This is a genomic window from Marinobacter sp. (assembly GCF_039977835.1).
Taxonomy (GTDB): Bacteria; Pseudomonadota; Gammaproteobacteria; order Pseudomonadales; family Oleiphilaceae; genus Marinobacter.
Genome location: NZ_JBDWCL010000006.1, coordinates 223385 through 322426, shown reverse-complemented (window position 1 = coordinate 322426; position 99042 = coordinate 223385). Strand labels below are relative to the sequence as shown.

The following is a 99042-nucleotide window of genomic DNA, read 5'->3' as shown; positions in this document are numbered from 1 at the left end:
AATGTCCGGGGAGGTACTGGCCAGTTCCAGCTTGCAGTGACACAGCCTGGAGAGGTGTTCGGTCAGTTCGAAACGGGCGACCACGAACAGGTCTTTGGGGAGTTGGCCAAGGGTGGCCGTGAACTGCAGTCCGGTTGCCTGGGGCATGTCTTCGATCCCTGAAGAAGTCTGGAATTTGTGTCAATCAACAAACGGCTCATCCTGAGCCTCGGTGATTATAACGATCGGCCCCGAGAATGTAACCCCAAACCCCGGCCGGGCGGCGAGAACACCGCCCGGATCACATTCCGGTTACTTCACTTCATTTATACCAATCGCCTGCCGCCACAAAAAACGGGTTTAGCACGTCTTCCTTACCGTACTCGAGTGGCTCGCCCTCAAGGGTGTCTACCTTCCCGCCTGCCGCCAACAAAATGGCATGAGCCGCACCGGTATCCCACTCGCAAGTGGGGCCCAACCGGGGATAGATATCCGCATGGCCTTCTGCGATCTTGCAGAATTTAAGGGAACTGCCCGCCTGCACCAATTCGTGGCTACCGAGCTTATCAATGAAGGCTCTGGTGTCTTCATTCAGGTGGTTCTTGCTGGCGACAACGCGTTTGGTTTCACCGGGTACCGCAACACTGATCCGCCGAACCCGACCCGTGCGGTCGCGCTTATAGGCACCCTCACCTTTCAGGCCCCAATAGGCTTCTTTGAGTGCCGGCGCCGTCACCACACCGAGGATGGGCTCGCCATTCTCGATCAGAGCAATGTTGACGGTAAACTCGCCGGTGCGCTGCGTGAAATCCTTGGTGCCATCAATGGGGTCGATCAACCAGAACCGGTGCCATTGCTTGCGCTCGCTCCAGGGGATTTCCGCACCCTCTTCCGAAAGTATTGGAATATCATGGCTGAGGTTACGCAGGCCCGCTGCAATTACCTGGTGGCTAGCGATGTCGGCAGCGGTGATGGGCGACTCGTCTGCCTTGAAGTCCACCTTGAAGTCCGTCATGTAGATACTGAGGACTTTTTCACTGGCGGCATCGGCGATTTTGAGAACGTCGGGGAGTATGGAGCTGTAATGCATTGGAGTTTGCTTCCTGCGTCAGATCAAAAACTTTTGCGCTATTATGGGCGATAGTGACGCAACACATCAAAACTATTGCAAGGATAATTTCATGAAGCTGCGATTCCTTGGCGGTGCAGGCACGGTCACCGGTTCACGCTATCTGCTCTCAGATGACAAGCACCGGCTGCTGGTGGACTGCGGCATGTACCAGGGCGTGAAAAATCTGCGCAAGCGTAACTGGGCGAGATTTCCGGTGGAGCCGTCGTCTATCAATGCAGTGGTTCTGACCCACGCCCATATTGATCACACTGGCTACCTGCCCGCCCTCGTGAAGAATGGTTTCAATGGGAAAATCTACTGCACCAAAGCCACCCATGAGCTGTGCAAGGTACTGCTACCCGATGCCGGCTATTTGCAGGAAGAGGATGCCAAGTACGCCTTCCGCAAAGGGTTCTCAAAGCACGACAAGCCAGAACCCCTGTTTACGGTCAAAGATGCCCACGAGGCCCTGAAGCACTTCGAATCACTGCATTACCATGAACGCTTCGAGCCGGTTAAAGGCATGGAAGTCACCTTTACTCCCGCCGGACATATCCTGGGGTCGTCCTGCGTGCATGTACACCACCGAAGCAGTGACCGCACGGTGGTCTTCAGCGGTGATGTGGGCCGGCAGAACGACGTTATTATGCGCCCCCCGGAACCCATCGATAAAGCCGATGTGCTGGTGTGCGAATCTACATACGGTGACCGGTTGCACGCTGAAACAGACCCGGAAGCAGACCTGGCAGACATTATTACCAGAACCGCAGGGCGTGGCGGCATTGTGTTGCTGCCCTCCTTTGCGGTGGGCCGCGCGCAAATGTTGTTGTACCTGATCCACAAAATCATGGGGGAAAGCCGGGTACCGAAAATGCCGGTGTACCTGAACAGCCCCATGGCGATAAAGGCCACTGAAATCTTTTCTCGCCACCATAAGGAGCACAAGCTCAATGCAGCCCAGTGCGAGATGATCGATGAGCACACCGAGTTTGTGCGAACGGTGGATGAGTCTATTGAACTTAACAGTGTGCGCTACCCGTGCATCATTATCTCCGCCAGCGGCATGGCCAGTGGTGGCCGGGTGTTACATCATTTGAAGACATTGCTGCCCAATCCGCGGAACAGTATTGTGTTTGCTGGCTTCCAGGCGCCCGGTACCCGTGGGGATGCGCTGGTGAAGGGGGCTGAGTCGGTGAAGATTCATGGGGAGTATTGGCCAGTGAAGGCTGAAGTATACAACCTGGATTCTATGTCTGCTCATGGGGATTATGAGGAGATTCTGCAGTGGCTTGAGGCTGGAACGTTGAAGCCGGAGAAGGTGTATATTACGCATGGTGAGGTTGTGGCTAGTGATGTTATGCGCAAAAGGGTGAGAGACCGGTTTGGGTGGGATGTTGAGGTGGCGGAGTTGTTTGATGAGGTGGAGGTTTGATCATCGTCCTCAAATGACGGCATAGGCTTCCGGACGCAAAGAGCCTGACAACTGGATCTTCACGGAAACGCGAAACCCATTGTGTTTCTGGGCGGCCCTGGCTCCCGCTGGACACCCCTTCTTTTTCAAACCTGCTTCTCAGCATTCCCGCCGTGGATTCCATTAGTCTGGAAGCTGGTGACTTCCGGAGATTGGTCGGGATGATGGTGCGGATTTACCATAACATCTGAATTTGCATATCAAGGGTCAGAAACAACAAAAGCCCGGAGGTCGAAACCACCGGGCTCCTTCGAGAACGTCATCAAATCATGTTAACCAATGTCTGACGATGACCCCCTCCCAATACCTAAGCTGTAACTATCTGAGTCGAAGCTATTACGGGCCTGCTGCAGCTTCGCATCCATTAGGAACATACTCAGGCGGCACTGTAGTTGAACAGGCCCAACTTCCGTTGGCTGACCGAGTCCATGTTAAACCGGCCGCACCGGCCGCTGGCTGAAGCACCGCGGCCGCGTTGTTGCCAAACGTCGCTTGAATGGTCGATACATCTGTCAAGGGATCAGTTACGGTCGGCACGCCGGCACCCACCAGATCCGCAGGAGCAAGATCGGGGCCAGAATTACCGCCATCAGCCATAAGATTCGAAGCAGTCGCGCCGGGATCACACTCGCCCGCCGCATTCCCTATATCCAATCTTCCATTTAAAATACAATCTTCTACTGCTGTTTTCAAAGAGCCAGTTTCACCCATCACGCGGTTTACTTGGGACCGCGCAATATAATCCTGATACTGCGGAATAGCGATAGCCGCCAAAATGCCGATGATCGCGATAACGATCATTAATTCGATTAGGGTAAAACCCTTCTGGGCGTGGTTAATTTGTATATTCTTCATTAGTCAACCTCTGTGTTTGTCGTTGATCCACTCGATACAGCCTGAGTCCGATGATTTCAAACCTTGCGACTGGTATCTAGAGCCTGAGCTTCGGTAAGCACTGCTCGTGCCAACTAGAAATAAGCTCTTGCAAATATATTATTATCAGTACTTTATAAAACAATGTGAAACGCGTCACACACGTAAAAGCAACACACTGAATGCCCTCGTACGTCACTGGGTGACAATAATTGTCAGATGAAGCAGCATTACTCTTGGGTTTTCCTGACCCAAGCATCACTTCTTGAGATCACGCCTTTCCAAACCGTTGCCAGCCATCTAAACTCACCCCATTAGACCAACATCCGTTTCAGTAACTTAGGCTGCGTTTTTTACACAATTTATGTCTACCAATAAAAGCAATGTAACGCTTACAGGCCTGGCGAGACGTTTCGTCGATGACGGGCTTATTGATGAATCCACCGCGAAAGATGCATTTCTTCAAGCATCCCAGAATCGCATCCCTCTCATTACATACCTCGTACAGAACAACCTAGCAGATAGCAGTGGGCTCGCCTTTTCCGCCGCAATGGAATTCGGCGTTTCCGTTCTCGATCTCAGCGCGTTCTCGCCAGAGATGCTGCCTGAAAAGGTGGTGGACGAGAAACTGATTCGAAAACACAATGCCCTGCCTCTTTATAAGCGGGGAAACCGTCTTTTTATTGCCGTCTCAGACCCAACCAACATTCAGGCGCTGGACGAGATCAAATTCAATACGGGCCTGAGCACCGATGCGATACTGGTGGATGACGCGAAGCTTAGGGAAGCCATTGACAAGTATCTTGAATCCCAGGATACGTCAATGGGTGATCTTGATGATGCTGACCTGGAGGGTGTGGAAACCGAAAGCGGTGAACAGGAAGACGAAGCCGTTGCAGCCGCCACTGATGTTGATGACGCCCCAATAGTAAAGTATGTGAACAAAATGCTCCTGGATGCCATTCGCGGTGGGGCGTCGGATGTGCACTTTGAACCCTACGAGAAAACCTACCGGGTACGCTACCGGACAGACGGCATACTCAAGGAAATGTCACGCCCCTCCATTAAACTGGCACCAAAAATCTCGGCCCGCATAAAGATTATGGCCCAACTCGATATCTCCGAGCGCCGGGTACCCCAGGATGGCCGCATCAAGATGAAACTGTCCAAGACCAAGGCCATTGATTTTCGGGTAAACACCCTGCCCACGCTCTGGGGCGAGAAAATCGTGTTACGAATCCTGGACCCGAGCCAAGCCAAGCTGGGCATTGACGTTCTCGGTTATGAGGAGGAACAAAAGCAACTGTTTATGGATGCTCTCGAGCAACCACAGGGGATGATATTGGTTACCGGCCCGACCGGTTCCGGCAAAACCGTTTCCCTCTACACTGGTCTTAACATTCTGAATACGCCAGAGCGTAATATATCCACAGCGGAAGACCCGGCGGAAATCAACCTGGAGGGCGTCAACCAGGTGAACGTGAATACCAGGGTAGGCCTCGGTTTTGCGGAGGCACTACGGGCTTTCCTGCGCCAGGACCCGGACATCATCATGGTGGGCGAGATCCGGGATCTGGAAACAGCCAACATTGCCATCAAGGCCGCGCAAACTGGCCATCTGGTGCTTTCTACCCTGCACACAAACAGCGCTGCGGAAACACTCACCCGCATGATGAATATGGGAGTGCCCGCGTTCAACATTGCAACATCCGTAAGCCTGATTATTGCCCAGCGGCTGGGCCGCCGGCTGTGTAATGCCTGCAAGCAGGCAGCCGATATCCCCAAGGACGTGCTTTTAGCCGAGGGGTTCACACAGGAACAAATTGATACAGGGTTCACGTTGTACCGTCCCAAGGGCTGTGATAAATGCAATGGTGGATATAAAGGCCGCGTCGGGATTTACGAAGTGGTCAAGATTACCGACGAGCTGGCGAACATGATTATGGAAGAAGCCAGCTCCATTAAAATTGCAAAGCAGGCACAGGCCGAAGGCTTCCCGAACTTGCGGCAGTCTGCCCTCAAAAAGGTGATTGAGGGTGTGACCAGTCTTGAGGAAGCCAACCGTGTGACGAAGGATTAGCTATGGCAGAAAAAGCAGAGAAACTTCAGGCGTTCATCTGGGAAGGTAAAGACCGCAGGGGCAACAAATCAAAGGGTGAGGTATCTGGTACCAACCTGGCTTTGGTCAAGGCCCAACTACGGAAACAGGGCATTATTCCAGAGACGGTGAAGAAGAAACCGAAACCACTGTTTGGCGGTAGTAAAAAAGTTACGCCTTTTGATATTGCCATGCTTACTCGCCAACTCGCCACCATGATGAAGGCTGGTGTGCCGCTGGTTCAGAGCTTCGATATCGTCGCTGATGGCCTTGATAACAAGGGACTTCAGCAACTGGTCACTGATATTCGGAATGATATTTCCTCGGGTACCAGTTTTGCTGGCGCGTTACGAAAACACCCGAAGCACTTCGATGACCTCTATTGCAATCTCGTGGACTCCGGCGAAAAAGCGGGCGCTCTGGAGCAAATGCTGGATCGAATTGCCACATATCTTGAGAAAACAGAACTTCTCAAGAAAAAGGTAAAAAAAGCAATGACTTACCCCATTGCAGTTATCGTTGTTGCACTCATTGTAACTGCAATTCTATTGGTAAAGGTCGTGCCACAGTTCGAAAGCCTCTTTCAGGGCTTCGGTGCTGAACTACCCGTTTTCACTCAAATGGTAGTTAGACTGTCTGAATGGATGCAAGCGTGGTGGTTTGTTGTGCTGCTCTCTATTGCAGGCACGATCTTTCTTTTCAAAGAAGCTGTTCGCAGGTCGCAGAAATTCTCAGACTATATAGATAGAGTCGTTTTGAAACTCCCTGTCGTCGGTGAAATCCTGGATAAATCAGCCGTTGCGAAATTCGGCCGCGTACTGTCCACAACCTTTGCAGCGGGGGTACCTCTTGTCGATGCACTCGACTCCGTAGCGGGCGCTACCGGCAACGCCGTCTACCGGGATGCAATTCAGCGTATCAAGAACGATGTTTCCAGCGGTACGCAACTGCAGGCTTCCATGCGCCAGCAGGATGTCTTTCCGGTTATGGCAGTGCAACTGACGGCCATTGGGGAAGAGTCCGGTAATCTGGACGAGATGTTGGCAAAAGTGGCCGAGCATTATGAGGCAGTAGTTGATGATATGGTTGATAACCTGACTGCGCTGATGGAGCCAATGATTATGGCAGTGCTGGGTGTGCTTGTGGGTGGTTTGATCATCGCCATGTACCTGCCGATCTTCCAGATGGGTCAGGTTGTTGGCTGAAAACGCCTCACCCCTCTCCCCCGGCCCCTCTCCCGCAAGGGGAGAGGGGGGTTAATGCCCAATACCGAGATTTTTGATGGTTAACCTCGATACTTTTCTTTCCACTCCCTGGCTCCTGTACATCACTGTCACCCTCTTCTCCCTCTGCATCGGCAGCTTCCTGAACGTCGTCATCCTGCGCCTGCCCAAAATGATGCAACAGGACTGGCGCTGCCAGTGCGAGGAGTTTCTGGAGCTTCCTGACGGTCAGAGAAAAGACGAAGAGCCAATCACGCTTGCAAAGCCAGCATCCACCTGCCCTTCCTGCGGCCACAGGATCCGTGCCTGGGAAAACATTCCGGTAATCAGCTACCTGGTCCTGGGAGGAAAGTGTGCATCCTGCAAGACTGGCATTTCACCGCGCTATCCGATAATCGAGGCCGTAACGGCACTATTTTCCGTGGTGACGATTTTTGTCATGGGGCCGACTGAGGCGGCGCTCTGGGCGTTGCTTCTGGTATGGGCGCTGATCGCGCTCACGGTCATTGATTTTGATACCCAGCTACTGCCGGATAACATAACGTTGCCGCTGATGTGGCTGGGGCTGGTGCTGAATTATTTCGGTGTGCTCACTGATTTCACCAGCGCCTTTTGGGGCGCTGTCGCTGGCTATCTGTCGCTCTGGTCAGTTTACTGGCTGTTCAAGTTGGTAACCGGTAAGGAAGGCATGGGGCATGGTGATTTCAAGTTGCTGGCTGCGCTTGGGGCCTGGCTCGGGTGGCAGTTGTTGCCGGCGGTGATTTTGTTGTCGTCGCTGGTTGGCGCCGTTGTGGGGATCAGTTTGATGGTGTTCCGCAAGCATGGGCGTGAGGTGCCAATTCCGTTCGGGCCTTATCTGGCGGCGGCCGGGTTGCTTTGCCTTTGGTTCGGGGCGGAGATTTTGGCGGCCTGGTATGGGTATTTGGGGGTCTGATGGCGGTTGTTGGACTAACTGGCGGTATTGGCTCCGGCAAATCAACGGTTGCCCGGATGTTCGGCGCCCTGGGCGTACACTGGGTGGACGCTGACGACGTTGCCCGGGAGGTCGTTGAACCCGGCACCCCTGCCCTTGAGCAGATTGCTGAGCACTTCGGGCATGATATCCTGCTTCCGGACGGTGGCCTCAACCGCGCGGCATTGCGACAGGTGGTGTTTGATGCGCCCGAGGAGCGGACCTGGCTGGAGGGGCTGTTGCACCCTGTCATTCGCGAGGAACTGATCAGGCAGTTGCATCCGAAGGGCTACCCCCTCCCCTATGTCTTACTGGTGTCGCCGTTGTTGCTGGAAACTGACCAGCACCAGCTTGTCGACAAGGTGGTCGTGGTGGATGTTCCAGTGGAAGTTCAGATTGAAAGGGCGATGGCCAGGGATGAAAATGCCAGGGATCAGGTTCAGCGAATTATCGATGCACAGATTCCACGCGAGCGGCGGCGGCAGAAGGCTGACGAGATTGTGGACAATAATCGGCCCGTTCCGGAGGTTGAGCAGCGCGTTGAAGAATTACACAATCAGTTCATGGTGGCCTTTGGTCGCTAGCGCCCCTCCGTTTCGCACCGTTGTTGGTCTATGGTCTGTTCTGCTTGCAGCGGGCCCCGGCACGTCCACGGCGCAGGACCGTCTGTTCACCACCCCCGACCCTGCAGCGCAGGATGTGTTGACCCCTGAAAACCTGCCGCCTTCGTTTTTTACCTTCTCCCCGGACGAATACTGGGCCGAGCCCAGGGACTCCTATTGGCTGCGGTTCAGCAACTGGGTTCTGACCCAGGAGCGTGGCCATAGTGACCGCGTTCAGGCGTTGGGTGAATGGGCGGACCGAACCCTTTCCGGCAGCAGCCAGGCCTTGCCAGACAATGAAAGCTATCTGCGGGTGGGGTTTGCCACAGAGTCGGAGTATGGCGACCCGGCGCAATTCGATCCAGAAGCGCGGTTCCGGCTGGACATTCCGACCACTGAGGAAAAACTGCGACTGGTGATCGAAAGTGAAAGTGACGAACTGATTCCGCTCTCGGAAAGGCGGCGTAGCCGGCAACTGACGGAGGATGAGCGCAGTGAAACCCAGGCGACCGGTGCGTTTCGTTATCTGACCAGTGTCGGGGATGCAATCAATCTGAGTAATGATGTGGGCGTGCGCCTGCGGCTGCCGCCGGATGCGTTCTGGCGGGCAAAAGCAGAGAAGAGTTGGCGGCCGAACGAGGACTGGAAGCTGGCGGTAGAGCAGCGGGTGTATTACTTCCACCATGACGGCTGGGGCGCGCGCTCGTGGTTTGGGGCGGGACGGGATCTGGGCAATGGCTGGAATACCTTGTTGTCTTCGGAGCTGGAGTGGGTTCACGATGAGCGCAAGTTCGAGCTTTCCCAGACGGCGAATTTTTACAAGCGTCTGAACAACCGGTCTACTCTGAATCCGCGGGTGGGTGTTCTGGGTGAGAGTCAGCCGGGGTGGCGGACGACGTCGGTGTTTACGGATGTGACCTATCGGTATCGGTTGCACAGTGACTGGTTGTTCGGGGAAATTATTCCGGCGCTGGAGTTTCCGCGAGATGAGAGTTTCAAGGATCGAGCTTCGTTGGTTTTGCGGATTGAGTTGTATTTTTCTGGCAGTATTGAGAGGCCCTATTAGTAATGAGCCGCCACCCTTCCCGTCCCGCCGCTGATGCGTTAACTCTCACACCTGTTGCCATTACCCGTTCCTGTTTCCGTGACAAATTCGGGGTTCCCCGCCAGCCGGGGCTGACCCGGTTTGCCCATGCCGATCTGGTGATTCAACCGCCTTTTGACCGGGAGGATGCGTTTCGGGGGCTGGAGACGGCGAGTCATCTGTGGCTGACGTTTCAGTTCCACGAGGCGGTGCGGGCGGAGTGGCGGCCGGTGGTTCGGCCTCCGCGGCTGGGGGGGAATAAAAAGATCGGGGTTTTTGCCAGTCGGTCGCCGTTTCGGCCTAACAGTCTGGGGCTTTCGGTGGTGCGGAATGAAGGGCTTGGCCGGGATGACGGCGGGCGGTTGGTGCTGCGGATTGGTGATCATGATCTGATTGACGGCACGCCGATTCTGGACATCAAACCCTACCTGCCGTTTGCGGACTCGGTGCCGGAGGCGACCCTTGGCTGGGCGGATTCGGCGCCTACGGAGCGGCTGCCGGTGGTGTTTCTGGAAGAGGCGCAGGAGCAGCTCGCGGGTTTGCCGGCAACGCAGTACCCCGATCTGCGGGGGCTGATCGAGGATGTGGTGAGTTACGACCCGCGGCCTTCGTTTCGGCGGGGGCGGGATGAAGAAAGGATTTACGGGGCGCATCTGTATGATCTGAATGTGCGTTTCCGTTTTGTTCATGATGAGTTACAGGAACGTGTCGAAGTGCTGACTGTCTGTTAAACTGCAAATCGGTTGTTTTTTCGACACAGGGAATGCGTGCCTTGCCTCCGCTCCGGTTATTCAGACGAATAGGTGTACGGCCACTGGCTGCCAGGCTACTGGTTTATGTTCTGTTGTTCAGCCTTATCCTGTCACTGGCAGCAACGGGCGTGCAGATGATTGGCGAGTTCGAGCGCCGTAAAGAGGAGCTTCGCAGCACTCAGGAGCGCGCTGCCGAGCTGGTTTCGGGCGCCATGAGCAACAATCTGTGGCTGATGAACTACAGCGAGGTGGCCAACAGTCTGGATGATATGCGTGCCATTCCTGTTATCCAGCACGCCCGGGTCATTACCGCCGCAGGCGAGGAGTTCAATACCGGCACCTACCCCGAGGGCCGGGTAATCACCCAGTCGTTCCCGCTGGCTTTTAATCGCGCGACTTTCGATAACCCCGAAGCCATGGGCACACTGACGGTGACCTCGTCGGTGGAGACGGTCTATAACGAACTGATGGACCGTGCATTGCTGACGCTGTTGTTCCAGTCGATGATTGTGATGCTGGGCACCCTGGGATTGTTGATTATTGTGCGGCTGACTCTGTCACGGCACCTGGAAACCATTGCCGATTATGCCGCCCGGCTGAATCTGGATGCGTTGATTGAACCTCTGCACCTTCGCCGCAAACCACCCAGGCGTGGGGATGAGCTCAGCGAACTGGAGCAGGCACTGAACACCATGCGCCTGCAGTTACTGGAAGATACCCGCTCGCTTCGCCAGACGTCGATTCAGTCCCAGGACGAGCGCGATGAAGCGGTTCGGGCCAATCACGCCAAGAATCAGTTCCTGGCGAATGTCAGCCATGAATTGCGGATTCCACTGCAATCCGTTCTCGGCTATGCCAATCTGCTGTCAGACACACCACTGGATCAGGATCAGCGGGAGTATGTGCATACCCTGCTGAATGCCTCCGAGAGCCTGTCGTCCATCATCAATGACCTGTTGGACATCTCCAGTATGGAAGCGGGCAAGCTGGTGCTGGAGGATATTCCCTTTGACCTGCGGGACACGCTGAACGATCTGGTGCACATGCTGGGCCCGCGGGCCCGGGAAAAAGGCCTGGCCCTGGAGCTGCGCATTGATGAAAACCTGCCCTGGGCGCTGAGAGGTGACCCGGTGCGGCTGCGCCAGATTCTGCTGAACCTGACGTCCAATGCGATCAAATTTACCGATTCGGGCCATGTACTGATCAGCATTGAAGTGCTGGGCCGCCGGGACGATAACGTGCGGCTGCGGATAGCCGTTGAGGATACCGGGGTTGGCATCAACCCTGAAGACATCCCGCTGGTGTATGAGCCTTATGTCCAGCTTGGCCAACGGTTCCAGCGCCAGCTTCCAGGCGCGGGCCTGGGGCTGACCATTTGCCGCCAGCTGGTTCACCTGATGAGCGGCTCGCTGGACCTGGAGAGCAAGCCCGGGGACGGCTCTACCTTCTGGATGGAACTGACATTACCCGTGGCCGCCGAAAGTGCCACCCGCAGCCGGCCGGATACCAGTATGATCCGGGGCAAGCGTATTCTGGTAGTGGACTCCTATGAGCTGTCCCGCAAGATTACCCTGGAGATGCTGTCGCGACACGAGCTGGATATTGAAGCGGTCAAGTCCGCCGGCGAGGCACTGACGTCGCTGCGCCTGGCCTCCGACAACCACGAGCCCTTTGACGCCATTGCGCTGGATGGATTTGTGCCGGATATGGACAGCGACCTGCTGTGCCGCCAGATTCGCAGCAATCCGGAGTGGGTCCATACCCGGCTGCTGATATTGTCGTCCAACCCCCAGCGCGGTGATGCGGAGCATTTCCGCCAGGCCGGCGCGGATGCGTTTCTGAGCAAGTCCCTGCGGGAATCCTGCCTGACGCCCATTCTGCATCAGCTATTCGCAGATGCAGCGAAGGATGAACGCCGGTTTCTGACGCGGTTCTCCCTGCAGGCTGTCAGCGACAATACCCGCCGCCAGGAGCTGCCCTGTGGTCGCATGAAGGTACTGCTGGTGGAAGACAACCCGGTTAACCGTACCCTTACCCGCCGCCTGCTGGAAAAGCTCGGCTGCGATGTGATGACGGCCAATGATGGCGAGGCGGCTTCCAGCCTGTGGCAATGGCACCCTTTCGACCTGATTTTCATGGACTGCCTCATGCCCCGGGTAGACGGCTTCGAAGCGACACGGCGCCTGCGCCGATGGGAGAAAGACCACAACCGGACCCCGGTGCCGGTGGTGGCTTTAACGGCCAGCGCCATGGAGAAGGACGAGGAGAGGTGTCGGGAGGCCGGCATGGATTCCTTTGTTGCCAAGCCTGTCAATATTGAAATGCTGCGGGCGGTTCTGGAACAATACTGTAAGGCGTCCGCATCCACCTGAATATCTCACAAGGCCACCATGAACGTAGAATGTCCCACCTGTAAGAAATCCGTGGAATGGAATGAGACCAATCCTTTTCGCCCTTTCTGCTCGGAACGTTGTAAGCTGATAGATCTTGGCGCCTGGGCCAACGAAGAATACCGCGTGCCGGCAGAAAATGCCTCACCGGATGATCTCGACCAGGGCGGTGAAACAACCAACCACTGAACACCGGGATTAACCACCCCTTACCCCGTTTTAAGTTGAGCCTCCCGTCGCTGCCCGTTACTATTCAGGCAGTTAACCCGTTGTTCAGGCGGGTAAGAGCCGATCCGATTACATTCAATCAATGAAAAGGTAGAAGAATGAAAGCGTACCGTATTCCTTTTATCGTTCTGTCCCTTGCCGCAGCCCCTGTTTACGCGGCCGATGCGGATCTGAGCCTGACCAACGACTCCGTAAAGGGCCAGGTGAACTTTTTCGGCACCAATTCTGATATCCAGGTCGGTACCGGCTATACCTACCATGAGGGCAGCCGCCATATCGGCAACGTGGATTTCCATGCCCAGGGCCGCACGGCACTCGGCAACCTGCCGACCACAGCCGGCATCGGTGTGCGCGCCATCGGCTGGGATGATGACCGCCTGGATGGCGGCGCTGTTGCCCTTGGCGGATTCGCCACGGTCAATGTTCCCACTGTCCCGGGGCTGTCATTCACCGGCGGGCTCCACTATGCACCCAGCATCCTGTCGTTCGGTGACTCCGACGACCTGACCAGCGTTGAGTTGCGCGGCAGCTACCGGGTTATCCGTAACGCGGAACTCTTTGCCGGTTACCGCTATCTGAATACGGATTTTGAAGGACCCGGTGACCTCAACCTGGACGAAGGCGTGATGGCCGGCATGAAGATCTTCTTCTGATCGACGCCTGACCACCTGGCAAATCCACCCCGCCGGTTTCCCGATCGGCGGGGTTAACCCCCCGAATTCGTGCCCTGCCTCACTCTTTGCCCTTTGCAAACTTGGTAAACTTTCGTAACAAATTCCGGCAATGGTTTATCGGGCATGGACAACCTCTTCTTACAAACCACCAGGCGGGCTCTTCTGGCCCTGTCCACAGCTTCCGTACTCGCGCTCGCCAGCGGTTGCGGCGGGGGCGATGATGCCATCGAAGAGGCAAGGGACAGTGAAAATAGCTTCCCGCCGGCCAAGAACGCCAATGACGACTTCACCTCCGGCACCACCGGCGATTCCAGCAATTCCTCTGACCTGGAGCGCAATGAGGTTCGGGTAACCATGGAGGTGCCGGAGTCCGTGGCACCGAACGGCGAGGCAACCCGACGCAACCTCCGAATCGTTGAGCCGGACACCGTCACTGTCTACCGGACGGACCAGTCGCTCCGCCACCTTGCCTCTGTCGACACCCGCTCCCGCACCGAAGACACCGGGCGCACCGTGATCAACTTCGAGGGCGGCCTGCCACTGGGCCCTGATGTGATCATCGAGGCTACCTATGGCAACACCCGCCTCCGGGCCCTGGCTGCGGATGCTGACCGTGATGTAAAGGTTAATCCGTTCTCGGAATATCTGGTGGTCAATGCGCTGGGCAATTACACCTCCGGCGAGTTCAGCCGGGTTATGGACTGTGTCAACGACACCAGCAGCACCCTGTGCCTGAACAAGTATGTATGGTCCACCCTTGCTGACCAGGTCCATGATTTCGAGATTGACATCCCTGGCAATCTGGGCGCCCAGGGGGCACTAACGCTCCTGGAAGAGCGGGGAGACTTTGCCGGGTATGTGGCTTCCATGGCGGAGCTGGCGCTGCTGGGCGAGGATTCGTCCGGCAAGATTGAAGCCAGCTCCGCGGATTATCACTCGGTGTTCTGGGGCATCGAGCTGGGCCAGACCTTCCGGGAACCAAGCCTTGCCGGCTCCGGGCAATGGGGCGTGCGCCTTGCTCGGGAGGAGACGGTTACCGATGAGAATGGCACCGGCTATGTCTATCCGGGCCTGACGCTGACCTCCTTCGATGCCTTCAACATCAAGGTAACATCCCTGGCCAGCGATATTCCCTATGACCGTAAGACTCTGGTCCACCGGAATGATAACGAATTTTTTGACCGCGCCGACTGGGACCTGAACACCCACTCTTCATCCCCCGGGGCCGCAACCCTGAAAGATGACATCCGCCTGCTGGCCGGTCGCGCCCTGTTCCAGAGCATTACTGGCCGAGGCAGCTCAGAGATCATCGGCTGGACCCGCAACCCCTATCACCTGGACGCCTATGTGGGAGGTGGAAGCGAACAGCCTGACCGGGTACTCAGTGGCTATTTCACGGCGGGCAAAGCCATTGAACTACGTTCAGAAGGGGGTGAGTTGAAGCGGGAGCGCACCCTGGAGAATCACTATCTTTCAGTGTTCGAACTGAATGTGCTGCGGGCGGAAGAATTTGACCGCCAGGAGTCCCTGGACGGCAAGAATTACAACGTGGTGTACCTGGCTACCCGTATGGGCAACGAGAATCAGCCCATGGTGGCGGAAAGCGGCATTGGCGACTGGCAGATCAGCGGCCAGACCGTTACCCAGACCACAACGACTGTCGCACTTCAGCGGGACAATACCGGCACGATATCCCTCGTCCCCGGCACCCGTGATACCAGCTGGGTCATCAGTGAGCGACCCTCAAGGGTCTGGGACCCCAACAGTGGCAACCGCCTCGTCAGCAATGGGCGACTGAACCTCGACACAAACACCGCTTCAGGCCCGGATGAAATACCAGACATTGCCATTGGCGCTTCCACCCCGGATGGCAGCCTTCTGGGTTTCAATCTGGACACCAACGCCATCGGCGATGGCCTGCTGGTAGCGGCCGAGCGGGCCAACGCCTCACCACCCACAAGCGGCCGCTACCGGCTGCAAGGCGCAAGCCTGGGCATGTCCCAGGCCAGCAATCGTCTGGCCCATATCGACAACGCCCTGCTGGTGATTGAATCTTCAGGCAGTGCACGCCTGGAAGGTCGACGCCTGGACGTGACCCATCAGGTGAATGCAGAGACCGTATCCGTGCCGCGAACCGTCGCACCGGCCGGTGTTTCGCTCACCTACAGTGCGAACGCCGACGGGACGGCAACGTTTACCGGAGGCAGCCTGACGATGAACGGCTTCTTTACCAGAGATCAGGGGCAGTTCTTCCTGCAACTGAGAGACACCAACGATCAGGAAGAGGTGCTTGGCCTGGTAATGGCGACGCGCCTTCCGGACTGACCAGCACCAAACCACACACGCAACGTGTTCGTATAACCTGTTATAATTGCTGTCATATCGATTGTAACGTGAGGTTGTATGTCTTCTGGTATCCGGGTGTTGTTGCTGGTCGTTCCGATGGTGGCTTTTGGCTTCTGGGGGGCCTTGCACACACCGGACCCCGACCTTGACCGGGGCGGGGATGACACAGCCGACGTTGCGCTGGCCCAGTTGCCACCCCTGCCCCGCTGGGCCGGGACTGATCTGCCGGATTTCTCCACGTATCGCGACACCACTGAAAAGAAGGCGGCCTTCTTTTCGTTTCTTTACCCCCGTATCGTGCTGGCGAACTCTCGCATACTCATCGAGCGTGAGTATCTGCACAGTCTCTCCGGCAAGGAAAGTCTCACCAAATCAGAGCTGACCTGGCTGAAAAATCAGGCCGAACGTCTGCGGGTTGATGAAGAGCCCGGCAGCCCGGACATGTTCCGGCGGCTCGAGTATCGCCTCGACGTAATTCCACCCTCCCTGGTGATGGCGCAGGCCGCCAACGAATCCGCCTGGGGAACCTCACGGTTCGCCAGTCGGGGAAACAACCTGTTTGGCCAGTGGTGCTTCTCGAAAGGCTGTGGCATCGTGCCTCAAAGCCGTGTTGAGGGGGCCAGCCATGAAGTGGCAAGCTTCAGTTCCCCCTACGTTTCGGTGCGCTCCTACATCCAGAACCTGAACCGCCACCCCGCCTACCAGAAGCTCAGGGACGTCCGCCGTGAAGCTCGCACCAACGGCAATTCCCCCAGCGGTTCAAGCCTTGCTGCGGGCCTGCTTGACTATTCCGAACGTGGCGAGGAATACGTGAAAGAAATCAGAAGCATGATCCGCTATAACAACCTGACTTACTACGACGAGAAGTTTGGCAGTGTTCGCGACAGCAGCCCACAGGAGTTGCTGAAGCTTGCCTCCGCCAGCAAGGAAGAAGCCCTGCTGCCGGGCAGCACAGATGATGCAAACGGCAGCGAAGGTTAACCCTGCCACCTGTAACCACCCAGACTTGTATTCCGGAGACAGCTGTCGATGCTCAGTTTCTTGCCTGCACCGGTCAAAGGTGTGCTTGCAATAGTGCTTGTTCTGCTCAACACGTTGTGGCTCTTCCCGATCCTGATGGTCTTTGCCATTATCAAACTGATACTGCCGGCTGCTCCCATCCGCAAGGGGTGCACCATTGTGCTCAATCGCATCGCCTGGTTATGGATCGGCTTCAACAACGTGCTGGCCGATGTACTGCACGATATTGAATGGGATATCCGCGGGGCCGAGGGCCTGAGCCGGGAGCACTGGTATTTTGTGACCTGCAACCACCAGAGCTGGGCCGACATTCCTGCCATTCAGCACGTGCTGAACAGCCGCATCCCCCTGCTCAAATTCTTTCTGAAACAGCAGCTGATATGGGTGCCTTTTCTGGGCATTGCCTGGTGGGCCCTGGATTTTCCGTTCATGCAGCGGCATACGAAAGAACAGATAGCACGTCGCCCGGAACTGAAAGGCCGGGATGTGGAGACCACCCGGGCCGCCTGTGAAAAGTTCCAGTATACGCCGGTAACCATCTTCAATTTCATGGAAGGCACCCGGCTGACTCCTGCCAAGCACACTAACCAGAACTCACCCTACAGGAATCTGCTCAAACCCCGGGCCGGTGGCACGGCCTTCGTGCTGGAAGCCATGGGCGAGTCACTGCACACAATGCTGGACGTCAGCATCGTGTATCCGGGGGGCAAATGCGGTATCTGGGACTATCTGTGCGGGCGGGTGCAGACAATCATCATTGATATACGAACCAGGGAAATTCCACCCCGGTTCCTGGGCATGGACTATCAGGACGACCGTGACATCCGCGTCGATTTCCAGCGCTGGGTGAGCGAGTTATGGGCCGAGAAAGACGCCCGCATCGACGAGCTCAAACAAGGCGCCTGACTCTTACAACAACCCAAGCTCCCGGGCACGGACGATGGCCTGGGTCCGCGATTTCACCTCGAGCTTGGCGTTGATGCGGCGGGCATGGGTTTTCACCGTATGCAGGGAGATATGCAGGCGGTCGGCAATGTCCTGGTTCGAAAGCCCCTGGGCAATAAGCTCCAGCACTCCCTGCTCCCGCTCGCTGATGGGCTCCGCCAGGGGTGCCTGTTCTTTCATATCCGACAATCCGTAAAGCCTTCCCACGGACTCGGTGAAAGGGGTATCCGGCAACTGTTGCCAGGTTTTTTCCAACAGCTCCTGCAATTCGCCCCTGAGTTCGGCAAACGGGCTGATGTAGTGTTCGTCCCCTGCCATATTGATCGCTGCGGCGAGAATTTTCTGTGCCGCTGCCGGGCCTTTCTGGCGCCAGCTGACAATGCTTTCCAGCAATCTTGAGTGGATATCCAGCCCGAACGGCAGTGTTTCGCCACTATTGTTGCGGATACTTTTTACCGTTTCGGCCGCTTTTACATCATCGCCCCTGGCCAGCTCAATCCTCGCCTGCAGGCAGTTGAGCATGCCCGGCATCATCGGGAACATTTCCGGCACACAGTTCACTTCCCGCCAGGGGGTGAGCCGCTCCATCGCCTGAGCGGCGGTATCCGGCTGCCCCAGCGACAGCCAGCCGCTGATCTTCAGTGCTTCAAGAACCGGCACGTAAACCGACCTGTCTACCTGCCAGGACTGCATGGTGCGTTCAGCACGACCTATCCAGGCAAACGCATCGTCCATCCTGTTCTGGGTACGGCAAATAAGCACTCGCAGCGCCATGGCCAGCAAAAGGCCAAGATCACGGGTCTGTTCCGCATGGCGTATGCAAGTCACCAGCAGGCGGTCGGCCTCTGCTTCCCTGCCCTGGTGCCACAGAACCATCACCAGGTTGAGCTGCAGCCGCGTCTCACCCACCCGCGCCGGGCGGGAGGCTTCGTTCATGGCAGTGTCCAGGCCGGTTCTCAGCAGTTGCTCGGCGTGTTTCAGTGAGCCCTTTCCCAGTTCAATCCGCGCGTGGGCGTATACGGCCAGGATTTCCGAGCCGCCATCCCCGGCCTCCCTGGCCAGCCTTGCGGCAATCCGATTGGCTTCCCGGGCCTCCCCGAAATTACCTGCCGCACAAAGCGCACTGGAGCGAACCAGTTGGGTGACCAGCTGGCCCTGGGTCGACAATTCCTCGGCCTGCAACGCACGGTCGGCAACCGCCAATGCTTCATCAACACTGCCTTCGCCGCGAAGGATAAAAGCTCTCAGCGCATCAATACGGCCCACGAGTTCGGGGTGATTACCCTCGTCCAGGTCACTGATCAGCAATCGCGCCTGCCCGAACTGACCACCAATGGCGTGAACCCAGCCGTAAACAATCTTCAATCGTGCACTCCGCTCCAGTAGCCCTGCCGGCAGCGAACGGCGAAGCCGCAACAACGATGCTGTGTCCTGGCCAATCAGTAACGCTTCCGACCCTTCCGACGCGATGCGGACGGACTCGTCCAGGTTTCCGCTGAGCAGTGCATAACGCAACGCCTCAGGGAACTGGTTACGCGCGCTAAACCAGCGGCTGGCCTTGAGTGCCCGCTCCCGCGAGTCATCCAGCGTCGGGGTCTGCAGCCAGTCATGCAGCAGTGGGTTCAGGCGGAACCAGCGACCCCGGCCCGGAAGCGGGCGCAGTGGTATGCCGGTTTCGGCCGCTGCCGATGGCCTGAAAGCGTGATCACAGCCGGCATCGGCAAGGGACAGAAAGAGCTCATCCGATACGATTTCCATTTCAGCCATGATACGCAGGGAGCGCTGCTGACCTGGCGTAAGATGGACCAGCACCGCATCCCTGAGAAACCGTTCGACACTGAAGGTTTCCTGGATCGGCAGCCGGGCCTCAGAGGAAGACTCCAATTCCCGCTGGTAAAGCCCCAATGGTGTTATCCAGCCCTCCGTCAGCGAATACAGGTGTTCAACCGCGACGGTTGTCAGCTGGTTACGGCTAACAGCGGTCTGAAAGAACTCGAAGGTTTCGGAACGGGTCAGCTCCAGAGAGTCTGTGCCGATCCGGTTGAAGCGGCCTTCCAGTTCGAAGGTATGGGTTTCAAACGGCAGCGGTTTTCTCGACACCAGAACCAGTGCCAGTCCCTGGGGTGTGCTTGCTGTAAGCTGCTGCAGCAGCGCTATGGCGGCAGGATTGGCGACAGTTCCGATATTGTCGATCACCAGCACACTGCCCGACTCCGTATCGGTAATTTCCTGCTCGTTGCTTACTCGGGTGTTCCAGTAAGGGTCCGACAACAGCATCGCCAGAGCATCGTTGTAACTTGCGGCTTTTTGCGGGCTGGAAGACCGGGGCGTAGCACGCGGGGGAGTCAATGCGATATCGAACAGAGCCATAAGCCGGCCTGCATCGTTCTCCTGCCCCGTCAGGCTGAGCCATCTCAGGGTTTCCGGGGTACGACCGGTTTCACGGAAAGCGGCACTCAAAGCGTGGGATTTGCCAAAGCCCGACGGCGCCTCAACGAACAGCACCTGCCCCGGCCGGATCACCGAAGTAAGCTTCTCTGTAAGCGCTGGTCTTTTGAGATAGTTGGGGACGGGTTCTGGCATCCGCACCCGCTGACGCAATAAATCCCTGATCAACTCGCCACGATGTGCTCCACCCAGTACCGACTGGAACTCATCATTGGCCGCACAGCCATCATCAAATGGTTTCACTCTCTGCCCCGTTGAAAACCCGGAATCTGCAGGCCCGGCGGCCCATTGTCCGGCAAAAGTAATCTCTGCCTTGTCGTTATTCCGGCGACCTGCATCGGGTACGCCTTTAGTATTAGTAGAGAGAGGTTAAACCAAAGCGGGGGTGGGCTGCAAAAATTTGACGGAACTGAACAGAAAACGGCGGGCACAGGGCCCGCCGTTTTCTGTTCCAGGGATTACTCCCGGAAAGCTAATGGCTTACCGGGTGCCCGCACGACGCAGGGCAGCAGGCGTGTAATCACGTGACCGACGCTCAACGCCAAACTCATACGGATTGGTTTCCTCGTTGGTCAGGCCAAGCACCAGGTAGCGGCCGGAGAGCAGATCATACAGCGTCTCGATGGCGTACCAGGGGACTACCTGATCGTAGAACTGCATGCTGTGCGCCTCGGCAACGCGCCAGAGCTCACCACGGCCGTCGTAGTGATCGATCACTGTCGCCTGCCAGGAGTCTTCGTCAATATAGAAGTCACGCTGTCCGTAGATGTGACGCTCGCCGTCCTTCAGAGTAGCGCGAACATGCCATACACGGTGCAGCTCGTAACGGGTCAGGTCCTGGTTGATATGGCCCGCCTTGATGATCTCGTCGTAGCTCAGGTCACGGTCCACCAGCTTGTAGGAATTGTACGGAATGTACATTTCCTGCTTGCCCATCAGCTCCCAGTTGTAACGGTCAGGAGCACCGTTGAACATGTCAAAGTTGTCGGAAGTACGCATACCATCGGAAGCGGTACCCGGACCGTCATAGGCTACCTGCGGCGCACGACGAACACGGCGCTGACCGGCGTTGTATACCCACGCACGGCGCGGCTCTTCAACCTGATCGATGGTCTCGTGAACCAGCAGCACATTACCCGCCAGACGCGCCGGAGCGGTGATGGCCTGTTTGAAGTAGAACAGGACGTTAGGGTCCTGGCCCGGCTCGTAATCCTCCAGGTAGGTCTTCCACGTCAGTTCGTCCTGGAATTTCACAACACTGAACGCACCGTCCTCAGTGGGTGTTACCTGGCCAACGTTGCGCTGCACGGAGCCACCACGATAACGGGTGATGTGGTTCCAGATGGCTTCCAGGCCGTTCTGGGGAATCGGGAATGGCGTCGCAGTCTGGTAATTACCCAGGCCGTTACCATCCTTGATCAACTCAACCGTGGTGGCATTCTCAACAGTCTCTTCCATCACGTGATCAGGGTAGGCGGCCGTACGATGGGTTGGATACACCGGTATTTTGTAATCATCGTAACGCTCAATCATCGCAACCTGACCCGGTGACAACTTGTCTGCGTACTGATCAACGTTGCTCTGGTCAATCGTAAACAGTGGCTGCTCATCCGGGAACGGATTAACGTAGATACCATCACCTTCGTAGCCCGCCGGCGCTGTTGTCAGGCCGCCATCCCAGGCCGGGATTTCGTCCCCATTGCCGGCCTTCTCTGCGCCCATCGGCGTGAGAGACTCACCCAGCTTGGCCGCTTCCTCTGCGGAAACCGCACCAAAGGCGCTGCCAGCAAACAGGGATGCGGACAGGATGCCAGTGGCCAGTAGCTTCTTGTTCAGTTTCATTTAAATTACCTCGTTAAACGAATTCAGGCCGAATCAGAATGAGTAGGAAAGGCTCGCACTCACGAAATCACGGTCGGTCAACTCGTTATACGGCTTGCCACCGAAAAAGTTTGTATAACCGATATTACCGGTTATCCGGTTCTGGTAAACACCCTGCAGAGACACGCCAATGGCTTTATTGCCCTCGTTGAAGTTACCACCGGGCGAAGGCGCATAGCCCTGCACATCATGGCTCCACGCCAGCTGCGGTGACAGGTTGATACCTGCAATCGCGTTGAGGTAATCCCATACCAGACGGGTACGGTAGCCCCAGGAGAAGGATGTGGTAAAGCCTTCGTTGTTGCAGTAGTTGGTGTTGATGTTCAAAGCCTGGCCACTCTGACCAGATCCAGCACAAGCGCCACCAGGCAATTCACCAATGCCAAAGGTACCGGAACGCCCATAACGGGCTTCGTCAGTGTCTGGCAGATCATGAACATAAGTTGCGCCAAATTCTGTAATCAGCGACAGCCGGCTTGCCCCCATGACCTGATCAAAGAATTTTATCAATGTGAACTGCGCCTGGGACACATTGTAACGATCGTAACCCTCTACTTCAGCTCCGCGGAGATCTACACCAGGGTTCTCTTCTTCCCGTTGCACCTGAAGCAGGCTCGCCGGCTTGCCGGTCTCCGGATTGACCTGCTGCAGACCGCCGTAGATCAGCTCAAACGCATTCCATTGGAGCGGCATGTTGTCCCGAAAGCTGTACTCCGCACCCAGCGACCAGCCACCGGGTGTTGTCGTATTGATACTGATACCGTAAAGGTTGATGTTCTCCGGGTACTCGATGAAATAGCTGGGAAATCGCTCACCCTCACGATCATCCCGAACTGTGCCGCTAACGTACGGAAGACGGCTATTGTACTTGATGTAATAGAAGCCGAGTTCTGAGTCGTTCAGTGCAGGCACGTACCAACGCAATGCCACACCGAACTGGTCCTTGGAATCCGCTTCTTTATCCGCCAGACGCGGGGCTACAAAACCCTGCGCGTAGGCTTGCGAATCAGGCAGCTGACCGGCCAGGAGAACCGGGCCACAGCCATCTGCTGCAAAATCATTGGTGGAGAAGAAGGTGCCACAGTCATCCGGACGAACTGGCTCCCAGTCTGCCTGCACAAAGGTTTCAACAGTGATGTTCTCAGTGACGCCGGCGGACATGTAGAACATTTCAACGGGCAGCAACGCATCTTTCAGCTCTGAACCCGGCGCACGGAAAGCTTGCACGTCTACCGGGTTGATGGTGTTGATTCCCCCCTGAATAAACGTACTTTCGCCCCAGCTCAGCACCTGTTTGCCGTAGCGAAGGCTTACCGGCACGTTACCCAGGTACCAGTCAGAAAACACATAAGCATCCAGAATCTCGCCACCAGAGGCGTTGTCTTTTGCCTCCTCATTCAGCTCGCGGCGCTGGCCAACGGGGTCTACTGCCCTGTTCTCGTCTTTCAGTTCGAAATCGTACCAGTAGCGACCACGAACAAAGCCACCGACGCGGGTCAGAACATCGCTGTCCACGTTGTAATTGAGAAACAGTTCGCTGTTGCCCTTGACGATCTTGGAAACGGTATCCCCTTTCTCGAAGTTGAGATTACCGTCGTCATAGTTGTTAGTAGAGGCGCCGATATTGGCCTTTGGCTGGCCGGGCGTATATTCCGGGCCGAGGTTACCCTGAGCAATCAGTCTCTTATCGGGATCCTGGGTACGCCAGGTAGCACCCGCGGTCAGCGTGGTGTTAAAAGAGGCTTCCACATCCCCCACATAAAACGAATAGGCAGCTGCCTGGCCGGACATTCCGGCGGCAACCGCTACGGCCAGCGGCAATTTGGTCCACTGCTGCCATTGATGTGTTTTTCTTGTCATTGGAAGGCTACTCCATTGTTGTTCTGAGTCGCTGCTCTGATTATTGGTATTCACGATGTTAGGAGGCTTCATGCACAGTGCTCGTGATGTTCGCACTATAGCTAACGCCATCGGACGCTTTGATCAGTCAAAAGTATGATTTTACGATTACACCCCTCTCCGCGGCAGGCTCCCCTCGCACAGAATCACTATAGTCAACATTTTCGGATGCAACCAGTTGGGCGAATACGGGGTTTTGGCTTCTGTCCCGCACCCGCTACCGAACCGACGAGCAGCCTGCATCACAGCATTTCAATGGCCATAGCCGTAGCCTCTCCCCCACCAATGCAAAGCGCCGCAACACCCTTCTTCTTGCCGTAGTGTCGGAGAGAATGCATCAGCGTAACCAGCAGCCGTGAGCCGGTGGAGCCAACGGGGTGGCCCTGGGCGCAGGCGCCACCGTGGACGTTCACCTTCTCGGGGTCCAGACCGAGTTCGCGGATGGGCATCATCGCCACCATGGCGAAGGCTTCGTTGATCTCGAAAAGATCCACATCATCTTTGGTCCAGCCGGTCTTACTGAACAGAGTCTCAATGGCACCAACGGGAGCACAGGTGAACTCGGACGGGTGCTGGGACTGGGTACTATGGGCAACAATCCGGGCCAGTGGTTTGAGGCCGCGCTTTTCGGCCTCGGACTCACGCATCAGCACCAGGGCTGAAGCGCCGTCAGAGATTGAAGAAGCATTAGCTGCGGTCACCGTACCATCCTTGCTGAAGGCGGGGCGCAGGCTGGGGATCTTTTCGATATTGGCATTGTGGGGCTGCTCATCATCCTCTACAACTACCTCGCCTTTTCGGGTTTTCACGGTGACGGGGATGATCTCATCTTTGAGCAATCCCGCTTCAATGGCTTTCTTTGCCCGGGTGAGTGAGGTAATGGCATAGTCGTCCATCTCTTCACGGGTATAGCCTTTCTTGTCAGCCATTTCCTGGGCAAAGGCACCCATCAGGCGACCGGTTTCAGCGTCTTCGAGTCCGTCCAGGAACATGTGATCCTGAGGCGCCTGACCTGGCCCCATACGATAGCCGCTACGGACACCCTGCAGGATGTAGGGCGCATTGGACATGCTCTCCATACCACCGGCAACCATGATGTCGTTGCTACCGGCCTTGATGACGTCGTGGGCAAACATCGCCGCTTTCATCCCGGAACCGCACAGCTTGTTGATCGTGGTGGCACCGGTGCTGTCAGGCAGGCCAGCCTGACGCATCGCCTGTCGTGCAGGCCCCTGCTTGAGGCCGGCGGGTAGTACGTTTCCCATGATGACTTCCTGCACGTCCGCGGGCTGCAGTCCGGCGCGGCGAATGGCTTCAGCAATACTTATGGCGCCCAGCTCCGGGGCGGAAACGGCGGCCAGGCTGCCCTGAAAGCCACCCATGGGGGTGCGTACACCGCTGACGATTACGACGTTGTCTGTGGTCATGATTGTATCTCTCTGTTCGTAAAGGTTAGTTGTCGGGTTGCGCTTCTCTTGATCCGACATGCCCGTCACGCCCGATGAGGCGCTTCCAGGTACTCTCTGGACTGCATCTCCAGCAACCGTGATTCAGTTCGTTCAAACTCGAACCCGAGCCGGCCACCGGCATAGAGGTCGGTAATAGCAGCCTCTGCGGAAATGATGACTTTCACATTGCGGTCGTAAAACTCATCGACCATGTTAATGAATCGTCGGGCCTGGTCGTCCTTGTCCTTGCCCAGAATCGGCACGTTACTGATGATGACAGCGTGGAATTCCCGGGCCAGCTCGATGTAATCGTTCTGGCTTCTGGGTCCGTCACACAGGGTCTCGAAGTCAAACCACACCACGTCATCTGCATGATTGATGGCCGTCAGCTTGCGGCCGTTAACGTCAAGCTCCAGGCTGTGGCTGCCGGCTTCAACAGCAAGGCTGTCGTAGCTTTTCTGCAGGCTTTTGTCGGCCTCGTCGTCCAGCGGGTAGTGGTAAAGTTCCGCCTGTTCAAGGGTTCTCAGACGATAATCCACACCACCATCCACATTCACCACGTCCGTGTGTTTCTTCACCAGATCGATGGCGGGCAGGAACCGGGCACGCTGCAGGCCATCCTTATAAAGCCCGTCAGGGACAATATTGGAGGTGCAGACCAGGGTAACACCCCGGCTGAACAGGCCATCCATCAGAGTGGCCAGGATCATTGCATCGCCGATGTCCGACACAAAAAATTCGTCAAAGCAGATAACCCGGGTTTCGTCCGCAAACATTCTGGCGACAATGTCCAGTGGGTTTTTCTCGCCCTTCAGAGCCCTCAACTCTTTATGCACCCGTTGCATAAAGCGGTGAAAGTGCACCCGCATCTTGCGATCAAAAGGCAGCGACTCGTAGAAGGTATCCATCAGGTAGGTCTTGCCGCGACCCACACCGCCCCAGAAGTAGAGGCCTTTAACCGGGTCTTCCTTGCCCTTTTTCAACTTGAGGCGCAGTTTGACCAACGGTTTTTCCCGTTCCCTTTCCGCCGTCACCAGTTTGTCGTACAGTGACTGCAAACGGCGCACTGCGTCTTCCTGGGCCGGGTCTTTCTGGAATTCCGGCCGCTCAAGGTCCTGCTGGTATCGTTCCCATGGGGTCATATGGATGCGCTTTTGGGGTGTCATTAAGGCGTTTCCCGAAGTATGGTCATTCATAACGGCGGCGTATTGTGGCCGATTCTGGCTTTTTTCGCCATGTTCCGGAACGGTCCGGAGCCCCCTGAACCGTAGCGGCAGGCGGGAGATACGATGCAATACGACGATTGGCGCACGCGTCACTCGTGTGCGCCGGGGCCTTCGGGCGTTATACTCTGGGAAGGGATTGCAACCACGTTAACTACAGCCAGCGGATCTGGCGCATTCAGACCTGCCGGTCTACCGGCATGGCCGATTCATCAAAAGGACGACACAGCTTATGACAAACCTGATTCTGGCAGCTATCGCCGCATTGATTGTTGGCATTGTCATCGGGGTACTGGTTGGCCGCTCCGGTCAGGGCTCCACCTTGCGTCAGCGCCGGGCCGAGCAGCAGATTGAAGAACTGAGGAACGAGTACACCCGCTACCAGGCCCAGGTTAACGAGCACTTCATGGAGTCTGCTCATCTGCTGCGCCGTTTCAACGACACCTACCGCGACGTGAACCAGCACATGGCTCGCGGTGCCAACCGTCTGTGCAACGACGAAGACTGGTTGCTTGAACTGGAAAAAGAAAATGCCAGAGCCCGCCTGGAAGAGGGTTCCCGTGGCAAGGACGGCGTAGAGCCGCCCCGGGACTACGCTCCGAAAAGCGACCCCAAAGAGAAAGGGACGCTGGCTGAAGATTTCGGCCTGGCGGAGAAAGAGCAGAAAGCGTGACGGACATCCGGGGTGCTCAAACCGGGTTGTCGCAGTCGATGAACCGGTGGTTTACCCCGAACGCTTCTTCCAGGGCCCGCCCCAGGGCCTGCACACCGTATCGCTCCGTGGCATGGTGCCCTGCCGCGTAGTAATGAATGCCGCATTCACGGGCGGTATGGGTTGTCGGTTCGGAGATCTCACCGCTGATATAGGCATCCAGCCCGGCCTCCAACGCCGTGCCAATAAACCCCTGGGCGGCGCCGGTGCACCAGCCAACCCGTGAAATTTCAGCAGGGCCAGCTCCCACCAGCAGTGGAGCACGATTTAATCGTTTCCCAATCAGGTCTGCAAAGGCCCCGGGAGACATCGGAGTCTCCAGCTGGCCCTGCCAGACCAGGCCACCCAACGGCTTGGAGTCACGTATACCCAGCACATCGGCCAACTGGCGGTTGTTCCCGTAGTCCGGATGGTCATCCAGCGGCAGATGATAGGCCACCAGGTTGATGTCGTGCTCCAGCAGACGTTTTATCCGCTCACGCTTCATGCCACGAATGGCCTGGTCTTCGCCCTTCCAGAAATACCCGTGGTGCACCAGTATCATGTCGGCGCCAGCGTCGACAGCCGCGTCAATCAAAGCCTGCGAGGCAGTGACGCCGCTGATGATGGTGCCGACCTCTTCGGAGCCCTCGACCTGCAGGCCATTGGGGCAGTAGTCCTGGAAATTCTCAGGGTTAAGCCATAGGTTCAGAGTGCGGAGGATCTCACTGCGTGATGCCATAGGGTCTCCGTATTCAGTGCCTGGAATTTAACGTGTTACACCAGCGCTTCAAGGCATTCAACCAATCGCTTGTTCTGGTCTGCCGTGCCAGTGGTAATACGCAGAAAATCGGAAATTCGGGGCTTGTTGAAGTGGCGCACAATCACCCCCTGCTCCCGCAACCCATTCGCCAGCGCTTCACCGGAATGTCCTGGGTGCCGAGCAAAAATAAAGTTGGCTTTGGAAGGCAAAACATCGAATCCGAGCGCCTCCAGCCTGGAGGTGACCCATTCCCTCTCACCGACAACACCCTCGCAGGTGGCCCGGAACCAGTCGTCGTCTTCAAAGGCTGCAATGGCGCCTGCCAATGCGAGGCGATCCAGCGGATAGGAGTTAAAGCTGTTCTTTACCCGGTTCAGCGCCTCAATAAGCTCGGCGCTGCCCACGGCAAAACCGACCCGTAATCCGGCCAGGGAACGCGCTTTGGAGAGCGTCTGGCTGACCAGCAGGTTCGGATATTTTTCCACCAGGCTGATGGCGCTTTCCCCACCAAAATCCACATAGGCCTCATCCACCACCACAACGCCGTCAGGGTTCGCGGCAACAATGGCTTCAACACGGTCGATTGCCAGGTAACGACCGGTGGGGGCATTGGGGTTCGGGAAAATAATGCCGCCGTTGGGCTGTCTGTAATCGTCCGGATCAATCTCGAAGCTCTCAGTCAGCGGTACGGTCTTGCCCTTGATATTGTAGAGGCCGCAGTACACCGGGTAGAAACTGTAGGTGATATCCGGATAGAGAACCGGCTCACCGTGCTGGAACAGGCCATAGAAAATATGCGCCAGCACTTCGTCGGAGCCATTGCCGAGGAAAACCTGATCACTCTTGACGCCGTAGTACTCGGCAATGGTGCTCTTGAGCGCCTCCCCTTCAGGGTCCGGATAGAGGCGGAGGTTGTCATTGAGCTCGGCGGTGATAGCCTCGACCACCTTCGGCGAGGGGCCGAACGGGTTTTCATTGGTGTTCAGCTTCACCAGATTGGCCATTTTCGGCTGTTCCCCCGGTACATAGGGGGTCAGCTTCTCAACCAATGGACTCCAAAACTTGCTCATTTTTCTTCAACTCCTGAGGAGGCCGGGTGGGGGCAGACTTTAATCCTTAACCCTATATTCCGCCGACCGGGCGTGCGCCGTAAGCCCCTCACCTCTGGCCAGCACCGATGCCACTCGGCCCATCCGGTCCGCCCCAGCGGCGGAAAACCCGATAATGGACGACCGTTTCTGGAAGTCATAAACTCCCAGAGGCGAGGAAAAACGGGCGGTACCGGACGTCGGCAACACGTGGTTCGGGCCGGCACAATAGTCACCCAGCGCCTCGGCCGTGAAGCGGCCCATAAAGATCGCGCCAGCATGGCGGATTTCTTTCACCAGAGCCTCAGGGTCTTCTACGGAGAGCTCCAGATGTTCTGGCGCAATGCGATTGGAAACCCGGGCGGCTTCAGAAAGATCCGCCACTTGAATCAATGCAGCCCGATCGGTCATCGAGGTAGCAATGATTTCGGCCCGTTCCATGGTGGGCAGCAGTTTATTGATGCTGGCTTCCACCGCATCCAGGAACTCCGCATCCGGGCTGATCAGAATGGATTGCGCCTGCTCATCGTGCTCGGCCTGGGAAAACAGGTCCATGGCGATCCAGTCCGGGTCGGTTTTACCGTCGCAGATCACCAGAATCTCGGACGGACCGGCGATCATATCAATACCGACGGTGCCAAACACTTCCCGCTTAGCGGTGGCCACGAATATATTCCCTGGGCCAACGATTTTATCAACGGCCGGAATGGTCTCAGTGCCATAAGCCAGCGCACCAATCGCCTGGGCACCGCCGACACAGAAAACACGGTCCACGCCCGCAATCGCCGCAGAGGCCAGTACCATGTCGTTCACTACACCATCCGGTGTAGGGACCACCATGATCACCTCACCGACTCCAGCCACTTTCGCCGGGATGGCGTTCATCAGTACTGAAGACGGATAGGCCGCCTTGCCACCAGGCACATACAAGCCAGCCCGGTCCAGCGGAGTTACTTTCTGCCCGAGCACTGTTCCGTCTTGGTCTTCGTACTGCCAGGACTTCTGATCCTGGCGCTCATGATAATCCCGGACCCGCTCGGCAGCTTTCTCAAGCGCTACTCGCTGATCCTGGGGAATAGCATTTAACGCCTTCTGCAAACGCTCCTGCCCCATTTCCAGCTCAGCCACAGAGCCAACCTTCAACCGGTCGAATTTCTCGGTAAATTCCAGCACCGCCGCATCACCACGGGTTTTCACCTGATGCAGGATATGACGAACCGACTCATTCACCTGATGATCAACACTGTCGTCCCAGGCCAGCAGCTTGGTCAGCGCACTGTCAAAATCACTTTGGGAGGCGTTCAATCGTCTGATGCTGATATCAGTCATTTCATCTTTCCTGCTGTGCGAATTTACTCCGCGGGTTGAAAAGTATTATTGGCCCAAAGATACGGAGAAAGCCCTTCCTGAGCCGTTCTTACTCCGAAACCTGCCGGCGTTTTTCAACAGCCGCAGACATCTTCTCAATTATGGGGTTAATACCCGCATGTTTCATCTTCATGGACGCCCGGTTGACCACAAGGCGCGAGCTTATGTTCTCGATCAGCTCGCGGGCTTCGAGACCATTCGCTTTCAGGGTATTGCCGGTATCCACGATATCGACAATCTCGTCAGCAAGGCCAAGGATTGGCGCAAGCTCCATGGCACCGTACAACTTTATAATATCCGCCTGTCGCCCCTGAGCGGCGTAGTAACGGCGCGCCAGATTCACAAACTTGGTGGCCACACGCAGACGGCCTTCCGGGGCTTCAGTACCCTTCTTCCCGGCCGTCATCAAGCGACATCGGGAAATATTCAGGTCCAGCGGCTCATAGAGGCCCTCGCCGCCGTGCTCCATGAGCACATCCTTTCCGGTAACGCCCAGGTCCGCCCCGCCATACTGAACATAAGTGGGCACATCCGTTGCCCGAAGGATCAGCACACGCACGTTGGGGTCCGTGGTGGGAAACACCAGTTTCCGGGACTTCTTTACATCATCGACCAGTTCAACCCCCGCTTCTTTGAGCAGCGGCAGGGTCTCGTCGAGGATACGCCCCTTTGACAGCGCGATGGTGATGGAGTCGGTCATGCGTCCTTCCGGTTCAATATGTTCAGGCTGGCAGGCGACGGATACTGGCGCCCAGCAGCTGCAGCTTCTCTTCAATACACTCGTAACCGCGGTCGATGTGATAGATGCGGTCTACAATGGTGTCACCGTCTGCGACCAGCCCGGCGATAACCAGACTCGCGGAGGCCCGGAGGTCGGTCGCCATAACCGGGGCACCTGTCAGGTGGTCAACGCCCTTGATGATGGCAGCATTACCCTCGAGAGTGATGTCCGCACCCATGCGGATCAGTTCCTGCAAGTGCATGAACCGGTTCTCGAAAACCGTCTCCACAATCGTGCCAGTGCCCTCGGCAACCGCATTCATGGCTGCAAACTGGGCCTGCATATCCGTCGGAAACGCCGGGTAAGGCGCAGTCCGCAGGCTCACTGCCTTGGGCTGATTCCCTTTCATATCCAGGGAGATCCAGTCCTTGCCGGTATCGATATGGGCACCCGCCTCTTCCAGCTTCAGCAGAACGGCTTCCAGAAGGTCCTCGCGGGTGTCCTTCAGCTTTACCCGGCCCCGGGTCGCTGCTGCAGCGACCAGGTAAGTCCCCGTCTCAACGCGGTCGGGCAGCACGTCGTAGTGGCAGCCATGCAGCCGCTCAACGCCGTTGATTTCGATCGTTGCTGAGCCGTGGCCCTTGATGTCAGCGCCCATGGCAATCAGGCACTCGGCAAGGTCCACCACTTCCGGTTCCCGCGCAGCGTTTTCCAGAATGGTTTTGCCATCCGCCAGCGCCGCAGCCATCATCAGGTTCTCGGTGCCGGTGACGGTCACGGTATCCAGGAAAATGTGGGCGCCTTTCAGGCGACCATTGGTTTTTGCCTTGATGTAGCCATTCTCGACCTTGATATCGGCACCCATCATTTCCAGGCCATGGATGTGAAGGTTCACTGGCCGGCTGCCGATGGCACAGCCGCCGGGCAGGGAAACTTCCGCTTCGCCGAAATGAGCCACCAGAGGCCCGAGCACCAGGATCGAGGCGCGCATGGTTTTCACCAGCTCGTAGGGCGCATGGAACTGCTTGATGGTGTTGGCGTGAACCTCGACACTCATCTTCTCGTCAATCATCAATTCCACGCCCATGCGGCCGAGTAGCTCGATCATGGTGGTGATGTCGTTCAGATGCGGCAGGTTGCCCACGGTTACCGGCTCGTCCGCCAACAAGGTAGCTGCCAGAATCGGGAGCGCGGCGTTCTTGGCGCCGGAAATCCGGATTTCGCCATCAAGAGGCTTACGGCCCCTGATCAGAAGTTTATCCACAATTAGGTCCTGTTATTTGCGGGCGAATCAGCCCTGGCGCGCAGCCCACTCAGCCGGGGTAAAGGCTTTCGGGTGAAGGGCGTGAATGGTGCCGTCAAGAATGTGCTGGAAGAGTGCCTTGTTGATCAATTGCTGCCGCTTGATGGTTGGCAACCCTTCGAAAACATCGCCCACCACAACGACCATATAGTGATTGCCGTCAACCTGCACCTGAACTTCGCAATCGGGCAGTGCCTCTTTGACCAGCTCGGCAACTTCGGTGGCTTCCATAAAAAATCCTCGGGCGTTTTTGAATCAGGGGCGAGATTGTAACCAATTATGGCGTCCGGGTCAGCTCTGGTGCCGGTTTTCGCGGAGCGCCTGCAACGGTGCCTGCGATTCAAAGCCCGGCAACTGTTCATCAAGGCCGCTCAGGGCTGCGAGGGATCCCAGGCGTTCGCTGACACCGGTAAAGTGAAGGGCCTGGCTGCGACCGCGCGCCAGGCGTTGCCAGCAAAGCAGCAGGGAAAGCACCACACTGTGAGCGGTACTCATCTCGGCAAGATCCACAGTCAGATCCGCTTTGCTGTCGAGGATAAGCCGTTCGCCCTCTTTCCTGAGAGCAACCACGGTCAGCGGGTCGATATGGCCGCTGACCGTCAGCCTGTCGTTATCCAGAGTAACTGCTGCCTGAGATGGCATCATGATTTGTCGACGTCACCTTCCAGGTTCAGCGACTCAACGGCGTCGCCCCAGCCATCGATCACAACCTGGACCTTGCCGCCATTCTTCTCCATCTCCTGGCTGAAACGATCACGGAATGCCAGGCCTATGTTCACGCCCTCAACAATCACGTTTTCCATCATCCAGCGGCCCTCGTCCGCCTGATACATGGAATAGGTCACCGGATAACGATTGCCGGAGGCGCTGATCACTTCCATTCGCACAGATGCCCGCTCCTCATTGTCGGGATTGATGGTGGCATCCTTGACTTCGATGGTGAAGTCATCCGCGCTCACCAGGGCCTGGGCATAGCTGTCAAAAAGGCTGCGTTTGAACTTCTCCACGAACTCGTCACGTTGCTCCGGCGAGGTCTGCCGTGCGTACCGCCCCATCACCCGGGCTGCGATCCTGCGGAAATCCACGAAGCCTTTCAGTTCTTCGTCCATACTCCGGTAAAAAGCCTGGGGGTCTTCCTCATACAACCCCTTTTCATCGTGAAGTTTGTCGACCAGTCGCTGGGTATTCCTGTCCACGTACTCACGCAGATCCTCTTCCTGGCCGGCGTGGGCCGGAAGCACCAGAGCGGCCATCAGTAGTGCAACGAGCAGCAGGCTGCGTCTTATCAGAACCATGGTTGTCTCCTGTTAACCACTTGAGTTCGCTTTACTGCCCGGAGGCAAAGTTGGAAATCATTCGTTCAAGGTTCATGGCGGACTGTGTCGAGTAAAAGGTGTCTCCGTCTCCCAGGGACTCCATGTCGCCGCCAACTGAAATATCAATGTACTGCTCACCCAGCAGACCGGATGTACGTATTACTGCGGAGCTGTCGGCGGGAATATTATCCACACTCTCATCCACATCAATAACCACCCGGGCCTGGAACGTTTCCCGGTTCAGCGTGATCTCCCTGATCTTGCCAACCGTAACGCCGGCCATCGACACCTTGGCCCGGGGTGTCAGACCGCCGGCGTCATTGAAATTGGCATAGAGCGTGTAGGAGCTCTCCGGAGCTTTCGGTGTCAGCCCGCTGACCTGCAGCGCCAGGAACATCATGGCCGCAATACCGGCAATCATGAACAGCCCTACGATGACTTCTGTTGTTCTTTGTGCCATGACGGCCCCCTGTGTCCTGTTGTTTCAGTATACCGCGATCAGAAGTCGCCAAACATGACCGCGGTGAGCACAAAATCCAGCCCCAGCACAGCCAGCGATGAATACACCACCGTCTTGGTGGTGGCAGAACTGATGCCGGCCGACGTAGGCACACAGTCGTAGCCCTGGTAGACCGCGATCCAGGTGCAGACAAACCCGAAGACCACGCTTTTGATGACGCCGTTAAGCACGTCGGTGGTGAAGCTCACGGAGGATTGCATATTGCCCCAGAACGACCCTTCAAATACGCCGAGCCATTCAACCCCCACCAACATACCGCCCCATATACCAACCACCGAGAACACTGCTGCCAGTATGGGAACCGCAATGAAACCGGCCCAGAGCCGCGGGGCAATCACCCGGCGAAGCGGGTCGACGCCCATCATTTCCATGCTGGAAAGCTGTTCGGTGGTTTTCATCAACCCGATTTCAGCCGTCAATGCCGAGCCGGCGCGACCAGCGAACAGTAAGGCCGTCACCACCGGCCCCAGCTCACGCACCAGGGTCAGGGCGATCATCTGGCCAATGGCCGCTTCAGAGCCGTAATCGCTGAGAATGGTATAACCCTGCAGCCCCAGAACCATTCCGATGAAAAGGCCGGAAACAACGATGATTGCCAGAGACAGCACACCGATGGAATACAGCTGCCGGAGCAACAACGGGAAAGCCACTGAAGGCTTTGATACACCGCCCAGAACTCCGGCCAGAAAACGCCCCGAGCGCCCCAGAGAAGCGATAATATCCAGCCCAAGCCGGCCGAACGCCGCGAGTTTGTCCATTAACGATTCCTCCCGGTAATGCCCCAGTCCTCGCCGGCATCCGCAGCCGGGTAGTGGAATGGCACCGGACCGTCCGGATGGCCATGCAAAAACTGCTGGACCTGCTCCGAGGGGTGCACCCTGAGTTCCTTGGGGGTGCCTTCCCCTATAACCTGACCGTCCGCCACGATAAAGGCGTAGTGACAGATGCTCAGGGACTCCTGAACATCATGGGAAACCATCACACTGGTCAGGCCCATGGAACTGTTGAGATCCCGAATCAGCTTGATCAGAACCCCCATGGCAATGGGGTCCTGCCCGGTAAAGGGCTCGTCATACATGATCAGCTCCGGATCCAGCGCGATACTACGGGCCAGGGCCACCCGGCGGGTCATGCCGCCTGAGAGCTCCGCCGGCATCAGTTCCCGGGCACCACGCAGGCCAACCGCCTCCAGCTTCATCAACACAATATCCCGGATCATGTCCTCTGGGAGCGAGGTGTGCACGCGCAACGGAAAAGCCACGTTTTCGAACACACTCAGGTCGGTAAACAGGGCTCCACTCTGAAAAAGCATGCCCATTTTTTCACGCAGACGATAAAGCGCCTTGCGTTTGAGTCGCGGAACATTCTCGCCCGCCACGGTGATGGTGCCGGAGTCTGGCCGCAACTGGCCGCCGATCAGCCTGAGCAAAGTGGTCTTCCCGGTGCCGCTCGGCCCCATGATGGCGGTTATCTTCCCGCGCGGGATATCAAGGCTGACACCCGAAAAAATACGACGATCGCCGCGGGTGAAAACCACGTCTCTGAGCTCGATGTAGGGGGAAGTGTCCATACCTTATTCCGGTAACCGCATGGTTGTCACAGGGCATGCCTGACAGATAATCTGCAGCCCTGAGCGTGTGCGTACATTATGCCAACCCGCAGACAACCTCAATCCATCCTTTGCAAAATGAATTGATGTCGATGATCAGTTTTGCTGAACGTCTTGTCATGAAGGCAGCCATGGCCGCTGAAGTGATATACTCTCGCCACGGCGAAAAGCATTAACATTCCACCCGGGTGCCAGATGACCACCGAGACCAACGACAAATTCAGAGAATCCGCCCTCCGGGCCATCGAAATCGAGCGCGAAGCCATTGACGCGCTGACCGACAGGATTGATGAACACTTCGTACGCGCCTGCGAGGTCATCATGGCCTGCAAGGGCCGCGTGGTGGTGACTGGCATGGGTAAATCCGGCCATATCGGCAACAAGATTGCCGCCACCCTGGCCAGCACCGGTACGCCTTCTTTCTTTGTGCACCCGGGCGAAGCCAGCCATGGCGACCTGGGCATGATCACCAGCCAGGATGTGGTACTGGGAATTTCCAATAGTGGCAACACCAGTGAAGTACTCACTATATTGCCACTGATCAAGCGCATGGGTGCGCCGCTGATCAGCATGACCGGCAACGCAAACTCTACTCTTGCGCGGGAAGCGGTCGCCAATCTGGATGTCAGTGTTGCACTGGAAGCCTGCCCACTCGGCCTGGCCCCTACATCCAGCACTACCGCCACCCTGGTGATGGGCGATGCCCTGGCGGTCGCCTTGCTGGAAGCGCGCGGCTTCAGCACTGAGGACTTCGCGCTGTCACACCCCGGCGGCAGCCTGGGCCGCAAGCTACTGTTGCGTGTCTCCGAAATCATGCACACGGGCGACCGCATTCCCCGGGTACAGGAAGACATTACCCTCGGCGGAGCACTGCTGGAAATTTCCCGCAAGGGGCTGGGCATGACCACGGTTATCAATGCCGCCGGCGACCTGGTGGGCGTGTTCACCGACGGTGACCTTCGTCGCACCCTGGACCGCTCCGTGGATATCCACAACACCCCGATTGCCGAAGTGATGACCCGCAACGGCCGGGTTATCCACGACGACCAGCTGGCAGCTGAAGCCCTGAACATGATGGAAGAGCTGAAAATCAACGCCCTGCCGGTGATCGACCGCGACGGCAAGCTCACCGGTGCCATCAATATGCACGACCTGCTGCGGGCCGGTGTTATCTGATGAGTGATCTGATGACAGACCAGCTCCGCCCACAGTGGCCGGCTGAGATATTGAAAAAGGCATCCGCCATCCGCCTTCTGGCCCTGGATGTCGACGGCATCATGACCGACGGCAAACTGTTTTTCAGCGCCTCCGGAGACGAACTGAAAGGCTTTAACATTCTCGACGGGCTGGGTATCAAGCAGGTGATGGCGGCGGGAATCGAGGTTGCCGTCATTACCGGCCGCTCCTCTCCACTGACCGCCCGGCGCATGAATGACCTGGGCATTCCTCACCTTATGCAGGGCCGGGAAGACAAAAAGGTCGCTCTTGCAGAGCTGGCCGGACGGCTTGATCTCTCCCCGCAGCAGGTCGCCTACATGGGCGACGATCTGCCCGATCTGCCGGCCATCCGCTATGCCGGGCTCGGCGTTACCGTGCCCAATGGTTACTGGCTTGTCCGCCAGCATGCGGATGTCTGCACGGCCGCCGCCGGCGGCGATGGCGCCGTCAGAGAAGCCTGCGAATTACTGCTGGCCGCTTGCGGACAACTCGACGCCAGCCTGCAACCCTACCTGGAGCAGAATTGATGTCTGCCCAGCCGCTGTTCAACCGCCCCTGGGTCCGAACCCTGGGCCTGGCAGGCGCGATAGTGGCGCTGTTCTTTCTGCTCTGGCAAAGTGATGAACCATCGGACCCAACCGAAGCAGCCTCGCTGCGGGGCGAATCCGAGCCCGACGGTTTTGTGGTCAATGGTCATTACCTGTCTTACGACGAAACCGGACGGCTGACAACCCGCTTCCGAAGCCCGAGAATCGAGCAATTCGAATCCCGCAGCGAGACGGTTATGGCGTCTCCCCGGGCGACACTTTACGGCGACGAAGGCAGCCCACCCTGGCAGGTGCAGGCTGACGAGGGCCGCCTTCTGGAAGCGGACGATCTGGTTCACCTGACCGGCAATGTAAAAGTGATCCGCGAAGCCGAAGGCGGACGCCCGCTGACCCTGACGACAACGGTGTTGACACTGAATAACCGCGATCGCACCGTTTACACGGACGAGCCGGTCAAGCTGACTGACGTCGCCGGCGTGACCACGGCTACCGGAATGAAGGCCTGGATTGATGACCGCATTCTTGAACTCGACTCGCAGGTGGAAGGACGCTATGAGCCTGGCAAGTAAATGGAAACCCCGCGACAGCTCCCGCTGGCCCGCGTCGCCATTGATGATACTCGCGGTCACCTGCGTGGCTCTGATGGCGCCAACATCGGCCCTGGCATTCAACCTGGAGTCCGACGAGCCCATCAGGGTCAACGCTGACAGTGCAAGGCTGGATGACGGCCAGGGGATAGCAACCTACACTGGCGCCGTGGAAATGACCCAGGGCCAGACCAACCTGACCGCCGACAAGGTTGTACTTTATCGGGACGAGACTGGTGTCAGCCGCATTGAGGCTACCGGCCGGCCCGCACATTACCGGCAGCCGGCAATGGAAGGACAGGGCGAAACCGACGCTCGCGCCCTGAGTATCACCTGGTCGGCCGCTGAAAACCGGGTAACCTTCGAGCGTGAGGCGGTTATTGAGCAGGACGGCAACCTGTTCCGCGGTGACATCATCCACTACGACAGCGCCAATCGCATCGTCACCGCTGAAGGCGCCCCCGATCAGGGCGAAGGCAGTGGCCGCGTGGAGATGGTGATTCAACCACGCAACAACCCGGACAACTCCACCAGCAACCCCGACTGACAGGATACCGATGGCAGTTCTCAGAGCCAGTAACCTCGCGAAAAGCTACAAGCAAAAAAAAGTCGTCATCGACGTTTCGCTGGAGATCCGCAGCGGCGAGATCGTTGGCCTGCTGGGCCCAAATGGTGCCGGCAAGACCACCTGCTTCTATATGATCGTAGGGCTGGTTCCCGCCGACAACGGCAGGATAACCATCGACCACCAGGACATAACACCGCTGCCAATGCATGGCCGCGCCCGCAAGGGGATCGGCTACCTGCCCCAGGAAGCATCGGTGTTTCGCAAACTGACGGTACGCGACAACGTTATGGCCATCCTGGAAACCCGCCGCGAACTCAACCGTAGCCAGCGGGAAGCCAAACTGGAGGAATTGCTGGAAGAGTTTCATATCACTCATATCCGCGACAGCCCTGGCATGGCACTATCCGGCGGCGAACGCCGACGAGTGGAAATCGCCCGTGCCCTGGCGATGGAGCCGGCGTTTATTCTTCTGGATGAACCTTTTGCCGGGGTGGACCCGATTTCGGTGAGTGACATCAAGCATATTATCCGCCACCTGCGGGACAAGGGTATTGGTGTTCTGATCACCGACCACAACGTGAGAGAAACCCTCGATATCTGTGAGAATGCCTATATCGTCAGCGGGGGCCATATCATTGCCTCGGGCAATTCGGACGACATCCTGGCCAACCAGCAGGTCAAGGAAGTGTATCTAGGCAATGAATTTCGCCTGTAGTACACTCGGCAAAGAACTTGCTTGGCACGGCAAGTGGCCAGCATACATAGAGTTTTTTTGCAACCCCAACGTCCGAGAGCGACCGAGTGACGGATCCTGAACTATGGTTATGAAAGCCTCATTACAGTTAAAGCTGGGTCAAAGCCTCACCATGACGCCCCAGCTGCAACAGGCTATAAGGCTTCTGCAGCTCTCCACTCTAGACCTCCAGCAGGAAATCCAGCAGGCGCTGGAATCCAACCCCATGCTGGAAACCTCGGAAGACGATGACAACCAGAACCCGGAATCCGCGGAAAGCGAAAGCGACGCGGCGGAAACATCCTCGACCGAAGAATCGAACACCGCCTCCGACTCATCCGCGGACTGGGATGAATCCGAGAACGGACCCGACTGGTCCTCAGAAACCGACAGCCCCGACACCATTCCCGATGACCTTCCGGTGGATACGGCCTGGGACGACATATATCAGTCAGCACCTGCATCGTCGGCCCGCAACGACGACGAAAACGACAACGATTTCGAAACCCGCAACTCGCCAACCGAAACCCTTCACGATCACCTGGAGTGGCAGCTGAACCTGACGCCACTGAGTGAACGGGACCAGGCTATCGCCCACGCGCTGATGGATGCGGTTGATAACCACGGGTACCTGACCTCTCCCCTGGAAGAAATCCATTCGGGAATGATGGATGAGTCCGATGATGATCCGCTTGAAATGGATGAGGTGGAGGCCGTACTTCATCGGCTGCAGCATTTCGATCCGCCGGGCGTGTTCGCCCGGGATCTGCAGGAATGCCTGCTGATCCAGCTTAATCAGTTACCGCAGGAGACACCCTGGCTGGCCCAGGCGCGGCTGGTCATTACCCATTACATCAACCTGCTGGGCAATCGTGATTATGCCCAATTGCTTCGTCGTAGCCGCCTGAAGGAAGACCAGTTGCGGGATGTACTGGCGCTGATTACCGCACTGAACCCGCGCCCCGGTGATACCCTTGACCAGGCCGAACCGGACTACGTCATTCCGGACGTTATCGTGCGCAAGCACAACGAGCGCTGGCGGGTGGAACTGAATCCTGAAATTGCACCACGCATTCGCGTCAATGCCAGCTATGCTTCACTTATAAAGCGTGCAGACAGCAGTTCCGACAACACCTACCTGCGGGACCAGCTGCAGGAAGCGAAATGGTTTATCAAGAGCCTGCAAAGCCGCAATGAAACCCTGCTGAAAGTCGCCACGCGAATTGTCGAGCATCAGCAAGGATTCCTGGACCATGGCGAGGAACACATGAAGCCGCTGATCCTGTCGGATATTGCCCAGGCGGTGGAGATGCATGAATCAACCATTTCCCGCGTGACTACCCAGAAATACATGCACACGCCGCGCGGCATATTTGAACTGAAGTATTTTTTCTCCAGCCACGTTAGCACCGACGAAGGTGGAGAATGCTCCTCGACGGCAATCCGGGCGATGATCAAAAAGCTGATTGCAACGGAAACCCCGAAAAAGCCATTGAGCGATAGCAAAATTGCAGCCATGCTAGGGGAACAGGGTATCAAGGTAGCGAGACGAACCGTGGCCAAGTACCGTGAGGCAATGCACATTCCTCCGTCCAACGAAAGAAAGCGATTGGTGTAGTAAACATCCGATAACAGGAGAAGCCTATGCAACTCAATATTTCAGGCCATCACGTAGAACTGACCCCCGCTCTGAAGGATTACGTAGCAGGCAAGTTTGACAAGCTCGAACGACACTTTGACCACATCAGCAATTGCCAGGTCACGCTTGAGGTGGAAAAAGTGCGCCAGATGGCGGAAGCTACGCTACACGTGATCGGTGGTGAGATTCACGCAAAGGCCGAGAACAGCGATATGTACGCCGCCATTGATGCGCTGGTGGACAAGCTGGACAGGCAGATCCTGAAGCACAAGGAAAAGAACGTTGACCGGATGCATGGTAACGGTGCCCGCTAGGGCGTCCTCCTTCCTGCATAACAGTTAATCGAGCTGCGACACTGGCTAGTACAATAAAAGGTGTCGCAGCCTTTTTTTACGGAACTGCAGTCGATTCATGACCGACACATCCCTGACTATCGAGAACATTCTCGCGCCGGAGCTGACCCTTTGCAGGGTTCCCGCCTCCAGCAAGAAGCGGGTTATGGAAACCATCGCCGAGCAGATCCAGCAACACGATCCCTCGCTTGGTGATACCGAGATATTCAACAACCTGGTCGCCCGGGAGCGACTGGGCAGCACGGGTATTGGCCAGGGTATTGCTATTCCCCACTGCCGCCTGGAAGGGCTCGATCATGTTGTGGGGGTATTGCTGACCCTGGAAGAAGGCGTCGCCTTCGACGCCATCGACAACCAGCCAGTGGACCTGGTTTTTGCCCTCATTGTTCCCAAGGAAGCGACCAGTGAACATCTTGAACTGCTGAGCCAGCTGGCCGAGAAGTTCAATGAAAGGGCATTCTGTGACCAACTCCGCCAATGTACCGAGGCGGATTCTCTCTATCGCCGGATGACGGCCGAGGGAAGCTGAACTACTCCGGATTCGAGGTTAATGGGCTATGAAACTGATCATCGTCAGCGGCCGGTCAGGCTCCGGTAAAAGTACTGCGCTGCATGTGCTGGAAGATCTGGGTTTCTATTGCATTGACAACCTGCCCATCGGACTGCTGTTTCCCCTGACACGGGAAGCCACCACCCAGACCTCACCGGGCCGGTTGGGAAAAATGGCAGTGAGCATCGACGCCCGCAACCTGTCCGGCGAACTCAGCAACTTTGAAGATATCTATCGCAGCCTGCAGGATACCGGCGTCACCATAGAGATTATTTACCTGGATGCCGACGAACAGTCTCTGCTACAGCGATTCCACGCCACACGGCGCAAACACCCCCTGAGCGATGACAAGACCTCACTGCGCGAAGCCATTATCAACGAAAAAAAGCTGCTGGAACCCCTGTCGAAACTGGCCGACCTTTACGTTGATACCACCGGCCTTTCCATGTACGAACTGCGGGACATGGTCAAGCAACGGGTTGCCGGGCGGCGCGAACAGGAGCTGGCGCTGTTGTTCCAGTCATTCGGCTTCAAACACGGGGTGCCACTGGACTCGGATTATGTCTTTGATGTTCGCTGTCTGCCCAACCCGTACTGGGACACCAGTCTGCGAAAATTTGTAGGCACCGACCAGCCGGTGATCGACTTCCTGGAAAAGGAACCGCTAAGCCGGAAAATGGTGGAGGACCTGACCCGCTTCCTGGAAAACTGGCTGCCGTGCTTTGCCGACAGCAATCGCAGTTATATGACGATTTCGATCGGCTGTACCGGTGGCCAGCATCGCTCGGTCTACATATGTGAACAGCTGGGCCGTCATTTCTCGGAAAAGTACAGCAACGTGCAGGTCCGACACACCGAGCTGCCCCACCTGCAAAGCCGGGAAAGCTGAACCGTTTATGATCCGCCGCCCCATTACCATCGTCAACAAACTCGGGTTGCACGCCCGCGCCGCGGCCAAACTGGTTGCAACCGCCTCGAACTTCGAGAGCAGCATTCAACTCAGCCGGAACGATCGCCAGGTGGATGCCAAAAGCATCATGCCGGTGATGATGCTGGCCGCGAGCCAGGGAACAGAGGTAGAACTGATTGCAGACGGGCCTGACGAGTCCGAAGCCATCGAGGCACTGGCAGCGCTTATCGACGATTATTTCGGCGAGGGCGAATAGCAGCCAGGCGTGAGCCCGCGCGACCACGGCATTCACCTACAACTCTTTCTCACCTGTGCACCCTAACTTCGCTATAATACGGGGGTTTTCTGACTGTGGGTGACCAATGACCGATATTCTGGAGAAAAGCCAGGCTCGCCAACGCCTTCGCTCCCTGAGCGAAGCGCTGGACAGTGGTGCGCTGAAACAGGTTGCCCGCATCCTTAATGGTGGCCTGAGCCCCAGCGATATTGCCCACCTGCTGGAATCCTCTCCGCCCCGTCAGCGGGCGTTGCTTTGGAATCTGGTCGACAAGCAGCTGGAAGGCGAAGTTCTCCAGTACCTCAATGATGACATTCGCGGCTACTTCCTGAGCCAGCTGAACGCCCAGGAACTGGCGGACATCATTGAAGATTTCGAGTCGGATGACCTCGCCGACTTACTGCAGCAATTGCCGGATACGGTGATCCAGGAAGTCCTGGACACCATGGACGAACAGGACCGCCAGCGGGTGGAGGAAGTGCTCTCCTACCCGGAAGACACCGCCGGCGGCCTGATGAACACGGACACCATCACGGTGCGCCCGGATATCAGTATCGATGTGGTACTCCGTTACCTGCGCCGGCATCGCAACCTGCCACCGATGACCGACAGCCTGATTGTGGTGAGCCGCCGGGACGAATTCATCGGCATGCTGCCGATTACCAAAATGCTGGTTTCAAATCCGGCCGCGACGGTGCGTGAAGTAATGGACACCGATATCGAGCCGATACCTGTCACCCTGTCCGACACCAAAGTGGCCACACTGTTCGAACGCTACGACCTGATCTCGGCGCCGGTGGTCAGCGAGGAAGGCAGGCTGCTGGGCCGGATCACCATCGATGACGTGGTTGACGTTATACGAGAGGACGCCGACCACTCGCTGATGAGCATGGCCGGCCTGGATGAGGATGAAGATACCTTCGCGCCGATTTTCAAGACGACCCGGCGCAGGGCGGTCTGGCTGGGCATCAACCTGCTCACGGCCTTTACCGCGTCCGCCGTGATAGGACTGTTTGAAGCCACCATCGAGAAAGTTGTGGCCCTCGCTGTACTGATGCCTATCGTGGCTTCCATGGGCGGCATCGCCGGCAGCCAGACACTGACGCTGGTTATCCGCGGCATGGCCGTGGGACAGATCAGCGGGGCCAACGTGGGCTGGCTGCTGAACCGTGAATTTGTCGCCGGCGCCCTGAACGGACTGCTCTGGGCCGTGGTGGTCGCGTCGGCCGCTACTCTCTGGTTCAAGGACATCATGATTGGCGCCATTATCGCGGCCGCCCTTATCATAAACCTGATTGCCGCAGCCCTCGTGGGGACCGTGCTGCCCCTGTTTCTCAAATCGCGCAACATTGATCCGGCGCTGGCGGGAAGCGTTATACTGACAACCGTAACCGATGTGGTCGGGTTTATGGCGTTTCTTGGTCTGGCTACGATATTTTACGGGTAATCCGACAAAACAGGCATTTCATGAACGATACTCAAGACGATTCCCCGCAATACTCGGGCCCCAGCAAATCCCAGCTCAAACGGGAGATGCACCAGTTGCAGGGTCTCGGGAAGCGCATGCTGGATCTGAGCAACGACCAGCTCGACACCCTGCCCATTAGCGGAACACTGCGGGCGGCTATCGAGGAATCCCGTCGCATTCGACAGAACGAAGCCCGCCGGCGGCACCTTCAGTACATCGGCAAAATCATCCGTCAGGAAGACGATCCGGAAGGACTGACACGCGCCATTGACGCCTTTGATGCCGGCAGCGAAGAGCATACACGCCGCCATCACCTGGCAGAGCGATGGCGTGACCGGATGATTGAAGAAGGTGACCCTGCTGTCGGGGAATTCCTGAATTACTGCACAACAGCTGATATCCAGCACCTGCGTAACCTGGCCCGCAATGCCCGCCGGGATATGCAGAGCGAGAAGAACACCGGCCAGCCGAGAAAGCTGTTCCGCTACCTGCGGGAGTGCATTGACGACGTGGAGGCGGCCGGTAACTGATCTTCCGTCTGGTCAGAGCCTACGGTGCTCCCAGACCGGCATCCGGGTGCGTATCTCGCCCAGCCGCTCCAGGTCCAGGTCGGCGGTGACGACCCCCGGCCCCTCACCGATCTCGGACACCACACGCCCCCATGGATCAACGATCATACTGTGGCCATAGGTGTGCCGACGCTCACTGTTCTGGCCACCCTGCCCGGCTGCCACCATCCAGAACTGATTCTCGATAGCCCTGGCTCGCAGGAGCGCATGCCAGTGGGCATCGCCGGTATTCCAGGTAAAGGCACTGGGTAACGAAACCCACTCAGCGCCCTGCTCCCGCAACTTGCGGAAAAGTTCAGGAAAGCGGAGATCGTAGCAGATGGCCAGCCCGAGCCGGCCGGCGGGAGTGTCGATCACAACCACCTCGTCGCCGGGTTCAAAGGTGTCGGACTCCCGGTACTGGCCCTGGGCGTCTTCCACCATGGCATCAAACAGGTGGATTTTGTCGTAACGGGCGACTTCCTCGCCCTCATTGTTATAGACAAGACAGCAGGCCCTGACCCGGTCCTTCACAGTGGAGCCATCAGGACGGGAAGCAATGGGAAGCGAGCCGCCAATAATCCAGATACCCAGCCTGGCGGATTGTTCCGCCAGAAAACGACGGATCAGATTGTCCGGGTCAGCCTCACGACGACCACACCCGATCATCTGCCGGGTGGCCAGCACGGCGAAATTTTCCGGCAATACTGCGATGCCGGCACCAGAAATGGCGGCTTCTTCCAGCAAACGCCCCGCTTCCCTGAGATTCCCGGCAATATCATGGGTGCTCACCATCTGGATGGCAGCCACCCTGTTTGCCTGCCTGGTCACTGCCTGTTGTGCATGTGCTGACATCTGCTGTCCTCCCGATAGAATCATTCCTCGCCGGTATCAAACACCCGCCTGAGCCGAACCTCCGGTTCGTCCCAGCTGCCACTCACACTATAGGTTGCACTGGTCAGTTTACTCAATGGATCACCCAACACTTTGTCCAGAACAAACAGCGCACCCCCGATAGGCGCACCCGCTCCCATCAGCAGTGCCGCCAGGGGCAGGTTCTGGGTCAGGGGCAGAACCACCACCATTCTCATGTCCAGGGTTTCATCCACCATGTTACTTGTGCCGGTAAGCTTGAAAGCACCGGAGGGGCCAACCACCTGGAGCTCCGGATCCAGCGTCAGCAGGCCATTAATCATGGTCGCTTTGCCTGATATGGCATCAAAAGCCACACCGGCTTCGTACAGATCCGAAAAGTCCAGCTGCAGCCGACGCCATAACGTGTCGGAGTTGAGCAGATTGAATACCCGGAACAGCTGGGCCGTGTTGTTGCTCTCGAGAATGACGCCGTCGTCAAAGCGTACACTCACTGTCCCGCTCAGCCCCGATACGTCAAAGTCATTGGGACGCCCCGGCCAGTCAATATCCAGATTCACGGCGGTACTTTCGCTACGAAACGGAATCTCGGTGCCAAACAGATTCCCCAGGTCCGCAAGGGAGTCCCCGGTAATGTCACCCACGAACCGCGTGGTTTCCCGATCACCGGCAATACTCCAGGTCAGCTCCCCCCCAAGGGTCAGCGACTTGAGCGTGCCGTTGATATCCTGCACCCGTAATCGCGAGGCTTCCGGGAGAATCCTCAGGGACCAGGTACCGGCGTCATCATCGTCGAGCTGGAGATTTGAGATACGGAGGTCGATATCCGGCCAGTTCTCCATGCCTAGCTCCCGGAAGGCACGGATCTGTTCTTCGGGCTCGGGCAGTAAAGGCACATCTTGCTCACTATCGGTGTTGCCCCGGGCCAGCTTCAGCCGCTCCAGGTCGACAACGACCGGGCCGTCATCCGAAGGCCAGTACACGCCCCCGGAAAGCCACTCGGACTCCGCCTCAACCGACCACTGCCTGTTGATCCGCTGCGCAGAAACGTCAACACCGGTCAACTGACGGTCACCCAGAAACAGGGTGTTGAAAACCAGCTCCAGATGATCGGTCTGCCACATCAGATCCAGGTTCAATCGGTCCGGCCAGTCGACATAGACGTTTATCCCGGCGTCATCCCGCGGCTCTATTCGCGCGCTCAGGGGCGCCTCTTCGTCCGCCTTCTTTGCCAATGGCTCCGGCCAACTGACCTCAAGCCCGGTCAGATCCGAATACAGCCGGATGTCGGTTGATTCCCCCGGCGAGATGTCCACTGTCGCCAGGTAGCCCATGTCGCCACTCAACCCCAGCCCTGTTCCCTCCGGCAAAGCGGTCCGGGCCAACAGACTGGTGATGTCGAGACGACCATACTGACGGATATTGAGCGCTTCTCCGGTCTCGGCCCGGCGCAACCGCACGGTGACGGGAGCTCCCAGGAAAAGCGCCTCTACCGGCGTATCAGAAAAACCATCCCCCGAACTGAAGCTTAACTCGCCGTTGATTTGTGTCCATTGAAGGTCTGCCGGGGCGTATGTCAGCGTGCCGGCATCGGCCCGTACCGTGGCATTTATGTCAGGTGGTGTGTCTGAATCCAGCAGCAGGCCAAGCTCCAGGCCAAGATGATAGTTGCCTTCGAGGCGGATGCTACTACCAGCCTCTCCGGCCATCTCACCCAACGGACTGCTCTCCATCCAGTAAGCCACCGCCTCTCCTGCCACCGGCGCGGCGGCCTCCACTGTGACCCGGACATTGCTGCCCTCGGGCTCCACTCTCACCTGCCCCGGCTCAAGATCGAGCCCGCCCGTGCGACCGGACTCCAAGTCAACCCGCGTACGGCCATTCTGAACGTAAACGGTGCCAGAAGCGTCGGTGACCTCTGGCCAGCGTTCGTCATAACGTACCGTCCCGTTCTGGAAATGGTAAACCATTGATGACACAAAGGAGCCCGGTGGGGCGTCACGATTGATCAGTCCATGGCCGAAATACTCCCCGCTGGTGACCTCGACTTCCTTGATCGCCGTTGTCAGCCACTCATACAGCCCGGGGGCCACGGCTTTGACCGGCACAAAATCCCCAAGCATCCCGGCGGTTCCGTTCTGAACGCCGACCCTGAGGCCGAGATTGTCTTCGCCCTGGCGGTCCATCCGCAAATCGAACGCGCCTTCCAGCTCCGTATCATCGCCATAGGTCATCCCGATATCATCGGAATAGACCCGGATAATGTCACCCTCGAGGCGCCAGGCCACGCCGGCCCGAAGGTCCCGCAGATTCCACGCACCCCGGAACAGGTCCGGGAAGCCCAGTGTCAGCTCATCGCTCCGGGCCTCTACATGGCCACCTTGCTCAGTCATGACCAGGTTACCGTTCAGGCCCGACACACCCGGCGCACCGCCATAGGCCTGGATGCCAATATCGTCCATCAGAGCCGTCAGCTCGAACGCTTCCCCTCCGTCAGAGGACAGGTTGAGCACCAACTGGTTCAGCTTGCCGGCCGGCCGGTAGTGTTCGAGCGCGCGCGTGGCGTTGTCCGGCAGCACGCCAAGGCTGGTTACCAGACGCCGGAGGGGTTGTAGCGACAGGTCGTCGGCAATGATTCGCGGGCCGGCTTCATCATGGCGGAAGCGGACGCTGAAAGGCGGAACCGAATCGCCATTCCACTCCCATTGAAGTTCCTTGAGATGAAATTCACCGGTAGTGAACCAGGGTTGATCAGCCAGTTCTGATGGCGGGCCGCCAGATGCATCCTGTCGTCGCCACCCGAACCTTGCGCTGATGTCCTGGAGCGGTGCCAGGGATTCGCTGCCGGCGCCGATCTGCAAGTAAGGCGTTGCCACTTTTCCGCTGACCTGCTCCATCAGGCCGTCACGAAAGGTCATCCATACCTGGCCGCCGAGATCAAATCCTTCCACACGGATATCTCGCCAGCCGTATTCTTCAACCAGTCCGTCGAACAGCCGCCCGGAATTGATATCGGCGTACACCTGGCCGGTAAAATCGCCGCGGAAAAAGTGCCGTCCAACCAATCCGAAACTGGCCAACTGCTCGGTGGTACCAGGGCTCATGGCGCGCCCGGATGCGTGAAAAAGGCCACGCTGATAAACCAGATCGAGCTGGGGTATTTCCACATGACGCAGCTGGTCATTGTTGTCCCGCACGCCGAGGTCAAAGCGGGTGATTTTTACGGAGGGGTCGGAAAGCCAGGCCCCGGCAAGGTCAAGCCAGTGTTCAATGTCATTAGCCACGGGCCCGGGGATATCGACACCTTCCACCGTCACCTCCCCGCGCCGGGTCTGGTTGATCGTCAGCTTGAGCCCGTCGGCTTCGAAGTTGGCAAACACGATACGCAGGCGGCTCAGTGATGCGAGGAAGTCCAGGCCGATGCGAACGCTCTGCAGTGAACCCGCCACATCGTTGCCTTCGCCATCAGACAGTACCCGGATTTCGCGGGCAATAATGGTAGGATTCAGCCAGTTCCAGCTTGACGACAGTGAGCCAATGCGAATGTCCTGGCCAAGCTTCGACGACAACACCTGCTCGATATCAGTGCGGTAATCGTCGATGTTCTGGGTGAGTTGGCGGCCAATCCCGGCATACAGTGCCAGCAGGATGATGACTGCCAGCAACAGCCACCAGATCAGACTGGCAAGGCGTGACAGTAACCGGACAACTACATGTCTGTTTTCTTGATCAGCAACACTGGATGCCATCAGGGGTAACCGCCACGCCTAGTGAATACCTGCCGTTCCGGCGTTACAGCAGCACCACATCATACTGCTCCTGACTGTAGAAGGGCTCAACCTGAAAACGAATGGTTTTACTGATGAACGTCTCAAGATCCGCTACGTTGTCGGATTCCTCATCCAGCAGGCGGTCCACCACACTCTGTGAAGCCATGACAAGATAGCTTTCTGCGTCGTAGGCACGGTTTACCCGCAAGATTTCCCGGAAGACCTCATAACAAACGGTCTCGCTGGTCTTCAGGAAGCCACGGCCGTCACAGATCGGGCAGGGTTCACAGAGTATCTGGCCTAGGCTTTCGGTAGTGCGCTTGCGGGTCATTTCCACCAGCCCCAGCTCGGAAACGCCGGTTATCTTGGTTTTCGCATGATCCCGCTCCAGCATCTTTTCGAGCATGCGATGCACCTGGCGCTGGTGCTCGGCATCATCCATGTCGATGAAATCGATAATGATAATGCCGCCAAGGTTACGCAGGCGCAGCTGACGGCTGATAGCACGGGCCGCTTCCAGATTGGTCTTGAAGATGGTTTCCTCAAGGTTGCGGTGACCCACAAACGCGCCGGTGTTGATGTCGATGGTGGTCATTGCTTCGGTCTGATCAATGATCACGTACCCACCCGACTTCAGCTGGACCTTGCGGCTGAGGGCTTTCTGGATTTCATCCTCAACGGAGTAGAGGTCGAAGATGGGCCGTTCGCCCGGATAGTACTCGACCTTGTCGGAAAACTCGGTTACGAACTCATTCACAAACTCCATGACGCGCTGGTGGCTCTCGCGGCTGTCGATACGAACTTTCTCGGTCTGGGGGCGAATCAGATCACGAATGGTGCGGATAAACAGTGGCAGATCCTGATAGACCGCCGTTGGCGCCTCACAGCGGGTTATGCGCTCTTCGATAGCCTGGTTCAGGCGATGCAGGTACGTCATATCGCCGAGAAGGTCTTCCGCCGAGGCGGCCTCCGCGGCCGTGCGAATTATGTAGCCGCCGCTTACCTCAGCGTCAGCAGCCGCCCCCTCTTCCACCAGCGTTTTCAGCCGTGCCCGCTCATTTTCATCTTCGATCCGCTGGGAAATGCCCACATGACTGACCCCGGGCATAAACACCAGGTAGCGGGAAGGAATGGACAGTTGGGTTGTCAACCGCGCCCCCTTGGTACCGATGGGGTCTTTGGTGACCTGGACGACCAGTGACTGGCCCTCCCGTAACAGGGTGCGGATATCGGGGACGGTTTTCGGGGTATCGGCGGGTTCATTCGGCGGTTGCTGAACGGGCACCACATCGGATGCATGAATGAATGCGGCCCGCTCAAGACCAATATCCACGAAGGCCGCCTCCATACCGGGCAGCACCCGAACCACTTTGCCCTTGTAGATATTGCCGACAATTCCCTTGCGGCTGGTACGCTCAATGTAGGCTTCCTGGAGCATGCCGTTCTCCACGAGAGCCACCCGGGTTTCCACCGGCGTAACGTTGATCAGTATTTCTTCACTCATTGCGGCTCTCCTGCCTGCTGTTCCAGGTTTCCCAGACCGGGCATCCGGCGCCGGCAAGTAATTCTGCGGTTTCCTGCAGGGGCAGACCGACCACGGCACTGTAGCTGCCCCGAAGTTCTTCTACAAAAATACCACCCCGCCCCTGAATACCATAGCCGCCCGCCTTGTCCATCGGCTCATCGCTTGCCACATAGGCGTCTATCTCCTCGTGCGATAGCCGACGAAAACGAACATCGGTCACCGCAACCAGAGACTCACAGGTTTTCTTGCTGGCAATGGCAACGGCTGTCATTACCTGATGGGTAGTGCCGGACAGTTGCCTGAGCATGTCTGCCGCGTCCTGACCGTGCCGTGGTTTGCCGAGTATCCGGCCAGCAAGAACGACGGAGGTGTCTGAGCCAATCACAATGCTGTTCGGCTCCTTCGCCTGAATCGCCAGCGCTTTCTCCCGGGCCAGCCGCTCCACGTAATGAAGTGCCGACTCACCAGCACCCGGAGTCTCATCAATATCGGCCGGTCGAATCTTGAAGCATAGCCCGATCTGCCTCAGCAGTTCGGCTCGTCGCGGTGAGGCAGACGCCAGAACAATAGATTCCATGAAACGCCCGAGCCCCCTCTATCCGAGTTTCCGGTTGAGATTGTCCAGCAGAACACAAATGAAGGGCCAGACGATGGCGCTGGTCAGCGCCGGCCAGAGGTAGCTGAAACCGGAGTCGTCTGCGCCCAGGGTCTGCTTGATAAAATGCACCAGCATCTGGTTGATACCCAGCAGCAGGAATACCATGAGGCACTGCTGGGGCATGGGATACATGCGCAGACGCTGGTGAATGGTCAGTACCAGAAACGCGATCACCCCCATCGCCAGCGCATTGACACCCAGCGGAGTGGCCTCCAGAACATCCAGCAACAGCCCCAGGCACCAGGCCAGCAGAATGCCGAACTGCGCCGGCGCACGGAAGGTCCAGTAAAATACCATCAAGCCCAGCCATTCCGGCCGGAACTCAAACCAACCCACCGGGAACAGGGAACTGCTGAGTACCAGGGACAGCACAATGCTGACGGCAAAAACGGGATAACTGATAACGGACAGCATCAGCGTACCTCGCCCTGATCTGCGCTGGCCGACTCGGTGGCCGGCGCTGTGTCCCCGGCTTCGCCAGTGGCCTCCTGTTCCGGGGAGAACACAACCAGCAGCAGCCGGCTCTTGTTCAGTTCCGCCAGCGGCGTCGCTTCGATTTTCACAAAAGGTTCGCCCGGCTCTTTGGTAATCCTGTTCACCTCTGCCACCGGATAGCCCTTGGGAAAGCGGCCCCCAAGGCCAGAACTGACCAGCAAGTCGCCCTCGCGGATATCCGCCGTGTCCGGTACATGTACCAGTTCCAGGGCGCTGGTATCGCCATTGCCCAGGAGTATCGCCCGCAAGCCGTTGCGAACGACCTCAACCGGCACGGCATGGCTGCTATCCGACACCAGCAACACCCGGGACGTAAAACTGCTGGTTTGCTGAACCTGCCCCATCAGTCCATTGGCATCCAGAATTGCCTGGCCCACCTCGACACCGTCGCGGCTGCCCTTGTTGATCACCACCTCATGGGAAAACGGGTCGGGAGAAACCGCCACCACTTCGCCAACAATAACGCGGTCATCCAGTACTTCCGAGGAATTCATCAACCGACGCAGTTCATTGTTCTCGGAAGCCAGAGCGGCGTATTTCAGGGCGCGGCGCTCCAGGATCAGCAGGCGTGCACGGAGCTCCTCGTTCTCTGCCTGAAGGTCTTCCTTGGAGGTAAACAGGCTGGCAAACCAGCCACTCAGCTCCGAAGGCGCATTACCCAGCCAGTGAATCGGCGCCAGGCCCGTGCCAATGGCGCTGCGGACCGGCGTGAACTGGTCGAAGCGGCCGTCAGCCACAATGAGCACCGCCGACAGCACAATAACCAGCACCAGTCTGAAGCCGGGGACAGGGCCCTGTACAAAGATGGTTTTAATGGCGCACCCTCCCGCCATCCCGGCAGGTGTCCATACGACAACCGCCGCCGTGAGGTTTCACGAGCGGCGGCCGGGTTGAGGCAATGTCGGGGCGTAAAGCCGGGGTCAAGGTCAGCCCTCCTGGGAGAACATTCCGATTCCACCACGGTCAATCACTTCCAGCGCCTTGCCGCCACCACGGGCGACACAGGTGAGTGGATCTTCGGCAATGATCACCGGCAGGCCGGTTTCCTCGCTGATCAGCTTATCCAGGCCCCGCAGCAGCGCACCGCCGCCGGTCAGCACAATCCCCCGCTCGGCGATGTCAGACGCCAGTTCCGGTGGTGACTGCTCAAGGGCGCTCTTCACGGTCTGGACAATCTGCGCCAGGGATTCCTGAAGGGCGTCGAGAATTTCCTCACTGTTAAGGGTAAAGGCCCGGGGTACGCCCTCGGCCAGGTTGCGACCACGAACGTCGATTTCGCGAATATCCAGACCTTCGTAGGCGCAGCCGATTTCGTGTTTGATGCGCTCGGCGGTGGAATCCCCGATCAGGCTGCCGTAGTTGCGGCGCACATAGGTAACGATGGCTTCATCGAACTTGTCGCCGCCCGTGCGTACGGACTCGGCGTAGACAATACCATTCAGGGAAATAATGGCGATTTCGGTGGTACCGCCGCCGATATCCACAATCATGGAGCCGCTGGCTTCTTCGACCGGCAGGCCGGCACCGATGGCTGCAGCCATGGGTTCTTCAATCAGGAACACTTCCCGTGCACCAGCACCCAGGGCGGACTCGCGGATGGCCTTACGCTCAACCTGGGTGGATTTGCTGGGCACGCAGACCAGTACCCGGGGGCTGGGTGTGATAAAGCTGTTCTCATGCACTTTGTGAATGAAGTGCTGGAGCATTTTCTCGGTAACCACGAAATCTGCAATCACCCCGTCTTTCATCGGGCGGATGGCGGTGATGTTGCCTGGCGTGCGGCCCAGCATGCGCTTGGCTTCGGCGCCAACGGCTGCAACCATTTTCTGGGATCCATGGGTGCGGATAGCCACAACGGATGGCTCGTTGAGTACGATGCCGCGATCGCGCACGTATATAAGGGTGTTGGCGGTGCCCAGGTCGATGGACAGGTCGCTGGAAAATAAACCTCGGAGTCTTTTGATCAACATTCGTGTAGTTTCAACCTGAGAGTTGCAGTCGCAAAAATGATGCGGCAACTTTAGCAGCGAGCACCCCCGCAGGCAAGGCACCATCGGGCCTCCCGCGGGGGCTTTCACTCTTCCCCCCTTTGTTTTGGCCCCTCCCGCGATTGTTCGAATCTGTTACTATAGCGCTTTTATTTGTTTGGCTGCGGTGAAGGGCCGTTCGTCAGGCAGGTTCCAAAACACGCTCAAGCACATCCCTGTGGCGCTTGAGCTCCGCCATCCCTGGCTCCGCACAGTTTTGGAACCTGCCTGACGAACACCCCCGGACAAGTGAGCAGCGCTCTCTGAAAACCGTATCATTAAAGACATTTCACGAAGTTAAACCTGGGAGGCAATGTGACCATTTCCCGTGACGACATTGAAAAAGTCGCTGTACTCGCCCGCATTCGGGTGGATGACGAGCAGGTTTCGGCGCTGGAGAAGGATCTGGGCAACATTCTGGATCTGGTGGATCAGTTGAGTGCCGCTGATACCGATTCCGTGGAGCCTATGGCCCATCCGCTGAATGCCGTTCAGCGCCTGCGTCCGGATAAGGTAACCGAAACCAATCAGCGCGAAGCTTTTCAGGCTATTGCCCCGGCTACCGAGAATGGCCTTTATCTCGTGCCGCGCGTCATTGAGTAGATAAAAGGTACTGAGCGATCTGACGACCAGCGATTTCAGGATTCATCATGCATAACAAATCCGTAGCAGAACTCTCCCGTGAACTGGAAAGCGGCAAGATTTCCAGTGTTGAGCTAACCCGGGAATATCTGGGCCGTCTCAAGAAAGAAGACGAGCAGCTCAACAGCTTTATTTCCATTACCGAAGAACAGGCCCTCGCGGATGCCCATGCTGCGGACGAGCAGCGGGCGGCAGGCAAGGCCACGCCCTGGACCGGCGTGCCATTTGCCCATAAGGACATTTTCTGCACCAACGGTGTGGCGACGACCTGTGGGTCGAAGATGCTCGCGAATTTTGTGCCGCCCTACGATGCCACCGTTACGGAGAACTTCCGCAGGGCGGGGGCGGTGTGCCTGGGCAAGACCAACATGGACGAATTCGCCATGGGGTCTTCGACCGAGTCCAGCTATTTCGGTGCCACCACCAATCCCTGGGGCCTGAGCCAGGGCGAGAAGCGTGTGCCGGGCGGTTCATCCGGTGGCTCGGCCGCGGCCGTTGCGGCGCGGCTGGTACCAGCGGCAACGGCCACGGATACCGGCGGATCGATCCGCCAGCCGGCCGCGCTGTGTGGCGTGACCGGCCTGAAGCCAACCTATGGCCGGGTCTCCCGGTATGGAATGATTGCGTTTGCCTCCAGCCTCGACCAGGGCGGCACCATTGCCCGCAGTGCTGAGGATAATGCGCTGATGCTGAACGTGATGGCCGGGTTTGATCCCAGGGACTCCACTTCCATTGACCAGAACGTACCCGACTACACAGCCACGCTGAACGAGCCGTTGAAGGGCTTGCGCATTGGCCTGCCAAAGGAATACTTTTCCGGCAACCTCAACCCGGCCATGGAAGAGCAGGTTCGTGCCGCCATTGGCGAATATGAGAAGCTTGGCGCCACTGTCAACGAGGTGTCCCTGCCGCACGCTGACCTGGCGATTGCAGCGTATTATGTTATTGCGCCGGCAGAGGCTTCCGCCAACCTCTCCCGTTTCGACGGTGCCCGTTATGGCTACCGCTGCGACGATCCGAAAGATCTGATGGACATGTACACCCGCACCCGGGCAGAAGGCTTTGGTGCTGAGGTGAAGCGCCGCATTCTGGTAGGCACCTATGCCTTGTCAGCCGGTTATTTTGACGCTTACTACCTGAAAGCCCAGAAAGTGCGCAGGCTGATCCAGCAGGATTTCATTGACGCCTTCCGGGAAGTGGACGTGCTGATGAGCCCGACCACACCCTCCCCGGCTTTCGTCCAGGGCGAGAAATCCAACGATCCGGTCACAATGTACCTGGAGGATGTGTTTACCGTCGCGATCAACCTGGCAGGCATTCCGGCCATGTCGGTGCCGGCGGGATTTGTGGACGGCTTGCCCGTTGGCCTGCAGATTATCGGAGATTACTTCTCTGAGGCGCGCCTGCTGAACGCCGCTCATCAATACCAGCAGGTGACCGACTGGCACCAGCGTGAACCGCAATAAGCCCGGAACAGGCCAGAAACAGGAGAGCGACTATGCAGTGGGACATTGTGATCGGGCTGGAAATTCACGTTCAGCTCGCCACTAGAACCAAGATTTTTTCAGGCTCCAGCACCGCCTATGGGGCCGAGCCCAACACCCAGGCCAATGCCGTTGACCTGGCAATGCCGGGCACCCTGCCCGTCCCGAATGAGCAGGCGTTCCGTTATGCGGTCATGTTCGGCCTGGCAGTGAACGCCGAAATTGAACGCCGCTCGGTGTTCGAGCGCAAGAACTACTTCTACCCGGACCTGCCCAAGGGCTACCAGACCACCCAACTGGAGCGACCAATTGTGGGCCCCGGCTATGTGGACATTGATCTTGCCAACGGAGAGACCAAACGCGTACGCATTCATCACGCCCACCTGGAAGAGGACGCCGGCAAATCTCTTCATGAAGACTTTCATGGCATGACCGGCATTGACCTGAACCGGGCCGGCACGCCGCTGATAGAGGTGGTAACCGAACCGGACATGACCAACGCCGAGGAAGCGGTTGCCTTTGCCAGAAAGCTCCACGGCATTGTGACCTCGCTGGGTATCTGTGACGGCGATATGTCCCAGGGCTCCATGCGGTTTGACGTGAACATCTCGCTGAAACCCAGGGGTTCCGACACCCTGGGTACCCGCACAGAAACCAAGAACCTGAACTCCTTCCGCTTCATGGAACAGGCGATTGCCCATGAAGTAGAGCGACAGATGGATATCCTGGAAGATGGCGGCACCATCGTGCAGGAAACCCGCCTGTACAACGGCGACCGTGACGAGTCACGCTCCATGCGCACCAAGGAAGAAGCCAACGACTACCGTTACTTCCCCTGCCCGGACCTGCTGCCGGTGGAAATCGACGATGCTTTCATCGACGAAGCCCGCAACAGCCTTCCCGAGCTGCCAGACGCCCGCAAGGCCCGCTTCAGGGACCAGTACGGCCTGAACGACTATGACGCGGGACTGCTGGCTGGCGACTCGAAACTGGCCGCCTTCTTCGAAGCCGCCGCCGAGCGTGGAAAGGATGCAAAGCTGGCCTCCAACTGGGTCCAGGGCGAGTTTTCCGCGCGCCTGAATGCGGAGGAAAAATCCGTCGCCGAGTCGCCAATCTCCGGCGCCCAACTGGGCGACCTGGTGGTTCGCATTGCCGATAACACGATTTCTTCAGCAGGCGCCAAGAAGGTGTTTGAAGCCTTGTGGACCGGAGAAAACGACAATGTGGATGCCATCATCGATGCCAAGGGCCTGAAGCAGGTGTCTGATACGGGTGAGCTGGAGAAGATGGTGGACGAGGTTCTGGCCTCCATGCCGGACCAGGTTGCCCAGTACCAGCAGGAGTCCGACCCCAAGAAGCAGAAGAAGATGCTCGGCGGATTTATGGGGCCGCTGATGAAGGCCTCCAAAGGTCAGGGGAATCCTAAGCTGTTTAACGAAATTCTGGTTAAGAAGCTTAGGGGATAGCCCTTTGGCGCTGGGTCGTGGCATGTAGCTGTGGCCCTAGCCTGGGCCCTCCGGAGTTTACGGCACATGGCAGGGAAGGGCTTCCAAAACACGCTCCTTCGGCACATCCATGTGACGCTTGAGCTCCGCCATCCCTGGCTCCGCACATTTTTGGAAGCCCTTCCCTGCCACGCGCCTGTCTGGCTTGGGAGTCGTAAGTCGGATTAGCGAAGCGTAATCCGACACTGTGAAAACGATCGACGCCATTTGTCGGATTACGGCTTTGCCTAATCCGACCTACGCTTTGGCGCTATCCCGGAGATAGACGGCGTTGGCGGATGCCCCCTCCCAAAAATGTCCGGAGCCAGGGATGGCGGAGCCCAAGCGCCCATGGATGGGCTTGTAGCGTTTTTTGGGAGGGGGCATCCGCCAACGCCTTCCTCCGCAATACCCAGGCTAGGGCCGGAACCCGAGGCCAATCAAACCAGCCGCCCCCAAAGATCATGCTCATCCGCATGCTCAACCACGGCCTGAACGATCTGCCCGGGGATCAGGTCGGTTTCGTCATTGAGGTAGACCATGCCATCGATCTCCGGCGCATCCGCCTTGGAGCGGCCGATGGCACCCTCTTCGTCGACTTCATCGATCAGCACATCGATCGTCTTGCCAATTCTGGCCTGCAAACGAGCAGCTGAAATCCCCGCCTGCTTTTCCATGAAGCGGGCCAGACGTTCTTCCTTTACCTCTTCCGGCACAGCACCGTCCAGCTCATTGGCTCTGGCACCCTCCACCGGGCTGTACTTGAAGGCACCAACCCGGTCGAGCTGTGCTTCATCCAGCCAATCCAGCAGGTACTGGAAGTCTTCCTCGGTCTCGCCAGGGAAGCCGACAATAAAGGTGGAACGGATGGTCAGTTCCGGGCAGATCGCCCGCCACTTACGGATGCGCTCGAGGGTCTTGCTGTCGTGTGCCGGGCGCTTCATGGCCTTGAGGACTTTCGGGCTGGCATGCTGGAAAGGAATATCCAGGTACGGGAGTATCTTGCCTTCAGCCATCAGCGGGATAATGTCGTCCACGTGGGGATACGGGTACACATAATGCAGGCGCACCCACACACCCAACTCGCCCAACGCTTCACAAAGCGACTGCATTTTCGTCTTTAACGGCCGGCCCTGCCAGAAGCCGGTGCGGTATCGGGTATCCACGCCGTAGGCCGATGTGTCCTGGGAGATCACCAGAAGCTCTTTGACACCTGCGTCCACCAGCCGCTGGGCCTCGTCCATCACGTCGCCAATTGGGCGGCTGACCAGGTCGCCTCGCATAGACGGAATAATGCAGAATGTGCAACGGTGATTGCAGCCTTCGGAGATCTTCAGGTAGGCATAATGCCGGGGCGTCAGCTTGATGCCCTGGGGTGGAACCAGATCCGTGAAGGGGTCGTGTTGCTTTTTCGGAGGCACGAACTGGTGCACAGCGCCGACAACCTCTTCGTAAGCGTGGGGGCCTGAGACAGCAAGCACCCCGGGATGAGTGTCGCGAATTTTCTCGGCTTCCACACCCATGCAACCGGTAACGATCACCTTACCGTTTTCACTGATGGCCTCGCCGATGGCATCCAGGGACTCCTGTTTGGCGGCATCAATGAAGCCACAGGTATTAACCACAACAATGTCGGCATCGTTGTAGGTAGGCACCACATCGTAACCGTCCAGCCGCAACTGGGTAAGGATCCGCTCGGAATCCACGAGGGCCTTGGGGCAGCCAAGGCTGATAATACCTACTTTGCCGCCCTGGGAAACGGAAGGAGTCTTTTCTGTCATAACCTGCACGGAGTCATGGCGCCCGGTCGGCACCCGGTGAATGTTGGCGCGTAGTTTACCTCAGGGGGCGTGCCGCCGTCAGTGAACTCGAAGAGCGAATTCAGGCCGCTGTTGATTGACATGCCTCAACATCAATGACGCTATGTTCATATTCAGTTCACAAATCTGACAGCTTTAGCGACAGGCAACTTGCTGATCACCAAACAAACAACTAGACTTTCAGGCAGTTAAGACCGAAACAATAAGCGCTTGCCGTTATCCCGCCTCCGTCATGTTAAGAGTTTGTGACAATTTTCGGGATTTTCCTGCGTATAAAACAAAGCGCAACAGCAAGTATAAAAAGGACTGAACGATGGGTAAGGCAGCCTCCTTTGAAACCAGAGATGCCAGAAGAGTCACTATGAAACCAGTTGCCGCCAAGCCAAATCTTCGTAACCAGCAGCGCGTTGATGTTGCAACCGAAGTCAAAATTGAAAAATCCGACGGCAGCTGCCTCACCTGTCAGGTTTCCAATATTTCGCGAACCGGGATCATGATCCTGTGTGACCAGGAGTGCGTCAAGAAACTGGTTCCTGGCCAGAAAACCCCCGCGCCCGGCAACTGGATTTCTGTCACCGCCACCTTTTCAGTACCCGTGGTTGCCCATCAGCCCGTTTCAGTGGTTGCCAGCGGCAACATCATCCATATGCGCCGCATTGCCCGCGACCAGTTTCAGCTTGGCATTCAGTTCACGGAGTTCGACGGCAACGGGTACGAGTACGTTGATAATTACGTCAGCAAGTTGCTCGCCGCCTCCCTACCCTGAGCAAATTAACGCCCCGTCACTAATACGGCCCAGCCGCTATGCCGCTATATTGTTATAGCAGCAAACTCTAGTTGCCTGTCTTCTTATGCCGCGGCCTGATCTGGTATGATTGCGAAACTCACACGCCCAGCCTTGATAAGGCACGCAAACGCGGTAACAGGATACGATGACCACTTACAACCTGACGCATCTCAAACAGCTGGAAGCTGAAAGCATCCATATCATCCGGGAAGTCGCTGCCGAATTCGACAACCCGGTCATGCTCTACTCCATCGGGAAGGACTCTGCGGTGATGCTACATCTGGCCCGCAAGGCTTTTCACCCGGGCAAGTTACCCTTTCCGCTGATGCACGTGGACACCACCTGGAAATTCAGGGAAATGATTGAGTTCCGGGACCGCAAGGCAAAGGAGTATGGGCTGGACCTGATCGTTCACAAGAACGAAGACGGTATCAAACAGGGTATAGGGCCGTTTACCCACGGTAGCGCCAAGCATACGGATATCATGAAAACCCAGGCGCTCAAGCAGGCCCTCGACAAGTACAAGTTCGATGCTGCCTTTGGTGGCGCTCGCCGGGACGAAGAGAAATCCCGCGCCAAAGAGCGCGTGTATTCCTTCCGCGATGAATACCATCGCTGGGACCCCAAAAATCAGCGCCCCGAGTTGTGGAACATCTACAACGGCAAGATCAACAAGGGCGAGAGTATCCGCGTATTCCCGCTGTCCAACTGGACCGAGCTGGATATCTGGCAGTACATTTATCTGGAAAACATCGAGATCGTGCCCCTGTATTACGCTGCCAAGCGCCCGGTGGTAGAGCGGGACGGCACATTGATCATGGTGGATGACGACCGCATGCCCCTGAAAGAAGGTGAAAAGCCGATGATGAAGTACATCCGCTTCCGCACCCTGGGCTGCTACCCGCTGACCGGCGCTATTGAATCCGAGGCAGATACCCTGCCGGAGATCATCCAGGAAATGCTGCTGGCTACCAGCTCCGAACGTCAGGGCCGCGTGATTGACCACGACTCTGCCGGCTCCATGGAACAGAAAAAGCGGGAAGGATACTTCTAAGATGTCACACCAGTCTGATCTGATCGCCGAAGATATTCAGGCCTACCTGAAACAACACGAAAACAAGGAACTGTTGCGACTGCTGACCTGCGGCAGTGTCGACGATGGCAAGAGCACCCTGATCGGGCGCCTGCTCCACGACACCAAGATGATCTATGAAGATCACATGGCCAGCCTGAAAACCGACAGCGCCAAGATGGGCACAACCGGTGAGAAACTGGACCTGGCCCTGCTGGTGGACGGCCTGCAGGCAGAGCGGGAACAGGGCATCACCATTGATGTGGCCTACCGCTATTTCTCTACAGACAAGCGCAAGTTCATCATTGCCGATACTCCGGGCCATGAACAATACACCCGCAACATGGCCACTGGTGCTTCAACCGCACAGGTAGCGATCCTGATGATCGATGCGCGGCACGGCGTGCTGACCCAGACCCGTCGCCATTCCTACATCGCGTCTCTGCTGGGCATTCGGCATATTGTGGTTGCCATCAACAAGATGGACCTGGTGGACTACAGCGAAGAGCGCTTCAATGAAATCAAGGACGACTACCTGGCGTTCGCCAACAAGCTGGGTCTGAAAGACATCCGTTTTGTACCGATTTCCGCTCTGGAAGGTGACAATGTCGTCAACAAGAGCGATCACACGCCCTGGTTCACCGGTCAGCCGTTGATGGAAATTCTGGAAACGGTCCAGGTTTCCCATGACAAGAACCTGGAGCATTTCCGCTTCCCTGTGCAATACGTCACCCGCCCCAACCTGAACTTCCGGGGATTCTGCGGCACCATCGCCTCCGGCGTGATCCGTCCCGGTGAAAAGGTAATGGCATTGCCCTCGCGACGCACCAGTACCGTGAAGGAAGTAGTGACGTTTGACGGCAACCTGGAGGAAGCCTATATCGATCAGGCGGTGACGCTGACTCTCACTGATGAGATCGATATCAGCCGCGGCGACATGCTGGTGAAGGCCGAAGATGAGCCAGAAGTGGACAACCGCTTCACCGCCAATATTGTGTGGATGACGGACGGGCCGCTGGAAACCGGCCGGCTTTACGACATCAAACTCGGGCCCACGTTTACCTCTGGCACGGTGAAGAAAATCCACCACCAGACCGACGTTAATACGCTGGAGCAGAACGACAATCCTTCTGCTCTGCAACTGAACGAAATCGGCCTGTGTGAGCTGACCCTGAGCCAGCCCATTGCGTTTGATCCATACCCGCGCAATCACGCTACAGGCAGCTTTATTGTGATTGACCGTCTGACCAATGTGACCATCGGCGCGGGCATGATTGCCGGCACGGCCGGTACCGTCGAATCTCTGGACCCGGTCACCAGCGACGAGCGGGAGCGTCGCCTGGCGCAGAAGCCTGCCATCATTGCCTGTAATGGCAAACAGGCGACGGCGCTGGCCCTGGCGGTTGAGCGCGCGCTGTTTGATCAGGGCAAGACCTCGGTAGTGCTCAGCGAGGACAACGCCGGTAATGCCGATGACCGTCGCCGCGCGGCCCAGGTAATCAGTGCCCATGGCCTTATTGCGATTGCAGTGAACCTGGGAACTGACGTGGCTTCGGCCGCTGTTTCCGCGGACGACGATCAGGAAATTACTGAGGCGGTGAATACGCTGGTTCAGGACCTGATGCGGCACAAGCGAGTTTAGTCATATAGTTCAGCCTTTAAATAGCCCCCTTGTCTAAAACCTTGGGGGCTGGTTCGGGGGTGGGGTGCCTTTTCTTTGGAAAAAGAACTCGCTGCGCTCAGACACCTTTTTCCGGCAGAAAAGGCACCCCACCCCCAAACCGATCGGACAGGTTTAAAATTTCCCCGACAAATCGGTTCCGCACACTGCCGAATTTCATCCTTTCCAAAACCTCCAAAAAATCCATTACAATCCCCCTCCCTGAAGGTTTACCCTCAGAACCTCTTACGTTTTAGCAAGCAAGGACCCCACAATCCCATGGCCATCAAACAGCTCCGCACCCTCTTCGCCAGCCAGTATCAGCCCGGACAACCGGCGCGGGTTCGTCCCGGCGAGGCGTTGGCCGAGCCGGGTGGCGACTACGAGGCGCTTCACAAGCAGATGAAGCGTCTGTTTAACAGTAAGCCGGGCAAGAAATACGGTCGTTTTTCCGAGGACATTGGTGAAAGCCCGTTCAGTAGCTGGCTGAAGGACTACCGGGAGGACCGCCAGAGTTTTGCATCACTGACCGACCGTCTGTTTGGCCAGTGGCAGGAGTTGCTGAACAGCGCACAGGAGGAGTTTGAAGGCCACCTGATGATTGTTCATGAGGCCCTGGCGGATGCGGAGGTGGTATACCTGTTCATTCTCGAAAACGATAGTGCCATGCGCTTTGACGCCCAGCAGACTCTGGACGCCACCGATATACTGAGCCTGTCGCGGCTGAATCTGGCGGTGCGGATTGAGCTGGACGACTGGCTGGGTGAGAGTGCCGGTGAAAACTATCTTACGCTGGTCCACGCCCGTGGTTCCGGCGAAGGGGGCGATCTGTTCATCCGGCTGTGCGGCTTTACCAATCAGGTGGATGTGGAGAAAGAGACGCTGACATTCATGGATGCGGTGGAGGCGTTTGCGAAGTCTTCGGAACCGGAGGAAGCCGGCAAGATTCGGGCGCGGGCCTATGAATTTTCGAAGGAGCAGCATGCGTTGGGTGAACCGGTGGCCATTGAGGCTCTGTCCGGTTACCTGGATGAAGATCAGCCGCAGCGGTTCAAGGAGTTTGCCAGTGAGACGGCTGAGCTTCCGGAGAGCGGCGTGTTGCATCCGGATCATCGCAAGGTGAAGAAACTGGTGCGGATTGCGGGTTCTGGTGGTGGCATGAGTGTGTCGTTTTCTTCGGATCTGGTTAATCAGGCGGTTTACTATGACCGTGACAACGATGCGTTGACCATCACTCGGTTGCCGAAGGCTTTGCGGGAGCAGTTGCAACGCTATTTGGAAGGCCGTGAGGATTGAGGCTGCTTACTCTCTAGCCTGATAGTTGTGGGGCTGGTCCCGCGGCGGGGGCGGTTGGCTCTCAGCTTCCGGACTTCCTGCATCCAGCCTACGCCATCTACCAGTTCGCCCGTTTCCGGGTCGATGGGCGGATACGGCAGCTTGCGGTCATCGCAGTAACGTTTAACCACCGGCTGGCACCAGCAGAACAGCAGGCGGTTGTACTCGTCATCCGGCAGTCGCCGATAATCGAATAACCCTGCCAGTTTTCGCTGTCGCTGTGCCTCGGCCAGGATGATGGCGCAGGCGGAGGATACGTTCAGGGACTCCACCATGCCCATCATGGGAATCACGATGTGCTCGTCGGCTTGTTCGGCGGCGCTGTCGCTGACGCCGTCCACTTCGTTACCCATGATCACTGTGCAGGGCACTGTGAAATCTGCTTCACGGTAGTCGATTGCGCGTTCTGACAGCTGCGCGGCGTAGAGTTTGTGCCCCTGCCCTTTCAGTGCGGACACCGCCTCATCCATGGTTGGGTGAGTGTGGGTGGTGACCCAGTTGTAGCTGCCGCCTGCGGTTTTGCGGAAGGCGCGGAAGCCTTCCCGTGGCCAGACCACGTGCATGTTGGCGAGGCCGAAGGCGTCGCAGGAGCGGATGATCGCCGACAGGTTGCGGGGTTTGTGGACCTGGTCGGTGAGGACGCTGAGGTCGGGTTGGCGGGTGTTCAGGGTTTGTTTGATTCGGGCCAGGCGTTCAGGGGTCATGGTTATATAGGTTCAGGTTTGGCACATCAGTTGCGGAAGTGGTTGGGTGCTCCAAAAAAGCCAATAATACCACAGCCAATTTAGAGGATTCCCGAGACAGAGGTGGTTGCAGATTGATCACCCCGTTATAATGTCCAGCTAACTTTTTATCGCGCCACACCTTACCCTCCGGCGCAAACCATACACCAACCGCGTTGAGAAACATGGCCAAGAAGCTGTACATCAAGACCCATGGCTGCCAGATGAACGAGTACGATTCATCCAGAATGGCAGACCTGCTGAAGACTGGCGAAGCTGTCGAGATGACCGACTCGCCGGACGATGCCGACATCCTGCTGCTGAACACCTGCTCCATCCGGGAAAAAGCCCAGGAAAAGGTGTTCCACCAGCTGGGTCGCTGGAAAAAACTGAAAAACAGCAAACCGGACCTGATTATCGGTGTCGGCGGTTGCGTGGCCAGCCAGGAAGGCCAGGCCATCATCGACCGGGCTCCCTATGTGGACATGGTCTTCGGCCCCCAGACCTTGCACCGTCTGCCGGACATGATTACCGAAGTGCGTGCCAAGGGTAATGGCGTGGGCGTGGTAGACGTTACCTTCCCGGAAATCGAAAAGTTCGACAACCTGCCCGACCCGGGCGCCGACGGCCCCTCTGCGTTTGTTTCCATCATGGAAGGCTGCAGCAAATACTGCACCTTCTGCGTGGTGCCCTACACCCGCGGCGAGGAAGTCAGCCGACCGGTGGACGACGTCATTGCCGAAGTGGCGCACCTGGCCAGTCAGGGCGTGCGCGAGGTTAACCTGCTGGGCCAGAACGTGAACGCTTACCGTGGCGAAACCCACGATGGCGACGTGATGGACATGGCAGAACTGGTGACGCTGATTGCCACCATAGACGGTATCGACCGTATCCGTTACACCACCTCGCACCCGGTGGAGTTCTCGGATTCGCTTATTGAGGCCTATGAACAGGTGCCGGAACTGGTCAGCCACCTCCACCTGCCGGTCCAGAGCGGGTCGGACCGCATCCTGGCAGCCATGAAACGTGGCCATACGGCACTGGAGTACAAATCCAAACTCCGCCGCCTGCGCAAGATTCGCCCGGATATCAGCTTCTCCTCGGACTTTATCATTGGCTTCCCGGGCGAAACCGAGAAGGACTTTGAGGACACCATGAAGCTGATTAATGATATCGGCTTCGATATGTCATTCAGCTTTATCTACAGTGCCCGTCCAGGTACCCCGGCTGCGGACCTGCCAGATGACACACCGTTGGAGGTAAAGAAGCAGCGCCTGAGTATTCTGCAGGACCGGCTGAACCAGAACGTGATGGACATCAGCCGCAAGATGGTGGGCACGACGCAGCGGATCCTGGTCACCGGCCTGTCCAAGAAGGACCCAGGTGAATACGCGGGCCGTACCGAGAACAACCGTATTGTGAACTTCCGGCATGAAAATCCGGAGGTGGTCGGGCACTTTATTGATGTGGAGATTCGGGAGGCCCTGCCTAACTCTTTGCGGGGCTTGCCTGTTAGTTCGGAGATGTTTTAGGGCTGGGCCCTATTCGTCTGGGCTTTGGTGCATGGCGAGTGGTGGGTAGGCCTTTCCAGAAACGTGGAGCGCCAGGGATGGCGCGACCGAGCCCTACATGGACGTATTTACGGGCGTTTTTTGGAAAGGCCCTCCGGCCAGCGCCCGTTAGCACAAATCATGGTATACCCACTCCCTGAATCCACGGGAGTAAACAAACGGAGCACTTTTGAACGCCAACGATCACAGACAATTCGACCTTCACCCGGTAGATCAGCACCGGCTGACCACGCTTTGTGGCCAGTTTGATGAGCACCTGAAGCACATCGAGCGGCGTATGAACGTGAAGATCGGCCGCCGGGGCCATCATTTCCGGGTGGAAGGTGAAACCGAACATGTGGCCGCAGCCACCGAGGTTATCCGGCACCTGTATCGGGAAACCGAGGCCAACGACGATATCTCACCGGACATGGTGCACCTCTTTATCCGCGAGACGGGGTTTGAGCGTCTGGCGGAGGATGTGCCCTACAACGGCGCGGTTACGATTATCAAAACCCCGAAACTGCAGGCCAAGCCCCGGGGCGAGAACCAGCAGAAGTACGTACACAACATCCGCACCCACGATGTGAACTTCGGCATTGGGCCGGCCGGTACCGGCAAGACCTGGCTGGCGGTGGCCTGCGCAGTTGAGGCGCTGAAAGACGAGCAAGTGAAGCGCATCCTGCTGGTCAGGCCTGCGGTGGAGGCCGGCGAAAAACTCGGTTTCCTTCCGGGCGACCTCGCCCAGAAGGTGGACCCCTATCTTCGTCCTCTCTATGACGCACTTTACGAAATGCTGGGTTTCGATCATGTCACCCGGCTGATCGAAAAGAGTGTGATAGAGATTGCGCCGCTGGCCTTTATGCGAGGCCGTACGCTCAATAACTCCTTTATCATTCTGGATGAAAGCCAGAATACCACCCGGGAGCAGATGAAGATGTTCCTGACGCGGATCGGCTTCGGTTCTACTGCCGTGATTACCGGGGATACCACCCAGGTGGATCTGCCCCGGGGCCAGAACTCCGGCCTTATCCATGCGGCCGGCGTGCTGAGCAAGGTATCCGGTATCGGTTTCACCCGTTTCGAGGCCCGGGACGTGGTCCGTCACCCGCTGGTACAGCGGATTGTTGAGGCCTATGATTCTCTGGACGACGGGAGCGCCACAGGCCAGTGAGTGAACTGACGGTAGATTTGCAGCGGACTCTTGAAGCACCGGGTGTCCCGGCGGACACCGACTTCGAGCGCTGGGCAAAGGCAGCATGGCTGGGCGAGGATCCGTCAGAGGTGACGATCCGTATCGTTGCCAGCGATGAAAGCGCCGAACTGAACAGCCAGTATCGCGGGAAATCGGGACCAACCAATGTCCTGTCCTTCCCATTTGAAGCGCCAGCCGGTATAACAGTCCCGTTGGCCGGTGATCTGATTATCTGCGCCCCGGTCGTTGAAAAAGAAGCGGCCGAGCAGCAGAAAACACTGGAACAGCACTGGGCCCATATGGTGGTGCATGGCATGTTGCACCTTCAGGGCCACGACCATATTGACGATAATGATGCCGAGGTCATGGAAGCCCTCGAGATCCGGTTGCTAGGGCAACTCGGGTTCAGCAATCCTTACGAGACAGAGGAAACGGAAACAGACTCATGAACGACGATCAGTCGAGTCGCAGTCAGGGCAGCAAGTCCTGGCTGGAGCGTATATCACAGGCCTTCTCCAGCGGGCCTGAGTCCGTCGAGGACGTGCTGGAAATACTGCGGGACGCCGAGTCCCAGAGCATCATCGATACCGATGCCATGAGCATCATCGAAGGCGCCATGCAGGTGATCGATATGCGGGTGGATGAGATCATGATTCCCCGCTCCCAGATGGTCACCGTCAAGGCCTCCCAGGAGCCCAAAGAATTTCTGGGTGAAATCATTTCTTCTGCCCACAGCCGCTTTCCCGTCATCGGCGACAGCCAGGACGACGTGATTGGCGTTCTGCTTGCCAAGGACCTGCTTCCCCTGGCCCTGAACAATGACCTCAACTGGAATCACGTCCGCGAGATCCTGCGCCCGCCCACCTTCGTGCCGGAAAGCAAACGCCTTAACCAGTTGCTGAAAGAATTCAAGGAAACCCGCAATCACATGGCCATCGTGGTGGATGAGTACGGCGGTACCGCCGGCCTGATCACCATCGAGGACGTGCTCGAACAGATTGTGGGCGAGATTGAGGACGAACACGACTTCGACGAAGAAACCCACATCAAGGCCCGCGGTGACGGCACATACGCCGTCAAGGCCGTAACGCCGGTGGACGACTTCAACGAATTTTTTGAAACCGAACTGGACGAGGAAGAGTTCGACACCATCGGTGGTGTTGTGCTCAAGGAGTTCGGCCACCTGCCCAGACGGGGCGAGTCAGTGGAATTTGGCGGGCTGCAATTCACCATAGCCAACGCCGATAACCGTGTCATCCGTCTGTTGCAGGTGACGCGTGGTGATGAACAGTAACACAACACCCCAAACTCCCGTGCTGAAATCACCGCTTTCTGAACAACCCTGGCTTCGCACCGTGGCACTTCTGGTCGCCGGTGCCCTGCAGACCCTGACGTTCTCACCGTTTAACTGGTGGTGGCTGGGGCCGGTTTCCGTTGCGCTGATTCTCCTCTGCTGCCTGCCGCTCGCCTCTCAGAAGCTTTTCCGGGCCGGCTGGCTCGCAGGGCTGGGATTATTCGGCTCTGGCGCGAGTTGGGTCTACATCAGCATCAGCGAGCACGGCAACACCTCGGTCCCGCTGGCCGTTATTCTTACGGTTATTTTCGTGGCAGGCCTCGCTCTGTTCCACGGTCTGGCCTTCTGGGGCTGGGGCAAACTGGCCAAAGACAGCACTCTAAGGCGCCTGCTCCTGTTTCCGGCGGTGTGGATTTTGGCAGATTGGGTCCGGGGCTGGTTGATGACCGGCTTTCCCTGGTTGTACCTGGGCACTGCTCACGTAGATGGCCCTCTGGGCGGTTTTGCCCCACTGCTGGGCGTTCATGGTGTGACGTTCCTGGTGACAGTTAGCGGGTGTGCGCTCATCGCCTGCTGGTGGTTGGCCAGAAATACACGCTACGCCAGTGCCGGCATCGTCGTCGTTCTGGCGCTGGTCCCCTGGATTACCGGGCCGGCTTTGTCGACAGTGCAATGGACCACACTTGACGACGAACCCACCACCTTCGCGTCGATGCAGGGCAATATTCCCCAGCAGATCAAGTGGGACCCGGATTTCCTGCGGGATCAGATCGTGGCTTACCTGGAACTGACGGAAGGTCACTGGGACACGGACCTCATCCTGTGGCCGGAAACTGCCATCCCCATCCCCCAGGACCAGGCCGGAAAGGTCATTGATCACATCGGTGAAGCGTTGGGGGAACACAGTACGCTGATTACCGGAATTCCCTGGTATGGCTTCAGTGACCGCATTGAAGACTTCACCTTTCACAACAGCATCATGGCCATCGGCAATGGCGGCGGCATCTACCACAAACAGAAGCTGGTGCCTTTCGGTGAGTACGTTCCTCTTCAGCAGTGGCTGCGCGGGCTGATCGGTTTCTTTGACCTGCCCATGTCCAGCTTCAGCCGGGGGCCTTCAGACCAGGCTCCTCTTGATGCCAATGGCACAAATATCATGCCGTTCATCTGCTATGAGGTTGCCTATCCGGACTTCGTGGCCCGCAACGCCGGCAACGCCGGCCTGTTGCTTACCATCAGCAATGACGGCTGGTTCGGCGACTCCATCGGCCCGTTGCAGCATCTGCAGATCGCCCGCATGCGGGCGCTGGAAACCGGGAGGTACATGCTGCGTGGCACTAATAATGGGGTAACGGCCATTATCGACCACAAGGGTCAGCTCGCAGAGACCATTCCGCAGTTTGAACGCGCCGTGCTTACCGGTGAAGTCTATTCAGCGCAAGGCAGCACTCCCTACATGCAGACCGGTTCCTGGCCGGTGCTGACGCTGGCTGCAATTCTTATCGTGTTTGTGCGGGTGCGGGTAATTCCCAAGAGCTGAGTAGCCTTGAGCTTTAGTGCCTGGCCACGGGGTGGGGGACCCTTTTCTTTGGAAAAAGAACTCGCTTCGCTCGGACACCTTTTTCTGGCAGAAAAGGGTCCCCCACCCCATGGCCGGTCTGGCTCTGGCGTTAACTTCCGTAGGTTGAATTAGACGAAGTCGTAATCCGGCCTACATCTATTCAGATTTCCGGGGCCAGCGGCTGGTTACGCGTTCGTAGTAATGGGAGCCACAGGCATCGCAGGGTTGCAGATGGCTGGTCGCGGTCAGGCAGCGCATGTGGCCGCAGTTGAGGCATTTGAACATGCCGGCCGTTGCCACTTCGCCACTGATGTACTGGCTTGGTGCATGCTTTTCGAGCTTCTGATTCAGTTCAAGCGTGTCGAGCTTTGTCTTGTCCGCCACCGAGAACAGCATATCCGCCAGTTGGTGCTCCAGCAGCGAGATATCCAGTTGCAACCATTCCTTCACGCCTTCGCCGGTTTCCTCTACAAAGTGCAGCAGGTGTTCAAGGTCCCGCTGCAGGTAGGCGCCCAGAAGGTCCGCTTCCTCCCGGGTCATGTCTTCGAGTTCGTATTCAAACTCCACCGCCCGTTCGATTTCCTCTTGCAGGGTATCTCGGGTGGTTTCCTGCATTTCACTGAGCCGGGACTGGACCCGTTCCAGCATGCGGTCGTAGGCCGCAAGGGCTTTGCCTGAGAGGTGATTGCGTTCTGGTTCGGTCATGACAACTCCTTTTACCGGGTTACAGGTGCAGCGCCGCGCTGTGGGTGGCCTTTGCGGGACACGCTGTAAATACGTCCATATAAGCTTGACTGCAGCATCCCTGCTGCAGACAGTCCCGCAAAGGCCACCCACACCCCGGCACCAGACCTTGGCAGTTGCCTGCTGGCCTGACTCCCAAGGTCCGGGGCAGAGCGGGTAGGGCTGTCCAGGGATGTCAAAAACATGGATGTTTTTGTCAAGCGTACAGGGATGTATTTACAGCGTGCCCTGGACAGCCCGCTCTGACCTCCACCATACCTCTAAGTCTGGCACAGTATGGGAAATTTGGCAGACTACCTGTTAAGCCTTGTGTGCGTTAGAATGTCCGGCCGCTTCGCACATCTTTTTGATACAGGGTAACTTTGGTAATGGCAGGAATGGACCAGCAATACAATCCCCGCGATGTTGAACAGCAAGCCCGCACCTACTGGGAAGAAAATAACACCTTCACGGTCAGGGAAGAACCGGGTAAGCCCAAGTACTACTGCCTGTCCATGTTCCCCTACCCCAGCGGCAAGCTGCACATGGGGCACGTTCGCAACTACACCATCGGCGACGTAATTTCCCGCTACCAACGCATGCAGGGCAAGAACGTCATGCAGCCCATGGGTTGGGATGCCTTCGGTCTGCCCGCCGAGAACGCCGCCATTGCCAATAAGACAGCGCCGGCGAAGTGGACCCACGCCAATATTGCCTACATGAAAAACCAGCTCAAACAACTGGGCTTCGGTTACGACTGGAACCGCGAGCTGGCTACCTGCAAGCCGGATTACTACCGCTGGGAACAGTGGTTCTTCGCCCGCCTGTACGAGAAAGGCCTGGTGTACAAAAAGATGTCCACCGTCAACTGGGACCCGGTAGACCAGACTGTGCTGGCCAACGAACAGGTAGTTGACGGCAAAGGCTGGCGCTCCGGTGCGCCGGTCGAGCAGAAGAAGATTCCCCAGTGGTTTATCCGCATCACCGACTATGCCGAAGAACTGCTGAACGACCTGGATACGCTGGAAGACTGGCCGGAGCAGGTCAAGACCATGCAGCGGAACTGGATTGGCAAATCCACCGGTACCGAGCTTACCTTCCCTCTCAAGGACCGTGATGACGCGCTGGACGTCTACACCACACGCCCTGACACTCTGATGGGTGTTACCTATATGGCGGTAGCGGCCGAACACCCGATTGCCAGGGCTGCGGCCGAGCGTTACCGTGAGGTAGCTGAGTTCGTCGAACAATGCCGCAACAGCAAGGTTGCCGAAGCGGACATGGCGACCATGGAAAAGAAAGGTATCGATACCGGCTACAAAGCCATTCATCCGCTGACCCAGGAAGAAATTCCGGTCTACGTCGCCAATTTCGTGCTGATGGAATATGGCACCGGCGCACTTATGGCTGTGCCCGCTCACGATGAGCGGGACCACGAGTTCGCGCTGAAGTATCGTTTGCCAATCAGGCAGGTGATCGCCCCCATCGAAAATCGCGAAGTGGACGTTCAGGAAGAGGCTTTCACCGAGAAAGGTATTCTTGTCTCATCCGGAAAATACAACGGACTGACCAGTGAAGATGCCTTCGATGCCATCGCCGATTATCTGGAAACGAACGGCATCGGCAAGCGTACGGTCAACTATCGCCTCCGTGACTGGGGCGTCTCGCGCCAGCGTTACTGGGGCGCACCGATTCCGATGATGACACTGGAAGACGGCACCGAACGCCCGGTGCCCGATGACCAGCTGCCGGTGACCCTGCCGGAAGACGTCACCATGGACGGTGTCCAGTCGCCTATCAAGGCCGATCCGGAGTGGGCGAAAACCACTTTTGAGGGCCAGCCTGCCACGCTGGAAACCGATACCTTCGACACCTTCATGGAGTCGTCCTGGTATTACGCCCGCTTCTGCAGCCCCAATTACGACAAGGGTATGCTGGACCCGGCTGCGGCCAATTACTGGCTGCCGGTCGACCAGTACATCGGCGGTATCGAGCACGCCATTCTTCACCTTCTTTACGCCCGCTTCTTCCACAAACTACTTCGGGACGTGGGCCTGGTAGACAGCTCCGAACCTTTCAACCGCCTGCTGTGCCAGGGCATGGTGCTGGCGGAGACCTACTACCGTGAAGACGGTAACGGTGGCAAGGTGTGGATCTCCCCGGCGGACGTCATCACTGAAAAGGACGAGAAAGGCCAGGTTATCCGCGCTGTTCACAAGGACGACGGCCAGCCGGTGGTGTCCGGCGGTGTGACCAAAATGTCCAAGTCCAAGAACAACGGCATTGACCCGCAGGCCATTATTGACGAGCACGGCGCTGACACTGTACGCCTGTTCATGATGTTTGCCGCACCTCCGGAGCAGTCCCTCGAGTGGTCCGACAGCGGCGTGGAGGGGGCTCATCGTTTCCTCAAGCGCCTGTGGCGCATGGTCAGCGAACACACGGAAAACGGACCGGTTCCGGCTCTGGACAGCGCCAACCTGAACGAGGGCCAACGCAGCCTTCGCCGCAAAACCCATGAGACTATTGCCAAGGTCAGCGACGACATCAGCCGTCGGCTGACATTCAACACGTCCATTGCCGCGGTCATGGAGCTGCTGAATGAAGTCGGCAAACTTGGCGATGACGAGCCCCAGAGCCTGGCTGTGCGCCAGGAAGCACTGGATATTGCCGTACTGATGCTGTCTCCGATCGTTCCACATGTCTGCCACCAGCTGTGGCAGGCGCTGGGGCACGAGCAGCCGGTGGTGGACGCCCCCTGGCCCACCGCCGACAAGGAGGCCATGGTTCGCAGTGAAATCCAGGTTGTACTGCAGGTGAACGGCAAGGTGCGGGCCAAGGCCGATGTTCCGGCGAACATAGAGAAAGACGCACTCGAGGCCCTCGCCCTGGAAAACGAGAATGTCATACGCTTTACCGAAGGCAAAACCGTCCGCAAGGTTATCGTGGTACCGGGCAGACTGGTTAATGTGGTGGCCAACTGATATGAACGTGATGGCGGTCTCCGTGGTTCGACCTGTGGTGGCAGCAGCAATGTCGTTGCTGGTCGCGGGCTGCGGGTTTCAGTTACGGGGCGCCCCACCGGTTTCACCGGCACTGCAGCCACTGGCCGTGGACTGCGCTGAGAACGTTCCGGGACAACTGTGTGACGCCGTCCGGGAGCAACTGGAATTGGGCCGGATCGAACTGAAGCCCGCCGAAGAAGCGGACTTTGTGCTCAAGATCGGCAACTTCCGCCAGGAGCGTCGTGCCAGTGCCATCACCCTTCGTGCCGCCGCTGCCGAATACACGCTACGGCACACGGTGGATATCGAGGTACTCACTTCCGATAACGTCCCGCTCATTGAACCAACCGACCTCAACAGCAGTGAAACCTATCGTTACGACGAATCCAATGTGCTCGCCAAACAACGAGAGGAAGAGGCGCTGAGGGACCAGCTCCATAATCGCCTGGCACAACAGATTATCTTCCGGCTGGCACCCATCAACGAAGACCGCATTGAACGGCTGAGGCAGGAAGCGGATCAGGTACGCAGAGAAGGGACCGGGCCCTCGTCATGAAGACTCAGGCTCACCAGCTCCCCCAACTACTGCAAAAAGGCCTGTCGGCGGTCTATCTGGTATCCGGGGACGAGCCGTTGCTGGTTCAGGAATGCTGTGACCAGATCCGCAAGGCCGCCCGCAGTGCCGGCTTCGAGGACCGCGTTACTTTTCATGCGGATCAACAGCTCGACTGGAACAGGGTCGGCGAGGAGTTCGGCGCGCTGTCGTTGTTTGCCGAGAAACGCCGCATTGAAATCCACCTGCCTACCGGCAAACTTGGGGATGGCCGCGCGGTAATGGAAAGCGTGCTGCAAAATCCACCGGATGACATTGTTCTGTTATTGATCAGTGCCCGCCTTGATGCGGCGGAAACCCGCCGTAAATGGTACAAGGAGCTCCAGAATAAAGGTGTTCACATACCGGTGTGGCCAATTGATACAGACAAGTTCCCCGGATGGCTTCAACAAAGGGCCCGTAATCACGGCCTCAGCCTGACCCGCGGCGCCCTGGATACCCTCGCCGAACGCCTGGAAGGAAATCTGCTGGCGGCAAGCCAGGAACTGGACCGCCTGGCGCTGCTGGGATCAGGCACCACTATTGACGAAGAAACCATTGAGCATGCAGTTCAGGACAGCTCCCGCTTTAATGGCTTTGAACTGGTCACGGAGCTTCTTGCAGGCAGGGCCGCCCATGCCAGGAAAATCATTGGTGTGCTGCAACAGGAAGGTGAGAACCCCCTTGGCCTGCTGACAGTGCTTTCCCGGGATCTCAACCTGACCATGGAACTGAATATCGCCACCGCCAAGCGGGAAAACACGGCCGGGTTTCTGAAAAAACGAGGGGTGTTCCAACCCCAGCGCGCAAAGGCTGTTGAGCAGGCAGCCAGGCGCCTGAGCCGTCGCCAGTTGATGGCAGCGGTGGAGTTGTGCAGCGCCACCGACCGCGCAGCCAAAGGCTTTGACAGCCTCTCCCCCTGGCATCACCTGCAGGATATGATTACCCTGTTGGCGAGGCCTGCCTGATCCAAATCAAGTCGTTCGTAATCCCCTCCTTTACCGCTTGACAGATTTTGACAACCGGTTGCATGGTATAGCCGTCAATCATCAAAGGAGGTGTGTGATATGAGTTTCCAGGACGAACTGAAGCAGTTGTCAGAAAGAATAAAACAGTACCGTGATGAGGCTCGCGTTCAGATGCATCTGGCCAGGGAAGATGTCAAAGACGAATGGGACGACCTGGAAAAGGATTGGGAGCGTTTTCGCGGCAAGCTCGATGGGCTCCTGCACGATGCAGATGATGCGTCGAAAGAAGCACGCCAGACTGCACACAAGCTTGGCGAAGATCTGAAATCTGGCTACCAGAATATCCGTAACCGACTGAAGTAAAGTGTTAACTGGTTAACAGAATGCTACAAATACCTGCCACGAGGCTCTGTTCATAGAGGGCCTCTGTGCCATACTTCTCATTATAAGTGAATGAAGCGTCATTTTTTTGTCTGATTCGACCACCGAACGCCCATTCATGGCCCCATCAGCCAAGGCACTTCTGAGCGCCGAGAGGTATAAATGGCCTATGAAAACACTAACCATCTTACTACTAACGCTATCTGTATCAGTCGTTCCCTCATTGGTCAGCAGTCAGAATACCCGCTTCAGTGACCCGGCAACGGTTGTCGAGAGCGAGTTCTGGGGCAACCTCTATGCTGAAGGTGGAACCTCCTTTTTCTGCGAAACACCCTTCACCAGCAAGGGCTTTTTGTTGACGGACGGATATATCTATCCTCTGGCCCAGGTTCGTAGTGCCCTTGATTGCGGTACCTCCACCCAATGCGCCGATAACGACCGATATCGGCAAATTGCCTCCGACCTCCATAACATCGTGCCGGTTCGCAGCCGTACTGAAATGAGACGGCGCAACTCTCGTTACGAGGAGCTCGGCTCAGCCGGCAAACCCGATGAATGCGGTATTCGTGAAAGCGCCCAGTTCTTCGAACCTCCTGAGAAGGTGAAAGGTGATGTTGCCCGAACCGTCGCCTACATGGTTGATACCTATAACCTGCCCTGGGCCGGGGCAACACGGGTGTTCCAGAGCTGGAACCGGATAGATCCGCCGGACGACCGGGAACTGACCCGCCATCGCCGAATTGCAGAGATACAGGGCAACGAAAATCCCTTCGTACAGGACCCCGGCCGGCTGGAAAACCTCTAGCAACAAACCCATCAGCCATAAAAAAGGCAGACCCCACCGGATACCGACGGGAGTCTGCCTTTTTGGTTTACGCCAGCGGAATCAGAATTCCTCGGCGGTCAGCGCCATCATCGACTGGCTGCCACTGCGAATGCCCTCGGCAAGCGCAACCGTCTTGGGCAACAGGCGATCGAAGTAGAAGCGCGCGCTCTTCACCTTGCCGCTATAGAAGCCGGAGGTATCACCTTCCGCTTTCGGAGCCGCTGCTTTTACCATTTTCGCCCACATGTAGCCCAGAGCCGTGAGGCCGAACAGGTCCAGATAATCAACCGACGCCGCTCCAACTGCGTCAGGATTGTTACCAGCCTGATTAATCACGTGTTCGGTCACATCGGACAGGCGCTCGAAGGCCGCTGCCAATGGCTCCAGGTAGGGGCGCAGATTCTCGTCGCTGCTGTTTTCCTCGATGAACGCCGCCACATCCTCGGCAAACAGTTCATACAGCTTACCCTGGCTACCAACGACCTTTCGACCCATCAGGTCGAGCGCCTGGATACCGTTTGTGCCTTCGTAGATCTGGGTGATACGGCAGTCACGAACCAGCTGCTCCTGACCCCACTCGCGGATAAATCCATGCCCACCGAAGACCTGCTGGCCCATGATACAGGCATCCAGACCACGGTCAGTCAGGAAGGCCTTTGCTACCGGCGTCAGTAGCGCCACCATGCCTTCAGCATGCTTGCGGCGCTCGTCATCGTCCGAGTACTTGGAGATGTCCAGCCACTGAGCCACGTAGGTCGAGAAGGCACGGCCGCCCTCAACATAACCCTTCATGGTCAGCAGCATACGGCGTACGTCAGGATGAACCAGGATCGGGTCTGCAGCTTTCTCCGGCTGCTGGGCTCCGGTGGGAGCACGGCTCTGAATCCGCTCCAGAGCGTATTCGCGGGCACTCTGCAACGAAGCTTCAGCGGCACCAATGCCCTGAATACCGACACCCAGGCGCTCATAGTTCATCATGGTGAACATGGCAGCCAGGCCCTTGTTCTCTTCACCGACCAGCCAGCCTTTGGCACCGTCGAAGTTCATGACACAGGTAGCGGAGCCCTTGATACCCATCTTCTTTTCGAGGGAACCACAGCTCAGGCTGTTGCGCTCGCCCAGGGAGCCGTCTTCATTCACTTCAAACTTGGGCACCAGGAACAGAGAGATACCCTTGGGGCCCTTGGGCGCATCCGGTAACTTGGCCAGCACCAGGTGAATGATATTGTCCGCCATATCGTGCTCGCCCCAGGTGATAAAGATCTTGGTGCCAGTCACGCTGAAGGAGCCGTCGCCGTTTGGCTCCGCCTTGGTGCGGATTATTCCCAGGTCGGTACCGGCGTGGGGCTCGGTCAGGTCCATGGCACCGGACCAGACGCCTGCATACATGTTGGGCAGGTACTTCTCCTTCAGTTCCTGGCTGCCATGGGCGTCCAGGGCCAGGCAGGCGCCCGCGGTCAGCATCGGGGCGAGACCGAAAGCCATATTGGCCGCCTGCATCATTTCCTCAAACTGGGCTACCAGGGTTTTCGGCATCCCCATGCCACCGAATTCCGGATTACCACCCAGGCCGTTCCAGCCGCCTTCAACGATGGTCTGGTAGGCCTCACGGAAGCCTTCCGGGGTGGACACTTCGCCGTCATTCCACTTACAGCCCTGCTCATCACCTTCGCGGTTCAGGGGCGCCAGTACACCGCTGGTAATCTTGCCTGCCTCTTCGAGAATGGCATCGGCGGTATCCGGGTCCACGTTCTCTGCCACTTTCGGCAGTGACGCCCAAAGCGCCGGCGCGTCAAAAACTTCGTTCAGGACAAAACGCATGTCACGTAAAGGTGCCTGATAATCAGCCATCTAAGATCTCTCCACAATTGCACAATTCAGTCAGTCTGCGAAGTAAACAAATACGGACCGTTGGCCCTGCTCACTTCCTCGGCTATGTGTCCGCTCAGGTTATTTTTATGGTGGGTTATTCTACCCTAATGGCGCCCCCAACTCATGAGGTCCCGGCGGCCATTTCATGAAAAAAGCCCGCCTCCTGGGAGAGCGGGCTTTGTCGGCTCCTTGAAACCCGCCTTACAGGGCGAAGGCTTCTTCCGGCATGTCCATCAGGCTGTCGGCGCCGGCCAGCATGCTCTCGGCATGGCCCCTGGCGCGCGGAAGCATACGCTTGAAGTAGAAGCGTGCTGTCTGGACTTTGGCGTTATAGAACATTTCTTCAGTCGTGCCTTCCACCATCTTGTCCAGCGCCACTTTGGCCATACGGGCCCAGAGGTAGGCGAACACCGCGTAGCCGGAGTACATCAGGTAGTCCACCGACGCGGCACCGACTTCCTCGCGGTTCTTCATGGCGGTCATGCCGATCTTCATGGTCAGGTCGCCCCATTCCTTGTTCAGGACTGCCAGCGGCTCAATGAATTCCTTGAGCTGCTCGTTGTCGGCGTTTTCCTTGCAGAATACGTGAACCTGCTTGGTAAAGCCCTTGAGGGACTCGCCCTGGGTCATCAGCACCTTGCGGCCCAACAAGTCCAGCGCCTGAATACCGGTGGTGCCCTCGTAGATCATGCCGATACGGGCGTCGCGAACGTTCTGCTCCATGCCCCACTCGGAAATGAACCCGTGGCCACCGAATACCTGCATGCCCAGGTTGGCCGCTTCGTAGCCAATTTCGGTCAGGAAGGCCTTGGCAATCGGAGTCAGGAAGCCGAGGGCTTCGTCGGCCGCCTTGCGCTCTTCCTCGGTTTTGCCACTGTGTACAATGTCAGCCTGCTGCGCGGTCAGGTAAATCAGCGCCCGGGCACCTTCGGCGACGGCTTTCTGGGTCAGCAGCATACGGCGCACGTCCGGATGGACGATAATCGGGTCCGCGATGCCCTCAGGGTTTTTCGCACCGCTCAGTGAGCGCATGGCCAGACGGTCCTTGGCGTATGCCAGGGAGCCCTGGAAGCCCAACTCGGCGGCACCCAGGCCCTGGATGGCGGTACCGATACGGGCGGTGTTCATGAAGGTGAACATGCAGTTCAGGCCCTTGTTCTCGGGGCCGATCAGCCAACCCTTGGCGCCGTCAAAGTTCATAACGCAGGTCGCGTTACCGTGGATACCCATCTTGTGCTCGATGGAGCCACAGGAAACCGCATTACGCTCACCGGAAGAACCATCGTCGTTCGGCAGCTGCTTGGGCACGATAAACAGGGAAATACCCTTGGTACCTTCAGGAGCGCCCGGCAGGCGTGCCAGAACGATATGGACAATGTTCTCGGCCATGTCGTGCTCACCGGCAGAAATGAAGATCTTGGTACCAGTGATGGCGTAGGTTCCGTCAGCATTCGGCTCGGCCTTGGTACGCAGGGTGCCCAGGTCAGAGCCACAATGGGGCTCTGTCAGACACATGGTGCCGGTCCATTCGCCGCTGATCAGTTTGGTGAGGTAGGTCTGCTTCTGCTCTTCGGTACCATGTGCCTCAATGGTATTGGTGGCACCGTGGCTCAGGCCCGGGTACATGCCCCAGGACCAGTTTGAGGTACCTACCATTTCGCTCATCACGAGGCCGAGGGAGTGCGGCAGGCCCTGGCCACCATAGTTAGGGTCAGCCGTCATGGAGGGCCAGCCGCCTTCCACGTACTGCTGATAGGCTTCTTTGAACCCGGTGGGGGTTTTCACCCCGTCTTCGCTCCAGGTACAACCTTCGTTGTCGCCTACCTGGTTCAGCGGAGACAACACCTGCTCACAGAATTTGGCACCTTCCCCGATAATGGCGTCGACCATATCCGGAGTCGCGTCTTCGGCACCTTCCAGATTGGCGTAGTGCTGCTCGCTGTCCAGCAGCTCGGTCATTACGAATTTAATGTCACGCAGGGGCGCTTTGTATTCAGGCATGGAATCCACCTCAGATTTTCGGTCACAGCTGCGAAACGGTCACAGCACTTTGCCTCGGGGTTTGCTCACACGACACAGCACTGGGTGCCGGATCGTCAATTAAACACTTGTTTGAAACATACGTTTAGAGGCACAGAATTGTCAATAGCCACGTTTGAAATTTGTGTTGCATTTTGTGGTGAAGTTTTACGAAAACAGCGGCAGGAAAACTGAAAAAACGAGGTTAAAGCGGAAGTTATCAGGCGATTGCCATAAACCGGGGGGCGGATTTATCGTTCGCTGTGCCCGTCTCACCAAAATCGGAGACGAGCTGGTAGGCGTTGGCGGCACTACGGGATTCCCCGGCAGCCGGCTCCGTGCTGTCGGTACTATCTGCGGGATCGCTGCTTTGAGTCTCGCCGAGTTCTGACGACAACTCGGCCTGGGCCTGCAACATAAGCTGCATGGCCTCCGCAGCAACGGCGCGGTCCTGGGCAGAAGGTTCCGCAGGCGCAAGCGCTGCCGCTCTCACAACCCGCATCTTCTCAATAGTTGCCTGGGGATCTCCCTGAACCGGGGAGGTATCGATGGATACTTCACCGCCAACGGCATACTGGGCACCGTCAGGGCCGCGCTCATATACGTAGGAAATAGAACCAGCGTATTGCCCGCCGACTGCCTGATGAGCGGTTTCGTGGGCACGGACTTCACGATCCCGGGCTTTAAGATCCGCCAGCACCTCCAGCTGAGCCTCTTCCAGGCCCCGAGGATTATCTGTCCCGGATGGGGGATGTACCGAGGATACCGAAGGAAGTGAGCCGGAAATCATCATGTCAGTGATTCAGCTAGCGGCCATGAACCCTAACCGGGTCTCGCCTGGCAGGTTCAGGCCTTGATATCCAGAAGCGTGCCAAGGGTTTCATCAGCGGTCTTCACCACCTGGGCGGAGGCTTCAACACTGCGCTCGTAGAGTTTGAGATCAATGATGGGCCCGATCAGATCACCGGCACCTTCGGCGGAACCCCGAGGGCCATCCGCGCCACCACGGGCAATCTGGCGGGCGGCGTTATCCATACCCTGCATACCGGTCTGGATGCCCTGGATACCAATTCCCAATGTGTTATTGATCATAACTACAGTGTCCAATGACCATTAATTGACTCAAGTAAGCCACATTTCTGGTCAATTTTCAAACAAACAATTCACATCCAGACCGGTCGCCAGCATCCTGGGGTCCGCGTTCTTCTGCCATGGCAGCACACCCAGGCAGGGAGCCGCCAGATGATTGACCAGATATTCCAGGGTTTCCTGCTCACAGGTCATGACATCCGGGACCGGCCGGTTGGCAACCCAGCCGGCGACAGTCAGCCCGTCACGGCGTATGGCTTCTGCGGTCAGAAGGGCGTGGTTAATGCAGCCGAGCCTGAGAGGCACCACCAGTATGACCGGCATCTGTAGCGCCGCAGGCATGGCAGAGTATGTTTCGCGATCATTGAGTGGTACGCGCCAGCCGCCTGCCCCTTCTACCAGCAGAAGATCCGCCGGCCGCATCTGCAATCCGCGACAGAATCCCACCAGCCGTTCCGCCGTGACCGTACGCCCTGCCTGAGCGGCTGCTACATGTGGAGCGATAGCGGGTTTCAGTGCTATCGGATTGACCTGATCGTAACCCAGTGATTCCGACATCGCCTGCATCAGTATCACCGCATCGTCATTGCGTAGCCCTTCAGGCGTTTCGTCACAGCCGGAGGCCACCGGTTTCATCGCCAGCGTGCGCTTGCCAAGGGCGGCGGCTGCCTCAAGGATGGCGGCGGACACCATGGTCTTTCCAACACCCGTATCGGTGCCTGTGACAAAATAGCTTTTTCTGGCCATAGCCCGGATAACTCCCGTATCAATGTAGCAGACGGCACGTCAGCCATGCGGCCTTGTAAGTGGCGTAGACCTGGCCGTCATTTCCCTTCGGGTAATGGTGGCACATGGCCCGTAATCGTCCCGGCGCTGTCGCCTTGCGTCGACGGGCTGAACCCTTGAAACCGGCTCCGATGGCTTTAAGTTCGGCCAGCAGAGCCATTGGAGCGGGGTAATCCAGGACAATGGATTCAGTAGCAATGCACGGTGCCGGCAGCGCTTCAAGCGCCTGCCGGCGAAAAACCTCCTCGCTTTCGAAGCGGTTTACATGTTCGCGTCCCGGATCCGCTTGTTGCCAGGCGCCACGCAACTCATCCAGCGTGCCATCCAGTAGTGTTGATACAAACAACCGCCCTCCGGGGCGCAGTACCCGGCGACACTCGGCAAGCACACCCACAGAATTGTTGCACCACTGGATCATCAGGTTGCTGAAAATCACATCCAGGCTATTGTCTTCCAGCGGCAGGGATTCGGCATCTGCTACCAGCCATCGAATGCCCGGGGCGCCAGCGGCACGGGCATAGTCCAACATACCCAGCGACAGGTCTGCTCCGGTTACGGAACCCTCGGGCCCGCCAGATATCCCGTCCAGCTGCCCGGTAAACCAGCCGGTACCACAACCCAGGTCCAGTATCTGGCAGCCAGTTCCTACTTGCGGAAGGCAACCGGGCTCCAGCAATTGGTCAAACATGACCTGCCCCATATAACGCTGCAGGCGGGCAGCCGGATTATAGGTTTTTGATGCCGCTCCGAAATCCCGTGCAATGGCCGTTTTTGCGTTTCGCGACAAAGCAGTGGTAGTCGGATCTTTGAGCGTTGTCACAGCCGCCATGAATCCCCCCTACCGAATACAAACTGTCGGATAGCTTCACGGCAGGGCATCGCCCTCTGCCCTCTGGGCCAATGTGTCATCCCGGGCACAGTGATTACCTCCGACGCCTCCGCCGGCGCCAGGGTATCGCTCCACGAACGAACGACTGCATCCTCCCCCGCCTGAAGATGAAGTGCCGGCACCCGTAACGACTGCCACAGGTCCCTCTGATCTTCCGTTTCCAGCCAATCCAGGCCACGAACCAGATTGGCCCGGGTTACCGATGCCCCCCGGCTCACCCAGGGTCGGAGTTCCTGACGGGCCTGCAGAAGATCGTCACAGCCATGAATCAACAACTGCTGGAAACGTCGCCAGGTTTCTCCGGCCTCATTGACAACACCTGCCCTGAAGGTGGCGAACGTGCTCGCTGCCATGCCAACCGGCCAACCGGGAGCAGCTACAAACCAGGGAAAACCCGCAAGAGTGATAACTCCGGATACCTGCAGTGCGCTGCTCGCGTCACTGCTCCCTGCACTCTGCAATGCTGCAGCCATGGCAACCTGCGCACCCTGGGACCAGCCAACCCAGACCGAACGACACGGGTAATGATCCAGCAGGTACGCCACCACTTCGGTTATCGTTTCACACCGGGTCATTATGGCGTCGGTCAACGAAACCAGGTGAATTTCACCGGGCCAACCGTCGAACAGCGGCAGAAGCATCGCGGCATCGACACCCCAGCCTCCGACCACAACCAGAGGTGTCTGTTGCGCAACCTGGTTCATACGGCCTCGGCAGATGGCCATTTTAATAGCAGGCGACATTCTGCGAGTGCGTTCAGCAGCTTTTCCAGGTCCGCTGTCGAGTGGGCAGCACTGAAGGTGACCCGTAAACGCGCCTCCCCCTCAGGTACGGTCGGCGGTCTGATGGCGGTCACCATCAGGCCTTTCTGCTCCAGCGCCTGGCTCAGAGCAAGCGCGGACCAGTTATCGCCGACCATGATTGGCTGTATCGGCGTTCGGGAAGGCATAAGTTGGTAGCCCAGTGCAGTGGCACCACGGCGGAAGTCGCGGATCAGCAACTGAAGATGGTTGCGGCGGCTGTCCTCGCGCTCAATCAGGTCTATGCTGGCACAGGTCGCCAGAGCAATGGCAGGAGGCATGGCCGTCGTGTAGATATAGGTGCGAGCTTTCTGTACCAGATAATCCATCAGCAGTTTCGGACCAGCGACGAATGCTCCGCTGGTGCCGATGGCCTTGCCCAGGGTGCCAATCAGCACCGGCACGTCCTCTTCCGACAATCCAAGCTCGGCAATACTGCCCCGCCCCTGGGGACCAAGCACCCCCACACCATGGGCATCATCAACCACCAGTAATGCGTCGTGTGCCCGGCACAGCGCCGCAAGCTCTTTCAATGGGGCCACGTCCCCGTCCATGCTGAACACACCGTCTGTCACTACGAGTTTATGGCCGCCAGTGCTGGCGAGCATCTCCTCCAGGGCTGCCATATCGCCGTGGGGATAGCGCCTTACCCTGGCACGGCTGAGGATGCAGCCATCAATAATCGAGGCGTGATTGAGGCGGTCAGAGAAAATGGTATCGCCGCGCCCGGCCAATGCGGAAATCACACCCATGTTGGCCATATAACCGGTGGAAAAAAACAGTGCCGAGCTGCGGCGGGTGAACGCTGCCAGACGGCCTTCCAGTTGATGGTGGCCATCGTGATGGCCGCAGATCAGGTGCGACGCCGCTCCGCCCAGGCCAGTGTGCGGCAGGGAATCGGTAGCGGTCCGCACAATCTCGGGATGACTGGCCAGGCCCAGGTAGTCGTTGCTGCAAAAAGACAGCAATGGGATACCGTCGGAAACCAGCTCCGGTTGCTGGGGCCCGCTGATCAGCCGGCGGGTCCGGTAGAGCCCCGCCTGCTTGCGGCTTTCAAGCTCGGCTGCAAAATCACGCATGATCAGCCCTCACCGAAACTCAGCAGCCTATGCCGATTCACGTGTGGCATCGTAGAACATGTGACGGGTCTGCTCGTATTCGACGGCCTCTGCAATGGCTTCCTCAGCCTCGTCTTCCGAGCAGGCCTGCTCGCGTACCTCAGGGCGAATGCCGAGGCGGTTGAATAACTCACGGTCGGCATCGGCTTCCGGATTGGCGGTGGTCAGCAGCTTCTCACCGTAGAAAATCGAGTTGGCACCTGCCAGGAAGCACAGCGACTGCATCTGCTCGTTCATGTTCTCCCTTCCGGCGGACAGCCGCACGTGGGAAGCGGGCATCATTATGCGGGCGACCGCAATAGTGCGAATGAAGTCAAACGGGTCCAGGTCGTCCACGTCTTCCATCGGTGTACCAGCCACCTTTACCAGCATGTTCACCGGCACACTCTCCGGATGATGGGGCAGGTTCGCCAGTTGGACCAGCAGGCCCACACGGTCGTCCGGGTCTTCCCCCATGCCGACAATGCCGCCACAACAGACCTTCATACCAGCGTTGCGAACGTTCTCCAGGGTATCCAGACGGTCCTGGTAGGTACGGGTAGTGATGATGTGGCTATAGTATTTCTCGGACGTATCCAGGTTGTGGTTGTAGTAATCAAGCCCGGCACTTGCCAGTTCATCGGCCTGTTCCTGCTTCAGCATACCCAGGGTCATACAGGTTTCCAGGCCCAGGGATTTCACCTGCCGCACCATATCCACAACGTAACCCATGTCCTTCTTCGATGGGCTGCGCCAGGCCGCACCCATGCAGAAACGGGAAGCCCCTTTCGATTTGGCTGCCTTCGCTTCGGCTACCACCTTTTCAATTTCCAGTAACTTTTCCTTTTCCAGACCGGTGTTGTAGTGACCACTCTGGGGGCAGTATTTGCAATCCTCCGGGCAGGCACCGGTCTTGATCGACAGCAGCGTACTGATCTGCACCTCGTTGGGATCGAAATGCTCACGGTGAACGCTCTGGGCGCGGAAGATCAGATCGTTGAACGGTAGCCCGAACAGCGCGCGGGCTTCCTGCATGGTCCAGTCGTGGCGGGGTGACGAGGAGGGAGCGGTGGCAGTCATGATTCAGTCCTGTTAACTTTACCGGGATTCTGGTTTACGGATGGAACAGATGATAAAGGGACTGAGATCGCTGTCAACCTTGTCACCACAAAAGGTTAACAACAGAGAACGGATTCACGGCTGTCTACGGAATATCCAACGCCTTCTGCCTTCCGGCGGCGGCCAGTGTGTCGCCTGCCTGGCTGCCGATGCCCATTTCGGGCTCTGTACTCCCTGTCGCCAGGACTTGCCTGCCAACCACTGGCATTGTCGCTGCTGCGCCCTGCCCCTGGCATTCGCAGGAAACGAAGCGCTTTGCGGCCAATGCCTGCAGGATTTACCGCCGTTCAGCCGGGTTGTCGCGCCCTGGCGCTATCGTTTTCCGATCGACGGCATGATCCAGCGCTACAAATACAACGGCCAGCGAGCGTTCGCAAGGCCGCTGATTCACGACTTTGCAGGCCACCTTGTATCGATTCTCGAAGCCGCTCCCGATCAACGCCCGGATCTGCTGGTAGCGAGCCCGATGCATCCGGCCCGTCGCCGGAAACGGGGGTTCAACCAGGCAGCCGACATTGCCGAACAACTCAGCAGACGTACAGGCATACCCTGGACTGCCGATCTCGTTATCCGGAGCCGTCGAACCCGCCCCCAACGGGGCCTGAACCGGGAAGAACGGCTGGCCAACCTGCGGGGGATCTATCAGGTGAGACGCAAACCACCCGCAAGGATAGCGATTATTGACGATGTGGTAACCACCGGGGCTACGGCGCGGAGCCTGACCGAAGCGCTTCGTGACGCTGGCGCGGTGGAGGTTCAGATCTGGGCACTGGCGAGAACACCGGGGTAGCCCGATGAGTATCAGCCGCCGAGTTTCTTGGCCACTTCCTCAGCAATCGCCAGAGCCGAGGTCAAGCCGGGGGATTCAATGCCAAACAGGTGAACCAGCCCTGCAATGCCATGATCTGCCTCGCCGTCGATTCGGAAATCGGAAAATCCGCCATCGGGGCCCACCAGTTTGGGGCGGATACCGGCATAGGCAGGCTGCAGACGGGTTTCGTCCAACTCAGGCCACCACTGGCGGACACTCTCGGCAAACGACCGTACCCTGCCAGGATCCACCGAAAAATCAATCTGCTCTATCCACTCCACATCCGGCCCGAATCGCGCCTGGCCGCCCAGATCCAGAGTCAGATGAACACCCAGGCCGCCTGGCTCGGGCACCGGATAGATCAGCGAACGAAACGGGTGTCGACCGGCATAGCTGAAATAAACACCACGGGCAAGCCACTGTTGCGGCACAAGCGACTGGGGCATACCGTCCCAGTCAGACGCCAGAGCAACCGAGGTCAGGCCGGCTGCATTCACCACCTGCCGGGCGACCAGCTCGCATGGCGCCTGACCGCCTACCCGCAGGCGATGCTGGCCTCCAATAGTGGCGGCACCTTCTACGGGGGCGTGACAGACAAGCTGGCCGCCGCAGTCTTCAAGATCCCCCAGTAATGCAAGCATTACCCCATGGCTATCCACAATACCGGTTTCCGGGGAGTACAGTGCTTCATTGGCAGACACCTCTGGCAGCTTCGCCCGCAGCGCGACGTGGCCCACGCTCTCCAGCAACACACCATTGCGCTCAGCCTGCCGGGCTATAGTTACGAGCTTTTCCTGTTGCTCCGCCCCCCGGGCGACAATCCATTTACCGGTTTTACGGTGATCAATCCGTCGCTGCTGACAATACTCATACAGCAGTTGCCGGCCACGAACGCACAACCTTGCCTTGCTGGAGTCCTCCGGATAGTAGATGCCGGCATGAATAACCTCGCTGTTACGGGAGGATACCCCTTCCCCGAAACGCTCATTGCCCTCCAGAACCAGAACCTCCAAGCCCTGCAGGGCCAGTTGTCGGGCCACGGCAAGGCCGACGATACCGGCACCTATCACGACCGTATCGGCCCGAAGCATTTCCCTCTCTGTCACCAACGTTCGAATTACCCTTGCCTGTGTGTGGGAGTTTGCCGGAATCGCATTACGATGAAGGCGCTGAAACGTTATACTTGCCCCAGAAAACAAGTGCACGGAGCAGGAAGCAATGTCTGACAGGAAGCAGTTTATAATTGTAATGATGGTTGCGGCCATATTTGTTGGCTGGCTTGGCTGGCGTGGCTTTGAGGTAATCAGCCTCAATCAGGACCTGAAGGCCGACAATATGGTGGCCAACTATCCCTACCAGCACCGGGTATTGAGGGTGGAGGGGAGCACCGCCATTATGAGTTCTCTTCGCTCACACAAAACATCGACCCACGAGGCACTGAGCACCATTTTCCCGAGTATGCGCAACCTGGGCGACAACCACCGGGACTGGCAACGTGCCGAACGTGAGCTGGCCCAGGTCCAGGCCCGGGCCGGCGATATTGTTCTCAATGCTTCCGGCGTGGACCGGGTTCGCTGGGAACTGGACGAAAACTGGTACCACCTTGCAGCAATGCAGGCCCAACAAAGTTCGAGACGCTAACATTTATTTATGACCGAGACCTCCAGCCATCCATACGACACCCTCAAACCGGACAAGATTCTTGATGCCATGGAAGAGGCAGGGTTCATCGTTAATGGCCGGCTGTTTGCCCTTAACAGCTATGAAAACCGCGTCTATCAGATCGGCATTGAAGACAAGCCCCCCGTGATTACGAAATTCTACCGTCCGGGGCGCTGGAGTGAGGCGCAGATCCGCGAGGAACACGAATTTACCGCGCAACTGCTGGCCGCCGACATTCCGGTTGTGGCACCCATGGTCATACCATCCGGCGACACCCTGGGCCGCTGTGGTGAATTCCTGTTCGCGGTTTTCCCGCAGAGGGGCGGGCAGGCACCGGATACCAGTGTAACTGACACGCTCTACCGTCTTGGCCAATGGCTGGGCCAGCTTCACAATATTGGTGATACCGCCAGCTTCAGCCACCGCCCCGTGATGTCCGTGCTCTCCGGCATTGAGGAGAACAACCGCTTCCTTACCGACAACCGCTGGGTGCCCGATGACCTTCGCCCGGCCTGGGATTCACTGATCCCCGATCTGGTGGACCATTGCGCCCGGCGGATTGATGATGCCGGAGACGTGCATTCCCTGAGACTGCACGGTGATTGTCATGGTGGCAATATCCTCTGCCGTGAGGAACAGATGCTGTTTGTCGATCTGGACGATTGTCGCACCGGCCCGGCCATCCAGGACCTCTGGCTGCTGCTGAACGGAGATGACATTGAACGGGGCCAGCAGTTTGGCGAATTACTTGAAGGCTATGAAATGTTCCGGGACTTCAACCGCCGGGAGAGACACCTTATTGAACCCCTGCGCTGTTATCGCCAGATTTCTCACTGCACCTGGCTGGCCAAGCGCTGGGACGATCCCGCCTTCCCGCGCTTCTTCCCATGGTTTGCCCAACCCCGTTTCTGGTCCGACCAGATCCTGTCCCTGCGTGAACAACTCGCGGCACTGCAAGCCCCTTCCATTAATGTTCCCGGCCAGTATTGAGGCCGGAAAAACCGACACACCGGAGACTTCCTGATGAGCCAGAGTGAGGCCAGATTCACGGTACGCAGCCTGATTGCGACAGCCATTGGCACCATGATCGCCACCGTTCTCGTACTGGAGGCAAGCGGCAAGATTGATCACTCCGACAACAAGGATCACGTGCCCGTCGGTGAATTCGAGGCCGTTCACATTACGCCGGATGAAGAGTTCCGCATGTCGCCCAAGTCGTCGGAGCTTCACGCCGTCTGCGAACAGGGTTATCTGGCCATCGCCGCTGACGTGGACCCCGATTTCCGCGGTATTCTCGTCGATTACAAGAACCGGGGCGTTCGCTGTAGCCGCGGATCTGCGGCAATGGAGAACCGGCCAGGGCAGGAAAAGCAGGAGCCGGCGGATAATGAGTGACCGGAACCGAAAGCCGGGGCAGGCCCTGGACCAGCTGTTTGCCCGCGAACGTGAAACAGAAGATTTCCGTTTCGATGCGTCCGTAGCAAGGGTTTTCCCGGACATGATCCGCCGCTCTGTCCCTGGCTATACCACCATCATCCCGATGATCGAAGTCATTACCGAGCAATATGCCCGCCCCGGCAGCCACTGCTACGATCTGGGCTGTTCACTGGGCGCCTCCACCCTGGCGATGCGACACGGCATTGGCGACCGTGACTGCACCCTGACCGGTGTGGATAACTCCGCCGCCATGATCGAACGCTGCGAGCACTACATCGCCCTTGACGATCACCCGTTACCAGTCAACCTGCGCTGCGAAGACATTCTGGACACGTTTCTCGGCGATGCCTCAGTTACTACACTGAATTTCACCTTGCAGTTCGTTGCCCCCGAACGGCGTGAAGAACTGATGACACGTATTGCCGATGCCACCCTCCCCGGCGGGGCGCTGATTCTCTCCGAAAAAATCCGCTTTGAATCCGAAGCGGAGCAGGCCATACAGACACAACTACACCACGAGTTCAAGCGGGCCAACGGCTATTCCGACCTGGAGATCAGCCAGAAGCGATCCGCCCTGGAGCAGGTTCTGATTCCCGAAACTCTGGCAGGCCATCGTCAACGTCTGATAAAAGCAGGCTTCGATCAGGTACTGGTCTGGTATCAGTGCTTCAATTTTGTCTCCATGCTCGCCATCAAATCGCCCTGAACGGAGCCTTCATGACGACTTTCGACTGGCAGGGGTGCTTTGCCCCACTGTTTGATGACCTTGACAGCCGTGGCCTCAAACGCTGGCGCTCGCTGCTACAGCAGCAACTTCACAAACGCTTTGATGAGAACCCTCACGGTGATGTCGCACGCTGGATGCAGGCGCTGGCTACATTACCCGACGTCTCTTCAGTGACGGCGGATTTCAACCGGTCGGCCATTACTCTGAGCACGGAACAGCCACTTCCGGCAGACGCGGCTGAGCAGCTTGAAGAGGGGCTTCGCGGGCTGATGCCATGGCGCAAGGGGCCCTTTGAGTTCTTTGGCACCTACATCGATACCGAGTGGCGGTCAGACTGGAAATGGGAGCGGGTTGCACCCTACCTGTCGGACCTCAGCGGTCGTCAGATACTGGATGTGGGCTGCGGTTCCGGCTACCACTGCTGGCGAATGCTGGGAGAAGGCGCAGGTCGGGTTATTGGCATAGACCCCGGGTTGCTGTTCCTGTTCCAGTTCCTGAGCGTCAAACGCTACGCCGGAACCGAACAGCGTATTGATCTGCTGCCGGTGCGCATGGAAGACCTGCCGGCAAAACTGGAGGCATTTGACACCACTTTTTCAATGGGCGTGCTCTACCATCGCCGCTCGCCACTGGACCATCTCCTGGAACTGAAAGACACACTCCGCCCGGGTGGAGAACTGGTGCTTGAGACACTGATTACGGAGGGGCCGGAAGGGTACAGCCTGATGCCGGAAGACCGTTACGGCCAGATGCGGAATGTATGGTTTCTGCCCAGTTGCGACACACTGCTACGATGGCTGGACCGGACCGGTTTTCGCAATGCCCGGGTGGTAGACGTGACCGAAACCACCACTGAAGAGCAACGCAGCACGGACTGGATGCGTTTCCAGTCGCTGAAGGACTTTCTGGACCCGGACGACCCGACCCGAACTGTCGAAGGTTATCCAGGCCCCAAAAGAGCAACGGTTATCGCGGACAAACCCTGAAGCCGGCCGCGCCAACCCTGACGGCTTACTCGCCGAAAGGGTGGCGGAGAATGATGGTTTCGATCCGGTCAGGCCCGGTGGAGATAATATCGATGGGTGCTTCGATCTGCTCCTCAAGGAACCGGATATAGGCCTTGGCATTCTCCGGTAGCTGGTCCAGGGCTGTAAGCCCTACCGTGCTTTCCTGCCAACCCGGCAGCTCCGCAAACAGTGGCTCGATATCCTTATAGGTATCACAGCCGATGGGGGGACGGGTGATTTCACCCTTTGGCGTCTTGTAGCCGATGCATACCTTGACGGTATCCATGCCATCCAGCACATCCAGCTTGGTAAGACAGATACCCGAAACGCTGTTGATCTGGATGGCGTGGCGCAGCGCCACGGCGTCAAACCAGCCACAACGCCGGGAACGACCCGTGGTAGTGCCGATTTCATTACCCTTCACCGCCAGGTGCTGCCCCATATCGTCAAACAACTCGGTCGGGAACGGGCCTGAGCCAACACGTGTGGTGTAGGCTTTGGTGATACCCAACACGTAATCCAGGAACAGCGGACCGAAGCCGGTTCCGGTCGCGGTGCCACCAGCTGTGGTGTTTGAGGACGTCACATACGGGTAAGTACCCAGATCGATGTCCAGCAGTGAGCCCTGGGCACCCTCGAACAGGATATGCTCACCACGCTTGCGCAGATCGTGGAGGATATCCGTCACGTCCGCAGACATCGGCAGAATCTCTTCTCCCATGGACATGAGTTCGGCAAACGCCTGGTCAATATCCTCCGGCTCTTCGCGGAAATACTCGGTCAGCACAAAATTGTGGTAAGACATTATTTCCTGAAGCTTTTCTTTGAAGCTTTGCGGATTGCACAGGTCGCCAACACGAACGCCACGACGGGAAACCTTGTCTTCGTAGGCCGGGCCGATGCCACGACCGGTCGTGCCAATCTTGTCCACGCCCCTGGCCCGCTCTCTGGCCTGATCAATACGAACGTGGGTTTTGAGGATAACGGGGCACGCCAGGCTGATCTTGAGGCGGTCACGCACAGCAACGCCGTTGCTCTCAAGCTCCCGGACTTCCTTAAGCAACGCTTCCGGAGAGAGCACGACCCCGTTGCCAATCAGGCACTGGACATCTTTTCTCAGAATGCCGGAGGGGATCAGGTGAAGGGCGGTTTTCTTGCCTTCAATGACCAGGGTGTGGCCGGCGTTGTGCCCGCCCTGAAAACGCACCACGGCCGCGACCTTATCGGTCAGCAGGTCAACAATCTTGCCTTTTCCTTCGTCACCCCATTGGGTGCCCAGCACTACAACGTTTTTGCCCATGACTCTCTCTCAGTGCGGCTTCGCCGGTCGACGGAGTACCCGCAGTTTTACCTGTAAATGAGTGGCTCGGTACCCGTTGGTATCAGCCCAGCTGCTCTACGACCCACTGGTCGTCACGCTTTACCAGAATCCGGTCGCAATTACGGGAGCGCGGATCAACGCCTTCGTCCTCCGGCATAGCCCGCACAACGACTTCCGTCATCCGCAACCCGGATATGACACCGCCGAGAGCGGGGTCCTGCTCCGCTGGCGCCCAGATCGCCCGACCCACCGACCGTGCGCGCTGACCCAGCGACACCAGGGCACGAATATCCAGGCTGAACCCGGTAGCCGGACGAGCGCGGCCAAAATCACTACCGATGGAATCGTAACGGCCACCTTTGGCAACCGCATCACCATGACCGGGCACATAAGCCGCAAAGACCAGCCCGGTATGGTAGTTGTAACCGCGAAGTTCGCAGAAATCGAAACCGAAGCTCACCTCCGGGTAGTTCCCGGCCAGCATTTCGGCTACCCGCTCCAACTGCTCAAGGGCCTGAACCAGCGGCTTCGGCGCACCCTCAAGAATGCGCCTGGCTTCGGACAGCGCTTCCCGGCCGCCACTGACCCGTGCCAACTCCCTCAGCATGCTCCCGGCAGAGCCCGGGGCACAATCACCCAGAAGTTCATCCAGCTCAGGTACCGATTTCCTGGCCATGGCATCGAAGATGGCCGCTCCGGTATCGCGGTCGAATCCTGCTTCTCCCACCAGCGTCTCGTAGATGGCCACATGAGCCAGGTCCAGGTGGACCCGTGGCAGACCGGACACCCGCAGTGTTTCCAGCATCAGACTGATCACTTCCATATCCGCCGATTCAGAACCACTGCCAAACAGTTCACACCCGGCCTGGATCGGGGTGCGCCCGGTCAGCATATGGCGTGGGCGGGTGTGCAGGACATGGCCGGCATAACAGAGCCGGGTAATGCCCTCCTGGCCGAGTGTGTGGGCGTCAATCCGGGCGGCCTGAGGGGTCATGTCTGCCCTGAGCCCCATCATTCGGCCGGTCAGTTGATCAGTCAGCTTGAAGGTCTGGAGTTCCAGATCATGCCCGGTGCCCGTGAACAGTGATTCCAGGTACTCGATCAATGGTGGGATAACCAGCTGGTAACCCCAGTGCTGGCAGGTATCCATTACATCCCGGCGCAGGGATTCGATCTGTCCAGCCAGTGGCGGAAGAATGTCTTCGACGCCATCCGGCAGCAGCCAGCGATCAGATACTGTCATGAGATTCGATTGTCCGTTCTGCCCCGGAGAAAAAGCCCCGGGAGTACACAGGATTTAGGGCGATGTTTGGTACAAGAATAAAAACCCGAACCAAAACCGGCAGAATTTTACACTGTTGGCAGGCACAAAAAAACCGGAATACCTCGGTATTCCGGTTTTGTCATCACCGTAGCGCCGTTCAGCGACTTCCTTGTGGGTCCTTCAGGAACCTGAGGAATTCGCTGTCGGTGTCTATCACCATGATGTCCTCCTCGTTCGCAAACGTATTCTGGTAGGCTTCGAGGCTGCGATAGAAGCTGTAGAAATCGCTGTCCGAGCCGTAAGCATCGGCATAGATCTGCGCCGCCTGAGCATCACCCTCACCACGCATCTCTTCCGCGTTGGCGAACGCCTCAGCCAGTATCACAGTACGTTGACGATCCGCATCGGCGCGAATACCTTCAGCGAGTTCGCGACCGCGGGAACGAAATTCCTGCGCGAGCTTCTCACGTTCAGTAGCCATGCGACGATATACGTTCTGGCTCACCTGTCCCGGGAACTCAATGGCCTTGACGCGGATATCGACTACCTGGATGCCGAATTCCTTCTGCGCCGTTTCGTTCACCCGTTTCGTCAGCTCGATCATCAGTTCGTCACGCTGACCGGAAACCACCTCAACCATGGTACGCACACCGAATTCGTCACGTAGACCGTTATCCACCCGGGACATCAGTAGTTCTGACGCCCGATATTCATCACCACCAGTGGCACGATAGAACTGATCAACATCCCGGATTTTCCAGGCGATGTAGGAATCGACATCCAGCGGCTTCTTCTCGATGGTCAGGTACTGACGCGAGGGCAAATCCGTTGTCAGCAGCCGGATATCAAATTCACGCACCTGATCAATCACCGGCACCTTGAAATGAAGTCCTGCCGGAATGTCAGTTTCGATCAGCTCGCCAAATCTCAGCAACACGCCCCGGTGGGTTTCCGGGATGATGTATACACTGGAGAGCGCGACAAGTACGACGATCAGGGCGCCTGCAAGGCCCACAATACTTTTGGGTCCCATCATTATCTACTCCTCCGAACGCCAGAATCCTGCCTGCCACGCAGCTCCTGAATAACTTGATCTGACAGTGTCTTGATGTCGATGTCACTGTTGCCAGAGCTTCCGGAACTGTTCTGGTTGCCGGCACCTGTACCAGAGCGGTTGGTCAGCCTGTCCAGGGGCAGATACATCATGTTATCGCTGCTCTCCGTGTCAACCAGAACCTTGCTGGTTCGCGATAGAACTCCTTCAAGTGCCTGAATATACATGCGCTCACGCGTCACTTCAGGCGCTGTTTCGTATACGCCAAGTACCGCCAGGAAGCGTGATGTTTCACCTCGAGCCCGTTCGATTACCTCCTCCTTGTAGGCCGCTGCCTCTTCGGTCAGGCGCTGCGCCCGGCCACGAGCTTCGGGGACAACTTTATTGCGATAGGTTTCCGCTTCTTCTTTGAGCTGCTGCTCGTCTTCCCGTGCACGCTGAACTTCCCGGAAGGCATCCTGGACCGCATCGGGTGGCTGTGTACTCTCGACGTTTACCCGCACGATAGACAGGCCGGTGCCATACTCTTCCAGGAAGGTCTGGAGACGCTGCTCGACGCGAACGGCCAGTTCGGCACGCCCCTCGGTCAACACATCGTCAAGGGTCGAACTACCCACTTCGTGGCGCAGAGCGCTGTCGGTCGCAAATGCCAGCGCCTGGTTGGAATCACGGACGTTGAGCACATAGGCTCTGGCATCACCAACCCGATATTGCACCTGCAGATCCACGGACACGAGATTCTCATCCTGTGTCAGCATCTGCCCGGTGGATTCCGCATTCCGCACGTTGGTTACTCTTACCAGGTTCACGCTGTCGATCAACGGAACCTTGAAACGCAAACCGGGTGGTTCGGTACGACTGAACTCACCGAAGCGCAGCACAACCGCCCGCTCCTGTTCATTCACCGTATAGAAGGACTGAAAAATCACATATCCAACGAAAATGATCGCTGCAAGCGCAAGAATGGCGCCAAAACCACCACCGCTGCCGCCGGAAGACGAGCCGCCGCCGTTGCCGCCGGACTTCTTGCCCTTGCCACCCAGCAGCTTGTTAAGCTTGTCGAGGCCCTTTCTCAGCGCCTCGTCGAGGTCTGGTGGCCCCTGATCATTGCCGCCACGACCACCACCGGTTCCCCAGGGGTCATTGTCATTGCGGTTTCCACCCGGTTCATTCCAGGCCATAGTTTTCTCCGTTCCAAACGAGTCTGATGGCTGCAAATACTAGGGATTTATAATCGCCCCGGCAATAGCACAGCCTGCCTATATACGTTGTTCTTCAAGCTTTACGTCTTTTTCCTGAACCCCGGCCCGACTCAATAGCTGCAACCAGTCCCGGTACTGGAGGCGTACTTCGATGATCGAGTCGCCATCCTCGCGGTGCTCCTCGCTGAGCACCGAACCTGCCTGGTGTAAAAGCGCGCGGAGCTTGCCATCAGCCGGGCCCAGCACCACGAAATGGTGAACCACATCTTCGGCAAGCCGCTCTACAATCGTATCGAACAGCCCGTCAAGGCCCGCTCCGGTGACCGCTGAAACCCAGACCCGCACCGGTATTCCATCTTCATTACGCTCAATACGGGGCTCGAAATTGTCCAGCAGATCAATCTTGTTGAACACCTGCAACACCGGGATCTCATCCGCGCCGATTTCCGCCAGAACCTCTTCCACCTGCTCCATGTTCTCGTCGCGGCGATCGTCATGGCAGTCAATGATATGGAGAAGAATGGATGCCTCGGTGGTTTCTTCCAGGGTGGCGCGGAAGGCTTCAACCAGCTTGTGGGGCAGATGGCGGATGAATCCCACTGTGTCGGCCATTACGACCGGCCCGATGTCCGGAAGTTCCAGGCGTCTGAGCGTGGGGTCAAGAGTCGCGAACAGCTGGTCTGCGGCGTATACGGTGGACGTGGTGATCCGGTTGAAGAGCGTGGATTTGCCCGCATTGGTATACCCCACCAGCGAAACCGTGGGAATATCTGCGCGCTTGCGGGCCCTGCGGCCCTGATTACGCTGCTTGCGAACCTTCTCCAATCTGCGGTGGATGGACTTGATGCGCTCTCTGAGCAGGCGCCGGTCTGTTTCCAGCTGGGTCTCACCCGGACCACGCAGGCCGATACCGCCTTTCTGTCGTTCAAGGTGCGTCCAGCCCCGGATCAGCCGGGTAGACATATGTTCCAACTGGGCCAGCTCTACCTGCAACTTACCCTCATGGGTACGA

Annotated in this window: 92 protein-coding genes (1 of these 92 running past the window's edge); 49 read left to right on the top strand and 43 right to left on the bottom strand. The window is 57.7% G+C overall.

The features are described from left to right. Positions 1 to 301 precede the first annotated feature (301 nt). Positions 302 to 1069: a 3'(2'),5'-bisphosphate nucleotidase CysQ gene (gene cysQ, locus ABJM11_RS03825; protein WP_348295723.1), complete on the bottom strand. Its 768-nt coding sequence runs from the start codon at positions 1067 to 1069 to the stop codon at positions 302 to 304. Between the two features lie 91 nt (positions 1070 to 1160). Here cysQ and ABJM11_RS03820 point away from each other — a divergent pair, with 91 nt between their 5' ends. After that, complete coding sequence (locus tag ABJM11_RS03820; protein WP_348295724.1) at positions 1161 to 2522, top strand: MBL fold metallo-hydrolase; 1362 nt, start codon at positions 1161 to 1163, stop codon at positions 2520 to 2522. Between the two features lie 375 nt (positions 2523 to 2897). Here the strand turns inward: ABJM11_RS03820 and ABJM11_RS03815 are convergent, their stop codons facing one another. Then, entirely contained in the window at positions 2898 to 3416 is a 519-nt protein-coding gene (locus ABJM11_RS03815) for a pilin (RefSeq protein ID WP_348295725.1), read from the bottom strand. Between the two features lie 382 nt (positions 3417 to 3798). Here ABJM11_RS03815 and pilB point away from each other — a divergent pair, with 382 nt between their 5' ends. From pilB to ABJM11_RS03755, 12 genes are all read left to right on the top strand, one after another. Beyond that, positions 3799 to 5514, top strand: coding sequence for a type IV-A pilus assembly ATPase PilB (pilB, locus tag ABJM11_RS03810; protein WP_348295726.1), 1716 nt, complete (start codon positions 3799 to 3801; stop codon positions 5512 to 5514). A gap of 2 nt (positions 5515 to 5516) precedes the next feature. Next, the gene (locus ABJM11_RS03805; RefSeq protein ID WP_348295727.1) at positions 5517 to 6737 is read left to right on the top strand and encodes a type II secretion system F family protein; all 1221 of its coding nucleotides are present in this window, start codon (positions 5517 to 5519) and stop codon (positions 6735 to 6737) included. Between the two features lie 76 nt (positions 6738 to 6813). Then, positions 6814 to 7689, top strand: coding sequence for an A24 family peptidase (locus tag ABJM11_RS03800; protein ID WP_348295728.1), 876 nt, complete (start codon positions 6814 to 6816; stop codon positions 7687 to 7689). Next, positions 7689 to 8291 carry a dephospho-CoA kinase gene (gene coaE, locus ABJM11_RS03795; protein WP_348295729.1) on the top strand — a complete coding sequence of 201 codons (603 nt, stop codon included), beginning with the start codon at positions 7689 to 7691 and terminating at the stop codon, positions 8289 to 8291. Before ABJM11_RS03800 ends, coaE begins: the two co-directional genes overlap by 1 nt. After that, on the top strand, positions 8248 to 9375 hold the full coding sequence (locus ABJM11_RS03790) for a hypothetical protein (protein WP_348295730.1): 1128 nt from the start codon (positions 8248 to 8250) through the stop codon (positions 9373 to 9375). Before coaE ends, ABJM11_RS03790 begins: the two co-directional genes overlap by 44 nt. A 2-nt stretch (positions 9376 to 9377) precedes the next feature. Then, the gene (tsaA, locus tag ABJM11_RS03785; RefSeq protein ID WP_348295731.1) at positions 9378 to 10124 is read left to right on the top strand and encodes a tRNA (N6-threonylcarbamoyladenosine(37)-N6)-methyltransferase TrmO; all 747 of its coding nucleotides are present in this window, start codon (positions 9378 to 9380) and stop codon (positions 10122 to 10124) included. 32 nt (positions 10125 to 10156) lie between these two features. After that, entirely contained in the window at positions 10157 to 12517 is a 2361-nt protein-coding gene (locus ABJM11_RS03780; protein ID WP_407069951.1) for a response regulator, read from the top strand. 18 nt (positions 12518 to 12535) lie between these two features. Continuing rightward, positions 12536 to 12724, top strand: a complete 189-nt coding sequence (gene yacG / locus ABJM11_RS03775) for a DNA gyrase inhibitor YacG (RefSeq protein WP_348295732.1) — start codon at positions 12536 to 12538, stop codon at positions 12722 to 12724. Positions 12725 to 12861: 137 nt separating this feature from the next. After that, positions 12862 to 13416 carry a YfaZ family outer membrane protein gene (locus ABJM11_RS03770; protein ID WP_348295733.1) on the top strand — a complete coding sequence of 185 codons (555 nt, stop codon included), beginning with the start codon at positions 12862 to 12864 and terminating at the stop codon, positions 13414 to 13416. 144 nt (positions 13417 to 13560) lie between these two features. Beyond that, positions 13561 to 15762 carry a hypothetical protein gene (locus ABJM11_RS03765; RefSeq protein ID WP_348295734.1) on the top strand — a complete coding sequence of 734 codons (2202 nt, stop codon included), beginning with the start codon at positions 13561 to 13563 and terminating at the stop codon, positions 15760 to 15762. 78 nt (positions 15763 to 15840) lie between these two features. Continuing rightward, positions 15841 to 16764, top strand: coding sequence for a glucosaminidase domain-containing protein (locus tag ABJM11_RS03760; RefSeq protein WP_348295735.1), 924 nt, complete (start codon positions 15841 to 15843; stop codon positions 16762 to 16764). Between the two features lie 48 nt (positions 16765 to 16812). Further along, complete coding sequence (locus ABJM11_RS03755; RefSeq protein WP_348295736.1) at positions 16813 to 17709, top strand: acyltransferase; 897 nt, start codon at positions 16813 to 16815, stop codon at positions 17707 to 17709. Positions 17710 to 17712: 3 nt separating this feature from the next. Here the strand turns inward: ABJM11_RS03755 and ABJM11_RS03750 are convergent, their stop codons facing one another. The 5 genes from ABJM11_RS03750 to zapE all read right to left on the bottom strand — a co-directional run bounded on the left by ABJM11_RS03750 (position 17713) and on the right by zapE (position 26566). Next, positions 17713 to 20439, bottom strand: a complete 2727-nt coding sequence (locus ABJM11_RS03750) for a LuxR C-terminal-related transcriptional regulator (RefSeq protein ID WP_348295737.1) — start codon at positions 20437 to 20439, stop codon at positions 17713 to 17715. Between the two features lie 237 nt (positions 20440 to 20676). Then, entirely contained in the window at positions 20677 to 22038 is a 1362-nt protein-coding gene (locus ABJM11_RS03745) for a DUF1329 domain-containing protein (protein ID WP_348295738.1), read from the bottom strand. A 33-nt stretch (positions 22039 to 22071) separates the two neighbouring features. Continuing rightward, the gene (locus tag ABJM11_RS03740) at positions 22072 to 23937 is read right to left on the bottom strand and encodes a DUF1302 domain-containing protein (RefSeq protein WP_348295739.1); all 1866 of its coding nucleotides are present in this window, start codon (positions 23935 to 23937) and stop codon (positions 22072 to 22074) included. A gap of 281 nt (positions 23938 to 24218) precedes the next feature. Continuing rightward, the gene (locus ABJM11_RS03735; RefSeq protein WP_348295740.1) at positions 24219 to 25403 is read right to left on the bottom strand and encodes a thiolase family protein; all 1185 of its coding nucleotides are present in this window, start codon (positions 25401 to 25403) and stop codon (positions 24219 to 24221) included. A gap of 65 nt (positions 25404 to 25468) precedes the next feature. Next, the gene (gene zapE, locus ABJM11_RS03730) at positions 25469 to 26566 is read right to left on the bottom strand and encodes a cell division protein ZapE (protein WP_348295845.1); all 1098 of its coding nucleotides are present in this window, start codon (positions 26564 to 26566) and stop codon (positions 25469 to 25471) included. A gap of 313 nt (positions 26567 to 26879) precedes the next feature. Here zapE and ABJM11_RS03725 point away from each other — a divergent pair, with 313 nt between their 5' ends. Next, on the top strand, positions 26880 to 27320 hold the full coding sequence (locus ABJM11_RS03725; protein ID WP_348295741.1) for a YhcB family protein: 441 nt from the start codon (positions 26880 to 26882) through the stop codon (positions 27318 to 27320). 16 nt (positions 27321 to 27336) lie between these two features. Here the strand turns inward: ABJM11_RS03725 and ABJM11_RS03720 are convergent, their stop codons facing one another. The 11 genes from ABJM11_RS03720 to ABJM11_RS03670 all read right to left on the bottom strand — a co-directional run bounded on the left by ABJM11_RS03720 (position 27337) and on the right by ABJM11_RS03670 (position 35987). Continuing rightward, positions 27337 to 28080 carry a Nif3-like dinuclear metal center hexameric protein gene (locus tag ABJM11_RS03720; protein ID WP_348295742.1) on the bottom strand — a complete coding sequence of 248 codons (744 nt, stop codon included), beginning with the start codon at positions 28078 to 28080 and terminating at the stop codon, positions 27337 to 27339. 35 nt (positions 28081 to 28115) lie between these two features. Next, positions 28116 to 29171: a histidinol-phosphate transaminase gene (gene hisC / locus ABJM11_RS03715; RefSeq protein ID WP_348295743.1), complete on the bottom strand. Its 1056-nt coding sequence runs from the start codon at positions 29169 to 29171 to the stop codon at positions 28116 to 28118. A gap of 39 nt (positions 29172 to 29210) precedes the next feature. Further along, positions 29211 to 30518: a histidinol dehydrogenase gene (gene hisD, locus ABJM11_RS03710; protein WP_348295744.1), complete on the bottom strand. Its 1308-nt coding sequence runs from the start codon at positions 30516 to 30518 to the stop codon at positions 29211 to 29213. A gap of 88 nt (positions 30519 to 30606) precedes the next feature. Further along, entirely contained in the window at positions 30607 to 31257 is a 651-nt protein-coding gene (hisG, locus tag ABJM11_RS03705) for an ATP phosphoribosyltransferase (protein ID WP_348295745.1), read from the bottom strand. A gap of 22 nt (positions 31258 to 31279) precedes the next feature. Beyond that, positions 31280 to 32542 carry a UDP-N-acetylglucosamine 1-carboxyvinyltransferase gene (gene murA, locus ABJM11_RS03700; protein WP_348295746.1) on the bottom strand — a complete coding sequence of 421 codons (1263 nt, stop codon included), beginning with the start codon at positions 32540 to 32542 and terminating at the stop codon, positions 31280 to 31282. 27 nt (positions 32543 to 32569) lie between these two features. Continuing rightward, positions 32570 to 32812 (bottom strand): BolA family protein, encoded by a 243-nt coding sequence (locus ABJM11_RS03695; protein WP_137435105.1) that lies wholly within the window; start codon positions 32810 to 32812, stop codon positions 32570 to 32572. A 60-nt stretch (positions 32813 to 32872) separates the two neighbouring features. Continuing rightward, positions 32873 to 33226 (bottom strand): STAS domain-containing protein, encoded by a 354-nt coding sequence (locus ABJM11_RS03690; RefSeq protein WP_348295747.1) that lies wholly within the window; start codon positions 33224 to 33226, stop codon positions 32873 to 32875. Then, positions 33223 to 33834: a phospholipid-binding protein MlaC gene (locus ABJM11_RS03685; RefSeq protein WP_407069956.1), complete on the bottom strand. Its 612-nt coding sequence runs from the start codon at positions 33832 to 33834 to the stop codon at positions 33223 to 33225. The genes ABJM11_RS03690 and ABJM11_RS03685 overlap by 4 nt, the downstream gene beginning before the upstream one ends. A gap of 73 nt (positions 33835 to 33907) precedes the next feature. Then, on the bottom strand, positions 33908 to 34357 hold the full coding sequence (gene mlaD / locus ABJM11_RS03680; protein WP_348295749.1) for an outer membrane lipid asymmetry maintenance protein MlaD: 450 nt from the start codon (positions 34355 to 34357) through the stop codon (positions 33908 to 33910). A 38-nt stretch (positions 34358 to 34395) separates the two neighbouring features. Then, complete coding sequence (gene mlaE, locus ABJM11_RS03675) at positions 34396 to 35175, bottom strand: lipid asymmetry maintenance ABC transporter permease subunit MlaE (protein ID WP_348295750.1); 780 nt, start codon at positions 35173 to 35175, stop codon at positions 34396 to 34398. Beyond that, on the bottom strand, positions 35175 to 35987 hold the full coding sequence (locus ABJM11_RS03670) for an ATP-binding cassette domain-containing protein (protein ID WP_348295751.1): 813 nt from the start codon (positions 35985 to 35987) through the stop codon (positions 35175 to 35177). The genes mlaE and ABJM11_RS03670 overlap by 1 nt, the downstream gene beginning before the upstream one ends. A gap of 234 nt (positions 35988 to 36221) precedes the next feature. Here ABJM11_RS03670 and ABJM11_RS03665 point away from each other — a divergent pair, with 234 nt between their 5' ends. The 12 genes from ABJM11_RS03665 (at position 36222) to yjgA (ending at position 45407) form a co-directional block, all read left to right on the top strand. After that, positions 36222 to 37202 (top strand): KpsF/GutQ family sugar-phosphate isomerase, encoded by a 981-nt coding sequence (locus ABJM11_RS03665; RefSeq protein ID WP_348295752.1) that lies wholly within the window; start codon positions 36222 to 36224, stop codon positions 37200 to 37202. Continuing rightward, entirely contained in the window at positions 37202 to 37771 is a 570-nt protein-coding gene (locus ABJM11_RS03660; protein ID WP_348295753.1) for an HAD hydrolase family protein, read from the top strand. Before ABJM11_RS03665 ends, ABJM11_RS03660 begins: the two co-directional genes overlap by 1 nt. After that, entirely contained in the window at positions 37771 to 38361 is a 591-nt protein-coding gene (lptC, locus tag ABJM11_RS03655; protein ID WP_348295754.1) for an LPS export ABC transporter periplasmic protein LptC, read from the top strand. The genes ABJM11_RS03660 and lptC overlap by 1 nt, the downstream gene beginning before the upstream one ends. Before the next feature lie 43 nt (positions 38362 to 38404). Continuing rightward, entirely contained in the window at positions 38405 to 38926 is a 522-nt protein-coding gene (lptA, locus tag ABJM11_RS03650) for a lipopolysaccharide transport periplasmic protein LptA (protein WP_407069955.1), read from the top strand. A gap of 10 nt (positions 38927 to 38936) precedes the next feature. Continuing rightward, on the top strand, positions 38937 to 39662 hold the full coding sequence (gene lptB, locus ABJM11_RS03645; RefSeq protein ID WP_150988380.1) for an LPS export ABC transporter ATP-binding protein: 726 nt from the start codon (positions 38937 to 38939) through the stop codon (positions 39660 to 39662). A gap of 109 nt (positions 39663 to 39771) precedes the next feature. Further along, positions 39772 to 41298 carry an RNA polymerase factor sigma-54 gene (locus tag ABJM11_RS03640; protein ID WP_348295846.1) on the top strand — a complete coding sequence of 509 codons (1527 nt, stop codon included), beginning with the start codon at positions 39772 to 39774 and terminating at the stop codon, positions 41296 to 41298. A gap of 26 nt (positions 41299 to 41324) precedes the next feature. Continuing rightward, positions 41325 to 41633: a ribosome hibernation promoting factor gene (hpf, locus tag ABJM11_RS03635; RefSeq protein WP_348295756.1), complete on the top strand. Its 309-nt coding sequence runs from the start codon at positions 41325 to 41327 to the stop codon at positions 41631 to 41633. Positions 41634 to 41730: 97 nt separating this feature from the next. After that, positions 41731 to 42201 carry a PTS IIA-like nitrogen regulatory protein PtsN gene (gene ptsN, locus ABJM11_RS03630; protein WP_348295757.1) on the top strand — a complete coding sequence of 157 codons (471 nt, stop codon included), beginning with the start codon at positions 41731 to 41733 and terminating at the stop codon, positions 42199 to 42201. 28 nt (positions 42202 to 42229) lie between these two features. Beyond that, entirely contained in the window at positions 42230 to 43111 is an 882-nt protein-coding gene (gene rapZ, locus ABJM11_RS03625; RefSeq protein ID WP_348295758.1) for an RNase adapter RapZ, read from the top strand. A gap of 7 nt (positions 43112 to 43118) precedes the next feature. Continuing rightward, the gene (locus ABJM11_RS03620; protein ID WP_348295759.1) at positions 43119 to 43388 is read left to right on the top strand and encodes an HPr family phosphocarrier protein; all 270 of its coding nucleotides are present in this window, start codon (positions 43119 to 43121) and stop codon (positions 43386 to 43388) included. Between the two features lie 106 nt (positions 43389 to 43494). Beyond that, positions 43495 to 44856 (top strand): magnesium transporter, encoded by a 1362-nt coding sequence (gene mgtE, locus ABJM11_RS03615; protein WP_348295760.1) that lies wholly within the window; start codon positions 43495 to 43497, stop codon positions 44854 to 44856. 20 nt (positions 44857 to 44876) lie between these two features. Continuing rightward, the gene (gene yjgA / locus ABJM11_RS03610; RefSeq protein WP_348295761.1) at positions 44877 to 45407 is read left to right on the top strand and encodes a ribosome biogenesis factor YjgA; all 531 of its coding nucleotides are present in this window, start codon (positions 44877 to 44879) and stop codon (positions 45405 to 45407) included. A 12-nt stretch (positions 45408 to 45419) separates the two neighbouring features. On the opposite strand, the gene ABJM11_RS03605 is transcribed toward yjgA, so the two are convergent. From ABJM11_RS03605 to ABJM11_RS03575, 7 genes are all read right to left on the bottom strand, one after another. Beyond that, complete coding sequence (locus ABJM11_RS03605) at positions 45420 to 46280, bottom strand: carbon-nitrogen hydrolase family protein (protein ID WP_348295762.1); 861 nt, start codon at positions 46278 to 46280, stop codon at positions 45420 to 45422. Positions 46281 to 46300: 20 nt separating this feature from the next. Beyond that, the gene (locus tag ABJM11_RS03600) at positions 46301 to 50047 is read right to left on the bottom strand and encodes an AsmA-like C-terminal region-containing protein (protein WP_348295763.1); all 3747 of its coding nucleotides are present in this window, start codon (positions 50045 to 50047) and stop codon (positions 46301 to 46303) included. Between the two features lie 43 nt (positions 50048 to 50090). Next, a complete protein-coding gene (gene rng, locus ABJM11_RS03595) occupies positions 50091 to 51572 on the bottom strand; it encodes a ribonuclease G (RefSeq protein ID WP_348295764.1) in 1482 nt (493 codons plus the stop codon). Further along, a complete protein-coding gene (locus tag ABJM11_RS03590) occupies positions 51565 to 52170 on the bottom strand; it encodes a Maf family protein (RefSeq protein WP_348295765.1) in 606 nt (201 codons plus the stop codon). The genes rng and ABJM11_RS03590 overlap by 8 nt, the downstream gene beginning before the upstream one ends. 18 nt (positions 52171 to 52188) lie before the next feature. After that, a complete protein-coding gene (gene mreD, locus ABJM11_RS03585; protein WP_348295766.1) occupies positions 52189 to 52665 on the bottom strand; it encodes a rod shape-determining protein MreD in 477 nt (158 codons plus the stop codon). Next, positions 52665 to 53579, bottom strand: a complete 915-nt coding sequence (mreC, locus tag ABJM11_RS03580; protein WP_348295767.1) for a rod shape-determining protein MreC — start codon at positions 53577 to 53579, stop codon at positions 52665 to 52667. The genes mreD and mreC overlap by 1 nt, the downstream gene beginning before the upstream one ends. Before the next feature lie 93 nt (positions 53580 to 53672). Next, positions 53673 to 54713: a rod shape-determining protein gene (locus tag ABJM11_RS03575; RefSeq protein WP_348295847.1), complete on the bottom strand. Its 1041-nt coding sequence runs from the start codon at positions 54711 to 54713 to the stop codon at positions 53673 to 53675. Positions 54714 to 55088: 375 nt separating this feature from the next. Here ABJM11_RS03575 and gatC point away from each other — a divergent pair, with 375 nt between their 5' ends. The 3 genes from gatC to gatB are packed head-to-tail and all read left to right on the top strand — an operon-like array spanning position 55089 to position 58365. Further along, a complete protein-coding gene (gene gatC, locus ABJM11_RS03570) occupies positions 55089 to 55376 on the top strand; it encodes an Asp-tRNA(Asn)/Glu-tRNA(Gln) amidotransferase subunit GatC (protein ID WP_348295768.1) in 288 nt (95 codons plus the stop codon). Between the two features lie 47 nt (positions 55377 to 55423). Continuing rightward, on the top strand, positions 55424 to 56881 hold the full coding sequence (gatA, locus tag ABJM11_RS03565; RefSeq protein WP_348295769.1) for an Asp-tRNA(Asn)/Glu-tRNA(Gln) amidotransferase subunit GatA: 1458 nt from the start codon (positions 55424 to 55426) through the stop codon (positions 56879 to 56881). A 32-nt stretch (positions 56882 to 56913) separates the two neighbouring features. After that, on the top strand, positions 56914 to 58365 hold the full coding sequence (gene gatB, locus ABJM11_RS03560; protein WP_348295770.1) for an Asp-tRNA(Asn)/Glu-tRNA(Gln) amidotransferase subunit GatB: 1452 nt from the start codon (positions 56914 to 56916) through the stop codon (positions 58363 to 58365). Between the two features lie 458 nt (positions 58366 to 58823). Here the strand turns inward: gatB and rimO are convergent, their stop codons facing one another. After that, complete coding sequence (gene rimO, locus ABJM11_RS03555) at positions 58824 to 60164, bottom strand: 30S ribosomal protein S12 methylthiotransferase RimO (RefSeq protein ID WP_348295771.1); 1341 nt, start codon at positions 60162 to 60164, stop codon at positions 58824 to 58826. A 400-nt stretch (positions 60165 to 60564) separates the two neighbouring features. Between rimO and ABJM11_RS03550 the strand changes: the two genes are divergently transcribed. The 4 genes from ABJM11_RS03550 (at position 60565) to ABJM11_RS03535 (ending at position 65018) form a co-directional block, all read left to right on the top strand. Beyond that, entirely contained in the window at positions 60565 to 60969 is a 405-nt protein-coding gene (locus ABJM11_RS03550) for a PilZ domain-containing protein (protein WP_348295772.1), read from the top strand. Positions 60970 to 61135: 166 nt separating this feature from the next. Then, positions 61136 to 62044: a sulfate adenylyltransferase subunit CysD gene (gene cysD, locus ABJM11_RS03545; RefSeq protein ID WP_348295773.1), complete on the top strand. Its 909-nt coding sequence runs from the start codon at positions 61136 to 61138 to the stop codon at positions 62042 to 62044. A gap of 1 nt (position 62045) precedes the next feature. Further along, positions 62046 to 63704, top strand: a complete 1659-nt coding sequence (cysN, locus tag ABJM11_RS03540) for a sulfate adenylyltransferase subunit CysN (protein ID WP_348295774.1) — start codon at positions 62046 to 62048, stop codon at positions 63702 to 63704. A 297-nt stretch (positions 63705 to 64001) separates the two neighbouring features. Further along, complete coding sequence (locus tag ABJM11_RS03535) at positions 64002 to 65018, top strand: nucleoid-associated protein (protein WP_348295775.1); 1017 nt, start codon at positions 64002 to 64004, stop codon at positions 65016 to 65018. Here the strand turns inward: ABJM11_RS03535 and trmH are convergent. Then, positions 64994 to 65761 (bottom strand): tRNA (guanosine(18)-2'-O)-methyltransferase TrmH, encoded by a 768-nt coding sequence (trmH, locus tag ABJM11_RS03530; RefSeq protein WP_348295776.1) that lies wholly within the window; start codon positions 65759 to 65761, stop codon positions 64994 to 64996. The genes ABJM11_RS03535 and trmH overlap by 25 nt on opposite strands. Positions 65762 to 65964: 203 nt before the next feature. On the opposite strand from trmH, the gene miaB reads away from it, so the two are divergent. The 5 genes from miaB (at position 65965) to lnt (ending at position 71358) form a co-directional block, all read left to right on the top strand. Next, complete coding sequence (gene miaB, locus ABJM11_RS03525) at positions 65965 to 67311, top strand: tRNA (N6-isopentenyl adenosine(37)-C2)-methylthiotransferase MiaB (protein ID WP_348295777.1); 1347 nt, start codon at positions 65965 to 65967, stop codon at positions 67309 to 67311. 208 nt (positions 67312 to 67519) lie between these two features. Continuing rightward, the gene (locus tag ABJM11_RS03520; RefSeq protein WP_348295778.1) at positions 67520 to 68503 is read left to right on the top strand and encodes a PhoH family protein; all 984 of its coding nucleotides are present in this window, start codon (positions 67520 to 67522) and stop codon (positions 68501 to 68503) included. Then, positions 68500 to 68973, top strand: coding sequence for an rRNA maturation RNase YbeY (gene ybeY / locus ABJM11_RS03515; RefSeq protein ID WP_348295779.1), 474 nt, complete (start codon positions 68500 to 68502; stop codon positions 68971 to 68973). Before ABJM11_RS03520 ends, ybeY begins: the two co-directional genes overlap by 4 nt. Further along, on the top strand, positions 68970 to 69818 hold the full coding sequence (locus tag ABJM11_RS03510) for a transporter associated domain-containing protein (RefSeq protein ID WP_348295780.1): 849 nt from the start codon (positions 68970 to 68972) through the stop codon (positions 69816 to 69818). The genes ybeY and ABJM11_RS03510 overlap by 4 nt, the downstream gene beginning before the upstream one ends. Next, positions 69808 to 71358 (top strand): apolipoprotein N-acyltransferase, encoded by a 1551-nt coding sequence (gene lnt / locus ABJM11_RS03505; protein WP_348295781.1) that lies wholly within the window; start codon positions 69808 to 69810, stop codon positions 71356 to 71358. The genes ABJM11_RS03510 and lnt overlap by 11 nt, the downstream gene beginning before the upstream one ends. A gap of 177 nt (positions 71359 to 71535) precedes the next feature. Here the strand turns inward: lnt and ABJM11_RS03500 are convergent, their stop codons facing one another. Next, positions 71536 to 72084 (bottom strand): zinc ribbon-containing protein, encoded by a 549-nt coding sequence (locus ABJM11_RS03500; protein WP_348295782.1) that lies wholly within the window; start codon positions 72082 to 72084, stop codon positions 71536 to 71538. A gap of 416 nt (positions 72085 to 72500) precedes the next feature. Here ABJM11_RS03500 and leuS point away from each other — a divergent pair, with 416 nt between their 5' ends. The 5 genes from leuS (at position 72501) to ABJM11_RS03475 (ending at position 77853) form a co-directional block, all read left to right on the top strand. Then, positions 72501 to 75086, top strand: a complete 2586-nt coding sequence (leuS, locus tag ABJM11_RS03495; RefSeq protein WP_348295848.1) for a leucine--tRNA ligase — start codon at positions 72501 to 72503, stop codon at positions 75084 to 75086. Next, positions 75070 to 75663 carry an LPS assembly lipoprotein LptE gene (lptE, locus tag ABJM11_RS03490; protein ID WP_348295783.1) on the top strand — a complete coding sequence of 198 codons (594 nt, stop codon included), beginning with the start codon at positions 75070 to 75072 and terminating at the stop codon, positions 75661 to 75663. Before leuS ends, lptE begins: the two co-directional genes overlap by 17 nt. Then, positions 75660 to 76667 (top strand): DNA polymerase III subunit delta, encoded by a 1008-nt coding sequence (holA, locus tag ABJM11_RS03485; RefSeq protein WP_348295784.1) that lies wholly within the window; start codon positions 75660 to 75662, stop codon positions 76665 to 76667. Before lptE ends, holA begins: the two co-directional genes overlap by 4 nt. Positions 76668 to 76766: 99 nt before the next feature. After that, a complete protein-coding gene (locus ABJM11_RS03480) occupies positions 76767 to 77030 on the top strand; it encodes a hypothetical protein (protein ID WP_348295785.1) in 264 nt (87 codons plus the stop codon). A 187-nt stretch (positions 77031 to 77217) separates the two neighbouring features. Beyond that, entirely contained in the window at positions 77218 to 77853 is a 636-nt protein-coding gene (locus ABJM11_RS03475; protein WP_348295786.1) for an endonuclease, read from the top strand. Between the two features lie 81 nt (positions 77854 to 77934). On the opposite strand, the gene ABJM11_RS03470 is transcribed toward ABJM11_RS03475, so the two are convergent. The 9 genes from ABJM11_RS03470 to bioB all read right to left on the bottom strand — a co-directional run bounded on the left by ABJM11_RS03470 (position 77935) and on the right by bioB (position 87506). Beyond that, positions 77935 to 79725: an acyl-CoA dehydrogenase C-terminal domain-containing protein gene (locus tag ABJM11_RS03470; protein WP_348295787.1), complete on the bottom strand. Its 1791-nt coding sequence runs from the start codon at positions 79723 to 79725 to the stop codon at positions 77935 to 77937. A gap of 222 nt (positions 79726 to 79947) precedes the next feature. Next, positions 79948 to 81747 carry an acyl-CoA dehydrogenase C-terminal domain-containing protein gene (locus tag ABJM11_RS03465; RefSeq protein WP_348295788.1) on the bottom strand — a complete coding sequence of 600 codons (1800 nt, stop codon included), beginning with the start codon at positions 81745 to 81747 and terminating at the stop codon, positions 79948 to 79950. Between the two features lie 238 nt (positions 81748 to 81985). Next, positions 81986 to 82558, bottom strand: a complete 573-nt coding sequence (locus ABJM11_RS03460) for a putative metalloprotease CJM1_0395 family protein (RefSeq protein WP_348295789.1) — start codon at positions 82556 to 82558, stop codon at positions 81986 to 81988. A 53-nt stretch (positions 82559 to 82611) separates the two neighbouring features. Next, positions 82612 to 82857: a flagellar biosynthesis protein FlgE gene (locus ABJM11_RS03455; protein WP_348295790.1), complete on the bottom strand. Its 246-nt coding sequence runs from the start codon at positions 82855 to 82857 to the stop codon at positions 82612 to 82614. Positions 82858 to 82908: 51 nt separating this feature from the next. Next, on the bottom strand, positions 82909 to 83601 hold the full coding sequence (gene bioD, locus ABJM11_RS03450; protein ID WP_348295791.1) for a dethiobiotin synthase: 693 nt from the start codon (positions 83599 to 83601) through the stop codon (positions 82909 to 82911). 19 nt (positions 83602 to 83620) lie between these two features. Further along, a complete protein-coding gene (locus ABJM11_RS03445) occupies positions 83621 to 84469 on the bottom strand; it encodes a methyltransferase domain-containing protein (RefSeq protein ID WP_348295792.1) in 849 nt (282 codons plus the stop codon). Then, positions 84457 to 85233, bottom strand: coding sequence for an alpha/beta fold hydrolase (locus ABJM11_RS03440; protein ID WP_348295793.1), 777 nt, complete (start codon positions 85231 to 85233; stop codon positions 84457 to 84459). The genes ABJM11_RS03445 and ABJM11_RS03440 overlap by 13 nt, the downstream gene beginning before the upstream one ends. Continuing rightward, on the bottom strand, positions 85230 to 86408 hold the full coding sequence (gene bioF, locus ABJM11_RS03435) for an 8-amino-7-oxononanoate synthase (RefSeq protein ID WP_348295794.1): 1179 nt from the start codon (positions 86406 to 86408) through the stop codon (positions 85230 to 85232). The genes ABJM11_RS03440 and bioF overlap by 4 nt, the downstream gene beginning before the upstream one ends. Before the next feature lie 27 nt (positions 86409 to 86435). Further along, positions 86436 to 87506 carry a biotin synthase BioB gene (gene bioB / locus ABJM11_RS03430; RefSeq protein ID WP_348295795.1) on the bottom strand — a complete coding sequence of 357 codons (1071 nt, stop codon included), beginning with the start codon at positions 87504 to 87506 and terminating at the stop codon, positions 86436 to 86438. A gap of 79 nt (positions 87507 to 87585) precedes the next feature. Here bioB and ABJM11_RS03425 point away from each other — a divergent pair, with 79 nt between their 5' ends. Then, positions 87586 to 88335 (top strand): ComF family protein, encoded by a 750-nt coding sequence (locus tag ABJM11_RS03425; RefSeq protein WP_348461492.1) that lies wholly within the window; start codon positions 87586 to 87588, stop codon positions 88333 to 88335. Positions 88336 to 88346: 11 nt separating this feature from the next. On the opposite strand, the gene ABJM11_RS03420 is transcribed toward ABJM11_RS03425, so the two are convergent. Further along, the gene (locus tag ABJM11_RS03420; RefSeq protein WP_348295797.1) at positions 88347 to 89447 is read right to left on the bottom strand and encodes an NAD(P)/FAD-dependent oxidoreductase; all 1101 of its coding nucleotides are present in this window, start codon (positions 89445 to 89447) and stop codon (positions 88347 to 88349) included. A 127-nt stretch (positions 89448 to 89574) separates the two neighbouring features. Here ABJM11_RS03420 and ABJM11_RS03415 point away from each other — a divergent pair, with 127 nt between their 5' ends. The 5 genes from ABJM11_RS03415 to cmoB are packed head-to-tail and all read left to right on the top strand — an operon-like array spanning position 89575 to position 93168. Then, the gene (locus tag ABJM11_RS03415) at positions 89575 to 89997 is read left to right on the top strand and encodes a hypothetical protein (RefSeq protein ID WP_348295798.1); all 423 of its coding nucleotides are present in this window, start codon (positions 89575 to 89577) and stop codon (positions 89995 to 89997) included. A 9-nt stretch (positions 89998 to 90006) separates the two neighbouring features. Then, positions 90007 to 91008, top strand: coding sequence for a serine/threonine protein kinase (locus ABJM11_RS03410; RefSeq protein WP_348295799.1), 1002 nt, complete (start codon positions 90007 to 90009; stop codon positions 91006 to 91008). Positions 91009 to 91041: 33 nt separating this feature from the next. Next, positions 91042 to 91413 carry a kinase gene (locus tag ABJM11_RS03405; RefSeq protein ID WP_348295800.1) on the top strand — a complete coding sequence of 124 codons (372 nt, stop codon included), beginning with the start codon at positions 91042 to 91044 and terminating at the stop codon, positions 91411 to 91413. Continuing rightward, positions 91406 to 92161 (top strand): carboxy-S-adenosyl-L-methionine synthase CmoA, encoded by a 756-nt coding sequence (gene cmoA, locus ABJM11_RS03400; protein ID WP_348295801.1) that lies wholly within the window; start codon positions 91406 to 91408, stop codon positions 92159 to 92161. Before ABJM11_RS03405 ends, cmoA begins: the two co-directional genes overlap by 8 nt. 11 nt (positions 92162 to 92172) lie before the next feature. After that, the gene (gene cmoB / locus ABJM11_RS03395; RefSeq protein ID WP_348295802.1) at positions 92173 to 93168 is read left to right on the top strand and encodes a tRNA 5-methoxyuridine(34)/uridine 5-oxyacetic acid(34) synthase CmoB; all 996 of its coding nucleotides are present in this window, start codon (positions 92173 to 92175) and stop codon (positions 93166 to 93168) included. 25 nt (positions 93169 to 93193) lie between these two features. On the opposite strand, the gene ABJM11_RS03390 is transcribed toward cmoB, so the two are convergent. The 5 genes from ABJM11_RS03390 to hflX form a co-directional block, all read right to left on the bottom strand. Beyond that, entirely contained in the window at positions 93194 to 94489 is a 1296-nt protein-coding gene (locus tag ABJM11_RS03390) for an adenylosuccinate synthase (protein ID WP_348295803.1), read from the bottom strand. An 82-nt stretch (positions 94490 to 94571) separates the two neighbouring features. Next, positions 94572 to 95753 (bottom strand): ATP phosphoribosyltransferase regulatory subunit, encoded by a 1182-nt coding sequence (locus tag ABJM11_RS03385; protein WP_348295804.1) that lies wholly within the window; start codon positions 95751 to 95753, stop codon positions 94572 to 94574. Positions 95754 to 95931: 178 nt separating this feature from the next. Next, the gene (hflC, locus tag ABJM11_RS03380) at positions 95932 to 96807 is read right to left on the bottom strand and encodes a protease modulator HflC (protein WP_348295849.1); all 876 of its coding nucleotides are present in this window, start codon (positions 96805 to 96807) and stop codon (positions 95932 to 95934) included. A gap of 2 nt (positions 96808 to 96809) precedes the next feature. Then, entirely contained in the window at positions 96810 to 98009 is a 1200-nt protein-coding gene (gene hflK, locus ABJM11_RS03375) for an FtsH protease activity modulator HflK (protein ID WP_348295805.1), read from the bottom strand. 78 nt (positions 98010 to 98087) lie between these two features. Continuing rightward, positions 98088 to 99042: the 3' portion of a ribosome rescue GTPase HflX gene (gene hflX / locus ABJM11_RS03370; RefSeq protein ID WP_348295806.1), read on the bottom strand. 344 nt of this gene lie beyond the right edge of the window; the window shows 955 of its 1299 coding nt (coding positions 345-1299); its start codon lies off the right edge, out of view; it ends in the stop codon at positions 98088 to 98090.

Excerpts from the sequence above, each read along its gene's own strand:
- gatB (WP_348295770.1), top strand. The coding sequence starts at position 56,914 with ATGCAGTGGGACATTGTGATCGGGCTGGAAATTCACGTTCAGCTCGCC.
- ABJM11_RS03440 (WP_348295793.1), bottom strand. The coding sequence starts at position 85,233 with ATGAACCAGGTTGCGCAACAGACACCTCTGGTTGTGGTCGGAGGCTGG.
- pilB (WP_348295726.1), top strand. The coding sequence starts at position 3,799 with ATGTCTACCAATAAAAGCAATGTAACGCTTACAGGCCTGGCGAGACGT.
- cmoB (WP_348295802.1), top strand. The coding sequence starts at position 92,173 with ATGACGACTTTCGACTGGCAGGGGTGCTTTGCCCCACTGTTTGATGAC.
- lptE (WP_348295783.1), top strand. The coding sequence starts at position 75,070 with ATGTGGTGGCCAACTGATATGAACGTGATGGCGGTCTCCGTGGTTCGA.
- ABJM11_RS03415 (WP_348295798.1), top strand. The coding sequence starts at position 89,575 with ATGTCTGACAGGAAGCAGTTTATAATTGTAATGATGGTTGCGGCCATA.
- bioF (WP_348295794.1), bottom strand. The coding sequence starts at position 86,408 with ATGCGTGATTTTGCAGCCGAGCTTGAAAGCCGCAAGCAGGCGGGGCTC.
- gatA (WP_348295769.1), top strand. The coding sequence starts at position 55,424 with ATGCATAACAAATCCGTAGCAGAACTCTCCCGTGAACTGGAAAGCGGC.
- tsaA (WP_348295731.1), top strand. The coding sequence starts at position 9,378 with ATGAGCCGCCACCCTTCCCGTCCCGCCGCTGATGCGTTAACTCTCACA.
- miaB (WP_348295777.1), top strand. The coding sequence starts at position 65,965 with ATGGCCAAGAAGCTGTACATCAAGACCCATGGCTGCCAGATGAACGAG.
- ABJM11_RS03605 (WP_348295762.1), bottom strand. The coding sequence starts at position 46,280 with ATGTCAGCACATGCACAACAGGCAGTGACCAGGCAGGCAAACAGGGTG.
- ABJM11_RS03410 (WP_348295799.1), top strand. The coding sequence starts at position 90,007 with ATGACCGAGACCTCCAGCCATCCATACGACACCCTCAAACCGGACAAG.
- cmoA (WP_348295801.1), top strand. The coding sequence starts at position 91,406 with ATGAGTGACCGGAACCGAAAGCCGGGGCAGGCCCTGGACCAGCTGTTT.
- yacG (WP_348295732.1), top strand. The coding sequence starts at position 12,536 with ATGAACGTAGAATGTCCCACCTGTAAGAAATCCGTGGAATGGAATGAG.
- hflK (WP_348295805.1), bottom strand. The coding sequence starts at position 98,009 with ATGGCCTGGAATGAACCGGGTGGAAACCGCAATGACAATGACCCCTGG.
- ABJM11_RS03385 (WP_348295804.1), bottom strand. The coding sequence starts at position 95,753 with ATGACAGTATCTGATCGCTGGCTGCTGCCGGATGGCGTCGAAGACATT.
- ABJM11_RS03735 (WP_348295740.1), bottom strand. The coding sequence starts at position 25,403 with ATGACCACAGACAACGTCGTAATCGTCAGCGGTGTACGCACCCCCATG.
- zapE (WP_348295845.1), bottom strand. The coding sequence starts at position 26,566 with ATGACCCCATGGGAACGATACCAGCAGGACCTTGAGCGGCCGGAATTC.
- cysD (WP_348295773.1), top strand. The coding sequence starts at position 61,136 with ATGACCACTTACAACCTGACGCATCTCAAACAGCTGGAAGCTGAAAGC.
- mreD (WP_348295766.1), bottom strand. The coding sequence starts at position 52,665 with ATGCTGTCCGTTATCAGTTATCCCGTTTTTGCCGTCAGCATTGTGCTG.
- ABJM11_RS03455 (WP_348295790.1), bottom strand. The coding sequence starts at position 82,857 with ATGATCAATAACACATTGGGAATTGGTATCCAGGGCATCCAGACCGGT.
- hisD (WP_348295744.1), bottom strand. The coding sequence starts at position 30,518 with ATGACTGATATCAGCATCAGACGATTGAACGCCTCCCAAAGTGATTTT.
- ABJM11_RS03500 (WP_348295782.1), bottom strand. The coding sequence starts at position 72,084 with ATGACCGAACCAGAACGCAATCACCTCTCAGGCAAAGCCCTTGCGGCC.
- rng (WP_348295764.1), bottom strand. The coding sequence starts at position 51,572 with ATGAGTGAAGAAATACTGATCAACGTTACGCCGGTGGAAACCCGGGTG.
- ABJM11_RS03405 (WP_348295800.1), top strand. The coding sequence starts at position 91,042 with ATGAGCCAGAGTGAGGCCAGATTCACGGTACGCAGCCTGATTGCGACA.
- rapZ (WP_348295758.1), top strand. The coding sequence starts at position 42,230 with ATGAAACTGATCATCGTCAGCGGCCGGTCAGGCTCCGGTAAAAGTACT.
- ABJM11_RS03550 (WP_348295772.1), top strand. The coding sequence starts at position 60,565 with ATGAAACCAGTTGCCGCCAAGCCAAATCTTCGTAACCAGCAGCGCGTT.
- ABJM11_RS03770 (WP_348295733.1), top strand. The coding sequence starts at position 12,862 with ATGAAAGCGTACCGTATTCCTTTTATCGTTCTGTCCCTTGCCGCAGCC.
- ABJM11_RS03665 (WP_348295752.1), top strand. The coding sequence starts at position 36,222 with ATGACCACCGAGACCAACGACAAATTCAGAGAATCCGCCCTCCGGGCC.
- hisG (WP_348295745.1), bottom strand. The coding sequence starts at position 31,257 with ATGACCGACTCCATCACCATCGCGCTGTCAAAGGGGCGTATCCTCGAC.
- holA (WP_348295784.1), top strand. The coding sequence starts at position 75,660 with ATGAAGACTCAGGCTCACCAGCTCCCCCAACTACTGCAAAAAGGCCTG.
- ABJM11_RS03820 (WP_348295724.1), top strand. The coding sequence starts at position 1,161 with ATGAAGCTGCGATTCCTTGGCGGTGCAGGCACGGTCACCGGTTCACGC.
- coaE (WP_348295729.1), top strand. The coding sequence starts at position 7,689 with ATGGCGGTTGTTGGACTAACTGGCGGTATTGGCTCCGGCAAATCAACG.
- ABJM11_RS03390 (WP_348295803.1), bottom strand. The coding sequence starts at position 94,489 with ATGGGCAAAAACGTTGTAGTGCTGGGCACCCAATGGGGTGACGAAGGA.
- yjgA (WP_348295761.1), top strand. The coding sequence starts at position 44,877 with ATGAACGATACTCAAGACGATTCCCCGCAATACTCGGGCCCCAGCAAA.
- ABJM11_RS03660 (WP_348295753.1), top strand. The coding sequence starts at position 37,202 with ATGAGTGATCTGATGACAGACCAGCTCCGCCCACAGTGGCCGGCTGAG.
- cysN (WP_348295774.1), top strand. The coding sequence starts at position 62,046 with ATGTCACACCAGTCTGATCTGATCGCCGAAGATATTCAGGCCTACCTG.
- leuS (WP_348295848.1), top strand. The coding sequence starts at position 72,501 with ATGGACCAGCAATACAATCCCCGCGATGTTGAACAGCAAGCCCGCACC.
- trmH (WP_348295776.1), bottom strand. The coding sequence starts at position 65,761 with ATGACCCCTGAACGCCTGGCCCGAATCAAACAAACCCTGAACACCCGC.
- bioD (WP_348295791.1), bottom strand. The coding sequence starts at position 83,601 with ATGGCCAGAAAAAGCTATTTTGTCACAGGCACCGATACGGGTGTTGGA.
- mlaE (WP_348295750.1), bottom strand. The coding sequence starts at position 35,175 with ATGGACAAACTCGCGGCGTTCGGCCGGCTTGGGCTGGATATTATCGCT.
- bioB (WP_348295795.1), bottom strand. The coding sequence starts at position 87,506 with ATGACTGCCACCGCTCCCTCCTCGTCACCCCGCCACGACTGGACCATG.
- ABJM11_RS03475 (WP_348295786.1), top strand. The coding sequence starts at position 77,218 with ATGAAAACACTAACCATCTTACTACTAACGCTATCTGTATCAGTCGTT.
- ABJM11_RS03640 (WP_348295846.1), top strand. The coding sequence starts at position 39,772 with ATGAAAGCCTCATTACAGTTAAAGCTGGGTCAAAGCCTCACCATGACG.
- ABJM11_RS03460 (WP_348295789.1), bottom strand. The coding sequence starts at position 82,558 with ATGATGATTTCCGGCTCACTTCCTTCGGTATCCTCGGTACATCCCCCA.
- rimO (WP_348295771.1), bottom strand. The coding sequence starts at position 60,164 with ATGACAGAAAAGACTCCTTCCGTTTCCCAGGGCGGCAAAGTAGGTATT.
- lptC (WP_348295754.1), top strand. The coding sequence starts at position 37,771 with ATGTCTGCCCAGCCGCTGTTCAACCGCCCCTGGGTCCGAACCCTGGGC.
- ABJM11_RS03445 (WP_348295792.1), bottom strand. The coding sequence starts at position 84,469 with ATGGCGGCTGTGACAACGCTCAAAGATCCGACTACCACTGCTTTGTCG.
- ABJM11_RS03600 (WP_348295763.1), bottom strand. The coding sequence starts at position 50,047 with ATGGCATCCAGTGTTGCTGATCAAGAAAACAGACATGTAGTTGTCCGG.
- ABJM11_RS03760 (WP_348295735.1), top strand. The coding sequence starts at position 15,841 with ATGTCTTCTGGTATCCGGGTGTTGTTGCTGGTCGTTCCGATGGTGGCT.
- ABJM11_RS03465 (WP_348295788.1), bottom strand. The coding sequence starts at position 81,747 with ATGCCTGAATACAAAGCGCCCCTGCGTGACATTAAATTCGTAATGACC.
- ABJM11_RS03670 (WP_348295751.1), bottom strand. The coding sequence starts at position 35,987 with ATGGACACTTCCCCCTACATCGAGCTCAGAGACGTGGTTTTCACCCGC.
- ABJM11_RS03780 (WP_407069951.1), top strand. The coding sequence starts at position 10,157 with ATGCGTGCCTTGCCTCCGCTCCGGTTATTCAGACGAATAGGTGTACGG.
- mgtE (WP_348295760.1), top strand. The coding sequence starts at position 43,495 with ATGACCGATATTCTGGAGAAAAGCCAGGCTCGCCAACGCCTTCGCTCC.
- ABJM11_RS03765 (WP_348295734.1), top strand. The coding sequence starts at position 13,561 with ATGGACAACCTCTTCTTACAAACCACCAGGCGGGCTCTTCTGGCCCTG.
- ABJM11_RS03815 (WP_348295725.1), bottom strand. The coding sequence starts at position 3,416 with ATGAAGAATATACAAATTAACCACGCCCAGAAGGGTTTTACCCTAATC.
- lptA (WP_407069955.1), top strand. The coding sequence starts at position 38,405 with ATGATACTCGCGGTCACCTGCGTGGCTCTGATGGCGCCAACATCGGCC.
- ABJM11_RS03510 (WP_348295780.1), top strand. The coding sequence starts at position 68,970 with ATGAACGACGATCAGTCGAGTCGCAGTCAGGGCAGCAAGTCCTGGCTG.
- ABJM11_RS03725 (WP_348295741.1), top strand. The coding sequence starts at position 26,880 with ATGACAAACCTGATTCTGGCAGCTATCGCCGCATTGATTGTTGGCATT.
- ABJM11_RS03720 (WP_348295742.1), bottom strand. The coding sequence starts at position 28,080 with ATGGCATCACGCAGTGAGATCCTCCGCACTCTGAACCTATGGCTTAAC.
- hpf (WP_348295756.1), top strand. The coding sequence starts at position 41,325 with ATGCAACTCAATATTTCAGGCCATCACGTAGAACTGACCCCCGCTCTG.
- lptB (WP_150988380.1), top strand. The coding sequence starts at position 38,937 with ATGGCAGTTCTCAGAGCCAGTAACCTCGCGAAAAGCTACAAGCAAAAA.
- ABJM11_RS03535 (WP_348295775.1), top strand. The coding sequence starts at position 64,002 with ATGGCCATCAAACAGCTCCGCACCCTCTTCGCCAGCCAGTATCAGCCC.
- ptsN (WP_348295757.1), top strand. The coding sequence starts at position 41,731 with ATGACCGACACATCCCTGACTATCGAGAACATTCTCGCGCCGGAGCTG.
- ABJM11_RS03480 (WP_348295785.1), top strand. The coding sequence starts at position 76,767 with ATGAGTTTCCAGGACGAACTGAAGCAGTTGTCAGAAAGAATAAAACAG.
- ABJM11_RS03420 (WP_348295797.1), bottom strand. The coding sequence starts at position 89,447 with ATGCTTCGGGCCGATACGGTCGTGATAGGTGCCGGTATCGTCGGCCTT.
- ABJM11_RS03740 (WP_348295739.1), bottom strand. The coding sequence starts at position 23,937 with ATGACAAGAAAAACACATCAATGGCAGCAGTGGACCAAATTGCCGCTG.
- ABJM11_RS03745 (WP_348295738.1), bottom strand. The coding sequence starts at position 22,038 with ATGAAACTGAACAAGAAGCTACTGGCCACTGGCATCCTGTCCGCATCC.
- ABJM11_RS03800 (WP_348295728.1), top strand. The coding sequence starts at position 6,814 with ATGGTTAACCTCGATACTTTTCTTTCCACTCCCTGGCTCCTGTACATC.
- ABJM11_RS03690 (WP_348295747.1), bottom strand. The coding sequence starts at position 33,226 with ATGATGCCATCTCAGGCAGCAGTTACTCTGGATAACGACAGGCTGACG.
- ABJM11_RS03470 (WP_348295787.1), bottom strand. The coding sequence starts at position 79,725 with ATGGCTGATTATCAGGCACCTTTACGTGACATGCGTTTTGTCCTGAAC.
- ABJM11_RS03755 (WP_348295736.1), top strand. The coding sequence starts at position 16,813 with ATGCTCAGTTTCTTGCCTGCACCGGTCAAAGGTGTGCTTGCAATAGTG.
- ABJM11_RS03805 (WP_348295727.1), top strand. The coding sequence starts at position 5,517 with ATGGCAGAAAAAGCAGAGAAACTTCAGGCGTTCATCTGGGAAGGTAAA.
- lnt (WP_348295781.1), top strand. The coding sequence starts at position 69,808 with ATGAACAGTAACACAACACCCCAAACTCCCGTGCTGAAATCACCGCTT.
- mlaD (WP_348295749.1), bottom strand. The coding sequence starts at position 34,357 with ATGGCACAAAGAACAACAGAAGTCATCGTAGGGCTGTTCATGATTGCC.
- ABJM11_RS03695 (WP_137435105.1), bottom strand. The coding sequence starts at position 32,812 with ATGGAAGCCACCGAAGTTGCCGAGCTGGTCAAAGAGGCACTGCCCGAT.
- hflC (WP_348295849.1), bottom strand. The coding sequence starts at position 96,807 with ATGGGACCCAAAAGTATTGTGGGCCTTGCAGGCGCCCTGATCGTCGTA.
- ABJM11_RS03620 (WP_348295759.1), top strand. The coding sequence starts at position 43,119 with ATGATCCGCCGCCCCATTACCATCGTCAACAAACTCGGGTTGCACGCC.
- ABJM11_RS03685 (WP_407069956.1), bottom strand. The coding sequence starts at position 33,834 with ATGGCCGCTCTGGTGCTTCCGGCCCACGCCGGCCAGGAAGAGGATCTG.
- ABJM11_RS03590 (WP_348295765.1), bottom strand. The coding sequence starts at position 52,170 with ATGGAATCTATTGTTCTGGCGTCTGCCTCACCGCGACGAGCCGAACTG.
- hisC (WP_348295743.1), bottom strand. The coding sequence starts at position 29,171 with ATGAGCAAGTTTTGGAGTCCATTGGTTGAGAAGCTGACCCCCTATGTA.
- cysQ (WP_348295723.1), bottom strand. The coding sequence starts at position 1,069 with ATGCATTACAGCTCCATACTCCCCGACGTTCTCAAAATCGCCGATGCC.
- mreC (WP_348295767.1), bottom strand. The coding sequence starts at position 53,579 with ATGGCGGGAGGGTGCGCCATTAAAACCATCTTTGTACAGGGCCCTGTC.